This window comes from Pandoraea aquatica, assembly GCF_902459565.1.
Lineage (GTDB): Bacteria > Pseudomonadota > Gammaproteobacteria > Burkholderiales > Burkholderiaceae > Pandoraea > Pandoraea aquatica.
In genome coordinates, this window is sequence record NZ_CABPSN010000001.1 from 1,198,937 (window position 1) to 1,296,496 (window position 97,560).

Sequence of the window (97,560 nt, forward strand, 5' to 3'; positions counted from 1 at the left end):
TCGAGCGGCGTCGTGCCGCATCCGACCAGCATCGCGCCGTCATCGTTGTGAGCGCCCGAGGCCTCAGCCCGTTGCTGCGCCAGTGCGCCACGGTCGAAGTCGGTCGCCGTCATGCCGTCGCCGCGCTGTCCGCCGGTGACGAAGAGCGTCGCCTCCGCCAATCCGTAGCAGGGATAGACCGCCTTCGGATCGAAACCCGCAGGCGCAAACGCTTCGCAGAAATCGATCAGCGTGTCGTGTCGCACGGGCTCCGAGCCGGAGAACGCCAGCCGCCAGCCACTCAGGTTCAGTGAACCGATCGTCGCAGCATCGATGCGTTGCGCGCACAGGCGATAAGCGAAATCGGGGCCACCGCTGACGGTGCCGCCGAACTTGTCGATGGCGCGCAGCCAGCGCACCGGCCGCTCCAGGAAGAACTGCGGCGACATCAGCACGAGACGCGCCCCACGATAGATCGGCGAGAGCAGCCCGCCGATCAGCCCCATGTCGTGGTACAGCGGCAACCAGCTCACCATGGTGTCGTCGCGGGTCATGCCGAGTCCTGCGACGATGGCGGCCTCGTTGGCCATCAGATTGGCATGACTGACCATTACGCCCTTCGGCGTAGAGGTCGAGCCCGACGTGTATTGCAGGAATGCCAGATCACTCGGTGCGACGGGGGTTTCCTGCCACTCGGCGGCGAGCGCGTCGTCGATTTCGTCGATCACCACGATCTCGACGCCGCGCAACTCGGGCACGGCGTCGCCGAACGCGAGCATGGCGTCGCGATGCTGACGGTCGGTCAGCACGAAGCGTGCACGCGCGTCGTGCAGGATCGAGCGCACACGCGCCAGATGCTGCGGACGCGCCGACTCCGGCGGAAATGCCGGCACGGCGATGGCCCCCGCGTACAGGCAGCCGAAGAAGCCCGCCACGTAATCCAGCCCCGTCGGCATGAGCAGCAACCCGCGCTCGCCGTACGCACCGTCTTTCCCACGCGCGGCGAGACGTTGCAGTGTGGCGGCCACCGCACGGGCGCGTGTATCGAGCCCGGCACAGGTCAGGGCCTGACCGTCGCCCTCGTCGCTGGATACGGCGCGCAGCGCCTCGCGATCCGGCTCAAGCCGGGCACGGGCGCGCAGAAGATCGACGATGTGTTCGATAGGAGCGCCGGGCGCTCCCTGAGAGGGCGCCGTCGAAGGGACGGGACCGAAGGGGACGGGCAAGCGGAGAGCGTCGTTCATGACGGTAGCGACTCACGAAGCAGGAGCGGAATCAAAGACTGGCGCATGGCGGCCGCCGGGCCGCGGCATGCAGTAAATGACAGAGAGAAGACGTTTCGAAGCGAGGGAAAGACCGTCAGCGGTCGGCCCCGTGCGCCTGCGCCATCGCCACGACGACCTTGCGCGGCCCCTTGAACGGCGAGCGCGCGTGCGCCGCGAGCATGTTGTCGAGCATCAGCACATCGCCGTCCTGCCACGGGAAACTGATCTTCTCCGCTTCCAGCACGTGACGGATGGTCGCGAGTGCGTCTTCTTCAATGGGACTGCCGTCGCCGTAGTACACGTTGCGCGGCAGGTCCTCCTCGCCGACGACGTCGAGCAACGTCTCACGCACGTCGGGTTCGAGGTTGGAGATGTGGAACAGGTGCGCCTGATTGAACCAGACCCAGTCGCCCGTCGTGGGATGTTGCGCGACGGCCTGACACAGCTGGCGCGTACGCAGCTCGCCATCGTCTTTCCATTCGCAGGCAATGCGGTGGGCGCGGCAATACGCTTCGACTTCGGCGCGGTCTTCGGTGTTGAAGACCTGTGTCCAGGGCACGTCGAAACCGTTGCCGAAGTTGCGCACGTACATCAGCCCCTTGCTGGCGAAGCGCTCGCGCAGTGCTTGCGGCAGGCGCGCGTAGATGCGGCGACTATCGGCAATCGGCGTCTCACCACCTTCCTGCGCCGTGAGCACGCTGTAGAACCAGATCTTCATCGGCCAGTCGCGCGTGTACGACTGTTCGTTATGCAAAGGAATGTGCTGGTGAGGCGGATATTCGGTGGACGTGTAGACGCCTTGCGCGACTTTGCTGCGCGGCGTCGAACCGAATTCATAGGTCAGCAGCGAATGACCGAAAGACGCGGCGAACTCGCGGAATGCCGCATCGCCATCGACCTTGAACCCCCGGAACAGTACGCCGCCGTGGGTCGGGAGATATTCGTCCACCAGCGCGTGAAGGGCACTGGCGGCGGCCTCGATCGGCACACCGGCATCGCGCGGTTCGACCACCATCGGGAGGTCGCCATTGGTGCGCAGGGCGCGCACATCGAGCATCGTATCGAGCATGGTTGGATCCTCAACGAAACCGCGGCGCCACACGCGCCGCACTTTCATTGACGATCCTCGTGCCCGCAATTTAAGGGGTTTACGCGGACGATTGCGGTTTTTCTACATTCCCCGTCGTCGTCGCCGGATTGGCAGACGTCGACGCGACGGGTGTCGGCTCACCATCGGCGATCAACTGACCGTTTTCCATCTTCACCAGCCGGTCGGCCAGCGAGAAGTAGCGGTCGTCGTGCGAGATCACCAGCACGGTTTTCCCCTGCGCCTTCAGCTCGGGCAGGATCTCCCGATAAAACACTTCCTTGAACACCGGATCCTGATCGGCCGCCCATTCGTCGAACACAAGGAACGGACGATCCTCCACGCACGCCGCCACAAGGGCGAGACGTTTGCGTTGCCCCTGGGAGAGATCGCGCGTGGAGAACGCGCCGTTCGTCACGCTGACCTTGTGCTGGAGATGCAGACGGGTGAGCCAGCGTGCAGCGAACGCATCGATTCGTGCGGGATCGGTCTGCGCGTCGTCCGCGCCCAGCAGCGTTTCGAACAGGTGGAAGTCGAAGAAGATCGCCGAGAACAACTGTCGGTAGCGGTCGCGATTTTTGACGTCGACCGACTGGCCGTTCCACACGATTTCGCCGCTCTCCGGCACATATAGCCCGGTGAGCAGCTTGGCCAGCGACGTTTTGCCGCTGCCGTTCCCCCCGATCAGGAAGGTGATCTCGCCCGGACGGAACGTCAGATCGATCGGCCCCATGCGGAAGATTTCGTCCTGCTGCTCGTGGTAATAGCTATGCGTGATGCCATGCAGCCGCACCAGCGGCGCGCCGACCGTCGACGTCTCGGACGACGTGACGTCCTCCGTGCGCATCGACTCCGTCACCTTCTGAATGCGTTCGCTCGCGACCCGCGCCATCGTCAGCAGCGGAATGTTGTTGAGCATGGCTTCGAGCGGCGTGACCATGTACAGGAATACGATGGCGTAGCCCGTCGCGACATGCGCATTGCTCGACGTCGCACCGACCAGCACGAACAGCACCAGCCCGATGAGCGCGAAGAACAGAAAGCGCACCCAACTGACCGAGAAGATAAAGAGCGTCAGGCCGCGCGAGCGATTCTCGCGCACCGCCTCGATGGCGGAGCCCAGCACGCGCGCGAGGAAGGCGTCGGCACGACGTCGGTTGAGCTTCAGCTCCTTCGCGCCGGATGCCAGCGTCTGGAAATGCCCGAACAACTCGTCCTGACGCTGCCCCGCCGTGCGCAGGTACCGAATCACTTTCGTGTGACTGATGTGATAACCCAGCGCGCCCAGACCGATCGCCACGCAGGCCATCAGGAAAATCGGCCAGGACAGGATCGCCAGGTACAGGAAGCAGCCCATGACGATCGCGCCATTCATGACGAGCGTCGGCAGGCCGATGAAGAAGTTGGCGACGTGGTTGGCGTCGTCGGCCAGCACCGACTGCACGCGCGCGCCGCCCGTCGACTCGACCACACGCAGCGGCGCGTTGACGATGATGCGCGACACGTGCCGACGCAGTTCGGCCAGCGTGCGCTGCCCCAACCGCGTAAAGAGCGCCCCGGCGCACATTTGCGCGAGCATGGACAGCACGGCCAGCGCGGCGAAGCGCCACGCCAGCGCGCCCAGTTCCGCCACTGGCGCACCGAGCGCGCGATTGATCGATGCGATCAGCATGACGTTCGCCACGCCGCAGGCGAGCGAGGCAACTACAGCGGCCGCAAGCAGCCAGCGTGAAGCACGCAACAGGAACAGAAACAGGAACACGACGCTCTCCGCGGGTGATCCGTCGCACGTCCGAACGCCGTAGGGTGCGCACGGACGCCGGGCGACGAATCGCGATGAAAGGACTAACAAAGACGAACCAGGACAAGCCAGATCGGCGGATCGCAGGCGTAGGGGTTGGCTCCCCGCCTGTGCGCCCTCTTCTGGCTCCTCCGCTCAAAGACGATTCAGGACACCGAAAATTTGCCCGGCGCACTTGCCTGAATTTCTCAGGGGTAAATTTAAAGAAAAGCTCATCGTCTTCTGGGAAACGGATGCTTTGTATGGCATTCCCCCCGATCCCGGGTCCGGGTGAATTCACCGGATGACCTTGCCGAGGCCCTCATGCACGCAAGTACCGAACCGTCCACGACGACCAACACTCCCCCTCATTCCGTGACACACGACCTGATCGGCGTTGGCTTCGGCCCGTCCAATCTCGCCCTGGCCATCGCCCTCGAAGAGCACTGCGGGCAGCGCCTCGGCCCCGCCCGCTTCCTGTTTCTGGAGAAGCAGCCCGATTTCACCTGGCACGGCAATATGCTGCTCTCGAACAGCCGCATGCAGATCGCCTACCTCAAGGATCTCGCGACGCTGCGCAATCCGCGCAGCCGCTTCACTTTCATCAACTATCTGCACGAGAAGGCGCGGCTGTCCGCGTTCATCAACCTGCAAAGTCACTATCCGACACGACGCGAGTACAACGACTACCTGCGCTGGGCCGCGTCGCACTTCCACGGGCAATGCGCGTACGGCGAAACGGTGACAGGTATCGAGCCGGTGCTGGAGCGCAATGAAGTCGTGGCGTTGCAGGTTCATTCCCGCGACGGGCAAGGCGAGACGCAATCGCGTCGCACGCGCAATGTGATTCTCGGTGCGGGCGGCACACCCCATGTGCCGCCGGTGTTCGCTCCGTTGCATCGCGCGTCCCATGCGCGCTTGTTCCATTCGTCCCAATATCTGGCGCGCGTGGCGTCGCTCAGCGAGACGGCACCGCGTCGGGTCGCCGTCGTCGGCGGTGGACAAAGTGCTGCGGAAATCTTCCTCGACCTCGCCGAGCAATGGCCGCAGGCGCAGGTCGATCTCATTATGCGGGGCCGCGCCCTCAAGCCTGCCGACAGCAGTCCGTTCGTCAACGAAATCTTCGATCCGCAGTTCACTGACTTCATCTATGCGCAACCGGTGGAACAGCGCGAACGCATTCTCGATGAGTTTCGTAACACGAACTATGCCGTGGTCGACGACGATCTGATCGCGCGCATCTACGACGTGCTGTATCAGCAGCGCGTGGGCGGACACGGCCATCATGCCCTGCTGTCGTGTCACGAGATTCAGGAGGTGAGCGCCGACGGGGACCGCATCACGCTGCACATGCACGAGCGGCTCGCCGGACGCCCGGTGACGCAGCATTACGACGTCGTGGTGCTGGCGACCGGCTACGAGCGCCGCACGCACGAAGCCCTGCTGTCGGACCTCGCACCGTGGCTCGACGGCCTCGAAGGCGAGCGCGACTATCGTCTGCGCACCCGCGAGAACTTCCAGCCCGGCATCTATCTGCAAGGCTATTGCGAGCCGACGCACGGACTGTCCGACACGCTGCTCTCGATTCTGGCCACGCGCTCGTCCGAAATCGCGACGTCGTTGCTGTCGCGCGCGCCCTTGCAGGCCGATGCACCGACCCAGACAACGCAGGCATCGCGCGTCGCAGCACTGGCGGGATGAGTGAGCGTCATCGATGCAAAAACGGCACCGCAGCGGATTAGGCTACGGTGCCGTTTTTTTAAATTGGACGCGTTCGGCTACTGCGGTGCGCCGCCGGCTTGCATCGCCAGTTGCCGCTGAAGCTGCGCCGGCGTCATGGTCAGAATCAACGGACACGATCCGCACAGCAACGCTTCGTCACATCGCGTGCCCTTCCCCGCCAACTGATAGCGCAGACAACACACGCGACGCGCACGCATCGGCGTGGGCATTGCAGTCGACGGTGGCGTGACGTAACGCACAGTGCGATAGAGCGGATTATCGGACGTTTGACCGAAACCGGCGTCGCCGTCGAACAGCCATGCGTAATCGCTGGCAGCACGTGCGCTCAGTGACGGCACCTTGCGCATCTCACCGACGATGAACTCCAGCAGATTGCCCGCGTTGCTCCAGAGCACGCGCGTCGAAACGCCCGCCGCCCGTTGCATCGCCGCCATTGCGGCAGGTAAATGCGCCTGAAGCAGCGACGCAAAACGCACCTGCGCGGTAGGTGGTTCCTCCATGACATCGCCTTCACCCGGCGGCGTCCAACTGGATTCGGGAAAGCGAACCTGCACGGGCAATCCACCGCGCAGCACGATGCCACATGCGTCCGGATCGAGCGTCAGCGCACGACCATGCACGACGATAATTGCCAGCGCCGCCGGCGCCACAGCCCGGAAGTAGAACTTGCTCCACTGCGACATGAGCGCGCGCGGCTCGACGCCGGGCACGAGGCGGCGAACGCCGTCGAACATGGCGGGCATGTGGCGATCGAGATCCGCCAGACCGATGACGGTATCGCCAGGGCGAAGGTCGTCCGGCACGCGCGCGCCGAAGGCCAGTCCGGCACACAGCGGCCCCAGCTCGGCGCGGACCGGCGCGGGCAGACTCGCCGCGAGATCGAACTGCGCTGCGCCCGGGATCCGTTGCGCGAGCCTATCGAGCCTGTCGGCTGCACGCTCACTCATCGCGCCGCCGCCAAAGCGCGCGACGCGTGCGGTGCATGCATCGCCGGAGCCAGCCCGTTGGCAATGACCGCCAGCAGATGAGCGGGATCGTCGCGCACGAAGAAGTGGTCGCCGTCGAAGTCGGTGCGCGTATAGCTGCCGGTCGTCTCGCCACGCCAGTCGTCAAGGACTTCCGGTGCGAACGCATCGCGGCGTCCGGCCAACGCATGAATCGGCATGGACAGCGGCGCGCGCACCTGCGGCGACGGACGCCGGTAATGTCCGCACAGTTGGAAATCCGCCTTGATGACCGGCAGTACCATCGCCATCAGCTCAGGCTCGGCGAGCAGCGCTTCGGGCGTGCCGCCGAGCGCACGCATCTCGGCCAGCACCTCGGCGTCGTCGCGCAACGCGGCGTAGCGACTGTCATCACGCGTGGCGGGCGGACGGCTCGCGGCAACGAACAGCGCCGCCGGCGAACAACCCCGCGCATGCAGGCGATGCGCGATCTCGAACGCCAGCAGACCGCCGAGGCTGTGACCGAACAACGCGAAGCGCGTGCCTGACGTCACGTGCTGCGCAAGACACTCCTCGGTCAGTTGGTCCGCCAGCATGTGCGGGTCGTGTTGCAACGGTTCGTGATGACGCGTACCGCGCCCCGGCAGTTCGAGCGGGCGCACCGCCAGCCATGACGGCGCGGCCTGCGCCCAGCGCGCATATACCGTAGCACTTCCCCCTGCGCAGGGCAGGCACAGCAGGCGACAGGCCTCAAACGCCATTGCGTCCGTCACCCTGCGTGGCCAGATGTTCGCGCAGGCTGCGCGGGCGCATGTCCGTCCAGACCGACTCGATATGGGCCAGACACGTCGCCTTGTTGCCGGTCACCCCGACTTCGCGCCAGCCAGCGGGCACCGGCCGGTAGTCCGGCCAGATGGCGTATTGCTCTTCGTCGTTGATGACCACACGGAACACGCCATTCTCGTCGTCGAAACTCATCGATTACTCCTGTAAGCGTCCAGCCTGCCGGGGGCAAAGGCCGCGAGGGCACGGTGTGCGCCCTCCTCTGGCTGAAAGACGGTCCAGCGCCGGCGCAATTTACCCAATTTTCCCCTGTTGCAGCCAGGCCAACGCCGCCGAATAGCCCGGTGGCGCGGGCAACAGACGCAGTTCCAGCCCGCGCAACGCTTCGGCCAGCGCCGGGTCGTCCGCCCGCCAGGGAATCGGGCATCCGGCTGTGGCCGAGGGCATTGCCGCGTCGAATTTGCCTTCGACCGCCGACACCGCGCGCGCGACCGCGTCCACGTCCACGCTCAGCGCCGTGAGGCTGTCCTGCAACCCGGTGCCGAGCGCCTTGAAAATCGCCTCCTTGAGGCTCCAGACCCAATGGAATATCTCGTCCGCACGCGGCCCATGCCCCGACAGCGTGAAACTCAGCATCAGCAAGGCACGCTGTTCCTCCGCATGCAGGCAGACGTCCCACGACGAACGCGGCTCGGCAAGGGCGTCCAGTCGCTCGATATCCACGCCGACGCGCACGTCGGACGAGTAGGCCAGCAGCCCCCAATGGCCGGAATGACTGACGTTGAAGTCCGGTGGCCCGCCTCCGGCCAGACGGGGACGGCCCTGCGCGTCGGCCTCGAACGCCACCCGATCCGGCGGCACCCCCAACTCGCGGCCCAGCACGTCGCGCAACGTGGCCCGGACCACCGCGAAGCGCGCCCGGTCCTCCCCTTTGTGCAGCGCACCGAGCCGGAAATGCTCGTCCGCAGACAACCGCGAAGCCAGGCGCGCCAGGGCGCTCGAAGCCTCAGTAATCCTGATGAATTGCAAAGCTAAGCTCATTGGCATAACGAAATGACACGCTCCCCAATCGGTCGACATCTTGCATATCAAAATATCAATTGCAAACCATTCTCATTTTCACTATCGTTTACACCAAATTTACCGCAACCCCTGTAGAAAGTGGTAGCCCCACGGCCTGTCAGGGCGCGGCAACAGAAGTTCTGCAGTCCTGTCTTTTCTCCCTGCACCGTTGTGTCGGAGCGCGCCGCGTGCGCCGTTCCCGGCGGCGTTCGTCCTTCGTTTTGTCATCCGACTGCGTTCGTGCTCCTCAAAGGGTGCCGCAGTGTGGTCCCAAAGCGACAGTGCGTCGCTTTGTCACACAGAGGTGCGTTCGATGCCGATTTGGAGGCAAAAGCATGAGCGAGCAGTTGAGTTACGCCGGGTGCCCCGGCTGGACGCCAATGGGCGCCGACACGGAGGACGGTCTCGTCGGCCAGATCTTCGTGACGCACCGGCGGGCGCTGGTGGGACTGGCGATGCGCATTCTCGGATGCCCCTGCCGTGCCGAAGACGTCGTGCAGGACGCCTACATCAAGCTGTGCGACGCCCGTAGCGCCTGCCCGGTCCGGCATCCGGCCAGCTATGTGATGCAAGTCGTGCGTAATCTGGCGTTAGACGGCTACCGCCGTCAGCAGATCGAGAATCGGGTGTTTACGGTGGAAGACGAAGCCATCGACATGCCCGATCGTGCCGCCTCGCCGGAGGCGCAGGTCACAGCGCGTCAGATGATCGGCGGCATGCTCGACCGGCTCAAGACACTGCCCGAGCGCACTCGCACGGTATTCGAGATGTATTACTTCCAGGATTGCACGCAGCGCGAGATCGCCCAGTCGCTGGGGGTCTCCACAACGCTCGTGAACTTCATGATGCAGGACGCCCGTCAGGCGCTCACACCGTGGATCAGCGGCACGACCGAAGAGCCTGCATGAGCGGCGACGCCACTGCGTCACCGCGTCACTGAACCGCTAACCCGCTAGCGCAGCAGGACCCCGTCGAAGCCGACGTCGATATCGGCAATCACGATCCGGTCCTTCCCCGAGCGCTTGGCGGTGTACAAGGCGTGGTCGGCCATCGCCAGCCACGCAGTGGGCGACACCAGATTCACGGTGTAATTCGCCACGCCCGCGCTCAACGTCACGGCGCGCACCGAATCCAGCCCCTCGGTGGCGTTCGAAAACACCGCACACACCTTCTCCAGCTTCCGGCGTGCCTTCTCGGCGGATTGTCCGTCGAACAATACACAGAACTCGTCGCCGCCATAGCGGCCGCTCACGTCGTGACTGCCCAGCTCGGTCGCCAGCACGTCGGAGAGAATCCGGATTAGCGAGTCGCCCTGAAGATGACCGTGCAGGTCGTTGATTTCCTTGAACCCGTCGATGTCGATGAGCGCGATGCTCGCGGTCCCCGTGCGTCCAAGCCGCTTCTCGGCGAAACAACTCGTGAGCGCGCGCATCCATGAACGGCGGTTGAGCAGCGACGTCAGGTCGTCCTGATCGCTGATCCGGCGCAGCGCCCGCTCGCTCTTCGAGAGCCGCTTCGCCAGACGATAGCTCGTGAGGCCGACCAGTGTGGGATAGATCAGCAACAAAGGCAGGCTCGCGACCAGTTCCGAGAAAGGAATGTCCGTTCGGATCGTGAAGCCCAGCACCGTGCCCGTCAGAATGCCGCCCACCAGCATGGCCAGAATGCCGTCGCGCAACAACCGGTATCCGCCGGCCGACGCGTTGTGCATCAGCAGCACCGAGACGAGCACGGCGGACGGCACGCCGCTGACATGCATCGCCACCACCCAGCCGCCGCCGAAGGCCGAGTCGCACAGCAGATTTCGGCGCTCGGCCGACACCGGATCGGCCGAGGACATGGCGATGGCGTGCGCGAACGCCGGCCAGAGAAACGCGTTGAGCGCCCAGATCCCGTAACCGAAATGCGAAGCGCCCGCGTGCCGGATGGCCGTGAACACGGCGATGGCGCTCAGCGCGCATCCCAGACTGCGCAGCCCCAGTACACGACGAGAGAAGTCCCGCCCCTTCTGGGCTTGGGATCGCGTGATCTGCTCGCTCGATGGATCCGTCATGTCGCCAACGTCTGGGCGGTTGGAGGTGAAAGTGCGGTGAACAATTACGGAGGGGGCTTTGACTTGCTGCATGCAACCTGCCGACCCGCGCATTATGCCTGCGCGGCTCCGCTTCCAGACGCGCATGGGGATCAATCCACAGACGCAACAAATTCACCAATGCGTTGACTTCTGCTCGATCATCGCCCCAAGAAAAAAGGCCCGCAACGACTGGCGGGCCTTCGTCCTGCACGCGGTACGGTCAGCCGCGAACTTTCAGCTTCGGACTTTCAACTTCGGACGTTCAACTTACTTCGCTGCCGCGATCACGGCGATTTCGACGAGCAGGTCGGGCGCAGCCAGACGCGACTCCACGGTTGCGCGCGTCGGCGTGTTGCCGGGGCTCGTCCACGCGTCCCACACGGCGTTCATGCCTGCGAAATCCGACTCGATGTCCTTGAGCCACACCTGCGCCGACAGCAGACGCGACTTGTCGATGCCGGCGTCCTTCAGATAGCCGTCGATCTTGGCCAGCACCTGCTGCGTCTGACCGGTGATGTCCTGGCTGCGGTCGTCGGCCGTCTGGCCGCCGATGTACACCGTTCCGTTATGCACCACGACACGGCTCATCCGTGCATTCGTGTGATGGCGTTGAATGTCGCTCATTAATACGTCTCCAAAAAGGAATGAGAAGCGGAATAAAAAGGAGCAGGCGAGCGGCGCAAGCCATCTCGCCTACTTGGGGAAACCTGCTCGTTCGCTCAGGAATTCGGGGGCAACGACCGCCGACGCGAGTTCGCCCAGTGTCACCGGCTTGATCGGCGGACGGATACGGTAGTAGCCGACTTCCGGCACCGCGCAACCTTGCGCCTGCGCCAGCAGCTCGGCGACGGTCATGCCGCAGAAGCGCCCCTGACACGGGCCCATGCCACAACGCGAGAAGCTCTTGGTCTGGTTCGGGCCGACGCAGCCCAGTCCGGCCATGCGACGCACGTCGCCCGCCGTCACCTCCTCGCAACGGCACACGATGGTGCTGTCGTCGGCCGGGGCGCGAAAGCCGTCCGCCGGTCGGTAAAGCGCGTCCAGGAACGGACGAATCGATGTGTGCGACGCCAGCTCGCGGCGCAGCGACAGTGCACGCGAATCCCGCTTCGCGGTGTCGAGCTTGCCAAGCATCGTGGCAGCCTGCGTGGCCGCAAGACGCCCCGACGGATCAGCGGCCAACGCACCGCCGATGCCCGCACCGTCGCCCGCGACGAAAATGCCGGGCACGCTCGTCTCGCCCCATGCGTCGGTCTTCGGCCGCCAGCACAGCTGCGCGTCGTCCCAAACATGCTCGCAACCGATCGAGCGCGTGACCTGCGTGTTCGGAATCACGCCCTGATGCAGCAGCACCAGCGCCGTATCGATACGTTGTGTCTTGCCGTCCACGATGTATTCGATGGCCTCGGCCTGCGTCGCGCCGAGTACGCGCAGCGACGTCACATGCTTCACGTGCTGCACGCCCGCCGCACGAATCGCACGCAGCAGCCTGAGGCCCTTCATCAGATAGGACGGGGCACGCAACGCCCCGCCCGCATGACGCAGCGCCTCCCGACGTGCCCCCGGCTCGGCAGTGTCGAGAATCGCGCGCACCGGCACACCGGCGTTGATCAGTTGCCATGCGAACAGATACAGCAGCGGTCCGCATCCGGCCAGCACTGCGGGTGTGTCCGGCACGAGCGCTGAGGCCTTGAGCAACGTCTGCGCGGCCCCCACGCCCATCACGCCGGGCAACGTCCACCCCGGAATCGGGAACGGGCGCTCCTGCGCACCGCTGGCCAGCACGATGGCCCCGGCTTCGATCTGCAACGTCCCGCCGCCCGCGCTCTGCCGCGTGACGGAAACACGCTTGTCGGTGCTGATCTGCCACGCGAGTGTTTGCGGCCAATAGGCGATGCCCGCCTCGGTGAACGCATCGACCAACGCACGCCCGCGCAGATAGTCCGGTCCGAGCACGCCCGGATCGGCCAGCGGAGAACGGCTCACGCTACGGTAAATCTGCCCGCCGGGCAGGGTGTTTTCATCGACGACCAGCGGCGTCAGGCCATGACGCTTCGCTTCGAGCGCCGCCGCGAGTCCCGCAGGACCGGCACCGACGACCAACAAATCCACACGCATCGAACTCATGCCACACTCCTTGCGCCGTCCATGCGACGCACTTGCATCCCCTCGCGCACGGGCGTCATGCAGCCCTGCCGGTTCGGGACACCGTCGATCTCCACGAGACAATCGAAGCACACACCCATCATGCAGAACGGTGCGCGCTCGCTGCCCGTCACGGGCGTGGTGCGGCACGCCGTCACGCCCGAAAAGAGCAAGGCGGCCGCCACGTTCATATCCGTGGGCACATCGACCGGCATATCGTCGATGAACATCCGCACCGTCGCGCCATCCTTGCGCGCCAGCGACTTAAGCAGCGAAACGTTTGGCATAGAAATGGTCCAGAAGCGCGGGGCGCTCAGCGCCGAGAATCCAAGGCGCGATGGTTTCACAGTGAGCGGCGGCAAGCGTCACGCCGCTGTGGCAGGTCGCGAGGAACGCGCCGGGACAAGACTCGGAGGCTTCGTAGATCGGCAGGCCGTCGCCCGTCATCACGCGCAACGCACCCCACGCGCGCACGACGCGCACATTCTTGAGGATGGGGAACGGCGCGATGCCGCGTCGCGCGATGTCGGCCAGCACGTCCGGCGTCACACCATCGTTGAAGCCGACGTCCTCGGCCGAGTCGCCGAGCATGACTGAGCCTTCGACGGTCTGGCGCACGTAAATCGTCGGATAGTCGAGGAACGGTTTGACTCGCTCCGTCACGATGATCTGCCCGCGCAACGGCTTGACCGGCGCGCTCAGCCCCACCATCGGCGCGAGGTCGCGATTGCCCAGCCCTGCGGCAAGCACGACGCGCCCGGCTTCGAACGATGTGTCGCCCATGCTCACGCGAAACGCACCGCTGCCCAGTTGTCGGATGTCCGTCACCCGCAAGTTCGGCGCGTACTCGCCGCCCGCCTGCTCGAACGCGGCGAACAGCGCGCGCAGCGTGTACAGGGGGCTGACGTGTCCGTCGTTGGGCGAATAGATCGCACCGTACACGTCGGGGCCGACGGCGGGCAGACGTTCCGCCAGCGCATTGTGATCGAGCACTTCGTAGACCAGCGCAGGCTCGGCCTCCTTGAGCTTGCGCATGCTCTCGACCTTGACGGCCAGTTCCTCGGCCGTCTGCGCGATGTTGAAGCCGCCGGGGCGTTGAAAGCCGACGTCCACACCGGTGCGTGCGAACAGCTCGTCGGCCATCCCCTGCCAGGTGTTCGCCGAGTGCAGCGACCAGCGGGCATAGTTGGTGCAGGTGCCTCCCTTGCCCTGCACCCAGACCAACCCGAAGTTGCCGCGCGCGGCTCTCAGCGAGTTGTCTTCGCCATCGCAAACGACGACGCGTTGTCCGCGCTTGGCAAGCCCGTAGGCGATTGCCATGCCGACGAGGCCACCGCCGATGACGGCGATATCGTATGTCTTTTGCATGTTTTAGTGATTTCCAACCAGAACCTTGTTCAATCCGTAGATGCGGTCGAGGATCAGCATGACCGCCAGCGTCACCCCAACGAGCAACGTTGAAATCGCGGCGACGCTCGGATCGACCGTCTCGCTCATATTCATGTAGATGCGCACGGGCAGCGTGATCGTCTCGGGCGACGTGACGAAAATCGTGGCCGTCAGCTCGTCGAAGCTGTTGATGAACGCCAGCACCCAGCCACCCGCCACGCCCGGCAGAATCGCGGGCAGCGTGATGCGACGGAACGTCGTCCAGCGCCCTGCCCCGAGCGAGCGCGCAGCACGCTCGCCTTCGTCGGCCTGCCCCACGAGCGCCGCCATGATCAGGCGCAGCGCATACGGGAAGATCAGCAGCGCATGGCACGCGACCAGACTCTCGAACGAGCCGCCCATGTCGAGCAGCGTGAACAGGCGCAGGAACGCAATGCCCAGCACCACCGGCGGAATCATCAGCGGCGAGAGCAGAAACGAGTTGATCGCGTCGCGCCCCGGGAAGCGGTAGCGCGCCAGTCCCATGGCGGTGGGCACGGCAAGCGCCGTCGACACCGTGGCCGACATCACACCCAGCCACAGACTCGTGCGCAACGCCGACTGAAAGTCCTCGTCGCTCATCAGCGATTCGAACCAGCGCAGCGAGAAGTGCTTCGTCGGAATCGAGAGGAAGTTGTCCGGCGTGAACGCCACCAGACACACGACGACCAGCGGCGCGAGGATAAAGACGAGAAACAGCACGTGGAACGCCAGCGCACCCGCGCCGTTGCGATCGTACTGAGCATCGAGCTGATTCATGTGATGACCTCCCGTCAGCCGAGACGGCGCGTGAAGCGCTTCTCAAGAGCGCGGTTGTAACCGCTGATGATGAGCACGTTGACGATCAGCAGCACGATGGCAATCGCCGCGCCCAGCGGCCAGTTCAGCGTGCCGAGGAATTCGTCGTACGCCGTGGTCGCCACCACTTTCAGACGGCGTCCACCGATGAGCGCCGGTGTTGCGAACGCACTCGCCGTGAGCGCGAACACGATCAGGCTGCCCGAGAGAATGCCCGGCGTGATCTGCGGCAGCACCACACGCCACATCACCGTCGCGCGACCTGCACCGAGCGAGCGGGCCGCATGCGCCACGGCGGGGTCCAGTCGCGTGAGCGATGTCCACACCGACAGCACCAGCAACGGCACGAGCACATGCACCAGCGCCACCGTGACCGCGCCCATCGTGAACAACATCTGCAACGGATGATCGATGAGGCCGAGCTTCGTGAGCACGGCATTGATCAGCCCTTCCCGACCGAGCAGGATCGACCAGCCGAGCGTGCGCACCACGACCGAGATCAGCAGCGGACCGAGCACGAGCACCAGACACAGCGAGCGCCACGGATCGCGCATGCGGAACAGAAAGTACGCCTCGGGCACACCGATCAGCACACACAGCAGCGTCACGCCGACCGACAGCAGCAACGTGCGCAGGAAAATCTCGTAGAAGTAGCTGTCCGTGAGAATGTCGACGTAATGCTGCAACGACACCGTCGGCAGAATGCCCCCCGAGTTCGGGTCGAAGCCGCGCAGGCTGAGAACGAACGTCAGCACGAGTGGCACGGCCAGCAGCACGAGGAAGTACAGCGTCGCAGGCGCGACCAGCGTCCATGCCGAGCGACGCTGAGCGGCGATCTCGGGCGATACCGATGCCGAGGGCTTCGCTGCCTCCACCGTCGGCACGCCGGGTGGCGTAGACGTCGCGGCGTTCATGCGCTCTCCTGCACGAGACGCAGCGCGTCGTCGGCCCAGTCGAGACCGACGGCGTCGCCGTCGTTGGCCGCGACCGCACCGTCGTTCGACACGAGCACGCGCAGCTCACCCAGCGCGGTCGACACCGTCAGCACCCAGTGATTGCCGTGGAAGCTGCGCTGCGCGACACGTCCCGGCACACGCCCGGCGGTCGCCGACGTGAGTCGGATTCGCTCGGGACGAAGACAGAACGTGACAGCCGAATTCGCGGCCTCCGACGCCGCGAGACCCGCTTGTGCAGGCGACACCACCAGCCGCAGCCCTTGCACTTCCAGCAGCGCCACGCCACCGCGCACGTCGAGCTGACCGGTGATGAGATTGGTCTGTCCGATGAAGTTCGCGGCAAACGTCGCGCGCGGGTCTTCGTACACTTCGTGCGGCGTGTCGATGCGAACCACACGTCCCGCGTTGAGCAGCACCACCCGATCGCTGATCGCGAGCGCTTCGGCCTGATCGTGCGTGACCATGATCGTGGTCGTGCCGACCTTGCGCTGAATCGCGCGCAACTCGTCCTGCATCTGTTCGCGCAGCTTGGCGTCCAGATTCGAGAGCGGTTCGTCGAGCAACAGCACGGGCGGTGCAATGACCATCGCCCGTGCCAGCGCCACGCGCTGACGCTGCCCGCCCGAGAGTTCTCGGGGATAGCGTTGCGCGTGCGCACCGAGGTGCACAAGCTCCAGCGCGTCCTTCACGCGGCGTTGCTTCTCGCCGGCATCCACGCGTCGCATGTCCAGACCGAACGCCACGTTCTGCGCCACCGTCATGTGCGGAAACAGCGCGTAGCTCTGGAAGACGATGCCCAGCCCGCGCTTCTCGGGCGGCACGGGTGTGAGGTCGCGGCCTTCGAGCAGAATCCGGCCGGACGTCGGTGCGACGAAGCCCGCGATCATCTGCAACGTGGTGGTCTTGCCGCAGCCCGACGGCCCCAGCAGGGAAATGAACTCGCCCTGCGCAATCGAGAGATCGACGCCCTCGACGGCCACCGTGTCGCCAAAGCGCTTGCCGAGATTTTCAACGCGTAAGTAAGGGGTGCTGGTGCTCATGTCGCTTGTGTTCTCCTTGCCGCTCAACGTCCGAATTCACTTAATGGCTTAGCGCTCGATCTGACGATTCCAGCGCTGCGTCCATTCGGCGCGCTTGGCGTTCACAACATCCCAGTCGACACGCACGAGCTTGTCGATCTGTGCAGGCGACGGTACGCGCGCGGCAATCGCCATCGACAACTGGGTCTTCTTGTTGGACGGTGCGACGCCCTGGCTTTCAGCCAGCACGGCCTGCGTCTGCGGCGAGAGAATCATCTGGATGAACTTCTGCGCGAGCGCATCGTTAGCCGACTTGTCGACCGCACACATACCCATACCGAGCGCGACTGCGCCTTCCTTCGGGTAGACGAACTCGACCGGAATGCCCTGCTGGCGCAGCGCCTGCACGCGGCCATTGCCCCACACGGCCAGCGCGACTTCGTCGGCCTGGAACAGTTCGGCGATCTTGCCCGGCGACGGATCGAACGACAGCACGTTCGGCGCGATCTTCTCCATCTCCTTGAAGCCCGGATCGATGTTGCTGTCGCTACCGCCGTTAAGCTTCGACTCGACGAGCAACGCGTGCAGACCGTACGTGTTCTTGATGCTCGGCATCACGAGCTTGCCCTTGTACTTCGGGTCGGAGAGTTCCTTCCACGACGTCGGTGCCGGCCATCCCTTCGACTGGAACAGACGCGTGTTGTAGGCGATGCCGGTCGCAATCAGACCGGCCGCCACGGCGTTGCCGTTCTTGAACTTCGCGATGTCGTAGAGATCCTGATAGACCGGGGCGTCGGCGAGCTTGCCGCAGAAGCCCATCTGGATCGCCTGATACATCGGGCCGTCGTCGAGGAAGACCACGTCCATGCCTGCCTTGCCCTTTTGCGCCTGAAGCTTCGCGAGCGTCGTCGTCGAGTCGCCCGGCACGATCACAACCTTGGTGCCCGGGTTGGCCCGTTCGAAGCCGGGAATGACGTCTTTCTTCAGCATCTGTTCGAACGAACCGCCGTACGCGCCGACATACAACGTCGTATCGGCATGTGCGGCGGAAGCGCCAAAAACCAATCCCGCACCGACAGAAATCGCGGCGGCGCGGCCAAGCTTACGAAGCGTTTGGGGGACGACAGTCTTCATCGGGAAGCTCCTTGCGTGATGCAGTGTTATGTGATGTTATGGCCCGGCATTACGAAAAAAATTGAAACTATTGCGTGGTTTTCGTAGGGTCATTTTCGACACACGCACGGTCAAATCACATTTTTTTGCTCCGCCATACGCAAATGTTATGGGGGAGCGGAGACAAGCTTCGATGAAGATCCGGCAGTTGGAGGCCTTTCGCGCGCTGATCCTGCGTCAGACGGTCACGCGCGCGGCGGACATGCTCCACATCTCGCAACCGGCGGTCACGCGGCTGATCAACGATCTGGAAGCCGACGTAGGGTTTTCCTTATTCGACCGGAGCAACGGCCGGCTCAATCCAACACCCGAGGCGATGGTGCTGTTCGAGGAAGTGGAGCGCTCGTTTGCGGGCATCGACCGCATTGCGCAGACCGCCGAGCAGATCAAATCGCTGCGACGCGGCTCGCTGCACATCGCGGGCGCGCCGGCACTGGCGCTGGAGTTCTTGCCCACCACGCTGACGGGCTTCATGCGCGAGCATCCCGGCGTGAGCACGACGCTGCTGATTCACGCGTCGAGCATCGTGGTGGACATGGTGGTCGGGCGACGTTGCGATGTCGGCTTCATCGCGCACCCGCTCACGCACGCGGGGGCCAATGTCGAGACACTGCACCGCGCGCCCATGCGCTGCATCCTGCCGTTGGGCCATCGCCTCGCCGACCGGGACGTGATCCGCCCGGAAGACCTGCGCGACGAATCGTTCATTTCCTATCCGAAGGAATTCGATAACCGGATGTACATCGACCGGCTCTTTGCCGAGCGCCAGATCGACCGGGTGATGAGCGCGGAATCCCAGTTGTCGGCGGCGATATGCGTGCTGGTCCAGCATGGCGCAGGGGTGGCGATCATCGATCAGGTGACGGCGCGCTATGCGGCCGGTCGCGTGCTGGTCAAACCGTTCGAGCCGGTCGTCATGTCGGGCTTCTCGCTGGTCACGTCTACACAGCATCCGCCGTCGCGGCTCGCACAGGCATTCGTCGACTACACGAAGCAGCGCATGGTCGAGCTGCTGGCCGACTGAGCCCAACCGAGCCCGATGGGCCGATGCTGCAGGGCGACATCGGCCACCCCGCCCCAAACCGATGCGTCGTTGCCCCAACGTTGGGCGCTCACATCAGGACTTTCCGTTTACGTCAACTAGCATCCCTACGCATTGCGCCTCGATGCAGCAAGCCTTCAACAGGCCGATGCAAATTCCTCAAGTTTCTTTTGGTGGACTGAAGTGTTTTAAGCATGACAACGCGATTTCCGACAATTTTTCTTTCGGGCGCGCCAGATGCATGAAACAACGAATTCGAGTTCGGCAACAGGAGCATGAAGTGAAGTTTGCAGTTCTTACGTCAGACATCGGGCTCTTCGAGGCCATCCGCCAACGCCTCAGCGCCGACGGCGACTGCCAGCGCTTTGACGACGCCGCCCAATACCTTGTAGCCGCCTCGCGCATTCCGTACACGGCGGTGCTCGTCGATGCGGCGCTGGGCCCTCTCGACTTGCAGGGCGTGCTCGCCCGCCGCCGCGGCACGCGCAGTGCCGGCGCGCTGGTCATCGGTTTCGGCACCCCGTCGTGGATGCTCGACCTGTCGTTTCGCGCCGGTTGCGACGACGTGCTCCCCTTCCCTGTAGACGTGGCCGAGTTGCAGACCCGTCTGGCGATGACGCTGCACCGGCGTGCCTCGGCCAACGCGGCCCGCAGCGAAGACTTGCTGGAAGTCGGGACCTATCAGCTCGACCGTGGCCGCGACACGGTGGCGGTCGGGGGCATCGAAGTCGAACTGACGGCGCGCGAGTTCGCGCTGGCGTGGCTGCTCTTCTCGGCCCCGGACATGCGGGTGAGCCGCGCGCGCATCGCCTCGCTGATCTGGCGCAGCGACGAAGCGTCGGCGGCGCGCAGCATCGAGCAGCACGTCTATTTGCTGCGCAACCGCCTCGGCTTGCGCGGCGAACACGGCCTCGTGCTGCGCGCCGTGTACGGCGGCGGCTACTGCCTCGGCGCGCGCCCGCAACGCTCACGCAGCGCGGTCCGTAGTACGCGCGCCACAGGCGTCGCCTCACACACGCAGTCCTTGCCTGAAGTCTCTCGCGATTGATAAGCTCTCGCCCGGCCCGCTGGCGGACGCTCGGCGTCCGGCAGCGCACGCGCCATTCAGGGCGGACGCAAGTCAATAAAGACAACAGAGACAACGATATGCTGCAACGCAGGACCCATGGAACGGCACGCAAGGCCGCCGTCGCGCTGATGATGTTCGCGCTGTACACCGGTGGCGCAAGCGCCGCAGCGCTCCACCCCATCAAGGTGAACAAGCAGGAACTTGCGGGCCCGGTCTTCGACCGCGACGACGCCGTGCATGAAAACGAAGACGGCAACGACACCGTCGACGTCACCACCTTCACCTCGCCCGACAAGGTGTTCCAGACCGGCGTGTTCAAGTCTGGCCCCGTGCGCGAAGAAATTCGCTCTGCCCCCGGCTACCCTTACACCGAACTGCTCGTGTTCCTGAGCGGCGGTGCGAAGTTCACGTCGAGCGACGGCTCGGTCGTGGAAGCTGGCCCGGGCGAAGCGGTCACGCTGCCCAAGGGCTGGACCGGCGTGTTCGAATCGAAGGGCTACACCAAGCTGTACGCCGTGTACGACACCGACGCGCCTTCGCACATCGATAAGTAACATCGCCTGAACCGGCACCACAAATGCGAAGCGGCCCGTCACCGATAAAGTGACGGGCCGCTTCGCTTTGAACGATCGGGTCGAGACCGTCGGAACTCGGTCTTCAGTAGTTCGCCATCAACGACGCCACGCCGCGAAGGCTGTGACGGCGATGCCAGCGCAAGTCGTCCAGACCGGTGATCTCCAGGTTCGGGAAGCTGCTGAGCAGCTTGTCGAGCGCGATTTGCAGCGTGGCCGTCGCGAGCCGCGCGCCGAGACAGTGGTGGATGCCCGCACTGAACGAGATCAGACGACCGTGGTTCTCGCGCCGGATATCGAACCGGTCGGGGTTGTCGAACTTCGCCGGATCGCGGTTGGCCGCACCCAGCAGCATGAACACCGTCGTGCCGGTCTCGAGCGCGACGTCGCCCACACGCACCGGCGAGAGCGCCGTGCGCGCGACCATCTGCACGGAACTATCGAAGCGCATCGCCTCGACAACGGCCCCCTGCGTGAGCGACGGGTCGCTGCGAAGCTGCTGCCACTGCGCCGGATCGCGATACAGATGGATCAGCGCATTGCCCAGCATGTTCGACGTCGTCTCGTGTCCCGCCACGAACAGCAGCAGCATGTTCGCGACGATTTCCTCGTCCGACAGACCACCCTCGCCGCTCGTGGCGACAATCAGCGCAGAGAGCAGATCGTCGCCCGGCTGACGGCGACGGGCGCGCAGCAGCCGGTCGAAATACGATTCGAGCGTCACCGCGCCCTTGTTGGCGTCGGCCAGCCCGGCTTCGTCGAGCGGCGCGAGATCGAATGCGCGCACCAGCGCGGCGGCACTGTCCCCGAGCACCTGCCCGTCCGCCAGCGGCACGTCGAGCAAACGGCAGATGATGCGCAACGGCAGCGGCGTGCAGTAAGCCGACATCAGGTCGACGGGCCCGCCCGCGGGCATCGCTTCGATGAGACTGGCGGCCTGACGATGCATGTCGCCCGAGAGGTCTTCGATGCGACGCGCGTTGAACGAGTGCATCAGCAGCGTGCGCAAGCGGGTATGTTCCGGCGGATTCGCCATCAGGAACATGCGGCTGATGGCACGAAACACCGGTTGCTCGACGGCCAGCGGGCCATAGCGCGCGATCACACTCGGCATGTATGCCTTGCCCATGCGGCGATCGTGCAGCAGCGCTTCGATGAGGTCGTAGCGCCCCGTCATCATCAACGACGGGCCGATGGGTACCAGATCGCCTGCCTGGCGCAAACGTTCGTAGATCGGATAAGGGTTATCGAAAAATGCGGGGGACGAAAAATCAGCGAGATTCATAAGTCTTAGAAAGGGGTGCGTCCGCCATCGCGTCGGTGAACGGCTGCAAGACACCGTTGGCTTGCAGGCCCGGCGGCGTAGTGCCGCCGTCGTAGAGCACCGGCACGACGTCGTTGGCGAGCGCGCGGGCAATCGGCAGCAGATCGCTCGACCCGGAGGGAGCGACCAGCGCAAACATTTGCCCGTCACGGCGCCACGTCACCGTATCCATGGGGGGAATGGTTTGTGCGGAGGGGCCGTGCGCCAGACGCGTGTCTTTCACGACGTAGATCGCCACGGGCGGCCCTTCGCGGGGGAGGTAAGCCATCTGAACGACGGCACGGCCGTCGAACTGTAAGCGCTGCAAGCGCTTGAATTCCATGCCGGCGCGGCGCAGATCGGGCACGACCAGTGGAATGTCGTCGCGGTGGCGGATGGCGCGCACCGTGGCGATGGCCTCGGCCGCTTCGTCGTCGAGCGGATCGAGGGTCGCTCTGGCAAAGAGCGATTGATACGAAACAAATGCGCGCACCCACGGCTCGTACGAACCGTGCCACGCGTTGGCCGCCTCCGGCGACGCCACCGCCACGCTGTCGACATCCAGATTGCCCGCGACGGACATGGCGTGCGAGATAGGCATCTGCGGCATGGGCGTCGGTGCAGGGCCTTCGGTCAGAAAGCGTGCCCCGGCGCTGGCGATCAGCACGGCAAATGCCGTCGCGCCCGCTGCGAAACCGCCGATCTGCCACCAGATGACACGCGGCGGCTTGCTGTCGGACGGCGTCGATTCATCGAACTCGCGATCGAGCGAACTGCGACGCGGCACAGTGCCTGGGCTGCGCACGTGCATGCGCCGCCCCTCTCTGCCTTCCCGCCCGGCGCGCACGAAGCGCGCGTCGTTGGCACTGGCGACATGCGAGGGCACATCCAGCGTCGTGCGTCCGCGCACCAGCGTGCGCACCGTCGACACCAACTCAGGCGGCACCGGCGCAGTGAAGCAGGTCTCGTACGCGGCCTGGAACGGCAGATCGGACGCGTACAACGCCACCACACGCGCCGCGACGTCCGGCGAACTCGCTATCGCGGCTTCGACTTTGGACGCGGCATCCTCGGTCAGGCTGCCGTCAACGTAGGAGAGAAGAATTTGGTCGGTGATCACCATCGGGTCGTCACCCTCACGTCGGCGTTTCGCCAACGGCGGAGGTGCCGCGACGACGCGGCGTCACGTCGAATTGCACGCCCAGACGCTGACGTGCAGCCGACAGACGCCCCATGACAGTGGCGACCGGCACATCGAGAATCTGCGCCGCCTCGCGATAGCTGAAGCCTTCGACCGCGACCAGCAGCAGCGCCACGCGTTGCGGCGTGGGCAGACGCTCGACCGCATCCACGATCTGGCGGTGCCCGACATGCTCGTCAGGCAATCCCGACACGGAGTCGGCAATGTTCTCGAGCAACGTGTCGTCCCATGCGACACCGCCACGGTTGCGCACGTTACGCGCCCGCAGTTCGTTGAGCCAGAGGGAATGAACGATGGAATAGAGCCAGTTCAGCGGCGCACTGTCGGGGCGCAACTGGGCGTCGGCGCGCTCAAGCGCACGCACGCAGGCGCGCTGCACGAGGTCTTCGGCGTCGTGACGGTCGCCGGTGAGCCGTAGCGCGAACGTCCACAGCTTCGGCAACATGGGGAGCAGCAGCCGCGCAAACCCCGAATCGTGCTCGAACTGCATCATGTTCACTCACCTTCACTCACTTTTACGGCGACGCGCCGAAAGATTCGCATTATTCACAAGCCGATATCGCGAAAACATAAAAATCTCCGCAAATCCGTCTCAATACAGGTCTCAATACAACTCATCGACATCTAGATGACCGGACCATGCGGCCTGCGAGCGTGTCACGAAAAAAACGACGGGATGCCGAAACTGCGCATCCCGTCGTCATTTCGCTACACAAGCTCAAGTCATCAGAAGCCGATGCCCAGAACGACGTGCTCAGGCGTCGGCGAAACCAGCGTGGAACTCTGGTCCGCGACGTCGTCGTACGAGAAGCCGTACGCCTTGCGGTCGATGCTGTGGTCGTGCCAGAACTTCGCGTAAGCGTTGTACGGGCCCTTGGCGTACCAGGCCGACGACGGTGCTGCCCACTGCGTGTCGTCTTCCATGATGTGGCGGTTGAGCGCCGCCGCCACCTGCGCTTCGATCGCCAGCTCCGTCGCATTACCGGAGGCCAGCGGACCCTTCGCTTCGAGCATGTCCTGCGTGTTCGGGTGATTCACGTAGTACTTGCCGCCGACGAAGGCACCGTTGCCCTGATCCACTTCCGTGAACACGAGCTGATCGCCCACCGTCTGACCGACAAACTTGCGTGCATTACCCCACATCAGCAGCGTCAGCGAGTGCGTACGGTAGTACTCCCACATGCTGTCGATGTACGCGTCGAAGTACTTGCCGTTCGGTTGTCCCTCGTCGAAACCGCCCTTGCTCGGGGCCATGATGCGGTACTGCGACGGGTTGGCCGGCAGGAATGCCGACGGCACTTCCTTCTGATACGCCGCGAAGATCGACGCGCGCGACTCGGTGATACCCGAGCGCACGTGCGTCGTGCGGTTGCTGCCGTACACGTCTTCCGTCAGCGGGAAGCCGAACTGATCGACCTGCGTGTTGTTCAGCCACAGGCCGTTGTCGCCGTAGGTGAACTCATACCAGTCGAAGTAGACGTTGATGTTCGGGTCGGTCGGGTTGCGCACGTCCGGACCGGCGAAGCCGATCTGACCGTTCACGTCCCGGTTGACCTTGATGTACAGCGGCGACCCCAGCCCCACGTAGGCGCGCGCGCCGAAGAGCTTCGGGAACTTCAACTGCTTTGCCTGCGCCAGCGTGAAGAAGTAATTGGCGTAGTTCTGCCCGTTCTTCGTCAGATGGCCGGGACCGTCGTTGTCCGCGTCCGACATCAGCACCGTGGTGCCGTCCGGCTTCACGTAGACGAACTGGCCGTCCTTTGCCGGGTCGTGCGCGATCACCGCCACGAAAATCTGATCGTCCGTATAAGCGCCGTTCGTGTTGTTACGCAACTCGACGCCGATCTGGTTCGGATAGATCGGATAGTTCGGGATGGTGCCGTCGTCCGGCGGGTTGCCGGTGCCCGGATCGCCCGTGACCGGCGGCGGCGTCACCGTCAGCGTGGCCGCCGACGACGTCACCGTGTTACCGGCCGAATTGCTCACGTCGACCGTGAACGTCGCGCCGTTGTCGGCGGCCGTCGTCGGTTGCGTGTCGTACGTCGAAGCGTTAGCCCCCGGAATCAGGGTGCCGCCGCGACGCCATTGGTACGTCATGCCATCCGCGTTGGCGAGTGCGACCGCGAAGTGCGCCGGCTGTCCCTGCTGCACCGTGACACTGGCCGGCTGGCCACTGATAACGGGCAACGGCGGGGGCGGCGGCGTGCTGCCGTCCGTGGGGCCGTACACTTCGAACTCGAACAGCGAGTAACCGTACTGCGACGAGCGCTTGATGCCTGCCATGCGCACGTAGCGCGCCGACGTCGTGGCAAACGTGACGGTTTCGACGCCGCCCTGACCGTTGGGCTGCGAAGCCACACGCGTCCAGTTCTGGTTGTCGTTCGACACCTGAATCTCGTAAGCCGCACCGTAAGCACGCTCCCAGTTCAGCACCACCTTCGACACCGGCACCGAGGTGCCCAGGTCGACGGCGAGCCACGCGTTGTCGTTGAAGTCCGACGACCAGCGCGTTGCCGGGTTGCCGTCCACCGCGAAGCGTGCCGGCGTGCCGTCGCTCTCGGCACCGCTTGCAAAGGCGGGCTTGCCCTTCGCGAGATTGCCCTTACCACCATTATTGCTATTACCCGAGTTGTCCGTGGCCGGGTTAGTCACGGGGACCGTGCCGCCCGCCGGGCCATACACCTCGAACTCATACAGCGAGTAGCCGTACGGCGACGAACGCTGGATACCGGCCATGCGCACGAAGCGCGTGGTGACCGGGGCGAACGACACCTGCTCCGTGCCACCCTGACCGGCGGACTGGCCGCCGACCTTGCGCCACGTGTTGCCGTCGTCCGAGATCTGGATCGCGTACGCCGTGCCGTAAGCACGCTCCCAACGCAACTGCACTTCCGAGATCTGGGTGGGGGCACCCAGATCCACGGCAAACCACGCGTTGTCGTTGAAGTCCGACGACCAGCGCGAATCGACGTTGCCATCGAGCGCGTTGGACGCCGGCGTGCCCTGCGGATTTTCCACACCGCTGGCGAGCGCAAGCTTGCCAAGGGCGAGGTTCACCGGGGTGGTGCCGTTGTTGCCATTGCCGCCGTTACCCCCATTGCCACCGTCCCCGCCTTGCGGCGGGGTGCCCGTGTTGCCGTTACCGTTGTTGCCGCCGGTCGGGGCCGGGGTCACCGTCAGCAAGGCAGGCGTGCTGGTGATGTTCGAGTTGCCGTCATCGGCGACCACACCGTACTGCGCGCCGTTGTCGTCCATCGTCGTGGCCGGCGTGTCGTACGACGGGCTGGCCGTCACTGCCACTTGCTGGCCGTTACGGAACCACGTGTACGACAGGTTCGACGCGCCGATCACCGACACCGTGAAGTGCGCCGACTGGCCCACCTGCACGGATTGCGGCTGCGGTTGCTGATCGAAACTCAGCTTCGGACCATAGACTTCGAACTCGAACAACGAGAAGCCGTACTGCGTCTGACGCTTCACACCCTGCATGCGGACATAGCGTGCGGCGACCGTCTGGAACGACAGGTTCTCCGTACCGCCACGGCCGGTGTTCTGGGTGTAGACCGTCTTCCAGTCGCCGTCGTTACCGGTATCCGAGACCTGAATCAGGTACTGCTTACCGTACGCGGCTTCCCACTTCAGGCGCACCAGATTGACGGCCTGCGACTTGCCCAGGTCGATCGTGATGTTGGCGCGATCAGCATCCGGGTTATCGACGAACAGCGACGACCAGCGCGTGGTGATGTCGCCATCGTTCACGTTGCTTGCCGCGCCGAAGCCCGGGTTTTCTACCGGCGTCGACGTCACCGTCTTGCCCAGTGCGAGGTTCGTGTCGTTGGACGGCACGCCATCTACGACATTGAGCGTTGCACCATCGCTCAGCTTGCTTGCCCCGCCAGCGCTGACGAGTACGGTGAATTGCGCACCGTTGTCTTCGAGCTTGACGGCGGGCGTGGTGTAGCTCGCGGCCACGGCACCTGCGATCTGCGCACCGTCGCGATACCACTGGTACGACAGCGTGCCGTTACCGGTCGCACTGACCGTGAACGTGGCCGTCTTGCCGATGGCAGCCGACTGGCTCACCGGCGGCGTGACGATCACGGGTGGCGGCACTTGCGGGTTGTTGCCGTTGCCCGGATCCTGCTGGGGCGGCGTCACCGTGAGCTTGAACTTCTGGCTCGTGACGCTGTTCGCGGCGTTACTGACCACCACGTAGTACTGCGTGCCACTGTCTTCCAGCTTGACGGCCGGGGTGTCGTAGACCGGGGTCGACGACGTGTAGAGCAACGTGTCCGACGTCTCACCGGCGTTGGCCACGCGATACCACTTGAACGTGAGCGGGGCCGAGCCGTTGATGCCGAGGCTGAAGTGCGCCGACTTGCCCTGCGTGACGCTCACATCGCCCGGCTGCACCGTCACCGTGGGCGGCGTGACTTGCGCCGTACCGGACACGCACAGCACCCAGCCCGGTGCGTTGTCGACGAGACCCTGACGGTCCTCACCGGCCGACGTAATCAGGTAAGCCTGACGCTGATCGGTGGCGAGGAGCGTCGACGTCCACGTCGTCCACTTCTCCGGGAACGCGCACGCTGCGCTGTTGTTGGCTGCGATGGAGAGTGCTTCCTCGCGCGTCGGCAGACGCTTGCCCTGTGCTGCGCAGTAGTCGGCGGCCGCCAGTTGCGTGAACTGGTGGTTCGGGTCCGTCGTCGCGTACTGCTTGCGGTTCCAGACCAGCGTGCTGGACTTGTCCTGCGCTTCGCCCGGGTTCAGCACCGTGTAACGCTCGTTCGTGAAGAGCACGCCGTCGTTACAGTTGGGGACGTTGTAGACCTCGATTTCGTACAGCGAGTAACCGTACGCGGTCGCACGCGTCTGGCCGACCATGCGGACATAGCGTGCGGTGACCGTCGGGAACGTGAAGTCGTCCACGCCACCGGCGAAACCGGCCGGCGACTCGTAGGCCTTCGTGTACTGAACGTTGTCGTTCGACACTTCGATGCGATACGAGCTGGCGTAAGCGTTCTCCCAGCGCAGGATCATGCGATTGACCGGCATCGGCGCACCGAGGTCCACCGTGATCGACGCGTTGTTGCCGTCCTTCTGATCCGAACTCCAGCGCGTGCTGACGTTGCCGTCGGTCACGTTGCTGGCGGGCATGCCTTGCGGGTCCTGATAGCTACTCGCGAACGCGTACTTGCCCTGCGCCAGGTTCACACCCGGTGCGGCCTGACTCAGCGTGGCCGGATCGCTCGTCACCGACTTGCCCGAGGCGTTCGAGACCGTCACCGTGTACTTACCCAGATCCTTCGGCGTGACGGCGTCGATCGTAAAGGCCGGTGCGTCGCTGCCCACCGTGCCGGACGGGCCGTTCCATTGGTAGTGCAACGGCTTGGAGCCGTCGGCCACCACCGTGAAGGTGGCGCTCTCGTTCAACATCGCCACCGTGTTGGCGGGCGGCGTCGTGATGGTCGGCGTCGTGGCCGCGTTGACCTTGAGGGCCACCGGCGTCGACGTCACCTGTGCGAGCGGGTTCTTGACGCTCACCTTGAACAGCGCGCCGTCGTCGTCGGCCGTCACCACGGGCGTGGTGTAGGTCGCCGACTTCGCGCCGTCGATGGCGACGTCGTTACGGAACCACTGATACTCGATCACGGGCGAGCCCTTGACCGCCACGCTGAACGTGGCCGTCTGACCGACGAACACGGTTTGCGCGGCCGGCGGCGTATCGATGCTCACGGCAAGTGCCGGAATCACCGACAACACGGCGTCGTTCGACGTGATCGTGCCCACGCCGTTGCGAACCCGCACGCCGAACACATGACCGTTGTCGTCGCCCGTGGCCGCTGCCGTATCGAGGCTGCTGCCCGTTGCACCCGGGATGTCCTGGTGATCGCGCTGCCACTGGAACTGCATCGGCGCAGCACCCGAGACCGTCACGTCGAAGTGCGCCGGCTGGCCCACGCTGACTTGCTGGCTGGCGGGCTGCACCACGATTTGCGGCGCGGACGTCGCGGCCTGTACCGGCACGACGATAGCGGGCTGCACGTCGTACGACGCCGAACCGCTGCCCAGACCCGGCGACGTCGCGCTGACCGTCACGTGCCCCGTCTGGAAGGTGCTGCGAATCGCGATACGGGTCAGACCACCTTCGGCAGCGAGTTCGTGATCGCCCGGCGAGTGATAGCCCTGCGGCTTGTCCATCGTGACGATGTGATTCCAGCCGCCACGATAGTTCGCCACGGCCGTGTTATCGACCGCGAACGTGATGAGGTTCGTGGCATCCGGCACGACGACGCCATTGGCATCGACGACCTGCGCCGTCACGAACACGGCGTCCGAGCCGTTGGCCGTGACCTGGAACGACTGACCGCTCGGGCGAATGACTTCCGGCACCACCGACAGCACGATGTGGTCCGGCGTACCGGCCGTCACCTGCTCGTCGATCACCGGCTTGCCGTTCGCCATGACTTGCGCGCCGAAACCGTCCACGCAAAGCGCCTGCACACGGCCAGCGGCCCACTGCACGTCGTCCCAATGCGCCTGACCCACGAGACCCGTGGTCGTGCCGAGCGAGTTGTCGGTCGACGTCGAGAGCGTGTTCGGCTTCACATCGCCGCCCTGCACCACGCCGTTGACGACGAGACGCACGGCCGGGCAGTTGCTGAACACGTTCACGCGCACCGGACCCTTGCGGTTCCAGGTGTTCGCGAGGTGAACCACCGGCTTGATGGCGAACGGCGTCCACGCAGACTGATACGCGTAGTACAGCAGACGCGGGAAGCGGTTACCGTCGGCCATCGAGTCGCCCAGCGAGCGAACGTAAGGGCCGTTCGGGTTGAGCTTCGGATCGTAGGTCGTGCCGCTCCAGTAGAAGCTGTCTTCGCCCGGCGTATCGGCCAGATACCAATGCGCAATGCCGAACGTGTTGGCCAGCACACCGTTGCGCCAGTCGTTCATGAACGACGCAACCTGATCCATCTCGTAGTCGTAGTTCGCACGGAACTCGCCACGGCCCCAATACTCGGCCGACCACGCCGGCTTGTTCGGGAACTGGTTCTTCACGCCCACTTCGCAACCCTGACGCGAACAGCTCAGGATGTCGCCGTTGACGTCCTTCGGCGTACGGTCGGCTTGCGCGCGCGTGTTGACCGGGTCCCACTGACGGCCAATGGCGGCGAGCAGCGGCGCGAACGCCGTGTTCATGATGCCGTTGTTCGCTTCCCACGCCAGCACGGACGGGTTGTTGCGGTCGCGCACGATCATGTCGCGATGCAGCTCAAGCTTGAGGGCGTACTTGTCGATCTTGTTCTGCGGACAGTCGGCCGTCGGTGCCGAGAGTTGATAGCAATCGTTGAAGCCGTTCTCGCCATCGCCACTCGGCTGCACGACGAAAATCCCCAACGCATCGGCCGCGTTAAGGAATTCGGTGCTCGACGACGAGTGCCCCGGGCGATACAGATTGCCGCCCGCGTCGGCGAGCAGGCGCAGATCGCGCCACTGCTGCTCTTCCGGCACGGCCGTGCCGAGGCCCGGATAGTCGTAGCGACCCGACGCGCCCCAGAGGTGCGTGGCGTAACCGTTGATACTCGGGAAGTTGGCGTCCCAGGTGATCGTACGGATACCCAGCGGGCTTTCCGTCGCATCGACCACGACACCGCCCACGCTGACCATGTGGAACACACGGTACATGTACGGACGGCCGCGCGGCACGTTGTTCGGGTACCAGAGCGTCGGATGATCGACCGTGAGGTTCTGGCGCACGAGCGTCGGGTGGTAGCCCGGACCGGCGTTCGGCGGCAGGACGACGTCGTCCTTCGCCTGCTGCACGATCTGGCCCGTCGCGTCGACGATCTGCGTGGTGACCTGTGCGGTCTGCGCCGTGCCCGATTCATTGAGCACGTTCGTCTCGATCTGGATATTCGCCGAGGCTGCCGTGCCCGATCCGTCGACGGCCGGGCTGTCGATGCTCACGGTGGAGACGTGCGTCCCCCACGTCTGCATGACCGGATAGTCGTTCAGCGGGATGTGAACCGGATCGGTGATGTACAGATACACGGGGCGGAAAATGCCCGTGTCGCCCTGACCGAAGCGGAACGCGCCCGAGAAGTCCGGATCTTCGAACCAGTCGCCGTTGGCGGCAACACGCACGGCGATCACGTTATCGGTCACGCCGTCGGCCTTCACCATGTTGGTGATGTCGATGGCAAACGGCAGGAAGCCGACCACGTGCGTGGCGTCCGGGCTGCGCACGCTGCTGCCCTTGACCGGCGTGCCGTTCACGTAGACCTGCGCGCCCATGTGCGCGCCCTCGAATTCCACGACGATCTTGCGACCGGCATAGGACTTGTCGAGCTTGAAGTGCTTGCGATACCAGCCGCGGCCGTGCGGTACGTCGCCGCCGCTCTGCGTGTTCGAGAACATGTTGTCCTCGTTCATCGAGTGCGGAATGCCGACGTTCTTCCAGCCGGAGTCGTCGAAACCGGCTTGCGAGACGCCGTCCGGTTCGGTGTCGCCGAGGAATTTCCAGGGCGTAGCCCCGAGGTTGATCTTTACGCGTCCCGACGCCGGGATGGGTAACGGCGTCGCTCCCGCGTTCGTCTGAGGCGTGGCTGTGCCCGCCATCAGGAACATCCACGCGAGCAACAGCCCCGTGCATGTCCACGCTAATGAGTGTCGTTTTCTCATTTCGTCATTGTGGTTCCGATTGAACCGGTGCAACATTCGCGCCGCGCATCCGGAAGGACTCCGGGATGACTTTGCGAAATGCCGACGGTTAGATTGAACTCCGAACGAGTTACCGTGGTCTGACCCACTTCGGGCGCAATACTAAGTTGGCTTTGTTCCGCGTAATTTTCACGAGTGTCTTTAGTCATTTTCATTTGAACGACCTCGTGTCACGCGCAAGCGCTACGCCCCAAAATAGGGAAATCCCGGCGACCGCAGCGCTGACAAGGCATGTTTGCCTGCGGTGCAACAATCCTCAAATTCGCGCTGTAGGACAAACCACCCGTGCCTTGGTAAATGCGCACGGACATTCGGATTCCTGTCTTCTGCGCGTGTGTCGGCACTGAATTTTTTGCAATTCACTGCTGAGCGATTCACATCTTCCCGCCCCTTTGCAATTCGTCGATGATGCGTGCGGCCGCAGGCTTTGCGGCTCGGACTTGCACGCCCGTCGCCTTTCTTCGGTTCGCGTCGGCTTACGGTTCGCTGACTCATTCACTACGAGCCAACGCGTCATGAAACTTCGTCTGCCCGCCCGCCGCCGTTCCTCCGTCGCCAGCCTTCGTCGCGCTCAACGGGGCTTCACGTTGCTCGAACTGCTCGTGGTCGTGGTGATCATCGGCCTGCTCGCGGCTTACGTCGGGCCGAAGTACTTCGCGCAATTGCGCAAGTCCGAAGTGACGGTGGCAAAGGCGCAGATCGACGCGTTCACCAAGTCGCTCGATGCGTATCGCCTTGACGTCGGTCGCTACCCCACCACCGCCGAAGGGCTCAACGCGCTGATGGTCGCGCCGACCGCCGCCGGGCAGGCGTGGAACGGCCCGTATCTCCAGAAGGCCATTCCGCTCGACCCGTGGGGGCACGCCTACCAGTACCACTCGCCCGGTGCGAAGGGCGAGTACGAAGTGATCTCGTACGGCCGCGACGGACAGCCCGGCGGCTCGGGCGACGACGCCGACATCGCGTCGCAGTAAGCCGCTGTCGCGAATCTGACGCAACACCGACCGACGCATGCACTTCGACGTTCGCACGATCGGGCCGCAGGGCACGATCGAGACACTCCGCATCGAGGCCGACAGCCCCGAGGACGCGCGTCGCCGTGCGCAGCTCGATGGCCGCTTCGTCAGCGAAGTGCGCACGGTTCGCGCGGCCTCGCTGCTGCCGCAACGCTTCGGCCTCGGCGGCGGCAAAGCCCTCGGTGGCGCGAAGAAGCTCTCACTGGTGCTCTTCAGTCAGGAATTACTCGCGCTCATCAACGCCGGACTCGGTGTCGTCGAGTCGTTGCAGGCGCTGCACGAGAAGGAAAGCAACCCCGGCATTCGCGAATGCCTGCACCGTCTGCTGGAAAGCCTCTCGTCGGGCAAACGCTTCTCTGCCGCGCTCGCCGAACAGCCGCGCCTCTTCCCGCCGCTTTACGTCGGCATCGTGCAAGCTGCCGAAGGCACGAGCGACCTCCCGCGCTCACTCGCGCGCTACGTCGACTATCAGCAACGCGTGGACAGCGTGCGCAACAAGGTCGTGAGCGCGGCCATCTATCCGTGCATTCTCATGTCGGTCGGCGGCGCGGTGAGTTTCTTTCTAATGATGTACGTGGTGCCGCGCTTCGCCGAGGTGTATCAGGGCGCGGGACGCCAACTCCCCTTTGCGTCGCAACTGATGCTCGACTTCGGGCAACTCGTGAGTGCCCACACCACGCTCTTTCTCGCAGCCCAAGGCGCGTTCGTGCTCGCGCTCGTCACACTGTGGCGACGCTTGCAGCGCAGAGGCGGTGTCGTGCTGTTGCTCTCACGCATTCCGGTGTTGCGCGAGCGCGTTCGCATCTATGAGCTTGCGCGCGTCTATCTGACGCTGGGCATGCTGCTCGAAGGGGGTATCACGATTCTTCGGGCGCTCGCCACCGTGCAGCCTATGGCCTCTGTGAATCTGCGCGCTGCGCTCGGCGCGGCGTCTGCCAGTGTCGATGCGGGTACGCCGCTGTCGAGTGCTTTCGAAGCAGCCGGCCTCACGACACCGATCTCCCTGCGCATGCTGCGCGTTGGCGAGCGCACCGGCGAGATGGGGCCGATGCTGACACAGTCGGCCGCGTTCTACGACGGCGAAATCGACCGCTGGATCGATCGCTTCACGCGTTCGTTCGAGCCGGTGCTCATGGCGGCCATCGGCCTTGTCGTCGGGGCCATCGTGATTTTGCTGTACATGCCGATCTTCGATCTGGCGGGAGACCTCTCGTGAGTACCCATGACCTCTCCCCAGCCGACATGCTCATCGATGCCGAGCTGCTCGCTCGCGCCCGTGAGATCCAACGTCAGGGCAACGACCAGGCCAGTCACGACCTCGTGAGCGCGCTGCACTCGCTCACGGGCAGCGACTTGCGCGACGTCGTCCTCGCGCTCGGCGCGCAACTGGGCTTGCCGGTGATGGATCTCGACGCGATGCTCGCCGCCCGGCCTGCGTTCGACGTCGTTTCGCTCTCGCAATCGTTGCAGCGCCATTGCGCGCTGCTCCACAGTGCCGACGGCGTACTCGTCGGCGTGGTGAGCGACCCCTTCGATCTCGATCTGCGCATCTGGTTGGGTGCGCGCGCCAATGCGCCAGCACCACTGCCATTCGCGCTGGCGTTGCACGACGATCTGCGCGCCTATCTTGCCAAACAGGAAGAAACGGCGCGGGCGATCGATCACGTGGTGTCGGGCGACGCCGGTGGCGCAGGCAACGATCGCACATCGACGCGTCTCTCGTTCGCCAGCGTGGCCGAAGGGGCCAGTCCCGCCGTCAAGCTCGTCAATTCGACGCTGTACGACGCGCTCAAAGCCGGTGCCTCAGACATCCACCTTGAAAGCACCGCGACGGGACTGGCGATCAAATATCGTGTCGACGGCGTGCTCGATCACGCGGCATCGGCACGCGGCACCGATCTCGCCGAGCAGGCGATTTCGCGCCTGAAGGTGCTCGCGGAACTCGACATCGCCGAGCGGCGCATTCCGCAGGACGGCAGTTTCCGCGTGGAAGCCGCCGGTCGCGACATCGATCTGCGCGTCTCGATCATGCCGAGTATTCACGGCGAAGACGCCGTGATCCGTATTCTCGACAAGCGCGCCATGATCGAAGCCTACGGCGCGCTCACGCTTGAAGCGCTCGGCTTCGACCCGGCCTCACTCGTGAGCCTGCGTGCGCTGGCCCGCGAAGCCTACGGCATGCTGCTCGTGACCGGCCCGACCGGTTCGGGCAAGACGACCACGCTCTACGCGGCGCTCACCGAAATCCACGATGGCCGCGAGAAGATCATCACCATCGAAGACCCCGTCGAATACCAGTTGCCGGGCATCTTGCAGATTCCGGTGAACGAGAAGAAAGGACTGACGTTTGCCAAGGGTCTGCGCTCGATCCTGCGTCACGACCCCGACAAGATCATGGTCGGGGAAATCCGCGACCGGGAGACCGCCGAGATCGCCGTGCAATCGGCGTTGACGGGCCACCTCGTGCTCACGACCGTCCACGCGAACAATGTGTTCGACGTCTTCGGGCGCTTCAATCACATGGGGATCGATCCGTACGCGTTCGTCTCGGCGCTTAACGGCATCTGGGCGCAACGGCTCATGCGCGTGAATTGCCCGCACTGCCGCGAGGAAGCCCCCACGCCGGACGATGCCGAACTCGCTAGCGTCGGGCTGACGCGCGCAGATGTCATCGACTTCCGCTTCATGCGCGGCAGAGGGTGTTCACATTGCCGTGGCTCGGGCTACAAGGGACGCCGCTCGATTGCCGAGATCCTGATGCTCAACGACGAGCTTCGCGAACTGGTGGTGGACAAGCGTCCGATTCGCCAGATCAAGGCCGCCGCGCACGCCAATGGCACGCGCAGCCTGCGTCATGCCGCGTTGATGCTTGTGCGCGCGGGCGACAGCACCCTTGAGGAAGTCCGGCGGGTGACGACGAATGCTTGAGTGGCGCACGCAATCCCTGCATCTGGGCGTATCGCGAAGCGCGGTAAGTCTCGTGTTGCACGAGCGGAAGACGCGGACATGGCGTGTGCTCGCTACGACGGTGCTCTCGTCCTCTGCGGGCGACGCCTTCTTGCCCGCACTGCGCGACGCGCTACACGAAATGCTCGTTGATCACGCTAAGCACGCCAAGCAACGCGCCACGCTCGACATCGTGATCGACGACCGACTCGCACGCCTGTGGATGACCACGCCGCCGACCGGCGCGACACGTCTGTCCGACATCGAGGGCGCAGCCACGATGCGATTCGCCCATCTATTCGGCGAAATGCCGGAACACTGGCAGATCGCCGGGGACTGGCAGGTGACGCATCCGTTTTGCACCGTCGCCCTGCCCCGTGCGCTCGTCGACACGTTGACGGTGACGGCACAGGCGTGTCGTGTCCCCATCGTCGGTATCGCGCCGCAATTCGTGCGCGCGTGGAATCGATGGCAACGACATTGCCGCACACCCGGCTGGTTCGCCGTGATGCATGACGGCCTGCTGCGCCTCGGCATCACTGAGGGCACGCCCGTGCGCCTGCATGCGATGCACGAAGTGCCGATGCCGCCCGACCCCGACATCTACTGGTTGGCGCAGACGCTCTCGCGCACGGCCATGCTGACGGGCACTGCACCGGTGACGACGCTACATCTGTGCGGCACCGTACCGAACGAAGGTCGCGTCACGCTCGCAGCGCTCAATCTCCATGCGCTGGCCACCCCGGCGGACCTTGCCGTGCACGACTGGCAGCCTTCCGACCTTCTGGCGACGGGAGGTGCGCTGGTATGACACGCATCGCCATCGATTTCGCGCCGCGCGGTTGGCGACGCGCGCTTGGGTCACTGTCGCCGGTCTGGTACGCCGTGCTGGCGCTGGCCGTCGTCACCGCTATCGCCGCGTCGGTGCTCGGCTACCGTGTGTACGCACGGGATCAGGCGCGGCAGGCACTCGTCGATCGGATCGCGCAACGTGAGGCGGCCGAGGCGGCCCACGCGCGCGCGAATCCGCCCGTCGCCCCGATCGTCGTGCCGGTGGCACAAGCGAACGCGATCAACGCCATCGCCGGAACGCTCAATCTGCCGTGGCGCAGGCTGCGCGACACGCTCGACAACGCCGCCATGCCGAACGTCGCGCTGCTGTCGCTCGCTCCCGATCTGAACCGTCACTCGGTGCGTATCACAGCGGAGACAACGAATCCGGACGACATGATCGTCTACCTGCGGGTGCTGCGTGAGCAGCCCTTCTTTGTCGATGTGCAATTGACGCATCACGAGATCAACGATCAGGACATCAACCGCCCCATCCGCTTTCAGTTGGAGGCTGCATGGGCCGCGCGTTGAAACTCCGTCGGCCCGGGATGCCAGGTGCACCGCTGCTGAGCGCGCGACTCGCCGTCGCACGTCTGGGGGCTGCACGTACCGCCGTCCTGGCGCTGTTGCTGGTCGCACTCATAGCGCTTGGCGTATTCGGTGTGTCGTTCTCGCGCGACGACACGTCTTCCGCCAGCGCAGTGCTGGCCGCCGTCTCGGGTCAGCGCCGTTCGCCCGTCGCCGAAGCGGACCCGGTCGATGCACACCTGCTAGCCTTCTTCGCGACGCTCGGCAACCGTCGGCAGAACGATCTGCACATCAAGCTGTTATTCGATCTGGCGAAGCAGAACGGTCTGACGCTGCGCCAAGGCGAATACCAGTACGGGTATGACAACGCCGCGCGCGTCGCGACGTGTCAGGTCGTGCTGCCGCTCAAGGGCAACTACGACGCGATCTGGCATTTCGTGCTGGAAGTCCTCCGGACGCTGCCGTTCGCCGCCTTGCAGGACATCAATTTCAAGCGCGACGCCATCGGCGACGCTGCGGTGAGCGCGCAGGTCCGCTTCACGCTTTATCTCCGGGATGTCCCGGCACGCACGCCATGACGCCGCGTCGCCTGCTGCTCTGGGGGTCGCTCGCCGCGAGCATCGCGGCTGCGCTCGCGGATCCCTCGTCGCTGCCATTTTTCGCGTCGTCGGCTTCCACCACGCCGGTAGCCGCACACGTCGTGCGGGCGCACAGGCCTGTGAGGCCTGTGTCAGCGACGGCGAACCCAACGACGGCACCGGTCGCTTCCTCTGCTGCGGGCGCGACCACCGACACCAGCGACGACGCCCTCGCAGCGGAACGTCGGGAGTTGCTGCGGCAAGTCCGCGCGTTCGTGTCGGGTAGCGGGCCGAGCGTCGGGGCATCGTCCATCGTCGCACCGACGCCACGCGAGACGCAGGCCGACGAAGACGGTGCGCCTGCGCCGCAGCGCCTGTTCGTCAGTCAGAACTGGGGGCCGCCGCCGCCCGCACCTTCTTCCGCACCGGTGCCCACCACGCCCCTGCCGCCGACTGCCCCACCGTTGCCGTTCACGTATCTCGGCAAGGCGCTCGCGGCCGGCGCGTGGGAGGTTTATCTGGCGCGCGGCGAGAAGACTTTCATCGTGCATGAGAACTCCGTCGTCGACGACGTGTATCGCGTCGCGTCCATCAAGCCGCCGCGCCTGTCGCTCATTTACATTCCCATGAACCAGCAGCAAGAGTTGGATATCGGAGGCACACAGTGAAGTTGCCACGCCCTTCACCCAGTGCCCTCCGGAGATCGCGCTCGCCGCTATTGCATGGCACGGCCGCGCTCACGCTCGTCGTGCTGTCCGGATGCGCCGCGCAATTGGCGCTGCGCGACGGTCGCGACCTGATGGCCCACGACCAGCCCGAGGCCGGTCTGAAGAAGTTGCAGGAAGCGAGCAACCGCGCACCGGATAACGGCGAATACCGCCTGATCTATCTCAACGCCCGCGACAAGACATTGCAGGACTTCCTCGCCAGCGGTGAGAAGGAGATGGCGGCAGGCAAGTATCAGGCCGCGCGCCCGTGGTTCAGGCGGGCGCTCGATCTCGACCCGAACAGCGAGAAAGCGAAGTCCGATCTGCGCACGCTCGATGCCTTGCTGCGTCACCAGAACATGATCAAGCAGGCGTCCATTTCGATGGACGAGCGCCGGTACGACGCCGCGCGAAAGACGCTCGAACAGATTCTGCGCGAGCGTCCGGAGAACGATGCGGCGCGCGCCATGCTCGCCGAAGTGGAGTCGCGCGCCGCGCAGCCGGTGCTGAGCGCCGAGCTGTCCGACGCGTATCGTCAGCCGATCTCGATCGAGTTTCGCGACGCCCCGCTGCGCCAGGTCTTCCAGGTCATTGCACAGCGCTCGGGCCTGAACTTCGTCTTCGACAAGGATCTGAAGACCGACACCAAGGTCTCGATTGCCCTGCGTAACAGCACGGTGGAACAGGCGCTGTACTTCCTGCTTGTGACGAACCAGCTGGAGCAGCAGGTGATGGACAACAACACGTTGCTCATCTACCCGAACCTGCCCGCGAAGGTGCGCGAATACAAGGAGATGGTGGTGCGCACCTTCTTCCTGAACAACGCCGACGCGAAGCTGGTCGCCGCCTCCCTCAAGACGCTGACCAAGTCGACGGACATCGTCGTCGACGAGAAGCTCAACGCCGTGATCGTGCGCGACACGCCCGAGGCGATCCGCGTCGCCGAACAGGTCGTGGCACTTCAGGATCGCGCCGAGCCGGAGGTCGTGCTCGACGTGGAAGTGCTGGAAATCGCGCGCACGCGGTTGCAGAACCTCGGCATTCAATGGCCGGACAAAGTGGTGCTCTCACCGCTGGCGTCCGCCGGCAATGGGGCCGCGCTCACGCTGGCCGATCTGCTCTCGCCCACGCGCAACTCGGTGAGCGTCGGCAACCCGTCGGCGACGGTCAACCTCAACGTCAACGACGGTGACACGAACATCCTCGCCAATCCGCGCATTCGCGTGCGCAACAAGGAAAAGGCCAAGATCCTGATCGGCGACAAGGTGCCCGTCATCTCGACGACCATCAGCGGCGGCGTGGGCACGTTCGCGTCCGAATCGGTGAGCTATATCGATGTGGGGCTGACGCTCAACGTCGAGCCGACCATCTACATGAACGATCAGGTTGGCATTCGCATCGCGATGGAAGTCAGCAGCCTCGGACAGCAGACGATCACGAAGTCGGGCAGCACGGTATTCCAGATCGGCACACGGCAGGCATCGACCGTGCTTCAGTTGAAGGACGGCGAGAATCAGGTGCTCGCCGGTCTGCTCAACACGCAGGAGCAAACGTCGGGCAACAAGATTCCTGGACTTGGCGACTTCCCCATCCTCGGCCGCCTGTTCGGCAATACGACCAACAACGACAAGAAGACGGAGATCGTGCTGTCGATCACGCCGCACATCGTGCGTAACGTGACGCGTCCGGCCGAGAGCGCCACCGAATTCCTGTCGGGCACTCAGGGCAATTTCCGGCGACGTCCTGCCGCAGCACTTCCGGACGCCACGCCACGCCCGCAAACCGCCATCGTGCCGGGGGTCGTGATGACGACCTCGGGTGCGGGCGGTGCCGCCGTCTCGGCGAACGGCCTCTCGTTGTATGAGGCGTCGCACGGTGCGCCTGCCGGGACGCCGCCCGCCCCTGCGCCTTCCGCTGCACCCGCGCCGGTTGCGCCGCTGCCGCCTGCGGCAACGCCCCCGGCCGCCGGCACTGCTCCGCCGCCGGGTAATCCGGTGCCGTCTCCCGCACCGCCCGCGACGACAGTACTCGGCCCGACCAGCGATCCGGTGCCGCTCTCGTCGCAACAGCCTGTGCCCGTGGGCGGCGCACCGGCCCCGCGCTGATGCGCATGACGCGGATGCCGCCTCGCGCCAGACCCGCCGCCCGCCCGGGGTCTGGCAAGACTGCCTCGTCTGCCGTATCGCAGCGCGGCTTCACGATGATCGAGCTGCTGGTCACGCTCGCCATCATGGCGATGCTGGCGACGCTCGCCGTGCCCGTATCGCAACTGGCCGTGCAGCGTCGTCAGGAGCAGGAACTCGCGCGCGATCTGCGCGAGATCCGTCACGCCATCGACGCTTACAAACGGGCGTGGGACACCGGTCATATGGAACGAAAGGCGACGGAGACGGGTTATCCGCCATCGCTCGAAATTCTCGTGCAGGGCGTGCCGGACATGCGCGATCCGAAGCGCAAGCGTCAGTACTTCCTGCGCCGCATTCCGCGCGATCCGTTCAACAACGACGACTCGCTCACCGACTCGCAGACGTGGGGCAAACGCAGCTACGCCAGTCCGCCCGACTCACCCGCCGAGGGCGACGACATCTACGACGTCTACACGCTGTCGCACGGCGTGAGCCTGAACGGCGTGCCCTACCGTCTCTGGTGATCCGACCATGAACTCGCTTGCGAAAATTCACCGTCGGTATGCGCGTTCTGCGCATCGTCCCCCGCGCGGCTTCACGCTGATCGAGCTGCTGGTCGTGCTGGGCATCATCGCGACGCTCGCCACGCTCATGATCCCGAACTACGTGCCCGCGATCACGAAAGCGAAGAACACCGTACTCACCGAGAACCTGCGCACCTTGCGCCGCGTCATCGATCAGTTTTACGACGACACGGGCCACTACCCCGTCAATCTCACCGAGCTCGTCGAGCGCAAGTATCTGCGGGCGGTACCTATCGATCCGGTGACGGGCAGCGACACCACCTGGATCACGATGACATCCGCCGAGAACGCGGCGCAGGACCCCAGCGCGCAAATCCTCGCGACGAGCCGGTCGGCACAGGACGCGCTACGCTTCGGCGCGTCCACACCGACGCCGCCCCCCGGCGCGATCCCGGTCGTCGAGGACAAGGGGATCTGCTGCGTGAAGAGCGGCGCGACAGGGGCCGACCCGGCGGGCAAGGCGTATGCGGACTATTGATCGTCCTCGGTGCAAACGCCGCAGCCCCCGCAGTCTCCACGGCCAGTACGGTTTCACGTACGTGGGACTGCTGATCCTCGTCGCGGTACTGGGACTCGTCGGCGCGATGACGATCCGGGTCGGTGCGCTATGGCAGCGTGCTGCGCGCGAAGCGCAATTGATGGAGATCGGTGCGCAGTTCAGCGACGCCCTGCGTGCCTACGCCGACGCCACGCCCGCAGGACAGTTGCCGCAACCGCCGAATCTGGCCGCACTGCTGCTCGACCCGCGCTTCCCGACACCGCACCGGTACTTGCGCAAGATCTTCGCGGACCCGATCACCGGCAGCACGGACTGGGGCATTACCTATGTGACGACCGGCAAGGGGGTGCTTGAGGTGTATAGCCGCTCGTCCGCCGCGCCGCTCAAGACCGCGCACTTCGACGAACAGTTCGGCACGTTCTCCGGCAAGACGCATTACTACGACTGGCGCTTCTCAGCGGCAACGGCAACGCCGGATGTCATGCCGTCGATACCTACACCCGACCCGGCCTCTGGCCCCGGCGCACCGCCGTCATCCCTCACGCCCTTCTGACGATTCATGCGCCCGAACCTCCGCGCGACCGTAGTCGCCAGTTTGACTGCCGCAACTATCACCGCGAGCACACCCGCGTTCGCCGACTGCTTCGACGATGCGGCGACCTATCACCACGTGAACGCCGACGTGCTGCGCGCCATCGCGTGGGAGGAATCGAACAACCGCGCCGATGCCCGTCGCACCAATACCAACGGCTCGGTCGATTACGGTCTCATGCAGATCAACTCGGTGCATCTGGACACGTTGGCGCGCTTCGGCATCGGTACCGAAGACCTGATGGTGGCGTGCAAGAGCGTGTACATCGCGGCGTGGCACCTGCAACGGCAGATGGCGAAGTACGGCAATTCATGGGCGGCCATCGGCGCGTACCACTCGGCGACCCCCGCCCTGCGCGACGCATACGCCTCGCGGATCGCCGCCAAACTCACTGCACTGAAAGACGCGCGCGAAGCCCGGCAAACGCGTCGCTGATCCTGTGACGACGGGGCGCACCACACGCCCCGTCGCGTCATGCTCGCCTGCGAGCCCGCAAATCAGCGGCGATGCCCCCGCGCCATGCTGGAGAACACACCGTCACGCTTGATGAGACCGTGCATCAGCGCCGCCGCGAGGTGCCCGATCACGAGTGCGAACAGCGCAAACGCCAGCCATGTGTGCATTGCACGCAACACCGCAAACAGACGCGCATCCGCCGACACCAGCGGTGGCAGATGATAGGCACCGAACAGCGTCACCGGATAGCCACCGGCGGACACCATCGCCCAGCCGATCAGCGGCATCGCGAGCATCAGCGCATACAGCAGCAGATGCGACGCTTTAGCCACCGTCTGCTGCATCGACGGCACGCTGTCGGGCAACGGCGGACTACCGCGCTTGATGCGCACGATGATGCGAAGCAAGACCAGCGCGAGAATCACAATGCCGAGCGGCCGGTGCAAGGCGATCAGCGTGCTGTGCGCCTGCGTGAGCGTGCTGACCATGATGACGCCGATGAACAGCATTGTGAGCATGGCGATCGCCATACCCCAGTGCAACCAGCGCTGAACGGGACTGAAGTGAAGATGGGGACGATTCATCGCGAACGGGCCTCCTGAGTCGTGTTGCCTTGCGGTGCGTCGGGTGCACCGTTCAACGCTTCTTCGCGCGTGCGACGCTTGTACGACAGCGCGTAAGCCGCCGAGCGTGCGGCGAGTAGCGGATCGCCGGACGGCTCGATACCGGCGGGCAGAATCGTCGGATCGAAGTTGACGTCGCGGCATGCACCGTCGTCTTGCGACGCTGCCTGCGACAGCACCAGCGTGCCCGCATCGATCTGCTTGCGTGTGGCCGGCCACTGGCGTGTGGCATCGTCGGTCGGATCGCCTGGATCTGCTATGGTCACCACCAGATGCCAGCGCACCGGCCCCTGCTTCAGACGCGCGTACAACTCGCTTGCGAGGTAATTGGCGTCGCCCTTCTCCTTGTCGGTCACGGTGTCGAAGGGCAGCTCCGGCTGCATCGACCAGCGCACTGCCGTGCGTTGCCCGTTGGCGTCGACGAAATAGAACGCGTTGATACCGTAGTACGCCGCGTTGGCGTAGCTCGACGAAGGCGGATGCCCCTTGACCCAGTCGCGGAATGGCTGCGTGTCGGGGTGCGCGGCAAAGAACGCCTGCAACTTCGCCTGATCGGGCTTGCCGGTCGACGGATCGGGACGCGATGCGTCAAGCTGCGCATAGAACTCCTCCGGCGTGCGCACGGCGAACAGCGGCGTCGTGTTCATGCCGGTGCGCCATTGCTGGCCGTCGGCCAGCGTGAACATCAGTGCCATGCTGCGGATCGGCACGCTGTTGTCCGACGCGGTCGGGTTCGGTCCGGGAATCGCGAAACGGCCGGTCACGGGAGTGCGTCCCGGGACGAAGACGAGCGCTTTCGACAGCGACGCCGCGCCTCCGTTACTCTCGAAATAACCGTCCACGCACAGGCCCTTCGCGTGATTGCGACGGAAGCCTTCGTGAATGCCGCCGTTCGACTCGAACGTGTCGATGACGGTGTTGGTGCTCAAACGCTGCGGCGTGAGCCAACCGGCCGCGTAAGCAAAACCGCCCGCGAGCAGGCCGACGACGGCGACAATGGCCGCCGCCCGGCATGGCACGCAAATGGCGCGGGGATCGGACGAAGAAGGATCGGTCACGAATGGGGCTCCTTGTGATGACGTCCCGGGGGGCAGGTTGCCGGATGAACAGATCGTGGGAACACGGGCGTCTTCACGGTAAAACACATCCGCACGGCCCTTATTCCGTCGTCGCCGGTTTTATTTTCGTTTTCATGGAATAAGCGGGCCGATACGCGTGTTGACCCGTTATGGCACGTCTCACCGCATTCGATCTCTGACGGCATGGATATTCGCGACCAGCTCTATCACCACGTCCCGCGTCTGCGGCGGTATGCCCGCGCGCTCACGGGCAATACCGAGCTGGCCGACGACCTGGTGCAGGACACGCTGGAGCGCGCCCTCTCCCGTCACACGATGTTCGAAGCGGGCACGGACGCCCGCGCATGGCTCTTCACCATCATGCATAACCTGTTTCTCAATCAGCAGCGCCGCGCGCCTGCACAAGCCACCCACGTCTCACTGGACGAAACCAACCTTGGCGACTTTGGCGAGCGCGATGTCCATCACGCGTCCCTTCAGACGCCGACGCACGACCCCGCCCGCCGTCTCGAAATCCGCGATCTGGACGAAGCGCTGCGGCATCTGCCCGACGAGCAACGAGCCATCGTCCTGCTCGTGGGGCTGGAAGACATGAGTTATGCGGATGTCGCCGCCACGTTGCGCGTGCCGATCGGCACCGTGATGTCGCGGTTGTCGCGCGGTCGGCAACGGCTGCGCGATCTCATGGCGGGCGAAAATGCGTCCGGACCGTCAGCCAAGCTCAAGGTGGTGCGATGAACGAACCCAACCGCCCGATCGACGACAACGAACTGCACGCGTACGTCGACGGGGAACTGCCCCCGCAGCGTCGTGCAGAACTGGACAACGCGCTGGCCACCGACCCGGCGCTCGCGGCGGCCGTGAGCGAACTCGTCGCCCTGCGGCGCGCGCTGCACGATCGCTACGACGATGTCCTCGATGAACCGGTGCCGCCCCGGTTGCAGCGCCCGGCAGATGTGCAGGACCCGATGCCGCGACGCACAACCGCTGCGAACTGGCCCCGATTTGCAGGGCTGGCTGCCGCGCTGGTCATCGGCATCGGTATCGGGGTGCAGGGCAATCGGCTGTGGACGGCGCGCGAGACCGACGCGTCCTCCATCGCGATGCGCAACAATGCGACCACGCTAACGTCCGCCTCGGACGGTGCCGCACGTTTCGCCCGACGCGCCGCCATTGCGCACGTCGTCTACATGCCCGAGATTCAGCGGCCTTCGGGCATGGACGGCGAATCCGAAGCCCGTTTCTCGAAGTGGATCGCAAGCCGTCTGGAAACCGCGGCACAAGCGCCGGACCTGTCCTCACGCGGCTTCCACCTGAGTGGCGGCCGCGTGCTGCCCGACAGCGACGAACACGTTGTGCAGTACATGTATCGCAACGACGCGGGTGAGCGCATCACCGTCTGCATCTCACCCGCCGGTGTCGAAGGGCAACCCGCCGCGTTCCGCTTCTATGAAGACGGCCCGGTCAGGGTTTTCTACTGGGTCGACAGGTCGTTCGGCTACGCGATCTCGGGCGGCATCGACCGCGCGACGCTCACGGGCTTGTCGCAAGATGTCTACGCCGCGCTGGAAGCGCGTGGGACGGGTAAACGTTAGTTCCTCCCAGCAATAGAGAAGGTGGCAAACGCTCCTAATCGTGCGTTTTTGTCGGGCACTACCATGACTTCACCGTGAACTGTGTTTGCGGGCAGTCAGACAAAAACTCTAGGAGACATGGCATGCTTCACGACCTTCCCGCACGGCCCGACACGGTGCACTGGGGCTATTTCAACGCCGCGCAGACCCCGGCCCTGACCATCAAGAGCGGCGATTTCATTCGCGCCGAAGCCGTTACCCATCACGCGGGCGACGCGCCCGATCTGATGATGGACGACGCCGTGCGCGCCATCTACGACAAGATTCCTCACGAAGACCGCAATCCGGGCGTGCACATCATGACCGGCCCGATCTACGTGGAAGGCGCGAAGCCGGGCGATATGCTCGAAGTGCGCTACCTCCAGATGATTCCGCGCTTTCGCTTCGGCGCGAACGTCGCCGCCCACTGGGGTCAGCTCTACGACGACTTCCAGAAAGAGCGCGTGACCATCTTTGAGCTCGACAACAGTTCGAACACCGCGCACGCCCTGTTCGCGTTCGACTATCCGGGCAAGCTGACCACGCCAGGCAAGGTGGTGGACCATCGCGAATGCTGCAAGCAGCCCGCGCTCGCCGGTGTGCGCGTGCCGGTGCGTCCGCACCTCGGCACGGCGGGCGTCGCGCCCGACGCACAAGGCCGCGTGAGCACCGTCGAGCCGGGGCTGCACGGCGGCAACATCGACAACTGGCGCATCGGTGCCGGGGCCACGATGTACTACAAGGTGCAGGTCGACGGCGGCCTCTTCTCCATCGGCGACCCGCACATCTCGCAGGGCGACGGCGAAATCAGCGGCACGGCCATCGAGGCATCGCTCAACGTGCTGTTCCAGGTGGTGCTGCGCAAGGACTTCGAATTCCCGTCGCCGCTGTTGGAAACGCCCGACTGCTGGATCGTGCACGGCTTCCATCAGGATCTGGACGAAGCGGGCAAGAACGCCGCGCGCGACATGATCAAGCTGCTCACCGAGCAACAGGGCCTCTCGCGCGACGACGCCTACTCGCTCATGAGCGTGGCGGCCGACTTCGGGGTGACGCAGGTCGTCGACGGCACGCAAGGGGTGCACTGCACCATGCCGCGCGGCATGTTCCCGCCCAAGTCGTCCAAGACCTGAGCACGCCGTCTGCCTGCCCAGTCTGCCCGGTATGCCCGACATTGACGGGTGTGCCGTGCGGTGCGCGGCATTTCATGTGGTCTCTTCATCGGGAGACGCTTCCATGCAATACGTCTATGTCGGGCGCAACGAGCTTGTCGCCCTGATCGTCGGCCTGGTCACGGGCACGCTGTACTCGTGGCTCAACTTGCCGATTCCCGCCCCGAATGTGCTCGGCGGCATCTTCGCCATCATCTTCACGTACCTCGGCTATCTGATCGTGAATGTGTGGCGTCGCTCGGTCACGTTCGGACGTCCGCCCGCCGAGGGTCTCGACACGTCGTTGAGCGCCCGTCCCGCCGGTCCCACCAACGCGTCCAGCCGCTCCTGAGGAGGTTGTCATGGTAGAAATCACGCTTGGCGCGACGGAGTTGCAGGCGGCCGCCGTCGGACTCGTGACCGGCGTCCTGTACACCGGCGTACGCGCCCCGATTCCGGCGCCTAACGTCCTCGGCGGCATCTTCGCCATCGTGGGCACGTTCATCGGCTTCGCCTTCGTGGCGGCGATGCGCGGGCAGTTGCACTTCGGCTGACGCCCTTGCACTATTGACGTCTGCCCCGGCACAGCGGCCAACAAGCGCTGCGCCGGGGTGCCGTCGTTGTCATTTCTGATGGAGGCCGGACTTGGATCGTGCGCACTTCTCAACGGAGTCCTATGCCCAGGACCAGCGCGGGCCGGCATGGCAGGCGCGCCTGCTCGACGCCCGTCTGCACTTTCGTCCGCCACCGGCCGGAGAGCCCCTGCACGGCACGTTGCTCACGCATCGCACGCCAGCGGGTATAGAACTCTCGGTGATCTCATCCACGCCGCAAACCGTTTCGGCGCGTGCAGGCGGTGAGCGTGGCTTCCTGCTCGTCATGCTGCTCGACGGCCAGATGACGCTGGCCAGTGCGGGCGCCCTCGATGGCGAGACGCTGGCCGCCGGTGACATCGCCTGCATTCCCGGTGCGCAGAGCGCCGACCTCATCGCCCGCACGCCGTTCCGGCTGATCTCGGTGCACGTGCGCCACACGCTGATCGCACCGCGACTGGGCAGTGCGCCGCCCGTGCAGACGTGCAAGCTGCCCGACAGCGTGTCGCGTCTGTTCGGCGCGCTGCTCGGCGGACTCGCCCTGCAACTCGATGCGATGCAGGACGCCGATCCGCACGCACTCGAACCTGTCGAGAATGTGATTCTCGAATGTCTCGCCTCGGCGCTCGCGGCGGCCAAGCCGCAGGCGTCGACAAATCTCTCGACGTCGCGCGGCATCGTGTTCACGCGTATCTGTCACCGTATTCAGGCGCGGCTGGCTGAGCCGGATCTGTCGCTGTGCGCCATCGCGAAAGACGAGCACGTGTCCGATCGCTATCTGCGCAAGCTCTTCGAAGACGCGGGCCAAAGTTTCTCGTCCTACCTGCGCAACAGTCGTTTGCAGCGTTGTCACGCGGACTTGCAGAATCCGGCGTACGACCAGTTGTCCGTATCGGACATTTGTTATCGATGGGGTTTTAACGATCCGTCTTACTTCAGTCAGGCTTTTCGCGAGCGGTTCGGCGTGTCGCCCAAGGCGAGCCGCGATCAGGCGCTGCGTTCCCGTGCGCTGCCGGAACGCGCCCGAATCTCTCGTGGACATCCCGATGTGCCGGCAGGGCTGACGCATCGAACGAACGTCAGCCCGGCGGCGGCCATGGCCCTCACGGAACGCGAAGCGATCTCCGGCAGCGATGCCCGCCATCCCCTGCCCCACGACGCCGGACAGCACCACTATCTGCGCGCGACGTGCGACTCGGTGCATTGGGGCTATCTCAGTCACGATCTACCGCCGGTGCTCACCGTCGCGTCGGGCGACACTGTGACCGTCGAGACGCTGACGCAGCACGCGACCGACGACTGGGCGCGCATGATTCAAGGCGATCCGGGTGCGGAGAGCGTGTTCCACTGGACAGCGACGCAGAAGAACGTGGACCGGCGCGGCGCGGGGCCGATGGACGCCTCCGTCTACGGACGCGGTGCGGGCGAAGGCTTCGGCGTGCACATCTGCACCGGCCCCATCGCCGTCGAAGACGCCATGCCGGGCGACGTGCTCGAAGTGCGCATTCTCGATCTGCATCCCCGGCCGAGCGCAAATCCCGAGTTCGCGGGGAAGGCGTTCGGTAGCCACGCCTCGACGTGGTGGGGCTTTCACTATCAGGACATGTTGACGTTACCTCGCGAGCGCGAGGTCGTGACGGTGTTCGAGATCGATTGCCATGACGATGCGGAGGAAGGCACCGATGTTGCCCGCGCGATCTACAGCTTCCGCTGGACACCACAGCAAGACCCGTTCGGCGTAGTGCATCCGACCATCGACTATCCGGGCGTGCCGGTCGATCACACCCGCATCACCAAGAATTTCAGGACGTTGAAGAACGTCGAGATTCCGCTGCGTCCACACTTCGGCGTGCTCGCCGTCGCGCCCGCGCAGGACGGCCTGATCGACTCGATTCCGCCGTCGAGCTACGCGGGCAATCTCGATAACTGGCGCGTGACGCGCGGCGCGAGCGTCTTTCTGAAAGTTGCGGTGCCGGGCGCGCTACTCTCCATTGGCGACCCGCACGCCTCGCAGGGCGACGCCGAACTCGGCGGCACTGCCATCGAATGCTCGCTCACGGGCAATATCCAGTTGGTGCTGCACAAGAAGGCCGCTATCGAGGCGAACGCACCGTACGCCGACCTGACCTATCCGCTGGTCGAGACGCCGACGGAGTGGATCATCCACGGCTTCAGTTCGCCTAACCATCTGGCCGAGCTGGGGCAGAAGGCGCAGAGCCAGATCTACATGAAATCGACGCTCGACAGCGCCCTGCGCGACGCCTTCCTCAAAGCGCGCCGCTTTCTCATGCAGGTCAAGCGGCTAACGGAGGACGAAGCCACCGCGATTCTTTCGGTCTCCGTCGATTTCGGGGTGACACAAGTCGTCAACGGCAACTGGGGCGTGCACGCGATTATTCGAAAGGGGATGTTCAACGACTGAAGAAAATCGCAAAATCGGCAAATCGCCTGTGGCTACATTGGCGTCCAAGGAGCGCAAATGAAACCCCAGACCCGACTGAGATACGCCGAACGCATGGAGTCCGTGCTCCGCTGGCTCGCCAGCCATCCGGAGAGCGATCCGGACCTGCACCACCTGGCCGAGCTGGCGTGTCTGTCGCCGTACCACTTTCATCGTGTCTACCGCGCGTTGCTCGGTGAGACGGTGAACAATTCGGTGCAACGCATTCGCATGCATCGTGCGGCGATTGCCCTGTCGGGGTCCGAGGATTCGATGCGCGTTGTGGCGTCGCGTGCCGGCTATGCGTCGGACGCGGCGTTCAACCGGGCCTTCGGTGCGTTCTTCGGCATGCCGCCGGGACGCTACCGCGACGTCCGCTCCGGACCCATCGATCCTCAGGAGCTAGCCATGTACCCGATCTCAGTCGAATCGTTTCCCGCCACCACCCTTGCCGTGCTCCATCACCACGGCGACTATCAGGGCATCGGCCCCGTCTTCACGCGCGCCTTCATGCTTGCCGCCGCGCAAGGTCTCGCCCACCCGGACGCCACCGGCTTCGGCGTCTACTTCGACGACCCGGAGCAGGTCCCCGCCGCACAACTGCGCTCGCTCGCGGGCATGTCGGTGCATGCCGATGCCGAGATCGGCGGCGATCTGGAACGCTTCGAGATTCCGGCAGGAAAGTGTGCAGTGCTGACGTATACGGGCCCGTACAACGAGATGAACAAGCCGTATCAGTGGCTGTTCGCGCAGTGGCTGCCGGCCAGCGGGCTGGAACCGGCCAACTTCCCGATGTTCGAGCAGTACCTCAACGATCCCCGCTCGACGCCGGCGGCACAGCTCCAGACCCGCATTTGTCTGCCCGTGAAGTAAGCACGAGCAAGGCCTGCGCCTGGGCGCGCAGGTCTTGCGCGGTCGGATGGAATTCGAACGGAATCGCCTTCGTCAACCCTTGCAGGAGCTTGCGTGAGCTACGCGTGTAGGCCGGGTCGTAGTGACGTGTGATGAGCGCCTCCGACAATTCGCGTTGCTGCCCGTTGTCGAGCAGCGTCAGCCATTGATCGACCACCGCCTTGCCATGCAATTCGACGAGTCGCAGCAACTGCGTACGGAAGTGTTCCGGCCGGCTCAGCAAATGGCCGTACTCCTGCGTCAGCAGTTCGACGCGCTCGTCCACGCTCACCTTCACTTCGACGCACCGCGTTGTGCCGCGCATCGATGTCATTAGCGACTCGGGCAACGTGATGAGCCCGATCCTGCGGCTTTCCGCTTCGACAAACACGGGACGCGTGGTGTCGAAGCTGCACAGCACCCCGACGAGCGACGTGTCGAACGACTTCTGCGACGGCTGCGGCGCATCCGGCATGGCGCCGAGGAGCGACCCGCGATGCACGGCGAGTCCTTCGAGATCGAGGGTCTGTGCGCCTGCGTCCGCGAGCGCATGCAGCAGACGCGTCTTGCCGCTGCCCGTATGACCGGCAAGGACGATGTAGTCGAGTGTGGGCGGCAAGGCCGCCAGCGACGCCACGACATCGGTGCGGTAGGTCTTGTAGCCGCCCTCGAGCTGACGCGCCCGCCAGCCGATCATGTTCATCATCAAGGTCATGGCCCCCGAACGCATGCCGCCACGCCAGCAGTACACGAGCGGACGCCAGTTGCGCGGCCGGTCGGCGAATACCGTTTCCAGATGCCTTGCAATGTTGCGCGCGACCATCGCCGCGCCTTCGCGCGAGGCGTCGAACGGCGAGACCTGCTTGTACATCGTGCCGACGATGACGCGCTCTTCGTTGCTGAGCACCGGGGCGTTGATCGCACCCGGGATATGGTCGTCGGCGAATTCGAGCGGCGTGCGGACGTCGATGATTTCATCGAACTCGGCCACACTCGCGAGCGGCACACGGAGATGGTTCATCGTGCCCCCGCTGCGAGTTGGCCGCAATGCTTGCCATACGGCGTGCGTGTCGTCGGCTGGACTTGCGCATCACTGTCGAAACTCGCACGCACTTTGGCCGCACGGTCGATGATGCGGGTGGCCGCTTCCGCGTCGCCCGCGCCGCCCAGCGCCAGCGCGTAATCGTCGAGCAGTTCGGCATAGGCGAACGGCACTTTGCGCGCCGCTTCCAGCCGGTCGAGCGTGCCGAGTGCACGGCCGAAGTATTTTGCGGACGCGGCGAACTGACGTTGCGCGAGGGCTAGACGGGCCAGTTCGACCAGCGCCGGATAGCGGTATCGCGCCGTGAGGATGTCGAGATCGTAGGCCTGACTCAGCTCGCGCTCGGCCTCGGCGTAGTAGCAGGTCACGCCCAGCGCGCGCCCGTAATCGAAGTGCATGGCCGCGCGCTGCGACGCCGGCCAGCCCGACTGGTCCGCCACGAGCACCGCCTGTCCGAAGGCGCGGCGCGCACCGTCCCAGTCGCCACGTACTTCTGCCGCGCCGCCCAGCGCCGCGTAATCAGGGCCGGGCGTCTTCGGTGCGGGCGTGCTGCACCCCAGCGCGCCCAACACGCCGCCCAGTGCGCACACCATCGCCAACCACGTCAAAGATCGAATCATCAGGGAAAGAAAACTGCCGGGAAATCATCTGTCGCGGGACACCTCCGCCCCGCGTTCGCCCGACAGGATACCTCGTCGCACCTGAACACCCCAACGCTGACGCCCCGTGAGGAAGTGCCCCCACCCCATCGCCGCGCCCGTGTGACGCATCAACTGGAACGAGAACGGCTCCAGCACAGCAGCGACGAACGCCAGCCCGAGGCTCGTGCCCGTGCGGTGTCCGGTCCAGCGGCGATAGGCATGCACCGACCACAGATGAAAGCCCAGATCGATGACGATCTTGCCCAGAATGATGCCGGAGACCGGCAACACAACGCCGTAATGGCCTTCGCAGACGAACGTCACCAACAGCGCGAAGGCCGTCAGCCCGTAGATCGGCTGAAGCGTATCAAACGCCTTGACCGGCAACATCCAGCGACCGAGGTTGCCGTAGCGGCCGTTGCCGACCATATCGCGGTACCAATATTGCGTCTGGAGGAAGCCCGCGAACCAGCGACGGCGCTGACGCAGGAAGCTCGTCAGCGTGCCCGGCGCATCAGTGATCGCCTGCGCGCCACCCACGACGCGCACCTCCCAGTCGAGCGAATGCGCGACCGAATAGCGACGCAGACGGTGAATCAGCTCGTAGTCCTCGACCAGACACGCGGGATCGAAACCGCCCACAGCCAGCACCGCCTCGCGACGGAAGCACGCGAACGCGCCCGAGATCAGCAACAGTCCGTCGGCGCGCATCCATGCGAAGCGGGAGATGAAGTTGCGGATGTACTCGTATGTCTGGAAGAACTGCAGGACGCGGGCACTCATGGTGTCGCCACACACCGGGGTCAGCACGCCGGTGGCGGCGACCAATCGCGGGCGACGGGCGAAGGCGTCGTGCATGGCTGCGCATGCACCGGCGTCGAGCAACGTGTCGGCATCGACGGTCATCACGATGTCGGTGTCCATGCCGACGAGCGCCGCATTGAGTGCCTTCGCCTTGCCGCCGTGCGGCACGCGCAGCCATCGCAGGTTCGGATAGCGGGTGCTCGGTGCGCTCAGGCTGCCCACGCCCGGGTCCGCCAGACCGTACTCGCCGGTGAGCAAGGCGACGGTGCCGTCGCGCGATCCGTCGTCGGCGATGACGATGGCGTCGGGCACGTGGCGACCCGCCATCAGCGCACGCAGCGTCACCGGCAGCGCCGCCGCTTCGTTATGTGCCGCGACCACCACGCCGAGCGTGAGACGGTTCGACGCGGCGTCCGCAGTGCCGCCCCACGTCTCGTCCGGATCGGGACGCATCAAGCGCCATGCTTGCCAGAAGACAAACGTCAGCAGCAAGGTGTCGTAGACGACATACGCCACGCCCGTGCCCCACGCGAAAACGCCTTTGAGGAAGAACGCCTGCGCGAAGAGCAGGCACCACAGCACCGCCACGCCGGTGTGCACGAGCCAGCTGGCGAGCGGTGTCGGCGGCAAGGTGAAGCGCGGCGAATGCCGCTCGCGCGACGCTTCGAGCTGCACCACGCCTGTCTGGATTTCGGAGTTCATGTCCGGATTCGTCTCGATACTCATCCCGACACTCACGGCAGCATCCGGCCGATGACCGGGTGACGATCGATCCACTGATGCTTGAGCGCACCACCGATGTGCAACGCCAGCAGTGCGTAGAGCACGTACGCGCAGTAGGTGTGGACGTTGCCCAGCACCTCATGCCAGTAGTCCTTGCTCGCGTCGCTCATCGCCATCAGAAAGCCCATGCGCGGAAACGGCACGACGCCGAACAGCACCAACGGATGCGTCGATGCCGCAACCCACGCCGAGTCATGCGCCCAGCCCGAGAGCGGCATCGCGAAAATCAGCACGTACAGCAGCCAGTGCACCAGATGCGCTGCGGCGCGCTCCCACGAAGCGAAGACATGCGAGAGTTCGGGCGGACGGTGCGTCACGCGCCACAGAATACGCAGGATCGCGAGACCCAGCACCGTGATCCCGACGGACTTGTGCAGATCGATCCAGAAACGTACGTCGATCTTCTCCAGCGTGGCGTCCGGCAACAAGGCAATCGTCTGACCGATCGCAACGTTGCCGAGCATCAGCAGCGCCACCGCCCAGTGCAGCAACATGGCGACGCGCGTGTACTTGGGATCTTCGTACAGGGCGACGCGAGGCTTTTGCGCCGATGCGGATGACATGGAGGGAGGCAGAGAATTCACGTTTGACGTCCTGAAAATGCGCTGAAAGATGATTGCATAACGCCAGTTGGAGCGCGCTTATTCCCGCGTTGCTGCAAAAAAGTTGTTACCGGACATTACCGCGCCTTTTGGCCGCTTGCATGGCACGCGCTCGACGAAAACCGTCTGCCGTTCGACATTTCTATTTCACGTGCCGTCAGCTGTCTTGCTAGCCCGTCGTAAAACCGCGATGATCGGGCATTCCGTGCGCAGCGAGCGATCAACTGCGCCCCCCTCAGGAGACAATCCCATGCCACGCAGCACTGCCGAAAAACGCGCCGCGTTTCGCGAACTCCACCTTGCCGGCTGCTTTGTGATCCCGAACCCATGGGATGCGGGCAGCGCACGGTATCTCGAACACGCCGGATTCCAGGCCATAGCGTCGACCAGTTCGGGCTTCGCGTGGTCCACCGCGCGCCCCGACAACGGCGTAACGCGCGAGCTCGTGCTGGCGCATCTGCGCACGCTGGTCGAGGCGACCGATCTGCCGGTGAATGCCGACTTCGAAAGCGGCTTCGGCGAGACGCCGAAGGATGTGGCCGAGAGCGTCAAGCTGGCGGTAGCCACGGGTGTCGCCGGTCTGTCCATCGAAGACACCACGGGCGACGCCAACGAACCGCTCTTCCCACTCGACGAAGCGGTCGCACGCATGAAGGCTGCGCGGCGGGCCATCGACGAAACCGGCGGCGACACGTTGCTCGTCGGTCGCGCGGAGAACTTCTTCGCTGGCGTGCCCGATCTGGACGACGCCATCCGGCGACTGCAAGCCTATGCCGAAGCGGGGGCCGATTGTCTGTATGCGCCGGGCATCCAGTCCGAAGCGCAGATCCGCGCCGTGGTGGCCGCGGTCGCGCCCAAACCCGTCAACGTGCTGATCGGCGCGACGTCGCCCTTCACGTTGCAGGCGCTGGCGAGTCTCGGCGTGCGACGCGTAAGCGTGGGCGGTGCGCTCGCGCGTTCGGCGTGGGGCGGCTTCATGCACGCCGCGCAGGCCTTGGCCGAAGGCCGCTTCGATGGCTTCGACGGTGCGGCCAGCGGTGCCACGCTCAACGGTCTGTTTCGTCAGGGCGAATGAGCAAGACGAGTTCATGAGCGACGTGATGGCGCGGCAAGTCCCTATCCAGTGACTTTTCGTCGATAGACGTTGCCGCACGCGTCCGGGGACAATGCCTCGTCTGCCGATGCCGCGCCGCGCGACGCCACTCCGGGCGCGCCGACGACAGCGAGCACGGCGTCCCCCATCGACGGAGCGCCCATGAATTCCCCGCACGATAGCTTTGCCGCCTTTGCCATTCCCACACCGCTCGGCGCGCCACTGCCCAAGCCCCAAGTGTTTGACAATGTCGCAGATGAACGCGCCGACCGGAAGCTGCGACTGGCGGTCGCGTTCCGCATCTTCGCGCGCTTCGGGCTTGCCGAAGGCATCGCCGGGCACATCACCGTGCGCGACCCCGAGTTCCACGACCGCTTCTGGGTCAATCGCTACGCACAACACTTCTCCTCGATCCATCCGGACGACCTGATTCTGGTCGACGAGGCCGGTGGTCTGCATCACGGTGAAGGCCCAGTGAACGCGGCCGCCATGGCGATCCACGCGGGCATCCATGCAACGCTGTCCCATGTGACGGCCGCTGCACACACGCACACCACCCACGGGCGTGCCTTCTCCGCGCGTACCCGTGAACTCGCCCCCATCAATCAGGAAGCGTGTCTGTTTTACGACGACCACGTGCTGTTTCGTGGCGACGTGCTGGTGCTCGGTGCCGACGAAGGACGCCGCATCGCGCAGTCGATGGGCCACAAGCGCGCGGCCGTGCTGCTCAATCATGGCTTGCTGACGGTCGGCTCGTCGGTCGACGCCGCCGCCTATCGCTTTCTCGCGATGGAGCGCTGCGCACAAGTCCAGTTGCTCGCCGAAGCGGCCGGTCCGATGGAAGTGCTGTCCGACGCCGAAGCCCGCGAAGTCTTCCGTCTGCTCGGTTCGGACTACGTCGCATGGCTCGGGTATCAGGGGCTCTATGAGCAGGTGTTGCGCGAGCATCCGGAACTGACGTCGGCACGTTGAGTTCGACGCGCTACCCTCGCTCGGCGAGATACCGGTCAACGGCGTTGCGCAGCCACGCGTCGAACTGACGCAGCGGTGCCCAGTCGCGACGCTGCGCGGGATAAGAGAAGTAGATGGTCTGCGGATTGGCCAGTGTGTGCGCGTGCGCTTGCACCAACGCGCCGCTCGCCAGTTCGCGCTCGATCAGCACGCGCGGCAGCAAGGCCACGCCCAGACCGGCCACCGCCGCGTTGATCGCCATCACGAACATGTCGTAGCGCTGTGCACTGCGCTGGGGTTTGATCTCGGCAGCGTTCGCACCGCCTTGCAGCCCTTGCGAGGCGAACCAGTCGTCCCACACACGCGGCAGATCGCGCGGGCAAATCCACGAGTACTCGGCAATCGCTTCGAGCGACAACGACGCCCTCCCCTCAAGCAAACGCGGCGCGGCCACCAGCATGAGCGAGTCGTCTGTGACAAGTGCCGTACCGGGCATGCCGGGCCATAGACGCGTGCTGAAGTAGATTGCAGCGTCGAACGCAGAGTCATCGAAGAAGACAGGCTGATCGCGCCCGAGAATATGCAGACGGACGTCGCGCGTGCTGGCGTAGAAGTCGTCCAGTCGCGGAATGAGCCACTGCGCGGCGAACGTCACACCGACAGCGATTTCCAGTTCGGTCTCGCGCCCCTGCTGCACGACGTCCAGCGTGTCGCGACGAATCTGATCGAGATGCACGCGAATGCGTTTGGCATATTCGGCCCCGGCAGGGGTCAGCACGAGACGTTGTTTCACACGCTCGAATAGCGCCACCCCCAGATGCTTCTCCAACTCCCCCACCCGCTTGCAGACGGCACCATGCGTGAGCGCAAGCTCCTGCGCAGCGGTGGCGAAGTTCTGGTGACGGGCGCTGGCCTCGAAGGCCTGCAACGCCGAGAGGCTGGGAACGCCCAGACGCATGACGACTCCTGCGGGAAAACGATGTTGCCCGACAGTCTATGCGAAGCGTCGCGCAGAAACAAAACGGCCCGTCGAGCCGAGGCATCGACGGGCCGTTTTGTTTCATCTGCGAAGATCGCACTTACTCCACGTGCGCCACCCCGCCCGCGAGTACTGCACCGCCCGGCACCTCCTTGGGCAGTGCCCACGACATCCAGTGCGTACGCAGCGCGACCACCAGCACGAACGCGAGCGCGGCCAGCGCGCCGAAGGTGGCGAACCCCATCTGATAGCTGCCCGTCGATTCCTTAGCCATGCCCATGATGACCGGCAGATAGAAGCCGCCGATACCACCGGCCGCGCCGATGATGCCGGACATCAGGCCCGTCTTGCCTTGCCAGCGTTGCGGCACGAGCTGGAACGTCGCACCGTTGCCAAGACCGAAGCACAGGTAGACGAGGACCAGCAACGCGATGCCAGCCCCTTGCGGCGGCATCCACGCGGCAAACACGAAGTCGATGACGGAGATTGCCGCGAGCAACAGCACGAGCGCGCGCACGCCGGAAATACGGTCGGCCACCAGACCGCCGATGGGACGCACCAGCGCACCGAGGAACGCGAGCAGCGACATGAACAGACCCGCTTCCAGACGCGGCATGCCGTAGAGCGAAATCAGCAGCGTCGTGACATAGGACGACATGCCCACGAAACCACCGAAGGTGATGCTGTAGACGAGCATGATCACCCACGTGTCACGCTCGCCCAGCACGCCGCGATAGTGACGCGGCAGCACGGCGATGGCGAGCAATGCGCCCAGCACCGGCAGCAACAGCACCCCGGCGCGGCCTTCGCCGAAAGCGCCCGCGTGCACGCACAGCACAAGCGCGACGAGTCCGAACACCGTGATGAAGAAGCTTGAGAACGCGCGCGGTGCGCTGCCCGACTTCACGCCCTGATCCTTCGCCCAGAACACCAGTGCCAAGGCCGCGAGCGCCAGCAGCGGGAGCGCCGCACCGGCCGCGTGCGCCCAGCCATAGTGTTCTGCCAGTCCGGGGAACATGAAGCCGTCGAGTACGGCACCGATGTTGCCCGCCGCCGCGAGACCGAGCACGAGGCCCTGCACCTTCGGCGGATAGTTGCTGCCCGCCATCGGCAGCGCCACGGCGAAGCTTGCGCCCCCGACACCAAGGAACACGCCGAGCACGAGCAGCAGCGTGTACGACGGCGTACCCGGCATCAGCAGCAGCACGACCGACGGAATGGCCGAGAGCGTCAGCCCCATCAATGCGATCTTGCGACCGTCGTAAGCTTGATAAAGGTTGCCCAGCGTGACGCGCAGAATGGCGGCCCCCAGCACCGGCACTGCGACGAGGAAGCCGGTCTGCGCGGGCGTCATCGCGATGTCCTTGCCGATGAACGGGGCCAGCGGGCCGAGCATCACCCAGACGGTGAAACCGGTGTCGAAGTAGAGAAAACACGCAACCAGCGCGCGCCAGTTGCCACTTTTCAACGATTGCGTGAGCGTGCTCATGGATACCCTCGTGTTCGTGTGCCGAAAAAAAAGGCGTCCCGAAGCCGTGCGCCCATGAACGGACGCGTGGCTTCGGGACGCCGTTGCCCCGAAAACCCCGCGTTCGCGGGGCCCTGCATGCGGTGCAGAAAATTCGCTTGTCTTCCACTCAGCCGCCATTGGCCTTATGCATTCATTAGCAAGTGGCGTGCCAAGTGGGTGTCATGTACGGAGGAAATCGGCACAAAGGGCCGTGCGACGAGGCTTTCGGGGATATCGAGGGGGACGCCGATGGCGGTTGAACAAGCGACGAGATGGAAGAACCCGAGTACGGCGGATGGCATCGCAACGGGCACAATGCCGCATCGCGATGCGGCGGCGCACCATTAGCGTGCGTCGTCCTGCTGATCGGGACCGATCACCGGGCAGTCGAATCGGAAGTCCATCTCTTTTCCGAAGAAGGGGTGAGTTCCGTTGGCAGATTCCACCACCAGTACGCCATGGATGTAGCCATGGTTACGACCGACCGACGGCACGACCATCGAATAGAGCCGACTAATGACGCCGGTCGACGTCCACACGTCGCGCTCGTAATACGGGTCCTTGGCCGGGTCCCGATACTCAACGAGAATCCATCGCTTATTCGCCGAAGGCTTGGCGAACGTCGCCGTCAAGGAGCGCTTGACTACGTCGCGCTTATCTTCGGAGATCGACTTCGTCAGGACATACATCGACACCGCCTCAATTCGACCTTCGCGCAAGGCAATGCACACTGGCATCGCGGTACTGAAGACCTGAAAGCGCTCAAGGTCCAGCCGATCGACAACCACCATCTCGTTAAGCTCCATCGGCTTACCGATCAGATCGTTAGCGCGGTGACGAAAACAAGGCGCGCCATCCGGACCGAGATAGCTGAGTTGCAACGTGTCCTGAACGAACTTGCACTCAGGCACCGTGAGCGGATCGCCGAGCCGGTATCCGAGAAGTTCGGCGCTGTTGGTGCTCAGATGCACCAGTGCCGGCGCGGGAGGCGGCGGGGGAATCGTCGGCTTCGGCAACAGCCCCATCAGCCCGACGGGAACAGCAAGGGAAACGGCGACAATCGCCGCGACCTTGATGACCTCCATCAGCGCGGGTGGTACCACCCACCTGAGCAGTAATGCCACGGTGGCCCCCACAATGCCGATCTTCGCGAGGGCAATGAGAAACGCCTCTGTGTCCATCCCTTTACCGGACAGTACAAACAGCCCGACGATCAACGCGATTCCAATGATCACCGCGCAAAAGAGATAGTCGCTTGCGCCATTGTCCGCACGGCGTCGCCACCAGTCCGTCAGCGTTTCCCGCAACACGCTCATCCTGATCGACCTCGTTGTTATCAACCCGCTTATCGGTCCATCTCCCTCGCCTGCGTCGGTGCCGTCAGGCGAGGCCTATGATGCGCCGCGCCCGAAGTACCGACAAGCGACCCGGCATCGCCAATGCCGAGGACTTCCTCCAAGCACGTGGCCTTTTCTGAATACCCGGAGCACTACAGTTCAGGCACACTCCGGTCGTTAAGCCAATGAGGCGGGCCGCGTGCGCTGCGGCCGTCAAGAACAACAACATTCCGGGAAATCTCGCGTGTCTCGCTTCTTTCTTTGTCTGACGCTGGCGGTACTCGGCCTCATGCCGTTCTCCCCCGCATTCTCTGCGCCTTCGGCCGCCACCTCCCCCTCCCCGGCAAGCAACCCGCTGCTCAATCAGCAAGGGATGATGCAGCGCGTCGACGACGCCTCCTACGCCAAGTATCGCGAGATCGTCGCGACGTTCGACGCCGCCACCCGTGCGCAGCCGGTCGACGCGGCACTCGCGCTCGCGCGCTGCCAGTTCATGCGCAATTACGCGTGGGCAGAAGATCTCCAATGGGCCGAGAAGGCACAGTCGGACCTGACGGCCTGTCTGCAAAATCTGAAAGAGAAATTCACCGACAACCCGGAAGTGTCGGTATCGCTGATGGAGAACATCTACGGCAAAGACGCCGTGGCGCAAGGCGAAGCGCTGCTGCCCAAGGCCAAGCGCTGGCCGACGGAATATCGCGCGCGTCTGCACGCTGCGCTCTCCAATGCGTATCAAGCCACGCAAGACAAACGCAACGCCGGTATCCAGGCCGTGGAGGCGGCGGAACTGTCGCCCGACACCCCCGTGCTGCTCACCGCCGTGCGCCATCTCGCCACCACCGGCGAGAAGACGGAGGCACGGCGTCTGCTGATGGACGCGCCCGCGCCGAAGATCGCCTGGCAAGCGACCGGTCGCATCAACACCGCTCTCGATGTACTGCCGGGCCCCACGGCGCGCGATCTGCTGCTGCGCATGCAAAAGGCCGGACTGAAGATCGACCCGTACGTCAGTGCTCGCGCGCTCCTTCAATCCGGTGACGCCGCCGGCGCACAACAGGCGCTCGCCGAGGCGAAGTCCAACGCACAGGAGTCAGCGCAGAACCGTGCGTTGCGACTCTCGGTCGCGCTCGCAGCGCGCGACGGCAAGGCTGCCGCCGCAGCGATCCAGTCGTCGCTCGAACACGACAAGGGCAACCGCTGGCCGCTGGCACAGTCGTATGCCGTGCTGATGAGCATCGACCCGGCCGCCGGGATGCGCTTCGCCTTCGCCGGATTGATGATCACGTTGCTGGCGGCCGGTCTATGCATCGTGCTGTTCCCCGGTCTGCTGATGTTCCCGGTGCATTACGTGGGCACAGTCCGTGCTCGCAAGGGACGTCCGACACCACCGCTCTTCGAACGCATCGGCTTGCGGCATGCGTGGTATGGACTGGCGGTGCTGTGTTTCGCCACGTGGGTCATCCCCGCGTTCGTCGTCAGTCAGTCGACGCAGACGCATTCGGGCACGGCCCCCGTCTTGGACACCCTGCTGCCCAAGCTCGCGCTGGCGCACTTCGCTACGCTCGGCATCGTCGTCCTGCTGCTGTCGCGCACGATGTGGCGATTGGGTCGACGTCAGTGGACAGGCTACGGCGAGTGGAAAGCGCGCTGGTTCATCTGGCCTGCCACGCTGCTCGTGGTGTCGACGCTCGCCGCATGGTACTTGGCACACCACACGTCGGTGCGCAACGCCGAATTGCAGGCATGGAACGAGTACGTCGTGAAAGGCGCGATGCAACTGGGCGGCACGGGGCTGGCGCTTCTGCTGGTCGCCGTTGTCGTGCCGTTCGTCGAGGAGTTCGTGTTCCGGGGATGCCTGCTCGGCGGCCTGACCCGGCACATGAGTTTCATCGCCGCCAACCTCTGGCAAGCCGTGATCTTCGCCTCGGTTCACTTCGACGCCAAACACTTCCCGTTCCTCGTGATGTTCGGCCTCACCACCGGCTGGCTCGCCAAAAAGACCAACGGTCTGGCCGTGCCGATTGCGATGCACATGCTCAATAACGCGATCTTTGTGCTGGTGGTGATGGCGCGCTGAGCAGGCGGCGCCGAAGCGCGGCCCTGTATCGTCGCAACGCGCATGACAATGCGCGTGGCAATGCGCGTGGCAATGCGGCGTGGGCGATAATCGACCCACTCGCCAGCATTGCCGCCCGGCTGCGGTACGGACATCGCCCATGAACACGAAGCTCTTCCCGCATCTCGTTCGCTTTCACCCGCGACTGCTCGTCGCCATCGCCATCGGCGTGCTCGCCGGGCTGTTCGTGCAAGGGGTCGTGAGCGGTGAGTTCAGCACCGTCACCCGAATCCTGATCGGCTGGAACGCAGGCGCGTGGTCGTATCTCGCGATGATCTGGTTCATGATGGTCACCGCCCCGAAGCGCAGCATCGAACGCTTTGCCGAGCAGGAAGACCAGAGCGCCGCCCTCGTGCTCTCGGTGGTCAGCCTGTCGGCCATCGCGAGTGTGGCCGCCATCATCCATGTGCTGGCGAGCGCCAAGGCGGGTGGCTCGCATCACGCATCGGAGCATGTGCTGTTCGCTGCTGCCACGCTCATCGGCGGATGGTTTCTCGTGCCGACGATCTACACGCTCCACTACGCCCGTCTGTACTTCACCGATACCGAAACGCCGTACGCCCTTGCGTGGCCCGACAAGGACTGCGATCCGGACTACTGCGACTTCCTGTACTTCTCGTTCACCATCGCGGTCGCGTCGCAAACCGCCGACATCGGCCTGAAGTCGCGACGCATGCGACGCGCCACCCTCGCACAAGCCATCCTCTCGTTCTTCTTCAATCTGGCGGTCCTCGGCTTGTCGATCAACATCGGCGCCGGATTGCTCAGCTAAACATCCACGTTGTCCAGGCACCTCCACGGCTCGCAGTGGGGGGCGCCATCCTGTGACATGACGCCGCACCACCTGCGGACATAAATCCCTTTAGAAACATACAAATAGATCGCACCGGCGACGCGTCACATCCCGCGTCAATGCGCCACATGTGACGACTTGTCACGTATGCTGCACCGCAGCAACGCCTAATATGCATGCAAACAAGCGGTGATATTTCGCCAATGTCACCATACAAGACAGGGTTTAATTGCATACATAGAGCGCAACATGACTGCCGTTCCGGATGCCCTCGACCTCGCACGCCTGCAATTCGCGTTCACGGTCTCGTTTCACATCGTCTTCCCTGCCATCTCCATCGGTCTGGCGAGCTTCATCGCCGTCCTTGAAGGTCTCTGGCTCAAGACCCGTCAGCAACACTATCTCGATCTGTGCCGCTTCTGGTCGAAGGCGTTTGCCGTGTGCTTCGGCATGGGCGTCGTCTCCGGCGTGGTGATGGCCTATCAGTTCGGCACGAACTGGTCGGGATTCTCCAGTTTCGCTGGTGCCGTCACCGGGCCGTTGCTGACCTACGAGGTCATGACCGCGTTCTTCCTCGAAGCGGGCTTCCTCGGCATCATGCTGTTCGGCTGGAACCGCGTGAGCCCGCGTGTGCACTTCGCCGCCACGCTGTGCGTCGCCATCGGCACGCTGATCTCGACGTTCTGGATTCTCGCGTCGAACAGCTGGATGCAGACGCCGCAGGGCTTTGAGATCGTCGATGGCCGCGTGGTCGTGCTGTCGTGGTGGGACGTGATCTTCAACCCGTCCTTCCCCTACCGTCTCGCGCACATGAGCATTGCCGCGTTCGTGGTCGCCGCGCTTGTCGTGGCCGGCACGGGCGCATGGCACCTGCTGCGCGGACGCCGCGATCCGGCCGTCAAAACCATGTTCTCGATGGCTTTGTGGCTCCTGCTGATCTTCGCGCCGCTGCAAGCGTTCGTGGGCGATCTGCACGGCCTGAACACGCGTGAACACCAGCCCGCCAAGCTCGCCGCCATGGAAGGTCTCTGGGAGACGAAGACGGGCGGCACGCCGCTCAACCTGTTCGGCTGGCCCGACATGGAGGCCGAGACGACACGCTATGCGCTCGAAGTCCCACATCTGGGCAGCCTGATCCTCACGCATAGCTGGGACGGCGAAGTACGCGGTCTGAAGGAATTTCCGAAAGACGAGCGTCCCAACGTGCCGTTGGTGTTCTGGAGCTTCCGCATCATGGTCGGTCTCGGACTGGCGATGATCGGCGCAGCACTCGCGGCGCTGTGGCTGCGCCGTCGCGGCACGCTGTTCGCGTCGCGCAACTTCGCCCGTGTGATGTTGCTGCTTTCACCGACCGGCTTCATCGCCCTGCTTGCCGGGTGGGTGACGACCGAAGCCGGACGCCAGCCGTGGGTCGTCTACGGCGTGATGCGCACAGCGCACGCGATGTCGCCGGTCAGCGCGCAACAAGTGCAGGTCTCGCTGCTGGTGCTGGTGCTCGCCTACTTCCTCGTATTCGGCACGGGCGTCTATTACCTGCTCAAGATTCTGCGCGGCGGTCCGGTACTGCCGGGGCAATCGAACGACGACGCACCGCATTCCGGCGAACCCCAACCCAAGCGAGAACTCTCATGGATCTGACCTTAGCCTGGGCCGCCATCATCGCGCTCGGCCTGTTTCTCTATGTCGTGCTGGACGGCTTCGACCTCGGCATCGGCATCCTCTTTCCGTTCTTCCCCGACGCCCGTGAGCGCGACACGATGATGAACTCCGTCGCCCCTGTGTGGGACGGCAACGAAACGTGGCTCGTGCTCGGCGGTGCCGGGCTGCTCGCCGCATTTCCGATGGTCTATTCGGTGCTGCTCTCGGCGCTCTATCTGCCGCTCGTGCTCATGCTCGTGTGTCTGATCTTCCGTGGGGTGGCGTTCGAAATTCGCGGCAAGTCGCGTCGCACGCGCCAGTGGTGGGATCTCGCGTTCATCGGCGGCTCGGCAGGTGCAACGTTCTTTCAGGGCGTCGCGCTCGGTGCCTACCTGTCGGGGATCCCTGTCGAGAACGGTCAGTTCGCGGGCGACGCCTTCGCCTGGATGACGGCCTTCAATCTCTTCACCGGTCTGGGCCTGCTCGTGACTTACGCTCTGCTCGGCGCATGCTGGCTCATCGGCAAGACCGAGGGCGATCTGCAACGTCGTCTGCGCGTGGTCGCGTGGCCGCTGACGCTCGCGCTCGTCGTCACGATGGCGGTCGTCTCGCTCTGGACGCCACTGCGCCTGCCGCTCGTGGCCGAGCGCTGGTTCGACGGTGAATGGTTCTGGCGCTGTCTGCCCGTGCCGTTCGTGGTGGCGGGGGCGACGTTCGCGATGCGTCGGGTGTTGCAACGCGCGCACGACGCCACCCCGTTCTGGCTCGCCATCGGCCTCGTGTTTCTCGGCTACAGCGGTCTGCTCATCAGCGCCTATCCGTACGCGATTCTGCCGGGCATCACGCTGTGGGACGCCGCAGCCCCGCACTCCAGCCTGTCGTTCACGATGTGGGGCGCGGCCTTCATCATTCCTGTGATCCTCGCCTACACGATGCTGGCGTACTGGGTCTTTCGCGGCAAGGTGGCCCACGATGCGCACTATCACTGATCTCGTCCGGCCCGGCGTGCGCCGGCAGCGCGAGCGCGCAGGCACGCCGACGATGCCAACGAACGTCCACGCGTCGTGGCAACAACGGCTGACAGGCTGGGGATGGTTTATTGCGCTATGGTGTGCGGGTGTGGCAGGCACCGCACTCCTCGCACTCCCCTTCAAACTGATCATTGCCACGGCCAAATAGGAGGCAACTCATGAATCCGCTTTCATCACCGGACGCGACGCGCGCGACATCTGTCAAACAAGGCGTCAAACGCATGGCAGGCACGGCGGCCGTCGCAACTGCGCTCATCGCCAGTCTCGCCGGATTTGCCGCCACGGCGCACGCCGAAGGCATGAGTGTTTAATCCAGTGCATTCAAGGACGGCGGATTGCTGCCGGCGGAGTACGCGGGCGCGAACGAATGTGGCGGCAAGAACACCAGCCCGCCGGTGGAATGGAAGAATCTGCCGCAGGCCACGCACAGCGTCGTGATCCGGATGACGGACCCGGACGGTGCCAAGGGCGGCGGCGTGGTCCACTGGATCGCTTACAACATTCCGGCCTCGGTGACGTCGCTGGCGGCGGGCGCGGGCAACAAGTCGGGCGACGGCATCACGGTCGGCAAGAACATCTCCGGTGCCGAAGCCTATCGCGGCGCGTGCCCGCCCGTCGGCGATACGCCGCATCACTACATCATCACGGTGACGGCCACCGACATTGCGCCGGGCAACTTGCCGCCGGGCCTCGACGCCGCCGGACTGGCGGTGGCGCTCGCCGGTCACACGCTGAACGGCTCGACGATCGTTGCGCGCTACGAGCGCAAATAGACTGTCGCTTCGATAGGACGACAAAAAACGCCAGCGGGATCGTCCGCTGGCGTTTTTCGTTTCACTGAGCGAATGATGTTCGCCCGGTGTTGACTTACACGCGATTACTTCTCACGGGCGAGCGCGAGGAATTCCGTGCGCAGCGCCAGGTTGGGCTGCAATTCGCCGAGCATCGCCGAGGTCACCGTCTCTTCACCTGCCGTGCGAATGCCACGGCTCTCCATGCACATGTGACGGCACGACACCACCACACCGACGGCCTTGGGCTGAAGGTGCGTCATCAGCGCTTCGGCGACCTGCGTCGTCAGGCGTTCCTGCACTTGCAGGCGACGCGCGAAGCAATCGACCAGACGCGTAAGCTTCGACAGACCGACGATCTTGCCATTGGGCAGATAGCCAATGGTCGCCTTGCCGAAGAACGGTGCGAGATGATGCTCGCAGTGGCTATACACCGGAATGCCGCGCACCACGATCAGTTCGTTGTATTGCTCGGCCCCGTCTTCGAAGACCTTGAGCACTTCGGCCGGATCCTGGCCGTAACCTGCCGTCCACTGACGCCACGCTTTTTGCACCCGCGCCGGTGTTTCATGCAAACCGGAACGTTCCGGATCTTCGCCGATGTGTTTCAGGAATCGCTTCCAGTCGTTTTCGTCGAACGTGTCGTGAGACATATCAATCAAGCTCCCATGCATTGGGTCCGTAGCGCTGCGCCGCTGCATCTTGCGCATCCCCGCGCCGCCGGACATGTGCGCACAATAACAGAGAGTCACATCGCCCGCATGCGGCTGCTCGGTTGTAAGTCCGATTGCAAGGGCGGTTCTGAGCACACCAGACGCGGCCCGCCCCGATTGCCGCCGGGCTCGCTTTTGCGCTAAGGTGGCGACGGACAACCGCAACGCACGAGGCGCGCCATGCCGGCACTCCCACGCATGTGCATCAACGCGATGACCCTTGCCACGCCCATGGCCCTCCCCGCCATCGCGGCACTCGCGCTGCTGGCCGGTTGTGGCAACCGCGGCCCCGAGCCGTGGCAGGGCTATGTCGAAGGGGAGTTCCTCTACGTCGCCTCGTCGCAGGCCGGCACCTTACAGTCGCTTGCCGTCGCGCGCGGCCAGGAGGTGAAAGCGGGCGACGTGCTGTTCGATCTCGAATCCACCTTTGAACGTGCCGCGCAGGCCCACGCACGCGAGACGCTCGCGAGCGCCGAGGCCCAGTTGCGCGATCTCGGCACCGGCAAACGTCCCGACGAAATCGATGTCTCAAAGGCCCAGCTCACGCAGGCCATCGCTGCCCGCGACAAGGCGCGCAGCCAGTTCGATCGCGATCAGGCGCAATACGCCGCCGGCGGCATCTCCCGCGAACAACTCGACGCCAGCCGGGCCGACGCCCGCACTACCGACGCACGCGTGCAGGAATTGCAGGCAAGTCTGGCCGTCGCCCGTCTGCCTGGCCGCGAGGCGCAACGTCAGTCGCAAGCCGCGCAGGTCGACGCAGCGCGTGCGTCGCTCGCGCAGGCCGACTGGCAACTCTCGCAGAAGCATGCCGTCGCCGGCGCCGCCGGTCGCGTGTACGACACGATGTATCGCGTCGGCGAATGGGTGGCAGCGGGCAGTCCGGTCGTGCGTCTGCTCCCCCCCACGAACATCAAGGTGCGGTTCTTCGTGCCCGAAGCCGCGCTCGGTGAACTGCGCGCCGGGCAGACCGTGCACATCGCCTGCGACGGCTGCGGTGCGGGCGTGGATGCGCGCGTGACCTACGTCGCCAATCAGGCGGAATACACGCCGCCCGTCATCTACAGCAACGACACGCGCGACAAGCTCGTCTACATGATCGAGGCGCATCCGGCACCGGCGGACGCCGTGAAGCTGAACCCCGGCCAGCCCGTGCAGGTGACGCGCCGATGACTGCCCCTCATCACTCAGCCGCAGCGCAGCGCAACGCGTCGTCACCTGAACACGGACGGCAAGGCGTGCCGAAGGACGACGACACGCTCGCTATCGACGTGCGCGGCCTGAACAAGCACTTCGGCGACAAGCACGTCGTCAAGGACCTGTCGATGCAGGTGCGGCGCGGCGAGATCTTCGGCTTTCTCGGACCGAACGGCAGCGGCAAAACCACCTGCATTCGCATGATGTGCGGTCTGCTCACGCCTGACTCGGGCAGCGGCACGTGTCTCGGCTTCGACATCGTGCGCGAGTCTGCGCAGATCAAGCGGCACGTCGGCTACATGACGCAGCGCTTTTCGTACTGGGAAGACCTGACGATTCGCGAGAACCTCGATTTCGTCGCCCGCGTCTACGGCATGCCCAACCGGCGCGAGGCCGTCGAACACGCCATCGAGCGCCTCGGCCTCAAAGCGCGCGCGAAGCAACTGACCGGCTCGCTGTCGGGCGGATGGAAACAACGGCTCGCCCTCGCCGCGTGCATGCTGCACGAGCCGCAAGTGCTGCTGCTCGACGAACCGACCGCCGGTGTCGATCCCACGGCACGGCGCGACTTCTGGGAGGAATTGCACGAACTGGCGGCCGAGGGCATCTCGGTGCTCGTCAGCACGCACTACATGGATGAAGCGGAGCGCTGCCACAAGCTGGCCTACATCTCGTACGGCGAACTGCTCGCGCAAGGCTCGGCGACCGAGGTCATCGAAAGCCAGCATCTGTCGACGTGGACCGTGCACGGCGACAACCTTGTCGATCTCGCACGCGAATTGCGCGAACAACCCGCTGTCGCACAGACGGTCGCGTTCGGCAGCGCCTTGCATGTGAGCGGCACCGACGCCGATGCGCTGAAAAAGCTCCTGCGTCGACTCGAAACCGAGCGCGGGCTGCGGGCGACGCCCATCGAGACGAGTCTGGAAGACGTCTTCATCTATCTGATGAGTCACGCGAAGGACAACTTCGGAGACGGCTCATGAGCGCACCGCTGGGCTTTTCCGTCGCGCGCTGGTGGAGCATCGTGTGCAAAGAATTCCTTCAGTTGCGCCGCGACCGGGTGACGTTCGCGATGATCGTCGCCGTCCCGCTTGTGCAACTGACGCTCTTCGGCTTTGCCATCAACACCGACCCGAAGCACATGCCCACAGCGGTGCTGATGCACGACAACAGCGAGTTCACGCGCAGTTTCACCGCCGCCATGGAGCACTCGGGCTACTTCCGCTTTACCGAGACGCTCACGAGCGAAGAAGCCGGACGCGCCGCCCTCGCACAGGGCCGTGTGCAGTTCGTGCTCAACATCCCGACCGACTTCACACGCCGTCTGCTGCGCGGCGAGCGCCCGGCGCTGCTCGTCGAAGCCGATGCCACCGACCCGATGGCCATGGCGTCGGCGCTCGGCGCGTTGCCCGCCATCGGCCAGTCCGTCGCGCAAAAGGACCTGACGGGGCCGCTGGCGTCGCTGGGCGGGTCCGGTTCATCCGCCGCTTCATCCGGTAATGCACCGTTCGACGTTCAGGTCCACCGGCTGTACAACGCCGAGGGCATCACGCAGTACAACATCATTCCCGGACTGATGGGCGTGATCCTCACGATGACGCTCGCGATGATGACCGGTCTGGCCATCGTGCGCGAACGCGAGCGCGGCACGATGGAGAATCTGCTCGCGACGCCGGTGCTGCCCATCGAGGTCATGACGGGCAAGATCGTGCCTTACATCGCCATCGGCCTGATTCAGGCGAGCATCATCCTGATCGCAGCGCGCTTCGTGTTTCACGTGCCGTTCGAAGGCAGCGTAATCGCGATCTATCTGTCGGCCCTCGTCTTCATTGCCGCGAATCTGACCGTCGGGATCGCGCTGTCGTCGTTCGCGCAGAACCAGTTGCAGGCGATGCAACTCACGGTCTTCTACTTCCTGCCGAACATGCTGCTCTCCGGCTTCATGTTTCCGTTTCGCGGCATGCCCGCATGGGCGCAAGCGATCGGCAACGTGTTGCCGCTCACGTATTTCAACCGGCTCATTCGTGGCATTTTGCTCAAGGGCAATGGCTGGGCCGACGCCTGGCACGACCTATGGCCGTTGCTCGTCTTCTGCGCCGTACTGATGACGGTGGCCGTCAAGTTCTATAAGCGCACGCTCGACTAACGCCATGCGAGCCCTCTGCCCACCGCTCTCACGCATCGCACTGCTCAGGCTCGGTCTCTCGATCGGGATCACCGGCGCGCTGTCGGCCTGTGCCGTCGGCCCCGACTTCCATACGCCCGATAGCCCGGCCGTCGCGCAATACACCCGCGGGACGCAACCGGTCACGACGTCGGGGACATCGGGCGATGTCGCGCATCAAAGCGGACCACAGACGCTGACCACCGACGATGAGGTGCCCGCCGAGTGGTGGACGCGCTTCGGCTCGCCTGCGTTGAACGCGCTCGTCGCGCAGGCGCTCGCCGACAGTCCGACGCTGCGCCAAGCCGAGGCGAAGCTGCGTCAGGCGCAGGAGGACTATCGCGCGCAGGCGGGCGCGCGCCTGCTGCCGTCGGCCGACCTGAAGCTCTCCGGCACGCGCGAGCAGGTCGATCTCGCGTCGTTCGGCATCACCAGCGTGCCGAGTCCCGGACCGTTCACGCTGTACAACGCGAGCGTCGACGTGTCTTACACGCTCGATGTCTTCGGCGGCAACCGTCGTGCGCTCGAGGGGCTTGCCGCACAGATCGACTACCAACGCTTCGAACGCGACGCCGCCCGTCTCTCACTCGCGGGCAACGTGGTGACGGCTGCACTGCGACAGTCCAGTGCCCGCGCTCAACTCGCCGCGCTGGACGGCATGCTGAGCGCACAACGCCAACAACTCGACATCACTCGCGCACGAGAACGCGCCGGTGGCGTCGCCACGCTCGACGTCCAGAATCAGGCCGCGCTGGTCGCCCAGACGTCGGCGCAATTGCCGCCCCTTCGTCAGCAAATCGCGCAGTACGACCATCAACTGGCACGCTGGGTGGGTCAGCCGCCAGGGGCGTTCACCTCGCCGACGATCGACCTGACGGCATTGCAACTCCCGCAAACGGTGCCGGTATCGCTGCCTTCGACGCTGGCCAGTCGACGCCCCGACATTCGCGCCGCGCAAGCGCTGTTGCACAAGGCCAGTGCCGATGTGGGCGTCGCGACCGCGAATCTGTATCCGCAATTCACCTTGTCCGGGAGTTTCGGCACGCAACGCATGCGCACCGCGGATCTGGGCAACGGCATCAACATCTGGAATATCGGGATGAACCTGCTGCAACCACTCTTTCGAGGCGGCGAGTTGCGCGCGCAACGCCGCTCGGCTGTGGCGGCGTATGACGCAGCGCTGGCGTCGTATCAGGACACCGTGCTGCTCGGCCTTGCGCAGGTCGCCGATGCGATGCGCGCACTTGAGGCCGATGCCGACAAGCTGGTCGCGCAGGCCGACGCCGCGCAACGCACCGAGAATGCCTACCGCATCGCCGAGGCTCGCTATCGTGCGGGCGGCATCAGTCATCTCGCCCTGCTCGACGCGCAGCGTCAGGCACTCGACGCCACCCGCGCCCGGCTGGAGACACAAGGGGCACGGCTGGCCGACACTGCGGCGCTTTGGCAAGCGTTAGGCGGCGCAGCCATCGTGCCGTCAACCGACGGCGACACCCCTGTGGGCAGCATGATGAATGCCCCGGCTAGCCCCGCGACGCCGCCTCTTCACTAAGGCATTTCATCAACGCATTGACCGGTGCACGTTTGAGCGCCGACTGACGCGCCAGCACCCCAAGCTCACGTGTGAGCGGCACGCCCGACAGCGGCAGGACCTGAACGCCAATGCTCCCGGACTTGCCGGACTTCGGCATCGTGCGCGTCGTCTCTGCGTCGACCGGCAGACCGATGAGCGTCGCGGGAACGATAGACCAGCCCAGTCCTGCGCGCACCATGCGCAGGATGACTTCCGGCTCGTCCAGCTCGACGCCCTCACGCACCCAGAGCCGATGCCTTCGCAGGTAACGTTCGACGAGATCGCCGCCATACGAGCGCCGGTTGTAGCGCACGAAGGGCAGCGTCGCGCTCCAGTCGGCGACCGTCCCGCGCGAGCCTTTCGGGGCGATGGCCACGTACGGCTCGTGCATCAGCGTGAGCCATTTCATGTCGGCCGGCACGCCAATGCGCGGACGAATCATCACGGCCAGATCCAGTTCCCGGGCGTCGAGCTGGGCCAGCAGTTGCACCGACATCCCCGGCACGATATTCAGATGAGGCATGGCCCCAAGCGCTGTCCAGCGCTGCACCGCCCCCGGCAGCAGCCCCAACTGCACGGTCAGAATCGCGCCCACGTGGATCGGCGCGAGCGCCGCCTGACCGCCGAACGCGCCCGCCTCGCCTCGCATGGACTGGTAGCCCGCGATCACGCCCTGTGCCTGCGACAGCAGCCGACGGCCGTCGTCGGAGAGCGATACGGCGCGTCCGGTGCGCTCGAAGAGCTGCACGCCGAGGTCGTCTTCCAGACGCTGGATCTGTGCGCTCACGGCGGACTGCGTCAGACCGAGACGCGCGCCCGCAGCCGAGAACGAGGCGGTTTCGGCTGCCGTGACGAAGGTTTTGAGGTAACGAATCATTAATCGAAAATTTCGCTTCTGAGCGGTCGAATTATTCGTTTCTTATTATTTTTATCGATGGATAGAATTTACCGTAAATCGGCGCGTTCAGGTAAGGCGTCATAACGCGGGCCATTGCACTGAAAAACCGCCCCCCGAATTCAATCCCACATTGCACTGGAGACTCTCATGGCAACGCCGCTGTTCCACCTCGCCTTTCCCGTCCACAATCTCGACGCCGCCCGCCAGTTCTACGGCAACGTGATGGGCTGTGCCGAAGGCCGTAGCTCGGATCACTGGATCGACTTCGATTTCTTCGGCCATCAACTGGTCGCGCACCTCTCGCCCGACGAGGCAGGCAAGCGTATTACCAACCCGGTCGATGGCGACGAAGTTCCCGTTCCGCATTTCGGCGTTATCCTTGACATGCCCGCGTGGCATGCACTGGCCGAGCGCCTGCGCGCCGCCGGCACCCGCTTCGTGATCGAGCCGCATATCCGCTTCGCGGGACAGGTCGGCGAACAGGCGACGTTGTTCTTCTACGACCCGTCGGGCAACGCGCTGGAGTTCAAAGCGTTCGCGGATATGTCGCAGGTCTTCGCCAAGTAATTTGAAGACGGCACAAAGTATCGGAATTCCCACGTCGTCCGGCGCTTGATCGTCAGACGACGTTTATGTGTTTTTGTTTGTTGTCGGTATTCGTCTCATATCAGTCGAGAGTCTTCTCATGAGCCAATTCGTTATTTCGGCCCCGCCTCAGGCGTCGGTCGCTGTTGCTGGCAGCGATGCCCGTTTTCCCGTGCGCCGCGTGTTCTGCGTCGGCCGTAACTACGCCGCGCATGCCCGCGAAATGGGCAGCAACCCGGACCGCGAGCCGCCGTTCTTCTTCATGAAGCCGGCCGACGCCGTGGTTGCTGCCGAGGGCACGCTGCCCTACCCGCCGCTCACCAGCGAGCTGCATCACGAGATCGAACTCGTGGTCGCCATCGGTGCAGACGGTGAGAACGTGGATGCCGGCGACGCGCTGTCGCTGGTGTGGGGTTATGGCGTTGGCGTGGATCTGACGCGTCGCGATCTGCAACAGCAGGCGAAGGACACGCGCCGTCCGTGGGACTGGGGCAAAGCGTTCGACGCCTCCGCGCCGTGCGGCCCGTTGCACAGCGTGAACGACGTCGGCCATCCGAATGAAGGCCGTGTGTGGCTCGACGTGAACGGTGAGAACCGTCAGACCGGCGATCTCAACGAACTGATCTGGTCGGTGCCCGATCTGATCGCCGAGATCTCGCGCAGCGTGAAGCTCGCCGCCGGCGATCTGATCTTCACCGGCACGCCCGCTGGCGTCGGTCCGCTGGAGCCGGGCGACAAGGTCAGCGCCGGTGTGGCCGGTGTCGGCGAAATCGCGTTCACCGTCGGCCAGAAACCGGCCGCCTGAGTTCGCAACGAACCTTACCTCTGACGGCAAGGATATCCACAGCAACTGTTGATAACCCTTTGCATAAGTCCCCTGCCGGCGGCGCAAACGCCCGCCGGCATTGACTGTCAAGTGCATTGCCTAAATTGCCGTCAGACGCGTCACGTATTTTCGTTTCCCCGCCGCTCGCTTAATCACGTTCGTCGTCGTTCATTCCTGAAACGTTTTTCGCTGCATAGCGGCAAATCTCCCGTTTCATTTGCCGAACTCCCTTGTCGATTCAAAGGGTTGCGTGCTTTGGCACGGTTCTCGCATTAGGGAGGAGGCAAGCCGTCCGCCCTCGGGGAAGTCTCTTCGCCTGGCCGACCGCCTCGGGAATCAAGCCATGCACGCCACATGGCCCCGGCACGCCCGATGCCTATCCCCTCGCCGGGAGCGCCCCGGGTGCGGACGGATTGCACCAGTGACCGTCGTCTCAAGAGACGGATCGTGCGTTGGGAATATTCGGGGAGAGGATCATGCAAATGCGCCGCACCGGGCCTTGCGCCCTAAGTCCCTGCGTCAGGTCGCTCGCACCGGCGAGCCCGGCCAAGTCGGCCCGACGTCATCCCCGCGAACGATGTGCGAGTTGGCGGCACCGCCGGCATGACGCCGCCGGAGACCGTCGTCATGTCGCGCCGGGGCGAGCCTTGCGTTAAAGCGATTTGCGTCTGAAGTCTTCCCTCGTCAGGTGACTTCGTCTGCGACAGGCGCCCGCGAGTGCGGTGCGCCTGTTTTTCTGTTCAGCTTGCTTCGGTTCAGCCAGCTTCCATTCAACTTTCTTCCGCCCAGACCTTCGCCGCACGCACTGCGCGCTGCCAACCCGCCACTGCGCACGTGACCTCGTCTTCGGAAAACTTGCGGGAAAAGCGTCGTTGCAATTGCCATTGACGCTGCAACGTATCGATGTCGGGCCAATACCCCACCGCCAGTCCCGCGAGGTACGCTGCGCCCGCGGCCGTCGTCTCGATCACCTTGGGACGCACCACGTCCGCGCCCAGCAAATCGGCCTGCCATTGCATCAGCAGATCGTTGGCCGCAGCGCCACCGTCGACACGCAATTCCGACACATGCAAACCGGCGTCGGCTTCCATGGCGCGCAGCACATCGAGCGTCTGGAATGCAATGCTGTCGAGCGCCGCACGTGCCACGTGTGCGGCCGTGGTGCCTCGCGTTGCGCCGAACAGCGTGCCGCGCGCACGCGGCTGCCAGTGCGGTGCACCGAGTCCGGCGAATGCAGGCACGAGCACGACGCCGTCGGCATCGGGCACGCTGGTGGCAAGCGCTTCGACATCGCGCGAATGGCGAATGATGCCCAGCCCGTCACGCAGCCATTGCACGACCGCGCCGCCGATGAAGATGCTGCCCTCCAACGCGTAATCGACCCGGTCGCCGATCTTCCAGGCCACCGTAGTGAGCAGGTTATGGCTCGACGCCTGCGGCTTGTCGCCGGTGTTCATCACCATAAAGCAGCCCGTGCCGTAGGTGTTCTTCACCATGCCCGGCGACAGACACATCTGCCCGAACAGCGCCGCCTGCTGATCGCCCGCGATCCCGGCGATCGGCACCGGAGCGGAGAACAGCGGCGTGGCCGTGTGTCCATAGACTTCGCTCGACGATCGGACGTCAGGCAGCATGCTGCGCGGCACATCGAGCAGCGCCAGCAGTTCGTCGTCCCATTCGAGCGAGTGGATGTTGAAGAGCATCGTGCGCGACGCATTCGACACATCGGTGATGTGCAGCTTGCCGCCAGTCAGATGCCACACGAGCCAGCTATCGACGGTGCCAAACGCGAGATGCCCCGCGTCGGCCGCTTCGCGCGCGCCGTCGACGTTATCGAGAATCCAGCGGATCTTGCTGCCCGAGAAGTACGAATCGATGCGCAAACCGGTGCGCTGTGCGACGAGCGCCTCGTTGCCTTGCGCACGCAGCGCGTCGCAGAAATCGGCCGTGCGGCGATCCTGCCAGACGATGGCGTTATACACCGGCTCACCCGTGCGACGATCCCACACGACGGTCGTCTCGCGCTGGTTCGTGATGCCGATGGCGGCGATATCGCTGCCACCGACACCGGCGTGGGTCAGCGCTTCAGCGGCGACACCGGCCTGCGTCGACCAGATTTCACGCGGATCGTGCTCGACCCAACCCGGATGCGGGTAGATCTGACGGAACTCCTTCTGCGCGGTCGCGACAACATGACCGTCGCGATCGAACAGCAGCGCTCGGGAACTCGTCGTGCCCTGATCGAACGCGAGGATGTATGCGCCTCCTGCCATGGCATTCGTCTCCTTGATACAGCTTATTTTTTGACCTGCTGTTGCGATATTGCGATGACGTCCGACGACGCTCAGGCCGCCATTTCCAGATGCTGAGCAAACCATCGCTCGACGCTGGCCGCGCCTTCCTTGCCGACGTGCAGACCGAGTTTGGTCCGTCGCCACAGGACGTCCTGCGCCGTGCGCGCCCACTCGTACTGCACGAGATAGCGCAGTTCGGCTTCATAGAGATCGCCGCAGATGCGGGTGCCGAGACCGTCGAGCGAGTTCGCGTCGCCCACCAGCACGTGCGTGCGCGTTCCGTAGGTGTGCGCGTAACGATAGGCCAGCGACGAAGGCAGCCAGGGCATTTGCGCGCGCAGCGAAGTCTCGAACACCCCTGCGTCGGGCTCGGCCATATCGCCGCCCGGCAGCGGTGCACCCGCCGTCCAGTCGCCATGCGTGAAGCCCAGCGCACCATGCAGATGTGACATCGCTTCTTCCGCAAGACGCCGGTACGTCGTGATCTTGCCGCCGAACACGGAGAGCAGCGGTGCGCGCGTGCCAGGGGCGTCGAGTTCGAGCTTGTAATCGCGCGTGACGGCCGACGGATTCGACACTTCCTCCTCCATCAGCGGACGCACGCCCGCATACGTCCACACGACATCGGCGGGCACGATCGGCTTGGTGAAGTACTCGCTCGCCGACTTGCAGAGGTAAGCGATCTCGTCTTCATTGATCTCGACCTTCGCGGGGTCGCCCAGGTATTCGAGATCGGTCGTGCCGATCAGCGTGAAATCGCGCTCGTACGGAATCGCAAAGATGATGCGCTTGTCGGGATTCTGGAAGATGTAGGCGTGGTCGTGATCGAACAGCTTGCGCGTGACGATGTGACTGCCCTTGACGTTGCGGATGCGATGCGTTGCCGGCTGACGCAGCACGTCGCCCAGCAAATGACCGACCCACGGCCCCGCTGCGTTGACGATGGCGCGCGCCCGCACGGTCTGACGCTCACCGTTGGTCGTCTCCAGTTGTGCCGTCCACGAGTGCTCGCCGCGCTCTGCCCCGACCAGACGCGTGCGCGTGAGGATGGTCGCGCCGCGTTCGGCAGCGTCCTGTGCGTTGAGCACGACCAGTCGCGCGTCCTGCACCCAACCGTCCGAATAGACGAAGCCGCGCGTGAGGTCCTGACGCAGCGGCGCCCCCGCGGGATGCTGACGCAGATCGATGCCGCGCGAACCCGGCAGAATTTCGCGACGCGCCAGATGATCGTAAAGAAACAGCCCCGCGCGGATCATCCAGGCGGGACGCAGGTTCGGCATATGCGGCATGACAAAGCGCAGCGGCCACATGATGTGAGGGGCCGCACGCAGCAGCACTTCTCGCTCTTGCAGCGCTTTGCGGACCAGTCCGAATTCGTAGTACTCGAGATAGCGCAGACCGCCGTGGATCAGCTTGGTGCTGGCCGACGAGGTGTGCGATGCCAGATCGTCCTGCTCGACGAGCAACACGCGCAGGCCGCGACCGGCGGCGTCACGTGCGATGCCGGTGCCGTTAATGCCGCCGCCCACGACCAGCAAGTCATAAGGGGCGGAAATCGGGGCCGACGCCAAAGGGGCCGAGCCGTTGTCCGATGGCGTTTGAGCGGGTGTCTGCACGTCGTCACTCCCAGCGATGGGGGTTAAGTCAGGGAAAGTTCGGAAATGTTCGCTTTGATGCGCTTAAATGTTCGTTTACGAACATCAACATTCGAATTCTAACAGATCACGCGTCATGAGTTTCGAATTCGCACATTTCATCGGATCGATGCGCGAATTCGCGTGGACGATCAGTCTGCGACGTGAATCAACGTGCCGGCCTCGGCGATCACTGCGTCCATGCTTGCGGGCACCGGGCGATCGGTGAACAGCGCGTCGACCTGAGAGAGATGCCCCAGTCGCACCAGCGCCGGACGTCCGAACTTGCTGTGATCGGCCGCCAGAAACACCGTGCGCGACTGCGCGATGATGGCCTCGGCCACACGCACTTCGCGGTAATCGAAGTCGCGCAGCGTGCCGTCGGCATCGATGGCGGAGATACCGACGATGCCGAAGTCGACCTTGAACTGGCGGATGAAATCGAGCGTGGCCTCGCCCGTCACCCCCTGATCCCGGGCGCGCACCACGCCGCCCGTGACGATGACTTCCGCGTCGGCGTAGCCACTCATCATGGCCGCCACGTGCAGGTTGTTCGTAATGACGCGCAGCCCCCGGTGACGCGACAACGCCCGCGCGACGGCTTCCGTCGTGGTGCCCAGGTTAATGAAGAGGGAGGCGTGATCGGGGATTTGCTCGGCGAGACGCACCGCGATGCGGCGCTTTTCGTCGGCCAGTTGCGTTTGACGGGCGTCGTACGCTTCGTTCTCCGCGCCGCCGGGCAGGCCGACGCCGCCGTGATAGCGGCGCACCCATTTGCGCTCGGCGAGGAAGTTGATGTCACGCCGGATGGTTTGCGGCGTGACGTCGAAGCGCGCAGCGAGTTCGTCGACTGTGAGAAAGCCGTCGCGGCGCACTGCGTCGAAAAGCGACTGTTGACGTGGGTTCAGCGACGCCTGGCCAGCGTCGCCAGCCGCGACCGGACCTTCGGAGACATCGACGGATTCGGCGGATTCGGTATGAGACATCGGCACGCACGCGCAAAGAAAAAGCATCGCGCAGCCCGGCTGGCCGCGCGTTCGCCGTCATGATACCCCGCCGTTGTATGACACCGCCGTGACCGGCGTGTGACCGGTCACGCCCTCAAAGGCATTGGCGTACTGCGTCGGCGAGCGATTGCGGACCGGTCGAGCCGAGATAGAGCGAGCCCTCGCTACCCGGCTTGCGCGGTGCGAGGTCGAGGATGGCGAGAATGCCGTCGTCGTTCGAGGAGAGTTCAAGGGTCTGGCCCGTGCCCGCCTTCACCCGTTGCAAACGCGCGTAAGGCACTTGCTTCTTCCACAGCCGGGCCGTGCAGGCGCTCACGCGCGCGAAAGCCTTCTTCGAGGATCCCTGCCAGACGGCGCCGTTGCCCCGCGCGTCGTCGATGGTGTCGCGGTAGGCGGGCAACGTCTCGACTTTGACGTGCTCCGGCGCGACATCGGCAACGCTGCCCACGGGCGGATCGTCATGCGCGGCGACGGGTGCCGTTTGCGCGCACCCGGCGAGCAGCGCAGCGAATGTCAGGCCCGCTGCGGCAAGCGCGCTTGCCACACGACGCTTCGCCCCGCGCGCCGTGTCGGAATTCGTGTTGATGCCCCGGTCCATTGCCCCGCTCCACACATGCTGGTATCTGATCACGGCGCGAGATGGTGCGGTGGCCAGAGGATGTCTTGATGCATCCGTGCGAAGCCGTCGCGCGCGCCGTCTTGGTCTTGTTGGTTGGCCTGACGTCCCGAATACCGCTAAATCGCGATCCGCTGGACGACCGGCCCGGTACGCACCCACACATGTCCCGCACATTGATTCCACGGGCTTTGTAGCCTATCGGGCGGCGCACCGTCAGTTGGCGCTCATCTTACTCGCGTTATTCATAGCATGGCAATTCGCGCAATGCGCGCAGGCCCGAATCGCGTATATTGCTGGTTTCTGTCACACTCGCCGCACCGCCTCGCGCCCCACCCGGCAGCGAGACAGCGTGTGCCCTGCCACCGGTTTGCGGACAACTCACCGCCTCGCCGGAACGCCATAAGCGATAACAACAAGCGCATAGCGAGCACACGTGACGCCAGCCAACCCGTTTCACTTTTTGCGACTGTCCCGATTTCCATGTCCAGCAATGCGCAAGCCCCGATCATCGTCATCGCCCCCGATTCGTTCAAAGGTTCGCTGAGCGCGCCTGAAGTGGCGCAAGCCATCGCCGCCGGCATCGCCCGCGTGCTGCCGCAGGCCGATCTGCGTTTGCGCCCGATGGCCGACGGTGGCGAAGGTACGCTCGACGCCCTGCTCTCCGCTGGCGGGCGTCGCGTGCCGCTGTCCGTGCGTGGCGCGGGCAAGGCGTCGGTGACGGCCGAGTACGGCGTCATGCCCGACGGCACCGGCGTGCTGGAAAGCGCCAACGTGGTGAGCATTACCGACCCGGTCGGCATGCAGACGCCGGTGGCCGAGCGCTCGACGGTCGGCCTTGGCGAGTTGCTGCGTGCGCTGCTCGATACCGGTGCGCGCCGCGTGCTGATCGGTCTGGGCGGCAGCAGCACGAACGATGGCGGTGCGGGTCTGCTCGTTGGCCTCGGTGCGCGTTTGCTCGACGAAGCCGGCGAAGAAGTGCAACCGGTCCCGGCTGCGCTGCATCGCGTGGCGTCGATCGATCTGAACGGGCTCGACGCACGCCTGAAGGATTGCGAACTGGTCGCCATGTCGGACGTCAACAATCCGCTGAACGGTCAACAAGGCGCGACGGCTATCTTCGGCCCGCAGAAGGGCGTGAGCGAAACGCAGGTCGAGCCGCTCGACCGCGCCATCGCCCACTTCGCCGGACACGCTCACCGCGCGTTCAACGCCAGCGAGGCCGCGAGCCGCGCGGGCGCGGGTGCCGCCGGGGGTTTGGGCTTCGCGCTGCATCTGCTGGGTGCGCAGTTCCGCTCCGGCGCGGAAGTCGTGGCCGAGCGCGTGGGACTGCCGCAAGCGGTGGAAGGTGCCGACTGGCTGATCACCGGCGAAGGTCGCAGCGACGGTCAGACGCTCTCAGGCAAAACGCCGATGATCGCGGCGCAGGTCGCTATCAAGGCAGGTGCCACGGCATCGCTTCTCTCGGGGGCCATCGACCGCACGGCGCTGGAGAGTCTGTCGCGTGTCTTCTCCGGCTGCTTCTCGCTGACGTTCGGTCCGACGACGCTGGAGAAAGCCATTGCCGACGCCGCCGGTCTGCTGACCGATAGCGCCGAACAGATGGCACGGTTGCGTTACACGCACAAGGGTTGAGCGCAGGGATCAGGCGATCCGTGCCCGTAGACGTGGCGCGGCAAAGTCGAGAAACGCACGCAGCTTCAGGGGCAACGGCGTTTGCCCCTTGTGCACCAGATTGACGGGAAGCGGGGCGGCTTCGAAGTGGTCCAGCACCACCCGCAGCGCACCCTCACGCACGGCTTGCGCCACCTGATACGACAGCACTCTCACGAAACCCACACCCAGGACCGCTGCCGAGATCGCCGCTTCGGCGGTGTTCACCGCGAGCCGCGAGCGAATCGGCACCGATTGCCCGGTTCGCCCCTCGCCAAACTCCCACGCACGCCGCGACGCCAGCACCTCGAACGTAATGCACGCCTGACCGGTGAGGTCGTGCGGCTGCTTCGGTTCGCCATGCGTCGCAAGATATTCCGGGCTGGCACAGACAACGCGTCGCACGTTCCCGATGCTTGACGCCACCATCGAGCTGTCCGGTAAGTGACCGATGCGCAGTGCCACGTCCGCCTGCTCGTCCATCAGATGCACGACGCGGTCGGTCAACAGAAGACTGACGTCGATCTCCGGGTACTGCGCGAGGAACTCCGCCACGACCGGCAGCACGTGCAGTCGACCGAACACGACGGGCGCGGTCAGCACCAGTTCACCTTTCGGCGTTGCATATTCCCCGGTCGCCGTGCGCTCCGCTTCACCGATCTCTTCGAGAATTCTGCGACACGCGGCCACGTACGCACTGCCTGCTTCGGTCAGCGATAACTGACGCGTCGTGCGATGCAGCAGTCGCGTTTTCAGATGCGCTTCCAGCTCCCCGACTTTACGACTGACGGTCGCGAGCGGCATGCCGAGCGCGCGTGCCGCCGCCGACAAACTGCCCGCATCGACCACCGCGATCAGGATCGACATGGATTCGAGTCGATTCATGGACCCTACCAAATTTTGGAAAGATAATTCCTGATCTTGATGGATTCTCTACGTAGATGCAACCACGTAATGTCGAGGCCAGAGCGCGGTGAGGCATGGTCGTCTCCTGACACAAGCCCCTCGCGCACCGTTCATCGTCATTTCAGGAGCGCATCGTGTCCCCGTCCAATCCCCCAGCCAGCCCTACCACCCCGCCGCCGCATGCGGCACATGAAATCGCCTCGCGCAGCAAGATCGTGATGATGGGTGTGATTGCCGGTGCGGTCGTCACCAACATCTACTGCACGCAGCCGATTCTGCCGTTGATTGCCGCGGACATGCGCGTCGATCTCGGGACGGTGGACCTCGTCGCGGCCGCCGCGTTGCTTGGCTTCTCCGTCGGGCTCGCGTTGTTGCTGCCGCTGGGCGACCGGTACGACCGTCGCAAACTCGTGCTCGTGCAAATTGCGCTGGCCTTCTGCTTCGCACTGGCCGCGACATTCGCACCGGGCATTGGGGCGTTGATTGGCGCATCGTTCGGTCTGGGTATCGTGTGCTGCGTGCCGCAGCAACTGGTACCGTTCGCCGCCGTCATGTCCCAGCCCAGTCAGCGCGGCCGGGCGGTCGGCACCGTCGTGAGCGGCATCATGATCGGCATTCTGCTCGGACGAACGATTGCGGGCATTGTCGGTGAAGGGTTCGGATGGCGCGCCGTCTATGGCGTGGAAGCCGCCTTCATGATCCCGGTGTGGATCGCCGCCGCGATGTTGTTGCCGAAGGGTCGTCCGAGCACGGACCTGTCTTATGGCCGTCTGTTGGCGTCGTTGTGGCCGTTGGCGCGCGACCATCGTCCCCTGCGCGAGTCGATGACGGTTCAGGCGCTGCTCTGGGCGTGCTTCAACGCGTTCTGGGTGAATCTGGCGGCGCTGCTCGCCGACGGCCCGTGGCATCTCGGCAGTGCGTGGGCCGGTGCGTTTGGCATCATCGGTGCGGCCGGTGCGTTCGCTGCGTCATTCGGCGGACGCGCCACCGACAAGCTCGGCCCGCGCGGTGTGATCGGCGTGAGCATCGGCATCGTCACGCTCAGCTACGTGCTGCTCGGGGGCGCGAACCTCTCGCTGGCGTGGCTCGTGATCGGAGTGATCGTGCTCGACATCGGCGTGCAGGCGGGTCTCGTCTCCAACCAGACGCGCGCCTTCGCCGTCGACCCGAAAGCGCAGGGCCGCATCAATAGCCTGTACATGACGGCGACCTTCTTCGGCGGCGCAGTGGGCGCGACGGTAAGCGGTTGGCTGATGGCGCGTTTCGGATGGACGGGCGTTGTGAGTCTGGGCATTGCACTCGGCGCGCTGGCCCTCGCGCTTCACTGGCTGGGCGGATTGCGCGGCACAACCACATCACCGGACGACAGCGTTTCAACGTTGTAAAGCACAGGCATCTGGTGTCGCCACCGACGCCAGACACCGTCTTGCGTGATCAGGTCGGCCATGAAGTGGGCAACGTTGATACGACTCGTCTTGCCCGCGTCGAACAGCGCACTTCGGATTGGCGACGGGTGCGCTTCGTACCCGGTGACGTCGGCGTGATCGACAAGACTGTCCGGACGCACCACCGTCCATTCGATGGCCGGATCGTGACGACCGATTTCGACGCGCAGCACGTCCGAAGCGGCCTCGTTGTCGGCGTGTGGCGGAAGCAGCAGGCGAACCGCGCCGATGACGCACCGCTGCGCGAACGATACCGGCTCGACAAGATCGCGGTTACGGTTGCCGGAGGTGTTCATCAGCACGAAGCGAACCGCCGATGCCCGGCCGCTGACCTTGATGGCGTGGCACAAACGCCGCGTCGCTTCGGTGACGAGTCGACGCGGTTCGCCGTAAATGCCCTTGAGGGTGAGGTTGTGCCCGAGACACGACGCCACTGCGTCGCAACCGGCAACGTGGTCGGCCAACGCGCCGTCGCTCAGATCGAGCACGTTGGCCTGCACGAGCGACAGTTGAGCGTGACCTGTCAGCGCCTCAAGCGCCTCAAGCGACTCGCGCGAGCGCACAATCGCCCGCACGTGCCAGCCCCGCGTGAGCAGTTGCTGCACGAGGAGTCGGCCTGTCGCGCCCGTCGCACCGACGACCAGCGCCGTGCCTAGGGTGTGGACGGACGTCATGCCGCTCGTCCCCTCACACCATCAAGTCCACAAACTGATGGACGGGCATGGCTTCGAGTCGCTGCTGATCCAGTGCCACGTCGAGAATGCGTGCCTGCGCCCGCGCGGCGAAGCGACGCGTGAGATTCGTTCTGAACTTCTCCACCAGCAACGGGATGCCTTCGTCGCGACGTCGCTTATGGCCGATCGGATACTCGACGAGCACTTCATCGAGCACCGTACCGTCGTTCAGCGTGACGGTCAGGCCGTTAGCAATCGAACGCTTGTCGGGATCGTGATAGTCGCGGGTGAATTGCGGGTCTTCCTCGCACACGATGCCCGCACGCAATGCATCGATGCGCGGGTCGGCAGCCACATCGTCTTCGTAGTCGGCCGCTGTCAGCCGTCCGAACAGCAACGGCACCGCCACCATGTACTGGATGCAGTGATCGCGGTCCGCCGGATTGGCGAGCGGCCCTTGCTTGTCGATGATGCGAATCGCCGCCGCGTGCGTGCGAATCTTCACCGAGCGGATGTCCTGCGCGCTACGCCCCATCGCCAGCAACTGACGGTGCAACGTCATCGCGGCCTCGGCCGCCGTCTGCGCATGGAACTCGGCCGGAAAGGAAATCTTGAACAGCACGTTCTCCATCACATACGACCCGTAAGGCCGCTGGAACGCGAACGGCTTGCCTTTGAACAGCACGTCGTAAAAGCCCCACGTCTTTGCCGTGAGCACCGACGGATACCCCATCTCGCCGGTGCGCGCCATGAGCGCGAGACGCACCGCGCGGCTCGTCGCATCGCCTGCCGCCCAAGACTTGCGGCTACCGGTGTTCGGCGCGTGACGATACGTGCGCAGGCTCTGCCCATCGACGAACGCCAGCGAGAGCGCATCGATCAGTTCGTCGCGCGACAGGCCCAGCATTTCGCCGACGACTGCCGTCGACGCCACCTTGACCAGCACCACGTGATCGAGCCCGACCTGATTGAACGAGTTCTCCAGCGCGAGACACCCCTGAATCTCGTGCGCCTTGATCATCGCCGTGAGCACGTGCCGCATCGTCAGCGGCGGCTGCCCCTGCGCCACCGCCGTGCGCGAGAGCCAGTCGGCCGTCATCAGAATGCCGCCGAGGTTATCCGACGGATGCCCCCACTCGGCCGCCAGCCACGTGTCGTTGAAGTCGAGCCAGCGAATCATCGCGCCCAGACTGAACGCGGCCTGCACCGGGTCAAGCTGATACGGTGTGCCCGGCACCTTTGCGCCGTTCGGCACGACGGTGCCCGGCACAATGGGGCCGAGCAGCTTGGTGCACGCGGGATAAGAGAGCGCTTCGAAGCCGCACCCAAGCGTGTCGATGAGACAGTTGCGTGCGGTGTCGAAGGCGGGATCGCTGCGGATCTCGTAGGTCAGGACGTAGTCGGCAATGTCCGTCAGGACTTTGTCGGGCGAGGGACGCACATTCGCAACGTTCGAAGCACCTGCGGACATTGACGACCTCCTGTGAGGCGAGACAGTTCGGTACCGGGTCAGCGCCCGCTCAGAAGGCATCTCCCGGAATACGCACCCAGCCTTCCATCAGCACACGGGCACTACGGCTCATGATGGCCTTCGTGACCGTCCATTCGCCGCCTTCCTTGTTGGCTTCCGCCCCGACACGCAATGTGCCGGACGGATGACCGAAGCGTACCGCGTTACGCTCACCGCCGCCGGCCGCCAGATTCACGAGCGTGCCCGGAATCGATGCTGCCGCGCCGATACACACGGCTGCCGTGCCCATCATCGCGTGATGCAACTTGCCCATCGACATCGCGCGCACGAGCAGATCGACATCCGCAGCGTTCACCGCCTTGCCGCTCGACGCCGTGTAGTCCGCCGGTTTCGCCACGAACGCGACCTTCGGCGTGTGCTGACGCGTAGCCGCTTCCGACACATCCTTGATCAACCCCATGCGAATCGCGCCGTGCGCACGGATCGTCTCGAACATGGCGAGCGCCTTCGGATCGCTGTTGATGGCGTCCTGCAACTCGGTGCCCTTGTAGCCGATCTCCTCGGCGTTCAGGAAGATCGTCGGGATGCCCGCGTTGATCATCGTCGCCTTGAACGTGCCCACACCGGGGACTTCCAGATCGTCGACGAGATTGCCGGTCGGGAACATGGCACCACCGCCGCCATCACCCTCTTCTTCGGCGGCCGGGTCGAGAAATTCGAGCTGCACTTCGGCGGCCGGGAACGTCACGCCGTCGAGTTCGAAGTCGCCGGTTTCCTCCACCGCACCGGCCGTCATCGGCACATGTGCGACGATCGTCTTGCCGATGTTGGCCTGCCAGATGCGAACGACGGCCACGCCATCGCGCGGCACGCGCGCCGGGTCCACCAGCCCGCCGCTGATCGCGAACGGGCCGACGGCCGCCGACAGATTGCCGCAGTTGCCGCTCCAGTCGACGAACTTCTGGTCGATGGAGACTTGCCCGAACAGATAGTCCACATCGTGCCCGGGGCGCTCGCTCTTGGCGATGATGACCGTCTTGCTGGTGCTCGACGTCGCGCCGCCCATGCCGTCGATCTGCTTGCCGTACGGGTCCGGACTGCCGATCACACGCATGAGCAATGCGTCGCGGGCCGCGCCCGGGGTCTGCGCGGCGGCGGGCAGGTCCTGCAAGCGGAAGAACACGCCCTTGCTCGTGCCGCCACGCATGTACGTGGCGGGAATGCGAATTTGTGGCTGATGCGCCATCACATCTCTCCTCAGGCGGCTGCCTGCGACGATTCCAGAAAGTCCTGCGCGAAGCGCTGAAGCACCCCGCCCGCCTCGTAGATCGAGACTTCTTCGGCGGTGTCGAGACGGCACGTCACCGGCACCTCGACGCGCTCACCGTTCTTGCGATGAATGACCAGCGTCAAGTCGGCACGCGGCGTGCGCTCGCCGATCACATCGAACGTCTCGCTGCCGTCGATGCCCAGCGTCTTGCGGTTCGTGCCCGGCTTGAACTCCAGCGGCAACACGCCCATGCCGACGAGGTTGGTGCGGTGAATGCGCTCGAAGCCTTCGGCGACGATGGCTTCGGTGCCCGCCAGACGCACGCCCTTCGCCGCCCAGTCACGCGACGACCCCTGACCGTAGTCGGCGCCGGCGATCACGATGAGCGGCTGCTTGCGCGCCATGTACGTCTCGATGGCCTCCCACATGCGCGTCACGCGGCCTTCCGGCTCGATGCGCGCGAGCGACCCCGCCTTGACCTGACCGTCAACCACGACCATCTCGTTCTTGAGCGTCGGGTTGGCGAACGTGGCGCGCTGCGCCGTGAGGTGATCGCCACGGTGCGTCGCGTACGAGTTGAAGTCCTCTTCCGGCAGGCCCATCTTCGCGAGGTATTCGCCCGCAGCGCTGTCGGCCATGATGGCGTTCGACGGCGAGAGGTGGTCGGTCGTGATGTTGTCGCCGAGCACGGCCAGCGCGCGCATGCCGCTCAGCGTGCGCTCACCGGCGAGTGCCCCCTCCCAGTACGGCGGGCGGCGGATATACGTGCTCATCTCACGCCAGTCGTACAGCGGCTCGGCCCGTTCGCCGTGATCCACCGATGCGGCAAACATCGGCTCGTACACACGGCGGAACTGCTCCGGTTTGACGCTGCTCGCGATGATGGCATCGATCTCTTCGTCGCTCGGCCACAGGTCGGCGAGCCTGATCGGCTTGCCGTGAGCGTCGACACCAAGCACGTCCTTCTCGATATCGAAGCGGATGGTCCCGGCAATGGCGTAAGCGACCACCAGCGGCGGCGAGGCGAGAAACGCCTGCTTCGCATACGGGTGAATGCGGCCGTCGAAGTTGCGGTTGCCCGAGAGGACAGCCGTCGCGTACAGGTCACGCTCGACGACTTCCTTCTGGATCACCGGATCGAGCGCACCCGACATGCCGTTGCACGACGTGCACGCGTAGGCGACCACGCCGAAGCCGAGCGCCTCCAGTTCCGGCAGGAGACCCGCTGCTTCCAGATACAGCGTGACGGCCTTCGAGCCGGGCGCGAGCGAACTCTTGACCCACGGCTTGCGCACGAGGCCCGCGCGGTTGGCGTTGCGCGCGAAGAGACCCGCCGCGATCATGTTGCGCGGGTTGTTGGTGTTCGTGCAGCTCGTGATGGCGGCGATGATAACCGCGCCATCCGGCATCAGTCCCGGTTCGTTCTCGACCGTGCCGCTGATGCCACGTGCAGCCAGTTCGCTCGTCGGCACACGCTTATGCGGGTTCGACGGACCGGCGATGTTGCGCACCACGCTCGACAGATCGAACGTCAGCACGCGCTCGTACTCGGCCTTCGTCAGCGTATCGGCCCACAGACCGGTTTGCTTCGCATAGGTCTCGACCAGCGCGACGAGCGCGTCGTCACGGCCGGTGAGTTTGAGGTACTTGATGGTTTGTGCGTCGATGTAGAACATCGCTGCCGTCGCACCGAACTCCGGCGCCATGTTCGAGATCGTCGCGCGGTCGCCCAGCGTGAGGTTCGCAGCCCCTTCGCCGTAGAACTCCAGATACGCGGACACGACCTTTTCCTTACGCAGGAATTCGGTCAGCGCGAGCACGATGTCCGTGGCGGTAATGCCCGGCTGCGGCTTGCCCGTCAGCTCCACACCGACGATGTCCGGCAAACGCATCCACGACGCGCGCCCAAGCATCACACTCTCCGCTTCCAGCCCGCCCACGCCAATGGCGATCACGCCCAGCGCATCGACCATCGGCGTGTGCGAATCGGTGCCCACGAGCGTATCGGGATAGGCGACACCGTCCGCCACCTGAATCACCGGGCTCATGCGCTCGAGATTGATCTGGTGCAGGATGCCGTTGCCCGGCGGAATCACGTCGACGTTGCGAAACGCCTTCTTCGTCCAGTTGATGAAGTCGAAGCGGTCTTCGTTACGACGATCTTCGATGGCGCGGTTCTTCGCGAACGCATCAGGGTCGAAGCCGCCACACTCGACGGCCAGCGAGTGATCGACCACCAGTTGGGTCGGCACCACCGGGTTGACCAGCGCCGGGTCACCGCCTTGCGCCGCGATGGCGTCGCGCAGGCCGGCGAGGTCGACGAGCGCCGTCTGACCGAGAATGTCGTGGCACACCACACGGGCGGGGAACCACGGGAAATCGAGATCGCGACGTCGCTCGATCAGTTGCTTGAGCGAGTCGGTGAGCGCGGCCGGATCGCAGCGGCGCACGAGATTTTCGGCCAGCACGCGCGAGGTGTACGGCAGCGTGTCGTAAGCGCCCGGGGCAATGGCCTCGACGGCAGCACGGGCGTCGAAGTAATCGAGCGACGTCCCGGGCAGGGATTTACGGTATTCGGTGTTCATCATGTGAGGAAGGTGTCGGCCCGGCCGGTGGCAGTTTGGCGCGCACGGTGTGTGCGATGCGCGATGCGTATAACGAAGCAGCGACGGAAAAGCACGGAACTGCGACGCCCCGGCTCAGGCGCGGAACGGCAGCAGGAATCCCGCTACTGCCGTTCCCCGGCCCTCGCCGAGGCGCTGAACAGACTTAACGCTTGTCGATCGGCACGAACTGCTGATCTTCCGGACCGGTGTAGTTAGCGCTCGGACGAATGATCTTGTTGTCGATGCGCTGCTCGATGATGTGCGCACTCCAGCCCGACGTGCGCGCGATCACGAACAGCGGCGTGAACATTGCCGTCGGCACGCCCATCATGTGATAGCTCACGGCGCTGAACCAGTCGAGGTTCGGGAACATCTTCTTGACGTCCCACATCACCGATTCCAGACGCTCGGCAATGTCGTACATCGCCGTATTCTGCTGTTCTTTCGACAACTCGTGTGCCACTTCCTTGATGACCTTGTTGCGCGGATCGCTCACGGTGTAGACCGGGTGACCGAAGCCGATGATCACTTCCTTGTTCTCAACGCGCTGACGGATGTCGGCCTCGGCTTCGTCCGGCGAGTTGTAACGCTTTTGCACTTCGAACGCGACTTCGTTCGCGCCGCCGTGCTTCGGACCGCGCAGCGCGCCGATAGCACCGGTAATCGCCGAGTGCATGTCCGACCCCGTGCCCGCGATCACGCGTGCGGTGAAGGTCGATGCGTTGAATTCGTGCTCCGCGTACAGAATCAGCGAGGTGTGCATCGCGCGCACCCACTGGTCCGACGGCTTCTCGCCGTGCAGCAGATGCAGGAAGTGACCGCCAATGCTGTCGTCGTCCGTTTCCACGTCGATGCGCACGCCATTCTGGCTGTAGTGATACCAGTAAAGCAGCATCGAGCCGAGGCTGGCCATCAGACGGTCGGCGATGTCGCGTGCGCCCGGAATGTTGTGATCGTCCTTCTCCGGCAGCACGGTGCCGAGCACCGACACGCCGGTGCGCATCACGTCCATCGGGTGGGCGGCGGCCGGCACGGCTTCGAGGGCGTCCTTCACAGCGGCGGGCAGGCCGCGCAGCGCCTTGAGCTTGGCCTTGTAGCCACGCAGTTCCGCCACGTTCGGCAGCTTGCCGTAGACCAGCAGATACGCGATCTCTTCGAACTCCGAGGTCTGGGCCAGATCCAGAATGTCGTAGCCGCGATAGTGCAGATCGTTGCCCGAACGGCCCACGGTACACAGCGCCGTGTTACCTGCGGTCACACCCGACAGGGCGACGGATTTCTTCGGCTTGAAGCCGGTGGCAGTCGTCTCGCTCATGCTCATTCCTCCAGGATCAGGGGTTCGTTATTTCTGTTGGGCGAACAGCGCGTCGAGCTTCTGTTCGTAAGCGTGGTAGCCGATGCTCTCATAGAGCTCGGCGCGCGTTTGCATCGTGTCGAGCACAGCCTTTTGCGTGCCGTCGCGACGAATCGTGTGATAGACGTTTTCCGCCGCCTTGTTCATCGCTCGGAATGCCGAGAGCGGATACAACACCAGACCGACCTGCGCGCTCTTGAGTTCTTCCACGGTGAACAGCGGCGTCGAACCGAACTCGGTGATGTTCGCGAGCACAGGCACCTTCACGGCGTCGGAGAACTGGCGGTACATCGGCAGTTCGGTCATCGCTTCGGGGAAAATCATGTCGGCACCCGCCTCGACGCACGCACACGCGCGGTCGATGGCGGCCTGAAGACCCTCGACGGCCAGTGCATCGGTGCGGGCCATGATGACGAAATTCTCATCGGTGCGTGCGTCGACGGCCGCCTTGATGCGGTCGACCATCTCCTGCTGCGTCACGATCGCCTTGCCGGGACGATGGCCGCAACGCTTCGCGCCCACCTGATCTTCGATATGCATCGCGCCCGCGCCGAACTTGATGAGCGACTGCACCGTGCGTGCAATGTTGAAGGCCGACGGACCGAAGCCCGTGTCGACGTCCACCAGCAGCGGCAGATCGCACACGTCGGTAATGCGGCGCACATCGGTAAGCACGTCGTCGAGCGTCGAGATGCCCAGATCGGGCAACCCCAGCGAACCGGCAGCGACACCGCCGCCGGACAGATAGATCGCCTTGAAACCGGCCGCCTTGGCAAGCAGCGCGTGGTTGGCATTGATGGCACCGACAACCTGCAACGGTTGCTCGGTCTTGACGGCCTCGCGGAAGGCGGCGCCGGCCGAACGAATGGTTTGCGTCACTTGAATCCCTCGGTCGTGTCTTGCGCGCCGGATGGACGGAATGCCACCGGATCGCACGTGGGTTGAATAGCAGGCTTCTGAATAGCAATGGCCGTGCCAGCCGGTCGGGCGCTCGCGCATCGCCGCTCGCTTCACCGCGCTAACGCATTCATTTATCGACGGAAATTCTTCGCCTGCATGACGTTTACGTCAAGGTAAATGTCACTTTAGGGCGAATGTGACGGTCGCACCGCGTTTCAATTTGAAACACATAATGAAACATATCGTCGCAACATGCTACGATTCGACGCATACCCCTTGCCGTCAGCCACCATGTCGAATTCGATACCCACTGAGATGCCGTCCCGCCTGCCTGCGAGTGCCGCAGGCGTGGCGCGTGCGCCCACGGTTCCTGCGATGCGAAAGCCGGTGATCTGGGCCGTCGGCATCAGCAAGCTCGGCGAGCTGTATCGCGATATCGTGCCGGACTACGCCGCACAGGCCGACGTCCACATCGTCGACAAGGGATACGAGGCCGTGATCGAAGCGCTGGAGCGCTTGCCCGCGGGGAGCGTCGACGGTATCGTCGCAGCCGGATCGAACGGCGATTTCCTGCGGGAGCGTCTTGCGTTGCCCGTGGTGCTGGTCAAAGTCACCGGCTCGGACGTGATGCACGCGCTGGCCCGCGCGCGGCGCGCCTTGCCCGCGTCGTCCCCTGACTCGCGCATCGCGCTCGTGTCATACGCGCGCCCTGCCGCCGAGTTCGAACGCTTCAAGAGCGCCTTTCATCTCGACATCTCCCAGCACACTTATGTCGATGCCCAGAATGCCGAGGACCTCGTGCACCGGTTGCGCGACGACGGCATGGCCGTCATCGTCGGGCCGGGTCTCGTCACGCAACTGACCGAGCGCGCCGGCCTCACGGGCATCTTTCTCTACTCGCAGGATTCGGTGCGCGCAGCGTTCGACACGGCACTGGAAGTCGCGCGTCTCGGGCGCATCGAAGCACAACGGCGCGAGCGTCTCGATACGGTGTTGCGGCATCTGCACGAAGGCGTGGCCGCGGTCGATCTGAACGGACGCATCGAAGCGATCAACGCATCGATGGCCGGGATTCTCGGCGTGACGGCAGCGGACGCCGTCGGACGCACGCTCGACACCATCGCGCCCGCGCTCGACATCGCCCGCACGCTGGAGAGCGCGAGCGCCGAGCTCGAAGCGATCGTCTCGATGGCGGGCAAGACGTGGGTCATCAACCGCATTCCCCTGCTGGATCAGGGCACGCTCACGGGCGCGCTCGTGACGTGTCAGGACTCGCAATCGTTCGCCCGTGTGGATCGTTCATTGCGCTCGCGCCATCGTCCCCGGCATCTCGTGGCGCGCTACCGGCTCGACGATCTGATCGGCGATTCGGCGGCGATGACGCAAGTGCGCGCGCTCGCGCGCCGCTATGCGCAGACCGATTCGACGGTGCTCGTGCATGGCGAGAGCGGCACGGGTAAGGAATTGCTCGCGCAAGGAATTCACAACGCGAGCCGTCGCCGCGACTATCCGTTCGTCGCCATCAACTGCGCCGCGTTTCCGGAGACGCTGCTCGAGAGCGAGTTGTTCGGGTATGAAGACGGCGCATTCTCCGGCGCGCGACGCGGCGGCAAAGCCGGTCTGTTCGAGACGGCGCACAACGGCACGATCTTTCTCGATGAAATCGGCGAGATGCCGATGCCGCTGCAAACCCGGCTGCTACGCGTGTTGCAGGAGCGCGAAGTCCTGCGTCTCGGCGCGAACGAACCGGTGCCTTGCGACGTGCGCGTGATCGCTGCCACGCACCGCGATCTTCGCCAGCAAGTCGCGGCCGGGCTGTTTCGCGAAGACCTTTACTACCGTCTGAATATTCTGCGCATGGTGCTGCCCCCGCTGCGCGAGCGCATGGACGACCTGCCGCGCCTCACGCCGCTGTTCCTTGAGCGCGCGCTGGCCCGGGCGGGCGCGCGTATGAGCGTCGATGCTTTACAGGCGTCGCTATTGCCGCTGCTCGCGAGCTATCGCTGGCCGGGGAACGTTCGGGAGCTGGAGAATTTGCTGGAGCGCATTGCGGTCGTGTGCGCCGATGTCGTCGATGCTCGCGAGATTAGCCGTGCGCGACTGATCGAGATCGCGCCGGAGCTTGGCACGACACCGCCACCGACCGCGTTCGATGTTTCAGAAGCGAACGGTGGGCGGATAAGCGTCGCAACCGTCGAAGGGACAGACGCCCCGATGACCGGGCGCGCGCGTCGTGCGGCCGAGGAGCTGGCACGCATTCACTCGACGCTGGCCGCCTGTGGCGGCGACCGCAATGCCGCATGCGAAGCGCTCGGCATCAGCCGCTCGACGCTCTGGCGAAAACTTCGCGCCGGGTAATGCGCGTCCTGTGCGCGTCCTGCGCGCGTCCCACGAATATCCAGCGCGAATACCTCAGTGCTGATGACGAATGCGGTCCCACATCTCGTGCCAGTCAAGGCGCTTGTGCGCGGCCGGCTCATCGTGATGCGTGACCCAGAAGTGGTCGACGAGCATACCGATGGCGAAGCCGACGAGCAGCGCCACCAGCATCATCGAGACATTGATCATGGACATGGCGGCCTCCCGTCGAAAGGAATCACACTTTCATTCTAGTCAAACGCCACCGTGCCAGCGACGCAAAATATCAGGCGTGAGGACGTAAAAAAGCCGGGGTCGAAATGAACCGACCCCGGCTGTTTCATTTGACGCGAGCTACCGCCCATCAATGCGCGAGACGCGCATCCCACGGCATTTCAATGCTTACCACGTCGCTATCAGCGCACCCTTGAATTGCGTGTCGATGAAGTGCTTCACTTCTTCCGAATGGTAGGCGTCGACCAGTTGCTTGACCCACGGCTTGTTCAGATCTTGCGTGCGCACGGCGATCAGGTTGGCGTACGGGCCCTTCAGGTCTTCGATGGCGATGGCGTCACGCTGGGGCACCAGACCCGCCTGTGCGGCGAAGTTCGTGTTGATCGACGCAGCGTCCAGATCCGGCAATGCGCGCGGCAGTTGTGCGGCTTCCAGTTCGCGGATCTTGAACTTCTTCGGGTTCTCGATATCGAGCGGCGTGATGTTCTTGCCATCCAGACCCGGCTTCACCTTGATCAGACCTTCCTTTGCCAGCAGACGCAGCGCGCGGCTACCGTTCGACGGATCGTTCTGAATACCGATTTGCGCGCCGTTCGGCAGATCCTTGAGCGACTTGTACTTCTTCGAATAGAAGCCCAGCGGCGAAACGTAAGTGAGGCCAGCCGTCGTGAGCTTGTAGCCACGGTCCTTGACCTGGCTATCGAGGAACGGCTTGTGCTGGAAGCCGTTGGCGTCCAGGTCGCCGGCGTCGAGCGCGGCGTTCGGCTGTGCGTAGTCACTGAATTCGACGATCTTGATGAACAGGCCGCGCTTTTCAGCCACCTTTTTCACCACTTCGAAGATCTGCGCGTCCGAGCCGGCCATCGTGCCGACCTTGAGGGGCTTGTCGGCCGTCTGGGCCGAGGCACCGAGAGAGGCCAGCGCAAACGTTGCGCCGAGGAACGCATTGATCAGTTGACGAGACAGCATGTGCGATTTCTCCTTTTTGCTTATGTGGTCCGACGCCTGTTGGGCGTCGTTGCGAGGGGGAGCGGGCCTGTTGAGCCCGCAACGGTCACGCGCGACAGACATACCAGCCACGGCCGCATGGCGATGTCGGGCGACCCAGACCCCGGATGCTGCCACAACTGCGGGTTTACACGAAATACATAATCGGTATTTCGATATCCCCTGAGCGTATCGATAGGCGGCGTCCATCAAAAAAAACGCCCCCTCGGATCACCGAAGGGGCGCTTCGCCGGGAGAACAGCCTGATCACGGGCCGGGGGGGTGGCACGGCTGGCGGCAACGCCGCCAGCCGGTCGCGTCAGGAACCGACGAACAACCTGCGAGACTCGCTACACCATCAAGCTCAACCGATGCGAGGGCCAGTGCCTGCACGCGCTGTGCCGAACGCGTGCAGGCCCCACACCCACCACTAGCTCAGGGACATGGCTCCTCGCCAGCCTGGCCGTTCATCGCGCATCCGCCGCCACCGCCGAAACCGCTGGGGCCGCCGAATGCAGCCAATCCGCCGCCGCCGGCAGCGCCGCCGATGCCACGGCCGCCGGGACCACCGACGCCACCGCCACCGCCGCTGCTTGCGCCAACACCACCACCGGTGCCGCCGCCTCCGCCGCCGGTGCCACCACCGCCACCACCGCCACCGCCGCCGCCGCCACCGCCACC

86 protein-coding genes and 1 pseudogene (1 of these 87 running past the window's edge) are annotated in these 97,560 nt (G+C 64.6%); 42 read left to right on the forward strand and 45 right to left on the reverse strand.

Translation table 11 applies throughout. The annotated features are described in order from the left end of the window. From PAQ31011_RS05145 to panG, 3 genes are all read right to left on the reverse strand, one after another. Positions 1-1,223: the beginning of a non-ribosomal peptide synthetase gene (locus tag PAQ31011_RS05145; RefSeq protein WP_150574743.1), read on the reverse strand. 12,031 nt of this gene lie to the left of the window's left edge; 1,223 of the gene's 13,254 nt are visible here — the first part of the coding sequence; the start codon lies at positions 1,221-1,223; its stop codon lies beyond the left edge, outside the window. 115 nt (positions 1,224-1,338) lie between these two features. Next, on the reverse strand, positions 1,339-2,313 hold the full coding sequence (gene panH, locus PAQ31011_RS05150; protein ID WP_150574744.1) for a pandorabactin biosynthesis dioxygenase PanH: 975 nt from the start codon (positions 2,311-2,313) through the stop codon (positions 1,339-1,341). Positions 2,314-2,392: 79 nt separating this feature from the next. Then, positions 2,393-4,093, reverse strand: a complete 1,701-nt coding sequence (gene panG / locus PAQ31011_RS05155; RefSeq protein WP_150574745.1) for a pandorabactin export ABC transporter PanG — start codon at positions 4,091-4,093, stop codon at positions 2,393-2,395. 342 nt (positions 4,094-4,435) lie between these two features. Here panG and panF point away from each other — a divergent pair, with 342 nt between their 5' ends. Then, complete coding sequence (panF, locus tag PAQ31011_RS05160) at positions 4,436-5,812, forward strand: pandorabactin biosynthesis N-hydroxylase PanF (protein WP_150574746.1); 1,377 nt, start codon at positions 4,436-4,438, stop codon at positions 5,810-5,812. A gap of 77 nt (positions 5,813-5,889) precedes the next feature. On the opposite strand, the gene fhuF is transcribed toward panF, so the two are convergent. The 4 genes from fhuF to PAQ31011_RS05180 form a co-directional block, all read right to left on the reverse strand. Beyond that, positions 5,890-6,801, reverse strand: a complete 912-nt coding sequence (gene fhuF / locus PAQ31011_RS05165) for a siderophore-iron reductase FhuF (protein ID WP_150574747.1) — start codon at positions 6,799-6,801, stop codon at positions 5,890-5,892. Further along, entirely contained in the window at positions 6,798-7,559 is a 762-nt protein-coding gene (locus PAQ31011_RS05170) for a thioesterase II family protein (RefSeq protein ID WP_150574748.1), read from the reverse strand. Before PAQ31011_RS05170 ends, fhuF begins: the two co-directional genes overlap by 4 nt. Next, positions 7,549-7,776: a pandorabactin biosynthesis protein PanC gene (gene panC / locus PAQ31011_RS05175; RefSeq protein ID WP_150574749.1), complete on the reverse strand. Its 228-nt coding sequence runs from the start codon at positions 7,774-7,776 to the stop codon at positions 7,549-7,551. The genes PAQ31011_RS05170 and panC overlap by 11 nt, the downstream gene beginning before the upstream one ends. A 99-nt stretch (positions 7,777-7,875) precedes the next feature. Beyond that, the gene (locus PAQ31011_RS05180) at positions 7,876-8,622 is read right to left on the reverse strand and encodes a 4'-phosphopantetheinyl transferase family protein (RefSeq protein ID WP_174989949.1); all 747 of its coding nucleotides are present in this window, start codon (positions 8,620-8,622) and stop codon (positions 7,876-7,878) included. 356 nt (positions 8,623-8,978) lie between these two features. Between PAQ31011_RS05180 and panA the strand changes: the two genes are divergently transcribed. Continuing rightward, the gene (gene panA, locus PAQ31011_RS05185) at positions 8,979-9,551 is read left to right on the forward strand and encodes a pandorabactin biosynthesis sigma factor PanA (RefSeq protein ID WP_217424836.1); all 573 of its coding nucleotides are present in this window, start codon (positions 8,979-8,981) and stop codon (positions 9,549-9,551) included. 44 nt (positions 9,552-9,595) lie between these two features. Here panA and PAQ31011_RS05190 read toward each other — a convergent pair whose 3' ends face one another. The 9 genes from PAQ31011_RS05190 to PAQ31011_RS05230 form a co-directional block, all read right to left on the reverse strand. Next, a complete protein-coding gene (locus tag PAQ31011_RS05190) occupies positions 9,596-10,696 on the reverse strand; it encodes a diguanylate cyclase (RefSeq protein WP_174989951.1) in 1,101 nt (366 codons plus the stop codon). A gap of 288 nt (positions 10,697-10,984) precedes the next feature. Beyond that, on the reverse strand, positions 10,985-11,341 hold the full coding sequence (locus PAQ31011_RS05195) for a RidA family protein (protein ID WP_141571936.1): 357 nt from the start codon (positions 11,339-11,341) through the stop codon (positions 10,985-10,987). A 69-nt stretch (positions 11,342-11,410) separates the two neighbouring features. After that, on the reverse strand, positions 11,411-12,844 hold the full coding sequence (locus PAQ31011_RS05200) for an FAD/NAD(P)-dependent oxidoreductase (RefSeq protein ID WP_150574752.1): 1,434 nt from the start codon (positions 12,842-12,844) through the stop codon (positions 11,411-11,413). Further along, positions 12,841-13,149: a (2Fe-2S)-binding protein gene (locus PAQ31011_RS05205; protein ID WP_052252662.1), complete on the reverse strand. Its 309-nt coding sequence runs from the start codon at positions 13,147-13,149 to the stop codon at positions 12,841-12,843. Before PAQ31011_RS05205 ends, PAQ31011_RS05200 begins: the two co-directional genes overlap by 4 nt. Next, entirely contained in the window at positions 13,127-14,230 is a 1,104-nt protein-coding gene (locus tag PAQ31011_RS05210; protein ID WP_150574753.1) for an NAD(P)/FAD-dependent oxidoreductase, read from the reverse strand. The genes PAQ31011_RS05205 and PAQ31011_RS05210 overlap by 23 nt, the downstream gene beginning before the upstream one ends. Positions 14,231-14,233: 3 nt before the next feature. Next, entirely contained in the window at positions 14,234-15,049 is an 816-nt protein-coding gene (locus PAQ31011_RS05215) for an ABC transporter permease (protein WP_150574754.1), read from the reverse strand. 14 nt (positions 15,050-15,063) lie between these two features. Continuing rightward, positions 15,064-16,002 carry an ABC transporter permease gene (locus PAQ31011_RS05220; RefSeq protein ID WP_246179345.1) on the reverse strand — a complete coding sequence of 313 codons (939 nt, stop codon included), beginning with the start codon at positions 16,000-16,002 and terminating at the stop codon, positions 15,064-15,066. Next, on the reverse strand, positions 15,999-17,084 hold the full coding sequence (locus PAQ31011_RS05225) for an ABC transporter ATP-binding protein (RefSeq protein ID WP_150574755.1): 1,086 nt from the start codon (positions 17,082-17,084) through the stop codon (positions 15,999-16,001). Before PAQ31011_RS05225 ends, PAQ31011_RS05220 begins: the two co-directional genes overlap by 4 nt. A gap of 48 nt (positions 17,085-17,132) precedes the next feature. Beyond that, positions 17,133-18,197 carry an ABC transporter substrate-binding protein gene (locus tag PAQ31011_RS05230; protein ID WP_150574756.1) on the reverse strand — a complete coding sequence of 355 codons (1,065 nt, stop codon included), beginning with the start codon at positions 18,195-18,197 and terminating at the stop codon, positions 17,133-17,135. Between the two features lie 172 nt (positions 18,198-18,369). Between PAQ31011_RS05230 and PAQ31011_RS05235 the strand changes: the two genes are divergently transcribed. The 3 genes from PAQ31011_RS05235 to PAQ31011_RS05245 all read left to right on the forward strand — a co-directional run bounded on the left by PAQ31011_RS05235 (position 18,370) and on the right by PAQ31011_RS05245 (position 20,901). Further along, positions 18,370-19,260, forward strand: a complete 891-nt coding sequence (locus PAQ31011_RS05235; protein WP_246179346.1) for a LysR substrate-binding domain-containing protein — start codon at positions 18,370-18,372, stop codon at positions 19,258-19,260. 298 nt (positions 19,261-19,558) lie between these two features. Further along, entirely contained in the window at positions 19,559-20,326 is a 768-nt protein-coding gene (locus tag PAQ31011_RS05240; RefSeq protein ID WP_174989953.1) for a response regulator transcription factor, read from the forward strand. A gap of 98 nt (positions 20,327-20,424) precedes the next feature. Beyond that, the gene (locus PAQ31011_RS05245) at positions 20,425-20,901 is read left to right on the forward strand and encodes a cupin domain-containing protein (RefSeq protein WP_217424837.1); all 477 of its coding nucleotides are present in this window, start codon (positions 20,425-20,427) and stop codon (positions 20,899-20,901) included. 103 nt (positions 20,902-21,004) lie between these two features. Here the strand turns inward: PAQ31011_RS05245 and PAQ31011_RS05250 are convergent, their stop codons facing one another. The 4 genes from PAQ31011_RS05250 to PAQ31011_RS05265 form a co-directional block, all read right to left on the reverse strand. Then, positions 21,005-22,204, reverse strand: coding sequence for a cytochrome P450 (locus PAQ31011_RS05250; RefSeq protein ID WP_150574759.1), 1,200 nt, complete (start codon positions 22,202-22,204; stop codon positions 21,005-21,007). Next, positions 22,191-23,345, reverse strand: coding sequence for an anti-sigma factor family protein (locus PAQ31011_RS05255; RefSeq protein WP_150574760.1), 1,155 nt, complete (start codon positions 23,343-23,345; stop codon positions 22,191-22,193). Before PAQ31011_RS05255 ends, PAQ31011_RS05250 begins: the two co-directional genes overlap by 14 nt. A 13-nt stretch (positions 23,346-23,358) precedes the next feature. Continuing rightward, on the reverse strand, positions 23,359-23,916 hold the full coding sequence (locus PAQ31011_RS05260; RefSeq protein ID WP_246179349.1) for an RNA polymerase sigma factor: 558 nt from the start codon (positions 23,914-23,916) through the stop codon (positions 23,359-23,361). A gap of 233 nt (positions 23,917-24,149) precedes the next feature. Continuing rightward, complete coding sequence (locus PAQ31011_RS05265; RefSeq protein ID WP_174989955.1) at positions 24,150-32,108, reverse strand: discoidin domain-containing protein; 7,959 nt, start codon at positions 32,106-32,108, stop codon at positions 24,150-24,152. A gap of 554 nt (positions 32,109-32,662) precedes the next feature. On the opposite strand from PAQ31011_RS05265, the gene gspG reads away from it, so the two are divergent. The 12 genes from gspG (at position 32,663) to PAQ31011_RS05325 (ending at position 42,989) form a co-directional block, all read left to right on the forward strand. Then, positions 32,663-33,121, forward strand: coding sequence for a type II secretion system major pseudopilin GspG (gspG, locus tag PAQ31011_RS05270; RefSeq protein ID WP_150574762.1), 459 nt, complete (start codon positions 32,663-32,665; stop codon positions 33,119-33,121). A gap of 37 nt (positions 33,122-33,158) precedes the next feature. Then, positions 33,159-34,379 carry a type II secretion system F family protein gene (locus PAQ31011_RS05275; RefSeq protein ID WP_150574763.1) on the forward strand — a complete coding sequence of 407 codons (1,221 nt, stop codon included), beginning with the start codon at positions 33,159-33,161 and terminating at the stop codon, positions 34,377-34,379. Positions 34,380-34,405: 26 nt separating this feature from the next. After that, entirely contained in the window at positions 34,406-36,091 is a 1,686-nt protein-coding gene (locus tag PAQ31011_RS05280) for a GspE/PulE family protein (RefSeq protein WP_150574923.1), read from the forward strand. A gap of 85 nt (positions 36,092-36,176) precedes the next feature. Continuing rightward, positions 36,177-36,920: a hypothetical protein gene (locus tag PAQ31011_RS05285; protein ID WP_150574764.1), complete on the forward strand. Its 744-nt coding sequence runs from the start codon at positions 36,177-36,179 to the stop codon at positions 36,918-36,920. Continuing rightward, positions 36,917-37,471, forward strand: coding sequence for a hypothetical protein (locus tag PAQ31011_RS05290; protein ID WP_150574765.1), 555 nt, complete (start codon positions 36,917-36,919; stop codon positions 37,469-37,471). Before PAQ31011_RS05285 ends, PAQ31011_RS05290 begins: the two co-directional genes overlap by 4 nt. Positions 37,472-37,488: 17 nt before the next feature. Further along, complete coding sequence (locus PAQ31011_RS05295) at positions 37,489-38,046, forward strand: hypothetical protein (RefSeq protein ID WP_174989958.1); 558 nt, start codon at positions 37,489-37,491, stop codon at positions 38,044-38,046. Then, complete coding sequence (locus PAQ31011_RS05300) at positions 38,043-38,714, forward strand: hypothetical protein (protein ID WP_150574767.1); 672 nt, start codon at positions 38,043-38,045, stop codon at positions 38,712-38,714. The genes PAQ31011_RS05295 and PAQ31011_RS05300 overlap by 4 nt, the downstream gene beginning before the upstream one ends. Continuing rightward, positions 38,711-40,858 carry a secretin N-terminal domain-containing protein gene (locus PAQ31011_RS05305; RefSeq protein WP_246179350.1) on the forward strand — a complete coding sequence of 716 codons (2,148 nt, stop codon included), beginning with the start codon at positions 38,711-38,713 and terminating at the stop codon, positions 40,856-40,858. Before PAQ31011_RS05300 ends, PAQ31011_RS05305 begins: the two co-directional genes overlap by 4 nt. 14 nt (positions 40,859-40,872) lie before the next feature. Next, positions 40,873-41,403, forward strand: coding sequence for a type II secretion system protein (locus PAQ31011_RS05310; RefSeq protein ID WP_150574925.1), 531 nt, complete (start codon positions 40,873-40,875; stop codon positions 41,401-41,403). A 7-nt stretch (positions 41,404-41,410) separates the two neighbouring features. Then, on the forward strand, positions 41,411-41,941 hold the full coding sequence (locus PAQ31011_RS05315) for a type II secretion system protein (RefSeq protein WP_150574768.1): 531 nt from the start codon (positions 41,411-41,413) through the stop codon (positions 41,939-41,941). Between the two features lie 61 nt (positions 41,942-42,002). Beyond that, positions 42,003-42,515 (forward strand): type II secretion system protein, encoded by a 513-nt coding sequence (locus tag PAQ31011_RS05320; RefSeq protein ID WP_150574769.1) that lies wholly within the window; start codon positions 42,003-42,005, stop codon positions 42,513-42,515. A 6-nt stretch (positions 42,516-42,521) separates the two neighbouring features. Further along, on the forward strand, positions 42,522-42,989 hold the full coding sequence (locus PAQ31011_RS05325) for a lytic transglycosylase domain-containing protein (protein WP_150574770.1): 468 nt from the start codon (positions 42,522-42,524) through the stop codon (positions 42,987-42,989). Positions 42,990-43,051: 62 nt separating this feature from the next. On the opposite strand, the gene PAQ31011_RS05330 is transcribed toward PAQ31011_RS05325, so the two are convergent. Then, on the reverse strand, positions 43,052-43,594 hold the full coding sequence (locus PAQ31011_RS05330; protein ID WP_150574771.1) for a cytochrome b: 543 nt from the start codon (positions 43,592-43,594) through the stop codon (positions 43,052-43,054). After that, positions 43,591-44,691 carry a catalase family peroxidase gene (locus PAQ31011_RS05335; RefSeq protein WP_246179352.1) on the reverse strand — a complete coding sequence of 367 codons (1,101 nt, stop codon included), beginning with the start codon at positions 44,689-44,691 and terminating at the stop codon, positions 43,591-43,593. The genes PAQ31011_RS05330 and PAQ31011_RS05335 overlap by 4 nt, the downstream gene beginning before the upstream one ends. Before the next feature lie 204 nt (positions 44,692-44,895). On the opposite strand from PAQ31011_RS05335, the gene PAQ31011_RS05340 reads away from it, so the two are divergent. From PAQ31011_RS05340 to PAQ31011_RS05370, 7 genes and pseudogenes are all read left to right on the forward strand, one after another. After that, entirely contained in the window at positions 44,896-45,450 is a 555-nt protein-coding gene (locus PAQ31011_RS05340) for an RNA polymerase sigma factor (protein WP_150574772.1), read from the forward strand. After that, positions 45,447-46,307: an anti-sigma factor family protein gene (locus PAQ31011_RS05345; protein ID WP_150574773.1), complete on the forward strand. Its 861-nt coding sequence runs from the start codon at positions 45,447-45,449 to the stop codon at positions 46,305-46,307. Before PAQ31011_RS05340 ends, PAQ31011_RS05345 begins: the two co-directional genes overlap by 4 nt. A gap of 122 nt (positions 46,308-46,429) precedes the next feature. Further along, complete coding sequence (locus PAQ31011_RS05350) at positions 46,430-47,458, forward strand: acetamidase/formamidase family protein (RefSeq protein ID WP_150574774.1); 1,029 nt, start codon at positions 46,430-46,432, stop codon at positions 47,456-47,458. A gap of 103 nt (positions 47,459-47,561) precedes the next feature. Then, positions 47,562-47,759: pseudogene (locus tag PAQ31011_RS05355) on the forward strand (XapX domain-containing protein); the annotation flags it as partial. Positions 47,760-47,838: 79 nt separating this feature from the next. After that, entirely contained in the window at positions 47,839-48,030 is a 192-nt protein-coding gene (locus tag PAQ31011_RS05360; protein WP_046292445.1) for a DUF1427 family protein, read from the forward strand. A 91-nt stretch (positions 48,031-48,121) separates the two neighbouring features. After that, positions 48,122-50,491 carry an acetamidase/formamidase family protein gene (locus tag PAQ31011_RS05365; RefSeq protein WP_150574776.1) on the forward strand — a complete coding sequence of 790 codons (2,370 nt, stop codon included), beginning with the start codon at positions 48,122-48,124 and terminating at the stop codon, positions 50,489-50,491. A gap of 57 nt (positions 50,492-50,548) precedes the next feature. Next, on the forward strand, positions 50,549-51,382 hold the full coding sequence (locus PAQ31011_RS05370) for an AraC family transcriptional regulator (RefSeq protein WP_150574777.1): 834 nt from the start codon (positions 50,549-50,551) through the stop codon (positions 51,380-51,382). Here the strand turns inward: PAQ31011_RS05370 and mnmH are convergent. From mnmH to PAQ31011_RS05390, 4 genes are read right to left on the reverse strand one after another with little or no spacing between them, the layout of a single operon-like run. Then, entirely contained in the window at positions 51,318-52,421 is a 1,104-nt protein-coding gene (gene mnmH / locus PAQ31011_RS05375) for a tRNA 2-selenouridine(34) synthase MnmH (RefSeq protein ID WP_150574778.1), read from the reverse strand. The two genes, PAQ31011_RS05370 and mnmH, sit on opposite strands and share 65 nt — an antisense overlap. Then, complete coding sequence (locus PAQ31011_RS05380; protein WP_150574779.1) at positions 52,418-53,062, reverse strand: tetratricopeptide repeat protein; 645 nt, start codon at positions 53,060-53,062, stop codon at positions 52,418-52,420. The genes mnmH and PAQ31011_RS05380 overlap by 4 nt, the downstream gene beginning before the upstream one ends. A gap of 24 nt (positions 53,063-53,086) precedes the next feature. Continuing rightward, on the reverse strand, positions 53,087-54,589 hold the full coding sequence (locus tag PAQ31011_RS05385) for a glycosyltransferase family 2 protein (RefSeq protein WP_150574780.1): 1,503 nt from the start codon (positions 54,587-54,589) through the stop codon (positions 53,087-53,089). Between the two features lie 32 nt (positions 54,590-54,621). Then, positions 54,622-55,233, reverse strand: a complete 612-nt coding sequence (locus PAQ31011_RS05390; RefSeq protein WP_150574781.1) for a cytochrome b — start codon at positions 55,231-55,233, stop codon at positions 54,622-54,624. A gap of 289 nt (positions 55,234-55,522) precedes the next feature. On the opposite strand from PAQ31011_RS05390, the gene PAQ31011_RS05395 reads away from it, so the two are divergent. Beyond that, a complete protein-coding gene (locus PAQ31011_RS05395) occupies positions 55,523-56,347 on the forward strand; it encodes an isocitrate lyase/PEP mutase family protein (RefSeq protein ID WP_150574782.1) in 825 nt (274 codons plus the stop codon). A gap of 180 nt (positions 56,348-56,527) precedes the next feature. Next, entirely contained in the window at positions 56,528-57,337 is an 810-nt protein-coding gene (locus PAQ31011_RS05400) for a class II aldolase/adducin family protein (RefSeq protein WP_150574783.1), read from the forward strand. 10 nt (positions 57,338-57,347) lie between these two features. On the opposite strand, the gene PAQ31011_RS05405 is transcribed toward PAQ31011_RS05400, so the two are convergent. The 3 genes from PAQ31011_RS05405 to PAQ31011_RS05415 all read right to left on the reverse strand — a co-directional run bounded on the left by PAQ31011_RS05405 (position 57,348) and on the right by PAQ31011_RS05415 (position 61,121). Then, positions 57,348-58,274: a LysR substrate-binding domain-containing protein gene (locus PAQ31011_RS05405; RefSeq protein WP_150574784.1), complete on the reverse strand. Its 927-nt coding sequence runs from the start codon at positions 58,272-58,274 to the stop codon at positions 57,348-57,350. 121 nt (positions 58,275-58,395) lie between these two features. Beyond that, positions 58,396-59,784 (reverse strand): MFS transporter, encoded by a 1,389-nt coding sequence (locus PAQ31011_RS05410; RefSeq protein ID WP_150574785.1) that lies wholly within the window; start codon positions 59,782-59,784, stop codon positions 58,396-58,398. Positions 59,785-60,149: 365 nt separating this feature from the next. Next, positions 60,150-61,121, reverse strand: a complete 972-nt coding sequence (locus PAQ31011_RS05415) for a hypothetical protein (RefSeq protein WP_150574786.1) — start codon at positions 61,119-61,121, stop codon at positions 60,150-60,152. Positions 61,122-61,386: 265 nt separating this feature from the next. On the opposite strand from PAQ31011_RS05415, the gene PAQ31011_RS05420 reads away from it, so the two are divergent. The 7 genes from PAQ31011_RS05420 to PAQ31011_RS05445 all read left to right on the forward strand — a co-directional run bounded on the left by PAQ31011_RS05420 (position 61,387) and on the right by PAQ31011_RS05445 (position 67,493). Continuing rightward, a complete protein-coding gene (locus PAQ31011_RS05420; protein ID WP_150574787.1) occupies positions 61,387-63,219 on the forward strand; it encodes a CPBP family intramembrane glutamic endopeptidase in 1,833 nt (610 codons plus the stop codon). 139 nt (positions 63,220-63,358) lie between these two features. Next, positions 63,359-64,030 (forward strand): DUF1345 domain-containing protein, encoded by a 672-nt coding sequence (locus PAQ31011_RS05425; protein ID WP_150574788.1) that lies wholly within the window; start codon positions 63,359-63,361, stop codon positions 64,028-64,030. Positions 64,031-64,300: 270 nt separating this feature from the next. Next, positions 64,301-65,689: a cytochrome ubiquinol oxidase subunit I gene (locus tag PAQ31011_RS05430; protein WP_150574789.1), complete on the forward strand. Its 1,389-nt coding sequence runs from the start codon at positions 64,301-64,303 to the stop codon at positions 65,687-65,689. Further along, complete coding sequence (gene cydB, locus PAQ31011_RS05435) at positions 65,680-66,678, forward strand: cytochrome d ubiquinol oxidase subunit II (protein ID WP_150574790.1); 999 nt, start codon at positions 65,680-65,682, stop codon at positions 66,676-66,678. Before PAQ31011_RS05430 ends, cydB begins: the two co-directional genes overlap by 10 nt. Then, positions 66,662-66,868 carry a hypothetical protein gene (locus tag PAQ31011_RS05440; protein ID WP_150574791.1) on the forward strand — a complete coding sequence of 69 codons (207 nt, stop codon included), beginning with the start codon at positions 66,662-66,664 and terminating at the stop codon, positions 66,866-66,868. Before cydB ends, PAQ31011_RS05440 begins: the two co-directional genes overlap by 17 nt. Positions 66,869-66,878: 10 nt before the next feature. Further along, the gene (locus PAQ31011_RS26710) at positions 66,879-67,031 is read left to right on the forward strand and encodes a hypothetical protein (protein WP_246179353.1); all 153 of its coding nucleotides are present in this window, start codon (positions 66,879-66,881) and stop codon (positions 67,029-67,031) included. A 24-nt stretch (positions 67,032-67,055) separates the two neighbouring features. After that, positions 67,056-67,493, forward strand: coding sequence for a YbhB/YbcL family Raf kinase inhibitor-like protein (locus PAQ31011_RS05445; RefSeq protein ID WP_246179354.1), 438 nt, complete (start codon positions 67,056-67,058; stop codon positions 67,491-67,493). Positions 67,494-67,597: 104 nt separating this feature from the next. Here PAQ31011_RS05445 and folE read toward each other — a convergent pair whose 3' ends face one another. Then, on the reverse strand, positions 67,598-68,164 hold the full coding sequence (gene folE, locus PAQ31011_RS05450) for a GTP cyclohydrolase I FolE (protein WP_150574792.1): 567 nt from the start codon (positions 68,162-68,164) through the stop codon (positions 67,598-67,600). 240 nt (positions 68,165-68,404) lie between these two features. Here folE and PAQ31011_RS05455 point away from each other — a divergent pair, with 240 nt between their 5' ends. From PAQ31011_RS05455 to PAQ31011_RS05470, 4 genes are read left to right on the forward strand one after another with little or no spacing between them, the layout of a single operon-like run. Beyond that, entirely contained in the window at positions 68,405-69,397 is a 993-nt protein-coding gene (locus tag PAQ31011_RS05455; protein WP_246179355.1) for an HlyD family secretion protein, read from the forward strand. Continuing rightward, on the forward strand, positions 69,394-70,407 hold the full coding sequence (locus tag PAQ31011_RS05460) for an ABC transporter ATP-binding protein (RefSeq protein WP_150574793.1): 1,014 nt from the start codon (positions 69,394-69,396) through the stop codon (positions 70,405-70,407). Before PAQ31011_RS05455 ends, PAQ31011_RS05460 begins: the two co-directional genes overlap by 4 nt. Continuing rightward, complete coding sequence (locus PAQ31011_RS05465) at positions 70,404-71,570, forward strand: ABC transporter permease (protein ID WP_150574794.1); 1,167 nt, start codon at positions 70,404-70,406, stop codon at positions 71,568-71,570. The genes PAQ31011_RS05460 and PAQ31011_RS05465 overlap by 4 nt, the downstream gene beginning before the upstream one ends. A 4-nt stretch (positions 71,571-71,574) precedes the next feature. After that, positions 71,575-73,140: an efflux transporter outer membrane subunit gene (locus tag PAQ31011_RS05470; protein ID WP_150574795.1), complete on the forward strand. Its 1,566-nt coding sequence runs from the start codon at positions 71,575-71,577 to the stop codon at positions 73,138-73,140. Here PAQ31011_RS05470 and PAQ31011_RS05475 read toward each other — a convergent pair. Then, on the reverse strand, positions 73,112-74,038 hold the full coding sequence (locus tag PAQ31011_RS05475) for a LysR family transcriptional regulator (protein WP_150574796.1): 927 nt from the start codon (positions 74,036-74,038) through the stop codon (positions 73,112-73,114). The genes PAQ31011_RS05470 and PAQ31011_RS05475 overlap by 29 nt on opposite strands. A gap of 168 nt (positions 74,039-74,206) precedes the next feature. Here PAQ31011_RS05475 and PAQ31011_RS05480 point away from each other — a divergent pair, with 168 nt between their 5' ends. Together PAQ31011_RS05480 and PAQ31011_RS05485 are read left to right on the forward strand one after the other, a co-directional pair. Beyond that, complete coding sequence (locus tag PAQ31011_RS05480) at positions 74,207-74,626, forward strand: VOC family protein (RefSeq protein ID WP_150574797.1); 420 nt, start codon at positions 74,207-74,209, stop codon at positions 74,624-74,626. Between the two features lie 118 nt (positions 74,627-74,744). Beyond that, the gene (locus PAQ31011_RS05485; RefSeq protein ID WP_150574798.1) at positions 74,745-75,449 is read left to right on the forward strand and encodes a fumarylacetoacetate hydrolase family protein; all 705 of its coding nucleotides are present in this window, start codon (positions 74,745-74,747) and stop codon (positions 75,447-75,449) included. Between the two features lie 791 nt (positions 75,450-76,240). Here the strand turns inward: PAQ31011_RS05485 and glpK are convergent. The 4 genes from glpK to PAQ31011_RS05505 all read right to left on the reverse strand — a co-directional run bounded on the left by glpK (position 76,241) and on the right by PAQ31011_RS05505 (position 81,003). Further along, positions 76,241-77,743 carry a glycerol kinase GlpK gene (glpK, locus tag PAQ31011_RS05490; protein WP_150574799.1) on the reverse strand — a complete coding sequence of 501 codons (1,503 nt, stop codon included), beginning with the start codon at positions 77,741-77,743 and terminating at the stop codon, positions 76,241-76,243. Positions 77,744-77,814: 71 nt separating this feature from the next. Continuing rightward, positions 77,815-79,320, reverse strand: a complete 1,506-nt coding sequence (glpD, locus tag PAQ31011_RS05495; protein ID WP_150574928.1) for a glycerol-3-phosphate dehydrogenase — start codon at positions 79,318-79,320, stop codon at positions 77,815-77,817. Between the two features lie 230 nt (positions 79,321-79,550). Then, entirely contained in the window at positions 79,551-80,384 is an 834-nt protein-coding gene (locus tag PAQ31011_RS05500; RefSeq protein ID WP_246179356.1) for a DeoR/GlpR family DNA-binding transcription regulator, read from the reverse strand. Between the two features lie 115 nt (positions 80,385-80,499). Then, a complete protein-coding gene (locus tag PAQ31011_RS05505) occupies positions 80,500-81,003 on the reverse strand; it encodes a hypothetical protein (RefSeq protein WP_150574800.1) in 504 nt (167 codons plus the stop codon). Between the two features lie 501 nt (positions 81,004-81,504). Here PAQ31011_RS05505 and PAQ31011_RS05510 point away from each other — a divergent pair. Then, entirely contained in the window at positions 81,505-82,656 is a 1,152-nt protein-coding gene (locus tag PAQ31011_RS05510) for a glycerate kinase (RefSeq protein WP_150574801.1), read from the forward strand. A 9-nt stretch (positions 82,657-82,665) separates the two neighbouring features. On the opposite strand, the gene PAQ31011_RS05515 is transcribed toward PAQ31011_RS05510, so the two are convergent. Beyond that, positions 82,666-83,559 carry a LysR family transcriptional regulator gene (locus PAQ31011_RS05515; RefSeq protein ID WP_150574802.1) on the reverse strand — a complete coding sequence of 298 codons (894 nt, stop codon included), beginning with the start codon at positions 83,557-83,559 and terminating at the stop codon, positions 82,666-82,668. 155 nt (positions 83,560-83,714) lie between these two features. On the opposite strand from PAQ31011_RS05515, the gene PAQ31011_RS05520 reads away from it, so the two are divergent. Then, positions 83,715-84,965: an MFS transporter gene (locus tag PAQ31011_RS05520; RefSeq protein WP_246179358.1), complete on the forward strand. Its 1,251-nt coding sequence runs from the start codon at positions 83,715-83,717 to the stop codon at positions 84,963-84,965. Here the strand turns inward: PAQ31011_RS05520 and PAQ31011_RS05525 are convergent. The 6 genes from PAQ31011_RS05525 to prpB form a co-directional block, all read right to left on the reverse strand. Next, on the reverse strand, positions 84,902-85,699 hold the full coding sequence (locus tag PAQ31011_RS05525; protein WP_150574803.1) for an NAD(P)-dependent oxidoreductase: 798 nt from the start codon (positions 85,697-85,699) through the stop codon (positions 84,902-84,904). The two genes, PAQ31011_RS05520 and PAQ31011_RS05525, sit on opposite strands and share 64 nt — an antisense overlap. A 13-nt stretch (positions 85,700-85,712) precedes the next feature. Continuing rightward, positions 85,713-87,170: a bifunctional 2-methylcitrate dehydratase/aconitate hydratase gene (locus PAQ31011_RS05530; RefSeq protein WP_150574804.1), complete on the reverse strand. Its 1,458-nt coding sequence runs from the start codon at positions 87,168-87,170 to the stop codon at positions 85,713-85,715. Positions 87,171-87,219: 49 nt separating this feature from the next. Next, complete coding sequence (prpF, locus tag PAQ31011_RS05535; RefSeq protein ID WP_150574805.1) at positions 87,220-88,416, reverse strand: 2-methylaconitate cis-trans isomerase PrpF; 1,197 nt, start codon at positions 88,414-88,416, stop codon at positions 87,220-87,222. Positions 88,417-88,427: 11 nt separating this feature from the next. After that, entirely contained in the window at positions 88,428-91,028 is a 2,601-nt protein-coding gene (gene acnD, locus PAQ31011_RS05540) for a Fe/S-dependent 2-methylisocitrate dehydratase AcnD (RefSeq protein ID WP_150574806.1), read from the reverse strand. Positions 91,029-91,209: 181 nt separating this feature from the next. Then, positions 91,210-92,361, reverse strand: coding sequence for a bifunctional 2-methylcitrate synthase/citrate synthase (gene prpC / locus PAQ31011_RS05545; RefSeq protein ID WP_039397407.1), 1,152 nt, complete (start codon positions 92,359-92,361; stop codon positions 91,210-91,212). Between the two features lie 27 nt (positions 92,362-92,388). Beyond that, the gene (prpB, locus tag PAQ31011_RS05550) at positions 92,389-93,279 is read right to left on the reverse strand and encodes a methylisocitrate lyase (RefSeq protein ID WP_039397405.1); all 891 of its coding nucleotides are present in this window, start codon (positions 93,277-93,279) and stop codon (positions 92,389-92,391) included. A gap of 336 nt (positions 93,280-93,615) precedes the next feature. On the opposite strand from prpB, the gene prpR reads away from it, so the two are divergent. Further along, positions 93,616-95,658 carry a propionate catabolism operon regulatory protein PrpR gene (prpR, locus tag PAQ31011_RS05555; RefSeq protein WP_343031664.1) on the forward strand — a complete coding sequence of 681 codons (2,043 nt, stop codon included), beginning with the start codon at positions 93,616-93,618 and terminating at the stop codon, positions 95,656-95,658. Positions 95,659-95,712: 54 nt separating this feature from the next. Here the strand turns inward: prpR and PAQ31011_RS26320 are convergent, their stop codons facing one another. The 3 genes from PAQ31011_RS26320 to PAQ31011_RS26555 form a co-directional block, all read right to left on the reverse strand. After that, positions 95,713-95,874 (reverse strand): hypothetical protein, encoded by a 162-nt coding sequence (locus tag PAQ31011_RS26320; RefSeq protein ID WP_174984361.1) that lies wholly within the window; start codon positions 95,872-95,874, stop codon positions 95,713-95,715. Between the two features lie 186 nt (positions 95,875-96,060). After that, a complete protein-coding gene (locus tag PAQ31011_RS05560) occupies positions 96,061-96,861 on the reverse strand; it encodes a MetQ/NlpA family ABC transporter substrate-binding protein (RefSeq protein ID WP_150574807.1) in 801 nt (266 codons plus the stop codon). Between the two features lie 453 nt (positions 96,862-97,314). After that, positions 97,315-97,560 (reverse strand): hypothetical protein (locus tag PAQ31011_RS26555; protein WP_217424838.1); only part of this gene is annotated, 246 nt, incomplete at its 5' end.

Excerpts from the sequence above, each read along its gene's own strand:
- panH (WP_150574744.1), bottom strand. The coding sequence starts at position 2,313 with ATGCTCGATACGATGCTCGATGTGCGCGCCCTGCGCACCAATGGCGAC.
- panF (WP_150574746.1), top strand. The coding sequence starts at position 4,436 with ATGCACGCAAGTACCGAACCGTCCACGACGACCAACACTCCCCCTCAT.
- fhuF (WP_150574747.1), bottom strand. The coding sequence starts at position 6,801 with ATGAGTGAGCGTGCAGCCGACAGGCTCGATAGGCTCGCGCAACGGATC.
- PAQ31011_RS05170 (WP_150574748.1), bottom strand. The coding sequence starts at position 7,559 with ATGGCGTTTGAGGCCTGTCGCCTGCTGTGCCTGCCCTGCGCAGGGGGA.
- panC (WP_150574749.1), bottom strand. The coding sequence starts at position 7,776 with ATGAGTTTCGACGACGAGAATGGCGTGTTCCGTGTGGTCATCAACGAC.
- PAQ31011_RS05180 (WP_174989949.1), bottom strand. The coding sequence starts at position 8,622 with ATGAGCTTAGCTTTGCAATTCATCAGGATTACTGAGGCTTCGAGCGCC.
- panA (WP_217424836.1), top strand. The coding sequence starts at position 8,979 with ATGAGCGAGCAGTTGAGTTACGCCGGGTGCCCCGGCTGGACGCCAATG.
- PAQ31011_RS05190 (WP_174989951.1), bottom strand. The coding sequence starts at position 10,696 with ATGACGGATCCATCGAGCGAGCAGATCACGCGATCCCAAGCCCAGAAG.
- PAQ31011_RS05195 (WP_141571936.1), bottom strand. The coding sequence starts at position 11,341 with ATGAGCGACATTCAACGCCATCACACGAATGCACGGATGAGCCGTGTC.
- PAQ31011_RS05200 (WP_150574752.1), bottom strand. The coding sequence starts at position 12,844 with ATGAGTTCGATGCGTGTGGATTTGTTGGTCGTCGGTGCCGGTCCTGCG.
- PAQ31011_RS05205 (WP_052252662.1), bottom strand. The coding sequence starts at position 13,149 with ATGCCAAACGTTTCGCTGCTTAAGTCGCTGGCGCGCAAGGATGGCGCG.
- PAQ31011_RS05210 (WP_150574753.1), bottom strand. The coding sequence starts at position 14,230 with ATGCAAAAGACATACGATATCGCCGTCATCGGCGGTGGCCTCGTCGGC.
- PAQ31011_RS05215 (WP_150574754.1), bottom strand. The coding sequence starts at position 15,049 with ATGAATCAGCTCGATGCTCAGTACGATCGCAACGGCGCGGGTGCGCTG.
- PAQ31011_RS05220 (WP_246179345.1), bottom strand. The coding sequence starts at position 16,002 with ATGAACGCCGCGACGTCTACGCCACCCGGCGTGCCGACGGTGGAGGCA.
- PAQ31011_RS05225 (WP_150574755.1), bottom strand. The coding sequence starts at position 17,084 with ATGAGCACCAGCACCCCTTACTTACGCGTTGAAAATCTCGGCAAGCGC.
- PAQ31011_RS05230 (WP_150574756.1), bottom strand. The coding sequence starts at position 18,197 with ATGAAGACTGTCGTCCCCCAAACGCTTCGTAAGCTTGGCCGCGCCGCC.
- PAQ31011_RS05235 (WP_246179346.1), top strand. The coding sequence starts at position 18,370 with ATGAAGATCCGGCAGTTGGAGGCCTTTCGCGCGCTGATCCTGCGTCAG.
- PAQ31011_RS05245 (WP_217424837.1), top strand. The coding sequence starts at position 20,425 with ATGCTGCAACGCAGGACCCATGGAACGGCACGCAAGGCCGCCGTCGCG.
- PAQ31011_RS05250 (WP_150574759.1), bottom strand. The coding sequence starts at position 22,204 with ATGAATCTCGCTGATTTTTCGTCCCCCGCATTTTTCGATAACCCTTAT.
- PAQ31011_RS05255 (WP_150574760.1), bottom strand. The coding sequence starts at position 23,345 with ATGGTGATCACCGACCAAATTCTTCTCTCCTACGTTGACGGCAGCCTG.
- PAQ31011_RS05260 (WP_246179349.1), bottom strand. The coding sequence starts at position 23,916 with ATGATGCAGTTCGAGCACGATTCGGGGTTTGCGCGGCTGCTGCTCCCC.
- PAQ31011_RS05265 (WP_174989955.1), bottom strand. The coding sequence starts at position 32,108 with ATGAGAAAACGACACTCATTAGCGTGGACATGCACGGGGCTGTTGCTC.
- gspG (WP_150574762.1), top strand. The coding sequence starts at position 32,663 with ATGAAACTTCGTCTGCCCGCCCGCCGCCGTTCCTCCGTCGCCAGCCTT.
- PAQ31011_RS05275 (WP_150574763.1), top strand. The coding sequence starts at position 33,159 with ATGCACTTCGACGTTCGCACGATCGGGCCGCAGGGCACGATCGAGACA.
- PAQ31011_RS05280 (WP_150574923.1), top strand. The coding sequence starts at position 34,406 with ATGCTCATCGATGCCGAGCTGCTCGCTCGCGCCCGTGAGATCCAACGT.
- PAQ31011_RS05290 (WP_150574765.1), top strand. The coding sequence starts at position 36,917 with ATGACACGCATCGCCATCGATTTCGCGCCGCGCGGTTGGCGACGCGCG.
- PAQ31011_RS05295 (WP_174989958.1), top strand. The coding sequence starts at position 37,489 with ATGCCAGGTGCACCGCTGCTGAGCGCGCGACTCGCCGTCGCACGTCTG.
- PAQ31011_RS05300 (WP_150574767.1), top strand. The coding sequence starts at position 38,043 with ATGACGCCGCGTCGCCTGCTGCTCTGGGGGTCGCTCGCCGCGAGCATC.
- PAQ31011_RS05310 (WP_150574925.1), top strand. The coding sequence starts at position 40,873 with ATGCCGCCTCGCGCCAGACCCGCCGCCCGCCCGGGGTCTGGCAAGACT.
- PAQ31011_RS05315 (WP_150574768.1), top strand. The coding sequence starts at position 41,411 with ATGAACTCGCTTGCGAAAATTCACCGTCGGTATGCGCGTTCTGCGCAT.
- PAQ31011_RS05325 (WP_150574770.1), top strand. The coding sequence starts at position 42,522 with ATGCGCCCGAACCTCCGCGCGACCGTAGTCGCCAGTTTGACTGCCGCA.
- PAQ31011_RS05330 (WP_150574771.1), bottom strand. The coding sequence starts at position 43,594 with ATGAATCGTCCCCATCTTCACTTCAGTCCCGTTCAGCGCTGGTTGCAC.
- PAQ31011_RS05340 (WP_150574772.1), top strand. The coding sequence starts at position 44,896 with ATGGATATTCGCGACCAGCTCTATCACCACGTCCCGCGTCTGCGGCGG.
- PAQ31011_RS05345 (WP_150574773.1), top strand. The coding sequence starts at position 45,447 with ATGAACGAACCCAACCGCCCGATCGACGACAACGAACTGCACGCGTAC.
- PAQ31011_RS05350 (WP_150574774.1), top strand. The coding sequence starts at position 46,430 with ATGCTTCACGACCTTCCCGCACGGCCCGACACGGTGCACTGGGGCTAT.
- PAQ31011_RS05360 (WP_046292445.1), top strand. The coding sequence starts at position 47,839 with ATGGTAGAAATCACGCTTGGCGCGACGGAGTTGCAGGCGGCCGCCGTC.
- PAQ31011_RS05370 (WP_150574777.1), top strand. The coding sequence starts at position 50,549 with ATGAAACCCCAGACCCGACTGAGATACGCCGAACGCATGGAGTCCGTG.
- mnmH (WP_150574778.1), bottom strand. The coding sequence starts at position 52,421 with ATGAACCATCTCCGTGTGCCGCTCGCGAGTGTGGCCGAGTTCGATGAA.
- PAQ31011_RS05380 (WP_150574779.1), bottom strand. The coding sequence starts at position 53,062 with ATGATTCGATCTTTGACGTGGTTGGCGATGGTGTGCGCACTGGGCGGC.
- PAQ31011_RS05385 (WP_150574780.1), bottom strand. The coding sequence starts at position 54,589 with ATGAACTCCGAAATCCAGACAGGCGTGGTGCAGCTCGAAGCGTCGCGC.
- PAQ31011_RS05390 (WP_150574781.1), bottom strand. The coding sequence starts at position 55,233 with ATGTCATCCGCATCGGCGCAAAAGCCTCGCGTCGCCCTGTACGAAGAT.
- PAQ31011_RS05395 (WP_150574782.1), top strand. The coding sequence starts at position 55,523 with ATGCCACGCAGCACTGCCGAAAAACGCGCCGCGTTTCGCGAACTCCAC.
- PAQ31011_RS05400 (WP_150574783.1), top strand. The coding sequence starts at position 56,528 with ATGAATTCCCCGCACGATAGCTTTGCCGCCTTTGCCATTCCCACACCG.
- PAQ31011_RS05405 (WP_150574784.1), bottom strand. The coding sequence starts at position 58,274 with ATGCGTCTGGGCGTTCCCAGCCTCTCGGCGTTGCAGGCCTTCGAGGCC.
- PAQ31011_RS05410 (WP_150574785.1), bottom strand. The coding sequence starts at position 59,784 with ATGAGCACGCTCACGCAATCGTTGAAAAGTGGCAACTGGCGCGCGCTG.
- PAQ31011_RS05415 (WP_150574786.1), bottom strand. The coding sequence starts at position 61,121 with ATGAGCGTGTTGCGGGAAACGCTGACGGACTGGTGGCGACGCCGTGCG.
- PAQ31011_RS05425 (WP_150574788.1), top strand. The coding sequence starts at position 63,359 with ATGAACACGAAGCTCTTCCCGCATCTCGTTCGCTTTCACCCGCGACTG.
- PAQ31011_RS05430 (WP_150574789.1), top strand. The coding sequence starts at position 64,301 with ATGACTGCCGTTCCGGATGCCCTCGACCTCGCACGCCTGCAATTCGCG.
- cydB (WP_150574790.1), top strand. The coding sequence starts at position 65,680 with ATGGATCTGACCTTAGCCTGGGCCGCCATCATCGCGCTCGGCCTGTTT.
- PAQ31011_RS05440 (WP_150574791.1), top strand. The coding sequence starts at position 66,662 with ATGCGCACTATCACTGATCTCGTCCGGCCCGGCGTGCGCCGGCAGCGC.
- PAQ31011_RS26710 (WP_246179353.1), top strand. The coding sequence starts at position 66,879 with ATGAATCCGCTTTCATCACCGGACGCGACGCGCGCGACATCTGTCAAA.
- folE (WP_150574792.1), bottom strand. The coding sequence starts at position 68,164 with ATGTCTCACGACACGTTCGACGAAAACGACTGGAAGCGATTCCTGAAA.
- PAQ31011_RS05455 (WP_246179355.1), top strand. The coding sequence starts at position 68,405 with ATGCCGGCACTCCCACGCATGTGCATCAACGCGATGACCCTTGCCACG.
- PAQ31011_RS05460 (WP_150574793.1), top strand. The coding sequence starts at position 69,394 with ATGACTGCCCCTCATCACTCAGCCGCAGCGCAGCGCAACGCGTCGTCA.
- PAQ31011_RS05465 (WP_150574794.1), top strand. The coding sequence starts at position 70,404 with ATGAGCGCACCGCTGGGCTTTTCCGTCGCGCGCTGGTGGAGCATCGTG.
- PAQ31011_RS05470 (WP_150574795.1), top strand. The coding sequence starts at position 71,575 with ATGCGAGCCCTCTGCCCACCGCTCTCACGCATCGCACTGCTCAGGCTC.
- PAQ31011_RS05475 (WP_150574796.1), bottom strand. The coding sequence starts at position 74,038 with ATGATTCGTTACCTCAAAACCTTCGTCACGGCAGCCGAAACCGCCTCG.
- PAQ31011_RS05480 (WP_150574797.1), top strand. The coding sequence starts at position 74,207 with ATGGCAACGCCGCTGTTCCACCTCGCCTTTCCCGTCCACAATCTCGAC.
- PAQ31011_RS05485 (WP_150574798.1), top strand. The coding sequence starts at position 74,745 with ATGAGCCAATTCGTTATTTCGGCCCCGCCTCAGGCGTCGGTCGCTGTT.
- glpK (WP_150574799.1), bottom strand. The coding sequence starts at position 77,743 with ATGGCAGGAGGCGCATACATCCTCGCGTTCGATCAGGGCACGACGAGT.
- PAQ31011_RS05500 (WP_246179356.1), bottom strand. The coding sequence starts at position 80,384 with ATGTCTCATACCGAATCCGCCGAATCCGTCGATGTCTCCGAAGGTCCG.
- PAQ31011_RS05505 (WP_150574800.1), bottom strand. The coding sequence starts at position 81,003 with ATGGACCGGGGCATCAACACGAATTCCGACACGGCGCGCGGGGCGAAG.
- PAQ31011_RS05510 (WP_150574801.1), top strand. The coding sequence starts at position 81,505 with ATGTCCAGCAATGCGCAAGCCCCGATCATCGTCATCGCCCCCGATTCG.
- PAQ31011_RS05515 (WP_150574802.1), bottom strand. The coding sequence starts at position 83,559 with ATGAATCGACTCGAATCCATGTCGATCCTGATCGCGGTGGTCGATGCG.
- PAQ31011_RS05525 (WP_150574803.1), bottom strand. The coding sequence starts at position 85,699 with ATGACGTCCGTCCACACCCTAGGCACGGCGCTGGTCGTCGGTGCGACG.
- PAQ31011_RS05530 (WP_150574804.1), bottom strand. The coding sequence starts at position 87,170 with ATGTCCGCAGGTGCTTCGAACGTTGCGAATGTGCGTCCCTCGCCCGAC.
- prpF (WP_150574805.1), bottom strand. The coding sequence starts at position 88,416 with ATGGCGCATCAGCCACAAATTCGCATTCCCGCCACGTACATGCGTGGC.
- acnD (WP_150574806.1), bottom strand. The coding sequence starts at position 91,028 with ATGATGAACACCGAATACCGTAAATCCCTGCCCGGGACGTCGCTCGAT.
- prpC (WP_039397407.1), bottom strand. The coding sequence starts at position 92,361 with ATGAGCGAGACGACTGCCACCGGCTTCAAGCCGAAGAAATCCGTCGCC.
- prpR (WP_343031664.1), top strand. The coding sequence starts at position 93,616 with ATGCCGTCCCGCCTGCCTGCGAGTGCCGCAGGCGTGGCGCGTGCGCCC.
- PAQ31011_RS26320 (WP_174984361.1), bottom strand. The coding sequence starts at position 95,874 with ATGTCCATGATCAATGTCTCGATGATGCTGGTGGCGCTGCTCGTCGGC.
- PAQ31011_RS05560 (WP_150574807.1), bottom strand. The coding sequence starts at position 96,861 with ATGCTGTCTCGTCAACTGATCAATGCGTTCCTCGGCGCAACGTTTGCG.